The 115,343-nt window shown below is 44.3% G+C and carries 93 protein-coding genes (2 of these 93 only partly in view); 48 read left to right on the top strand and 45 right to left on the bottom strand.

What is annotated here, in order from left to right:
* The 5 genes from asrA to glgX all read right to left on the bottom strand — a co-directional run.
* Positions 1 to 356, bottom strand: the 5' portion of a protein-coding gene (gene asrA / locus BSZ04_RS03505; RefSeq protein WP_088879545.1) for an anaerobic sulfite reductase subunit AsrA. The gene continues 673 nt to the left of window position 1, outside the view; 356 of the gene's 1,029 nt are visible here — the first part of the coding sequence; its start codon is at positions 354 to 356; the stop codon falls past the left edge of the window.
* Positions 357 to 381: 25 nt separating this feature from the next.
* Complete coding sequence (cobA, locus tag BSZ04_RS03500; RefSeq protein ID WP_088879544.1) at positions 382 to 1,173, bottom strand: uroporphyrinogen-III C-methyltransferase; 792 nt, start codon at positions 1,171 to 1,173, stop codon at positions 382 to 384.
* Positions 1,170 to 1,328 (bottom strand): hypothetical protein, encoded by a 159-nt coding sequence (locus tag BSZ04_RS25000; protein WP_167381300.1) that lies wholly within the window; start codon positions 1,326 to 1,328, stop codon positions 1,170 to 1,172. Before BSZ04_RS25000 ends, cobA begins: the two co-directional genes overlap by 4 nt.
* 253 nt (positions 1,329 to 1,581) lie before the next feature.
* On the bottom strand, positions 1,582 to 3,303 hold the full coding sequence (locus BSZ04_RS03495; protein WP_088879543.1) for a sensor domain-containing diguanylate cyclase: 1,722 nt from the start codon (positions 3,301 to 3,303) through the stop codon (positions 1,582 to 1,584).
* A 238-nt stretch (positions 3,304 to 3,541) separates the two neighbouring features.
* The gene (gene glgX / locus BSZ04_RS03490) at positions 3,542 to 5,497 is read right to left on the bottom strand and encodes a glycogen debranching protein GlgX (RefSeq protein WP_088879542.1); all 1,956 of its coding nucleotides are present in this window, start codon (positions 5,495 to 5,497) and stop codon (positions 3,542 to 3,544) included.
* A 442-nt stretch (positions 5,498 to 5,939) separates the two neighbouring features.
* Between glgX and BSZ04_RS03485 the strand changes: the two genes are divergently transcribed.
* The 5 genes from BSZ04_RS03485 to BSZ04_RS03465 all read left to right on the top strand — a co-directional run bounded on the left by BSZ04_RS03485 (position 5,940) and on the right by BSZ04_RS03465 (position 12,544).
* On the top strand, positions 5,940 to 7,217 hold the full coding sequence (locus BSZ04_RS03485) for a maltoporin (protein ID WP_088879541.1): 1,278 nt from the start codon (positions 5,940 to 5,942) through the stop codon (positions 7,215 to 7,217).
* A 100-nt stretch (positions 7,218 to 7,317) separates the two neighbouring features.
* The gene (locus tag BSZ04_RS03480; RefSeq protein ID WP_088879540.1) at positions 7,318 to 8,127 is read left to right on the top strand and encodes a MalM family protein; all 810 of its coding nucleotides are present in this window, start codon (positions 7,318 to 7,320) and stop codon (positions 8,125 to 8,127) included.
* A 315-nt stretch (positions 8,128 to 8,442) separates the two neighbouring features.
* Positions 8,443 to 8,949 (top strand): hypothetical protein, encoded by a 507-nt coding sequence (locus BSZ04_RS03475; RefSeq protein WP_010450585.1) that lies wholly within the window; start codon positions 8,443 to 8,445, stop codon positions 8,947 to 8,949.
* A 90-nt stretch (positions 8,950 to 9,039) separates the two neighbouring features.
* A complete protein-coding gene (locus tag BSZ04_RS03470; RefSeq protein WP_088879539.1) occupies positions 9,040 to 10,662 on the top strand; it encodes an alpha-amylase family glycosyl hydrolase in 1,623 nt (540 codons plus the stop codon).
* 262 nt (positions 10,663 to 10,924) lie between these two features.
* Positions 10,925 to 12,544 carry an endonuclease gene (locus BSZ04_RS03465; RefSeq protein ID WP_088879538.1) on the top strand — a complete coding sequence of 540 codons (1,620 nt, stop codon included), beginning with the start codon at positions 10,925 to 10,927 and terminating at the stop codon, positions 12,542 to 12,544.
* A gap of 123 nt (positions 12,545 to 12,667) precedes the next feature.
* Here the strand turns inward: BSZ04_RS03465 and pulA are convergent, their stop codons facing one another.
* Positions 12,668 to 16,657, bottom strand: a complete 3,990-nt coding sequence (pulA, locus tag BSZ04_RS03460; protein ID WP_088879537.1) for a pullulanase-type alpha-1,6-glucosidase — start codon at positions 16,655 to 16,657, stop codon at positions 12,668 to 12,670.
* A gap of 469 nt (positions 16,658 to 17,126) precedes the next feature.
* Between pulA and BSZ04_RS03455 the strand changes: the two genes are divergently transcribed.
* From BSZ04_RS03455 to pdxY, 6 genes are all read left to right on the top strand, one after another.
* Complete coding sequence (locus BSZ04_RS03455) at positions 17,127 to 18,323, top strand: tetratricopeptide repeat protein (protein WP_088879536.1); 1,197 nt, start codon at positions 17,127 to 17,129, stop codon at positions 18,321 to 18,323.
* 887 nt (positions 18,324 to 19,210) lie between these two features.
* Positions 19,211 to 19,657, top strand: a complete 447-nt coding sequence (locus BSZ04_RS03450; protein ID WP_010450595.1) for a helix-turn-helix domain-containing protein — start codon at positions 19,211 to 19,213, stop codon at positions 19,655 to 19,657.
* 411 nt (positions 19,658 to 20,068) lie between these two features.
* Positions 20,069 to 22,249 carry an ornithine decarboxylase SpeF gene (gene speF / locus BSZ04_RS03445; protein ID WP_010450596.1) on the top strand — a complete coding sequence of 727 codons (2,181 nt, stop codon included), beginning with the start codon at positions 20,069 to 20,071 and terminating at the stop codon, positions 22,247 to 22,249.
* Between the two features lie 64 nt (positions 22,250 to 22,313).
* Positions 22,314 to 23,624 carry a putrescine-ornithine antiporter gene (gene potE / locus BSZ04_RS03440; RefSeq protein WP_010450598.1) on the top strand — a complete coding sequence of 437 codons (1,311 nt, stop codon included), beginning with the start codon at positions 22,314 to 22,316 and terminating at the stop codon, positions 23,622 to 23,624.
* Positions 23,625 to 23,748: 124 nt separating this feature from the next.
* Positions 23,749 to 23,937 carry an AbrB/MazE/SpoVT family DNA-binding domain-containing protein gene (locus tag BSZ04_RS03435; protein WP_045390668.1) on the top strand — a complete coding sequence of 63 codons (189 nt, stop codon included), beginning with the start codon at positions 23,749 to 23,751 and terminating at the stop codon, positions 23,935 to 23,937.
* Between the two features lie 100 nt (positions 23,938 to 24,037).
* On the top strand, positions 24,038 to 24,904 hold the full coding sequence (gene pdxY / locus BSZ04_RS03430; RefSeq protein ID WP_088879535.1) for a pyridoxal kinase PdxY: 867 nt from the start codon (positions 24,038 to 24,040) through the stop codon (positions 24,902 to 24,904).
* A gap of 62 nt (positions 24,905 to 24,966) precedes the next feature.
* Here pdxY and sstT read toward each other — a convergent pair whose 3' ends face one another.
* The 8 genes from sstT to malT all read right to left on the bottom strand — a co-directional run bounded on the left by sstT (position 24,967) and on the right by malT (position 34,153).
* A complete protein-coding gene (gene sstT, locus BSZ04_RS03425) occupies positions 24,967 to 26,184 on the bottom strand; it encodes a serine/threonine transporter SstT (protein WP_010450605.1) in 1,218 nt (405 codons plus the stop codon).
* Between the two features lie 258 nt (positions 26,185 to 26,442).
* Positions 26,443 to 27,519, bottom strand: coding sequence for a ribosome small subunit-dependent GTPase A (gene rsgA, locus BSZ04_RS03420; RefSeq protein ID WP_045390671.1), 1,077 nt, complete (start codon positions 27,517 to 27,519; stop codon positions 26,443 to 26,445).
* A 256-nt stretch (positions 27,520 to 27,775) separates the two neighbouring features.
* Entirely contained in the window at positions 27,776 to 28,084 is a 309-nt protein-coding gene (locus tag BSZ04_RS03415) for a PTS sugar transporter subunit IIB (protein WP_010450608.1), read from the bottom strand.
* Positions 28,085 to 28,273: 189 nt separating this feature from the next.
* Positions 28,274 to 28,741 carry a copper chaperone PCu(A)C gene (locus BSZ04_RS03410; RefSeq protein ID WP_045390674.1) on the bottom strand — a complete coding sequence of 156 codons (468 nt, stop codon included), beginning with the start codon at positions 28,739 to 28,741 and terminating at the stop codon, positions 28,274 to 28,276.
* The gene (locus BSZ04_RS03405; RefSeq protein ID WP_010450612.1) at positions 28,731 to 29,342 is read right to left on the bottom strand and encodes an SCO family protein; all 612 of its coding nucleotides are present in this window, start codon (positions 29,340 to 29,342) and stop codon (positions 28,731 to 28,733) included. The genes BSZ04_RS03410 and BSZ04_RS03405 overlap by 11 nt, the downstream gene beginning before the upstream one ends.
* Positions 29,343 to 29,351: 9 nt before the next feature.
* Positions 29,352 to 29,777 (bottom strand): hypothetical protein, encoded by a 426-nt coding sequence (locus BSZ04_RS03400; RefSeq protein WP_010450614.1) that lies wholly within the window; start codon positions 29,775 to 29,777, stop codon positions 29,352 to 29,354.
* Positions 29,778 to 29,976: 199 nt separating this feature from the next.
* Positions 29,977 to 30,894: a polyprenyl-phosphate transporter gene (locus BSZ04_RS03395; RefSeq protein ID WP_088879534.1), complete on the bottom strand. Its 918-nt coding sequence runs from the start codon at positions 30,892 to 30,894 to the stop codon at positions 29,977 to 29,979.
* Positions 30,895 to 31,444: 550 nt separating this feature from the next.
* Positions 31,445 to 34,153: an HTH-type transcriptional regulator MalT gene (gene malT, locus BSZ04_RS03390; RefSeq protein WP_045390683.1), complete on the bottom strand. Its 2,709-nt coding sequence runs from the start codon at positions 34,151 to 34,153 to the stop codon at positions 31,445 to 31,447.
* A 670-nt stretch (positions 34,154 to 34,823) separates the two neighbouring features.
* Between malT and BSZ04_RS03380 the strand changes: the two genes are divergently transcribed.
* The 5 genes from BSZ04_RS03380 (at position 34,824) to BSZ04_RS03360 (ending at position 45,119) form a co-directional block, all read left to right on the top strand.
* A complete protein-coding gene (locus tag BSZ04_RS03380) occupies positions 34,824 to 37,277 on the top strand; it encodes a glycogen/starch/alpha-glucan phosphorylase (RefSeq protein WP_045390686.1) in 2,454 nt (817 codons plus the stop codon).
* A gap of 116 nt (positions 37,278 to 37,393) precedes the next feature.
* Entirely contained in the window at positions 37,394 to 39,574 is a 2,181-nt protein-coding gene (gene malQ, locus BSZ04_RS03375; RefSeq protein WP_071234067.1) for a 4-alpha-glucanotransferase, read from the top strand.
* Between the two features lie 223 nt (positions 39,575 to 39,797).
* Positions 39,798 to 42,011 (top strand): 1,4-alpha-glucan branching protein GlgB, encoded by a 2,214-nt coding sequence (gene glgB, locus BSZ04_RS03370; protein ID WP_088879533.1) that lies wholly within the window; start codon positions 39,798 to 39,800, stop codon positions 42,009 to 42,011.
* A 183-nt stretch (positions 42,012 to 42,194) separates the two neighbouring features.
* The gene (gene mtgA, locus BSZ04_RS03365) at positions 42,195 to 42,872 is read left to right on the top strand and encodes a monofunctional biosynthetic peptidoglycan transglycosylase (protein ID WP_088879532.1); all 678 of its coding nucleotides are present in this window, start codon (positions 42,195 to 42,197) and stop codon (positions 42,870 to 42,872) included.
* 186 nt (positions 42,873 to 43,058) lie between these two features.
* Complete coding sequence (locus BSZ04_RS03360) at positions 43,059 to 45,119, top strand: alpha-amylase (RefSeq protein WP_088879531.1); 2,061 nt, start codon at positions 43,059 to 43,061, stop codon at positions 45,117 to 45,119.
* A gap of 111 nt (positions 45,120 to 45,230) precedes the next feature.
* Here BSZ04_RS03360 and BSZ04_RS03355 read toward each other — a convergent pair whose 3' ends face one another.
* Positions 45,231 to 45,947 (bottom strand): DsbA family protein, encoded by a 717-nt coding sequence (locus BSZ04_RS03355; RefSeq protein WP_010450632.1) that lies wholly within the window; start codon positions 45,945 to 45,947, stop codon positions 45,231 to 45,233.
* 96 nt (positions 45,948 to 46,043) lie between these two features.
* Positions 46,044 to 46,367 (bottom strand): hypothetical protein, encoded by a 324-nt coding sequence (locus tag BSZ04_RS03350; RefSeq protein WP_071234072.1) that lies wholly within the window; start codon positions 46,365 to 46,367, stop codon positions 46,044 to 46,046.
* Positions 46,368 to 46,789: 422 nt separating this feature from the next.
* Between BSZ04_RS03350 and BSZ04_RS03345 the strand changes: the two genes are divergently transcribed.
* From BSZ04_RS03345 to BSZ04_RS03330, 4 genes are all read left to right on the top strand, one after another.
* The gene (locus BSZ04_RS03345) at positions 46,790 to 47,530 is read left to right on the top strand and encodes a nucleoside recognition domain-containing protein (protein WP_005437881.1); all 741 of its coding nucleotides are present in this window, start codon (positions 46,790 to 46,792) and stop codon (positions 47,528 to 47,530) included.
* Positions 47,530 to 47,997 (top strand): YjiG family protein, encoded by a 468-nt coding sequence (locus BSZ04_RS03340; protein WP_005374849.1) that lies wholly within the window; start codon positions 47,530 to 47,532, stop codon positions 47,995 to 47,997. Before BSZ04_RS03345 ends, BSZ04_RS03340 begins: the two co-directional genes overlap by 1 nt.
* A 9-nt stretch (positions 47,998 to 48,006) precedes the next feature.
* Entirely contained in the window at positions 48,007 to 49,131 is a 1,125-nt protein-coding gene (locus tag BSZ04_RS03335) for a M20 family metallopeptidase (protein ID WP_088879530.1), read from the top strand.
* A 222-nt stretch (positions 49,132 to 49,353) separates the two neighbouring features.
* Positions 49,354 to 49,728, top strand: coding sequence for a YkvA family protein (locus BSZ04_RS03330; RefSeq protein ID WP_009698021.1), 375 nt, complete (start codon positions 49,354 to 49,356; stop codon positions 49,726 to 49,728).
* A 96-nt stretch (positions 49,729 to 49,824) separates the two neighbouring features.
* Here BSZ04_RS03330 and BSZ04_RS03325 read toward each other — a convergent pair whose 3' ends face one another.
* From BSZ04_RS03325 to BSZ04_RS03310, 4 genes are all read right to left on the bottom strand, one after another.
* On the bottom strand, positions 49,825 to 51,129 hold the full coding sequence (locus tag BSZ04_RS03325; RefSeq protein WP_038883284.1) for a dicarboxylate/amino acid:cation symporter: 1,305 nt from the start codon (positions 51,127 to 51,129) through the stop codon (positions 49,825 to 49,827).
* 320 nt (positions 51,130 to 51,449) lie between these two features.
* Positions 51,450 to 52,514 (bottom strand): DUF4056 domain-containing protein, encoded by a 1,065-nt coding sequence (locus BSZ04_RS03320; RefSeq protein ID WP_045390707.1) that lies wholly within the window; start codon positions 52,512 to 52,514, stop codon positions 51,450 to 51,452.
* A 9-nt stretch (positions 52,515 to 52,523) separates the two neighbouring features.
* On the bottom strand, positions 52,524 to 53,648 hold the full coding sequence (locus BSZ04_RS03315) for a BamA/TamA family outer membrane protein (RefSeq protein WP_088879529.1): 1,125 nt from the start codon (positions 53,646 to 53,648) through the stop codon (positions 52,524 to 52,526).
* A gap of 12 nt (positions 53,649 to 53,660) precedes the next feature.
* Positions 53,661 to 54,500 (bottom strand): TonB-dependent receptor, encoded by an 840-nt coding sequence (locus tag BSZ04_RS03310; RefSeq protein ID WP_045627190.1) that lies wholly within the window; start codon positions 54,498 to 54,500, stop codon positions 53,661 to 53,663.
* Between the two features lie 283 nt (positions 54,501 to 54,783).
* On the opposite strand from BSZ04_RS03310, the gene BSZ04_RS03305 reads away from it, so the two are divergent.
* Positions 54,784 to 55,380 carry a TetR/AcrR family transcriptional regulator gene (locus tag BSZ04_RS03305; protein ID WP_088879528.1) on the top strand — a complete coding sequence of 199 codons (597 nt, stop codon included), beginning with the start codon at positions 54,784 to 54,786 and terminating at the stop codon, positions 55,378 to 55,380.
* 13 nt (positions 55,381 to 55,393) lie between these two features.
* On the opposite strand, the gene BSZ04_RS03300 is transcribed toward BSZ04_RS03305, so the two are convergent.
* The gene (locus BSZ04_RS03300; RefSeq protein ID WP_088879527.1) at positions 55,394 to 56,662 is read right to left on the bottom strand and encodes a DUF1835 domain-containing protein; all 1,269 of its coding nucleotides are present in this window, start codon (positions 56,660 to 56,662) and stop codon (positions 55,394 to 55,396) included.
* Positions 56,663 to 56,990: 328 nt separating this feature from the next.
* A complete protein-coding gene (locus tag BSZ04_RS03295) occupies positions 56,991 to 57,884 on the bottom strand; it encodes a LysR family transcriptional regulator (protein ID WP_088879526.1) in 894 nt (297 codons plus the stop codon).
* A gap of 109 nt (positions 57,885 to 57,993) precedes the next feature.
* Between BSZ04_RS03295 and BSZ04_RS03290 the strand changes: the two genes are divergently transcribed.
* Both BSZ04_RS03290 and BSZ04_RS03285 read left to right on the top strand, forming a co-directional pair.
* Positions 57,994 to 58,302: a monooxygenase gene (locus tag BSZ04_RS03290; protein ID WP_010450664.1), complete on the top strand. Its 309-nt coding sequence runs from the start codon at positions 57,994 to 57,996 to the stop codon at positions 58,300 to 58,302.
* 4 nt (positions 58,303 to 58,306) lie between these two features.
* Complete coding sequence (locus tag BSZ04_RS03285) at positions 58,307 to 58,681, top strand: hypothetical protein (RefSeq protein WP_088879525.1); 375 nt, start codon at positions 58,307 to 58,309, stop codon at positions 58,679 to 58,681.
* 48 nt (positions 58,682 to 58,729) lie between these two features.
* Here BSZ04_RS03285 and BSZ04_RS03280 read toward each other — a convergent pair whose 3' ends face one another.
* Both BSZ04_RS03280 and nfsA read right to left on the bottom strand, forming a co-directional pair.
* Entirely contained in the window at positions 58,730 to 62,800 is a 4,071-nt protein-coding gene (locus BSZ04_RS03280; RefSeq protein ID WP_088879524.1) for a hypothetical protein, read from the bottom strand.
* 153 nt (positions 62,801 to 62,953) lie between these two features.
* Positions 62,954 to 63,676: an oxygen-insensitive NADPH nitroreductase gene (gene nfsA, locus BSZ04_RS03275; protein WP_088879523.1), complete on the bottom strand. Its 723-nt coding sequence runs from the start codon at positions 63,674 to 63,676 to the stop codon at positions 62,954 to 62,956.
* A gap of 211 nt (positions 63,677 to 63,887) precedes the next feature.
* On the opposite strand from nfsA, the gene BSZ04_RS03270 reads away from it, so the two are divergent.
* Positions 63,888 to 64,529: a MarC family protein gene (locus tag BSZ04_RS03270; protein WP_045390729.1), complete on the top strand. Its 642-nt coding sequence runs from the start codon at positions 63,888 to 63,890 to the stop codon at positions 64,527 to 64,529.
* Between the two features lie 115 nt (positions 64,530 to 64,644).
* Here BSZ04_RS03270 and BSZ04_RS03265 read toward each other — a convergent pair whose 3' ends face one another.
* On the bottom strand, positions 64,645 to 66,435 hold the full coding sequence (locus tag BSZ04_RS03265) for a methyl-accepting chemotaxis protein (RefSeq protein WP_161493753.1): 1,791 nt from the start codon (positions 66,433 to 66,435) through the stop codon (positions 64,645 to 64,647).
* A 1,428-nt stretch (positions 66,436 to 67,863) separates the two neighbouring features.
* On the opposite strand from BSZ04_RS03265, the gene BSZ04_RS03255 reads away from it, so the two are divergent.
* Positions 67,864 to 68,736, top strand: coding sequence for a patatin-like phospholipase family protein (locus BSZ04_RS03255; RefSeq protein ID WP_045390735.1), 873 nt, complete (start codon positions 67,864 to 67,866; stop codon positions 68,734 to 68,736).
* Between the two features lie 19 nt (positions 68,737 to 68,755).
* Here the strand turns inward: BSZ04_RS03255 and BSZ04_RS03250 are convergent, their stop codons facing one another.
* Both BSZ04_RS03250 and BSZ04_RS03245 read right to left on the bottom strand, forming a co-directional pair.
* Positions 68,756 to 69,445: a flavin reductase family protein gene (locus BSZ04_RS03250; protein WP_088880233.1), complete on the bottom strand. Its 690-nt coding sequence runs from the start codon at positions 69,443 to 69,445 to the stop codon at positions 68,756 to 68,758.
* 76 nt (positions 69,446 to 69,521) lie between these two features.
* Positions 69,522 to 71,003 carry an FAD-binding domain-containing protein gene (locus BSZ04_RS03245; RefSeq protein WP_088879522.1) on the bottom strand — a complete coding sequence of 494 codons (1,482 nt, stop codon included), beginning with the start codon at positions 71,001 to 71,003 and terminating at the stop codon, positions 69,522 to 69,524.
* Positions 71,004 to 71,112: 109 nt separating this feature from the next.
* Here BSZ04_RS03245 and BSZ04_RS03240 point away from each other — a divergent pair, with 109 nt between their 5' ends.
* Positions 71,113 to 71,418, top strand: coding sequence for a DUF6482 family protein (locus BSZ04_RS03240; RefSeq protein ID WP_088879521.1), 306 nt, complete (start codon positions 71,113 to 71,115; stop codon positions 71,416 to 71,418).
* A gap of 55 nt (positions 71,419 to 71,473) precedes the next feature.
* On the opposite strand, the gene trhO is transcribed toward BSZ04_RS03240, so the two are convergent.
* Complete coding sequence (gene trhO, locus BSZ04_RS03235; RefSeq protein ID WP_088879520.1) at positions 71,474 to 72,454, bottom strand: oxygen-dependent tRNA uridine(34) hydroxylase TrhO; 981 nt, start codon at positions 72,452 to 72,454, stop codon at positions 71,474 to 71,476.
* A gap of 464 nt (positions 72,455 to 72,918) precedes the next feature.
* Here trhO and BSZ04_RS03230 point away from each other — a divergent pair, with 464 nt between their 5' ends.
* From BSZ04_RS03230 to BSZ04_RS03215, 4 genes are all read left to right on the top strand, one after another.
* Entirely contained in the window at positions 72,919 to 75,177 is a 2,259-nt protein-coding gene (locus tag BSZ04_RS03230; RefSeq protein WP_088879519.1) for a ribonucleoside-diphosphate reductase subunit alpha, read from the top strand.
* Positions 75,178 to 75,229: 52 nt separating this feature from the next.
* Positions 75,230 to 76,162, top strand: coding sequence for a ribonucleotide-diphosphate reductase subunit beta (locus tag BSZ04_RS03225; protein WP_088879518.1), 933 nt, complete (start codon positions 75,230 to 75,232; stop codon positions 76,160 to 76,162).
* A gap of 25 nt (positions 76,163 to 76,187) precedes the next feature.
* Complete coding sequence (locus BSZ04_RS03220) at positions 76,188 to 76,430, top strand: glutaredoxin family protein (protein WP_197697123.1); 243 nt, start codon at positions 76,188 to 76,190, stop codon at positions 76,428 to 76,430.
* Between the two features lie 491 nt (positions 76,431 to 76,921).
* Complete coding sequence (locus tag BSZ04_RS03215; RefSeq protein ID WP_088879516.1) at positions 76,922 to 77,410, top strand: GNAT family N-acetyltransferase; 489 nt, start codon at positions 76,922 to 76,924, stop codon at positions 77,408 to 77,410.
* A gap of 82 nt (positions 77,411 to 77,492) precedes the next feature.
* Here BSZ04_RS03215 and BSZ04_RS03210 read toward each other — a convergent pair whose 3' ends face one another.
* From BSZ04_RS03210 to BSZ04_RS03195, 4 genes are all read right to left on the bottom strand, one after another.
* Positions 77,493 to 77,882, bottom strand: a complete 390-nt coding sequence (locus tag BSZ04_RS03210) for a hypothetical protein (RefSeq protein WP_088879515.1) — start codon at positions 77,880 to 77,882, stop codon at positions 77,493 to 77,495.
* Positions 77,882 to 78,088, bottom strand: a complete 207-nt coding sequence (gene yidD / locus BSZ04_RS03205) for a membrane protein insertion efficiency factor YidD (protein ID WP_226982152.1) — start codon at positions 78,086 to 78,088, stop codon at positions 77,882 to 77,884. Before yidD ends, BSZ04_RS03210 begins: the two co-directional genes overlap by 1 nt.
* Before the next feature lie 20 nt (positions 78,089 to 78,108).
* On the bottom strand, positions 78,109 to 78,324 hold the full coding sequence (locus BSZ04_RS03200; RefSeq protein WP_010450692.1) for a DUF4177 domain-containing protein: 216 nt from the start codon (positions 78,322 to 78,324) through the stop codon (positions 78,109 to 78,111).
* 198 nt (positions 78,325 to 78,522) lie between these two features.
* Positions 78,523 to 79,818, bottom strand: coding sequence for an alpha/beta fold hydrolase (locus tag BSZ04_RS03195; protein WP_088879514.1), 1,296 nt, complete (start codon positions 79,816 to 79,818; stop codon positions 78,523 to 78,525).
* Between the two features lie 245 nt (positions 79,819 to 80,063).
* Here BSZ04_RS03195 and BSZ04_RS03190 point away from each other — a divergent pair, with 245 nt between their 5' ends.
* Positions 80,064 to 81,230 carry a D-alanyl-D-alanine carboxypeptidase family protein gene (locus tag BSZ04_RS03190; protein ID WP_088879513.1) on the top strand — a complete coding sequence of 389 codons (1,167 nt, stop codon included), beginning with the start codon at positions 80,064 to 80,066 and terminating at the stop codon, positions 81,228 to 81,230.
* Positions 81,231 to 81,312: 82 nt separating this feature from the next.
* Here BSZ04_RS03190 and BSZ04_RS03185 read toward each other — a convergent pair whose 3' ends face one another.
* Positions 81,313 to 83,970: an alpha-amylase family glycosyl hydrolase gene (locus BSZ04_RS03185; protein WP_162531026.1), complete on the bottom strand. Its 2,658-nt coding sequence runs from the start codon at positions 83,968 to 83,970 to the stop codon at positions 81,313 to 81,315.
* A gap of 129 nt (positions 83,971 to 84,099) precedes the next feature.
* Complete coding sequence (locus tag BSZ04_RS03180; RefSeq protein WP_088880231.1) at positions 84,100 to 85,536, bottom strand: helix-turn-helix transcriptional regulator; 1,437 nt, start codon at positions 85,534 to 85,536, stop codon at positions 84,100 to 84,102.
* A 185-nt stretch (positions 85,537 to 85,721) separates the two neighbouring features.
* Between BSZ04_RS03180 and BSZ04_RS03175 the strand changes: the two genes are divergently transcribed.
* Complete coding sequence (locus BSZ04_RS03175) at positions 85,722 to 86,012, top strand: putative quinol monooxygenase (protein ID WP_088879512.1); 291 nt, start codon at positions 85,722 to 85,724, stop codon at positions 86,010 to 86,012.
* On the opposite strand, the gene BSZ04_RS03170 is transcribed toward BSZ04_RS03175, so the two are convergent.
* The gene (locus BSZ04_RS03170) at positions 86,009 to 86,938 is read right to left on the bottom strand and encodes a LysR family transcriptional regulator (protein ID WP_038886243.1); all 930 of its coding nucleotides are present in this window, start codon (positions 86,936 to 86,938) and stop codon (positions 86,009 to 86,011) included. The genes BSZ04_RS03175 and BSZ04_RS03170 overlap by 4 nt on opposite strands.
* A 132-nt stretch (positions 86,939 to 87,070) precedes the next feature.
* On the opposite strand from BSZ04_RS03170, the gene BSZ04_RS03165 reads away from it, so the two are divergent.
* Entirely contained in the window at positions 87,071 to 87,289 is a 219-nt protein-coding gene (locus BSZ04_RS03165) for a VF530 family protein (protein ID WP_088879511.1), read from the top strand.
* A 178-nt stretch (positions 87,290 to 87,467) separates the two neighbouring features.
* Here the strand turns inward: BSZ04_RS03165 and BSZ04_RS03160 are convergent, their stop codons facing one another.
* Positions 87,468 to 87,920, bottom strand: a complete 453-nt coding sequence (locus tag BSZ04_RS03160; RefSeq protein ID WP_010450703.1) for an acyl-CoA thioesterase — start codon at positions 87,918 to 87,920, stop codon at positions 87,468 to 87,470.
* Positions 87,921 to 88,129: 209 nt separating this feature from the next.
* Between BSZ04_RS03160 and BSZ04_RS03155 the strand changes: the two genes are divergently transcribed.
* Positions 88,130 to 88,894, top strand: a complete 765-nt coding sequence (locus tag BSZ04_RS03155; protein WP_038886246.1) for a ferredoxin--NADP reductase — start codon at positions 88,130 to 88,132, stop codon at positions 88,892 to 88,894.
* A gap of 191 nt (positions 88,895 to 89,085) precedes the next feature.
* Positions 89,086 to 89,922, top strand: a complete 837-nt coding sequence (locus BSZ04_RS03150; protein WP_088879510.1) for a DUF481 domain-containing protein — start codon at positions 89,086 to 89,088, stop codon at positions 89,920 to 89,922.
* Positions 89,923 to 89,966: 44 nt separating this feature from the next.
* Here BSZ04_RS03150 and BSZ04_RS03145 read toward each other — a convergent pair whose 3' ends face one another.
* On the bottom strand, positions 89,967 to 91,076 hold the full coding sequence (locus BSZ04_RS03145; RefSeq protein ID WP_088879509.1) for a DUF3541 domain-containing protein: 1,110 nt from the start codon (positions 91,074 to 91,076) through the stop codon (positions 89,967 to 89,969).
* A gap of 108 nt (positions 91,077 to 91,184) precedes the next feature.
* The gene (locus BSZ04_RS03140) at positions 91,185 to 91,778 is read right to left on the bottom strand and encodes an alpha-ketoglutarate-dependent dioxygenase AlkB family protein (protein WP_088879508.1); all 594 of its coding nucleotides are present in this window, start codon (positions 91,776 to 91,778) and stop codon (positions 91,185 to 91,187) included.
* Between the two features lie 138 nt (positions 91,779 to 91,916).
* Between BSZ04_RS03140 and BSZ04_RS03135 the strand changes: the two genes are divergently transcribed.
* Entirely contained in the window at positions 91,917 to 93,275 is a 1,359-nt protein-coding gene (locus BSZ04_RS03135) for a diguanylate cyclase (protein WP_010450711.1), read from the top strand.
* A 37-nt stretch (positions 93,276 to 93,312) separates the two neighbouring features.
* On the opposite strand, the gene BSZ04_RS03130 is transcribed toward BSZ04_RS03135, so the two are convergent.
* Together BSZ04_RS03130 and BSZ04_RS03125 are read right to left on the bottom strand one after the other, a co-directional pair.
* On the bottom strand, positions 93,313 to 95,313 hold the full coding sequence (locus BSZ04_RS03130) for a methyl-accepting chemotaxis protein (RefSeq protein ID WP_088879507.1): 2,001 nt from the start codon (positions 95,311 to 95,313) through the stop codon (positions 93,313 to 93,315).
* A 393-nt stretch (positions 95,314 to 95,706) separates the two neighbouring features.
* Positions 95,707 to 97,263: a DUF3612 domain-containing protein gene (locus BSZ04_RS03125; RefSeq protein WP_081641228.1), complete on the bottom strand. Its 1,557-nt coding sequence runs from the start codon at positions 97,261 to 97,263 to the stop codon at positions 95,707 to 95,709.
* A gap of 174 nt (positions 97,264 to 97,437) precedes the next feature.
* Here BSZ04_RS03125 and BSZ04_RS03120 point away from each other — a divergent pair, with 174 nt between their 5' ends.
* Entirely contained in the window at positions 97,438 to 98,016 is a 579-nt protein-coding gene (locus BSZ04_RS03120; protein ID WP_010450715.1) for an aldolase/citrate lyase/malate synthase family protein, read from the top strand.
* Between the two features lie 111 nt (positions 98,017 to 98,127).
* On the opposite strand, the gene gefA is transcribed toward BSZ04_RS03120, so the two are convergent.
* Positions 98,128 to 99,141, bottom strand: a complete 1,014-nt coding sequence (gefA, locus tag BSZ04_RS03115; RefSeq protein ID WP_038886262.1) for a diguanylate cyclase GefA — start codon at positions 99,139 to 99,141, stop codon at positions 98,128 to 98,130.
* 270 nt (positions 99,142 to 99,411) lie between these two features.
* Between gefA and BSZ04_RS03110 the strand changes: the two genes are divergently transcribed.
* The 3 genes from BSZ04_RS03110 to BSZ04_RS03100 are packed head-to-tail and all read left to right on the top strand — an operon-like array spanning position 99,412 to position 103,009.
* The gene (locus BSZ04_RS03110; RefSeq protein ID WP_088879506.1) at positions 99,412 to 100,746 is read left to right on the top strand and encodes a DASH family cryptochrome; all 1,335 of its coding nucleotides are present in this window, start codon (positions 99,412 to 99,414) and stop codon (positions 100,744 to 100,746) included.
* Positions 100,747 to 100,757: 11 nt separating this feature from the next.
* Positions 100,758 to 102,302 carry a cryptochrome/photolyase family protein gene (locus BSZ04_RS03105; RefSeq protein WP_088879505.1) on the top strand — a complete coding sequence of 515 codons (1,545 nt, stop codon included), beginning with the start codon at positions 100,758 to 100,760 and terminating at the stop codon, positions 102,300 to 102,302.
* Positions 102,302 to 103,009 carry an SDR family oxidoreductase gene (locus tag BSZ04_RS03100; protein ID WP_088879504.1) on the top strand — a complete coding sequence of 236 codons (708 nt, stop codon included), beginning with the start codon at positions 102,302 to 102,304 and terminating at the stop codon, positions 103,007 to 103,009. Before BSZ04_RS03105 ends, BSZ04_RS03100 begins: the two co-directional genes overlap by 1 nt.
* Before the next feature lie 53 nt (positions 103,010 to 103,062).
* On the opposite strand, the gene BSZ04_RS03095 is transcribed toward BSZ04_RS03100, so the two are convergent.
* On the bottom strand, positions 103,063 to 103,209 hold the full coding sequence (locus BSZ04_RS03095; protein WP_005530141.1) for a DUF2256 domain-containing protein: 147 nt from the start codon (positions 103,207 to 103,209) through the stop codon (positions 103,063 to 103,065).
* A gap of 43 nt (positions 103,210 to 103,252) precedes the next feature.
* The gene (gene msrB, locus BSZ04_RS03090) at positions 103,253 to 104,395 is read right to left on the bottom strand and encodes a peptide-methionine (R)-S-oxide reductase MsrB (protein WP_088880230.1); all 1,143 of its coding nucleotides are present in this window, start codon (positions 104,393 to 104,395) and stop codon (positions 103,253 to 103,255) included.
* A 184-nt stretch (positions 104,396 to 104,579) separates the two neighbouring features.
* On the opposite strand from msrB, the gene BSZ04_RS03085 reads away from it, so the two are divergent.
* The 7 genes from BSZ04_RS03085 (at position 104,580) to BSZ04_RS03055 (ending at position 113,414) form a co-directional block, all read left to right on the top strand.
* Entirely contained in the window at positions 104,580 to 104,978 is a 399-nt protein-coding gene (locus tag BSZ04_RS03085; protein ID WP_045390811.1) for an OsmC family protein, read from the top strand.
* 112 nt (positions 104,979 to 105,090) lie between these two features.
* Complete coding sequence (locus tag BSZ04_RS03080) at positions 105,091 to 105,645, top strand: sugar O-acetyltransferase (protein WP_088879503.1); 555 nt, start codon at positions 105,091 to 105,093, stop codon at positions 105,643 to 105,645.
* Positions 105,646 to 105,766: 121 nt separating this feature from the next.
* On the top strand, positions 105,767 to 106,582 hold the full coding sequence (locus tag BSZ04_RS03075; protein WP_088879502.1) for a hypothetical protein: 816 nt from the start codon (positions 105,767 to 105,769) through the stop codon (positions 106,580 to 106,582).
* Between the two features lie 44 nt (positions 106,583 to 106,626).
* Positions 106,627 to 106,860, top strand: a complete 234-nt coding sequence (locus BSZ04_RS03070; RefSeq protein ID WP_088879501.1) for a hypothetical protein — start codon at positions 106,627 to 106,629, stop codon at positions 106,858 to 106,860.
* A gap of 1,031 nt (positions 106,861 to 107,891) precedes the next feature.
* Positions 107,892 to 108,758 carry a hypothetical protein gene (locus tag BSZ04_RS03065; RefSeq protein WP_088879500.1) on the top strand — a complete coding sequence of 289 codons (867 nt, stop codon included), beginning with the start codon at positions 107,892 to 107,894 and terminating at the stop codon, positions 108,756 to 108,758.
* 31 nt (positions 108,759 to 108,789) lie between these two features.
* On the top strand, positions 108,790 to 112,908 hold the full coding sequence (locus tag BSZ04_RS03060) for a M66 family metalloprotease (RefSeq protein ID WP_088879499.1): 4,119 nt from the start codon (positions 108,790 to 108,792) through the stop codon (positions 112,906 to 112,908).
* 182 nt (positions 112,909 to 113,090) lie between these two features.
* Positions 113,091 to 113,414, top strand: coding sequence for a hypothetical protein (locus tag BSZ04_RS03055; protein ID WP_088879498.1), 324 nt, complete (start codon positions 113,091 to 113,093; stop codon positions 113,412 to 113,414).
* 85 nt (positions 113,415 to 113,499) lie between these two features.
* On the opposite strand, the gene BSZ04_RS03050 is transcribed toward BSZ04_RS03055, so the two are convergent.
* On the bottom strand, positions 113,500 to 113,682 hold the full coding sequence (locus tag BSZ04_RS03050) for a hypothetical protein (RefSeq protein ID WP_088879497.1): 183 nt from the start codon (positions 113,680 to 113,682) through the stop codon (positions 113,500 to 113,502).
* A gap of 131 nt (positions 113,683 to 113,813) precedes the next feature.
* A complete protein-coding gene (locus BSZ04_RS03045; RefSeq protein WP_038886279.1) occupies positions 113,814 to 114,722 on the bottom strand; it encodes a LysR family transcriptional regulator in 909 nt (302 codons plus the stop codon).
* 125 nt (positions 114,723 to 114,847) lie between these two features.
* Here BSZ04_RS03045 and yjjG point away from each other — a divergent pair, with 125 nt between their 5' ends.
* On the top strand, positions 114,848 to 115,343 hold the 5' portion of the coding sequence (gene yjjG / locus BSZ04_RS03040) for a pyrimidine 5'-nucleotidase (protein ID WP_088879496.1). 179 nt of this gene lie beyond the right edge of the window; only the first 496 of its 675 coding nucleotides appear in the window; its start codon is at positions 114,848 to 114,850; the stop codon falls past the right edge of the window.

The raw sequence follows: 115,343 nt of genomic DNA, 5'->3' as shown, positions 1-115,343 counted from the left end.
AAATCTTCGTGACCGCCGTTTTCTAAAAACATGTAATCAAGACTTTTGAGCGCATTGATGTCACAAGCTCTGAGAAACAGAAACACAGGACGCGCATCGACGCTTGATTCTCGCAACTCTTCGGCGTTAAACCAAAACAGAGTTTCCGTGATCGGAAAGACGATCTCTTTGGGTGAAAAATGGCTTTTCTCTTTCCACTCCAGTTGGTCGTAACGTTCCAATTCTTGGTAATCCAAATTTGGGGTATGGGCAAAACGACCCGCGTATTCTTCATAGACGGGCGCCATCACCTTATAGCTCTGACGTAACGCCTCGATCGCCGACCCCATTTGCTGAGTAGTTAAAAACTTAGGCATTGTTCTATCTCGTTATTTTCAAAAACTAATGAATCGTGCGTTCTAGACAGGGCTCGGCGGTGGATTCAAACCACTCCAATGACTGTGAGAGGGAAACCACGTCTCCAACCACTATGATTGCTGGCAGTAGTGGTTTTTGCGTTTTGCAGGTTTCATACAGTCCGGCTAAAGTAGTAACGATCTTGTTTTGATTTTCTCGTGTCCCATTACTGACGATGGCGCAAGGTGCATCTGGTGCGAGACCGTGTGCAATGAGGTTGTCTGCGATCGCTTCTGCTTTGTGTAGCCCCATGTAGAAAATTAGGGTGTGGTCGATGGCGGCAAGTGCGCTCCAATTCGGTTCGCTAGCATCATTACAGTTTCGTCCCGTTACCAAGGTTACACCCCTCGAAACTTGTCTATGAGTGACCGGTATCCCCGCGTAAGCGCAGCATCCAAGTGCCGCAGTTACACCCGGTACAACCTCATAGTTGATGCCTTGCTGTGTTAAATAGGTCGCTTCCTCACCGCCTCGACCAAATACAAACGGGTCGCCCGCTTTTAAGCGACATACCGTCAGACCTGTGATTGCGTAGCCCTTCATCATTTCGTTGATTTCTGCCTGAGTTTGCGAACACTTACCGTAGTGTTTACCCACGCAGATTTTTAAGGTTTTTCGTGGAATCACATCCAAGACTTCTTCCGAAACCAAGTAGTCATAGAGCACAACATCAACGCGATTAAGCAGACGAAATGCTTTAATGGTGAGCAGCGACGCATCGCTTGTGCCTGCTCCAACCAAATAAACCTGACCATAAGATGGATTGGATGCCTTCATGAGAAAATACCCCAAATCAATACAACGAATAGGATGGCGGCAATAACCCAATAAAGAACCTGATGAACGTTATCGCTGACCCAACCTAGTTCTTCTAACATCTCGTTAGTTAGGTCTAAATTTATCTGCTCTACGTAATCGTCCAGTTCTTTCATTTTCAATTGGCTTCGTGCAATCCCCTGATGCATTTAAGGTTATTGATGAGAGCTGTTAAGTTAAATCAAAGAAAAATAAACACCTGTTCAGAACTGATTAACGAGAGGGTGTTTAAGGGGGTAATTTGAGGTGATGAAAATACGGATTAAAGGGGAGGAGGAGTGTCAGGTTTTTTACTTAACTAACTGTAATAAAAATAAAAAAGCCAGAGCGATGTTTGCTCTGGCTTTGTCGTTATTCGTAAGAAATGCGCTATGCTGCTTTTAGGTGGCAGACGCGATTCTTGCCCAATCTTTTTGCTTGATAAAGTGCTTTGTCAGCTTGCTCCACCACATGATGGTAGCTAGTTTCTAATGGTGTAAATCCGACGCTTGCCGTAAATCGGACATCACCGCAGCCAAGGGATAAATGGCTCCGTTGCAATGCTGTCAGGAAACCATCAAGCTGGTGCTTAGCATCAAATTCATCATTGGCTTGGAATACAACTGCAAACTCTTCACCGCCATAGCGCGCTAAGCAAATTCCCTTTGGCTTAGGGAAACTGTCCCGCATTACTTCGGCTGTTTTTTGAATCACTAAGTCACCAACGGGATGACCATACTTATCATTGATGTACTTGAAGTTATCAATATCGATCATCGCAATGAAGCGGTTCTCACTGCCAAGTTCTCGAGCAACTTTTGTTGCCAGACACGCTTTGTTTTCTAGCTGTGTCATTGGATCTTGATGACGTAAACGGTCATGTAACTTTAGGTTTGCTAACGCGATTTGTGCATAGTTTTGGATTAAGTTGAGAATACATTTGTAAGTCGGAAAGCGACAGCAGACATAAGTGACAGCCAGTAACTCCTGACCATCAAATAATGGAATGCAATAGTGGTTTCCATGAACTTTGAGTTTCTGAGCCAAAACATCCGAGTACTTTTTACTTCGATAGGATATTGATGACTGAGAAAAGCTTGCCGCTAGTTTGGCATCAGATAGGGTGAGTTTCTTATTGCCGTGGTAATCAAGGGTATAAAAGCCGTGATTAATACTATCGTAAACGCAGAACTGTATGCCTCGATCAAAACAGAAGCGGTGAAGAACGCTTTTAAGTCGGGCCTTGAACTCACCAATATTCTTAGCACTGTTTAGTTTAGCTAGTGATAAATGCAGTTGGTATGTGAGGTAATTAATAATGATAGCAAGTGCTAACAGGGATGCTATCACGGCGGCAGTGAGAGTAAACTGGTAACTACTGCTTAAGATATCGGCTCGATCTGTGCCAGCAACAAACACCCAGTTTAACGAATTGTCAGCATCAAAAACTGAAACCTTGAAGTGATCTTGGTAGTAATACTCGTGCTTGCCAAATAGAAGACCGCTAGCAACTTTCTCATGTATACCGCCGTGAAAGCTAATGGATTTATCGCCAATACGGCTAGGGTTTGGGTGAAATACAAGGCGCCCTGTGTCTCTATCTACCACAAAGACATAGCCCTTGCTTAATGTCTTCAAACCTCTTAACTGTTGGGTAGAGTGCAGGAGATTGAATTCTATCCATAACTGGGCGTTAGAATTTGGCAGAACATGTTTAACTGCAAATACCCATTCCTGTTTTAGATTGGGATATAAAGAAGAAATATAGAAATTGTCACTGATGGTATCGAGTTTGTGCCAATTGATATGAGAGGTATCTGCTAGGGCTACTTGGTTGGATAAGTCGTAAGCTACCTCTCCGTCACTTTTAGTGAATAAGATGTTTGAGTATTGAGGAGAGTAATCGAGGATGCCATCACTTAATGCTAGAAAATCGTCGCTCTGTAAGTTGTTATTGTTAGCCCGCAATGCTCTTTCTAATAGATAGAATTTACTGAAGGTAGCTTCAATTTGTGAGCGGATAAGCCTATCAGCAGTAATCAGGTTTGTCTGAGACTGACGATAAACCATTGTTTCAGAGTCAACAAACTGCGAATGAGCTAAATAGATCATTAAGCCCGCGAGAATGACCAAGTAGGGCCGTAGTATGCGTATTAATAGTTTAGGAAAAGCCATGCCAAATAACGTTGGTTTATAATGTGATTTGGCTGCCAATAGTAGACTTATTTCATGTTCATAACAATGCGTATGGTGTGTTTAATAACAGAAAGAAAACTCTATATCTGAGAATGCGTTAGAAAAGCGCCCAGATCTGAGTCTGGGCGCGTAAGTAGTATCATGATGTTGAGTATTATGGCTGAAAATGAAGAATAGCCATAGAGGTTGGAGACAAGAGTACTTCACCTTCAGCATGTCCAGGATTTAGGTTACGAACGTTAGTATCACAAATCGTTACCCATTCCTGATCTCGGTCATTTGGAAGTTTAAAGCGAGCAGGGACATTGGTTTGGTTGATCAGGTAAACAAGCTCTTCTCCATCTTTGCCAATTCCCAAATGTAAAGCAACTGAACTCAATCGGTTCCAATCGTCATGCTCCATCAAGGTGCCATCAATGCGGCGCCAAAAGATGCGGTTGTTATTGCGATTCTCACCACTGAACGCACGAATGAAAGGCACCATATATTGGTTTCGGTTGGCGACCATTTGTGACATCCACGTCTTGAAGTGTTGTTTACGTTCCGATGACGTCCAATCTAGCCAACTGGTTTCATTATCTTGGCAATAGGCGTTGTTATTACCACCTTGTGTATGTGAGAGTACGTCTGCAGTCAGGATATGCGGAATTCCAAATGCAAAGAGTAAACTTGCCATTAAATTGCGCTTTTGTTTTTCACGCGTAGCAATGATCATTAGGCTGTCAGTTTCGCCTTCGACACCGTAATTCTCTGAGCGGTTGTCACCGTGGCCGTCGCGGTTCTCTTCGCCATTGGCTTCGTTGTGCTTCTGTTTGTAAGACACAAGATCTTGCAAGGTGAAGCCGTCGTGATACGTGATGTAGTTGACTGTGAGTTTATAAGGCCAGTTTGCTGCACTGTAGATGTCACGAGAGCCCATTAAGCGCGTTGCGAATTCCTTCAGGTAGCCCTGATCTCCTCGCCAAAAGCTGCGTGAGATGTCGCGCAGTTTGTCGTTACATTCGTTCCAACCAAATGGAAAATTACCGACTTGGTATCCGTTAGGGCCGATATCCCAAGGCTCTGCAATCAGCTTGGTTTCACGCAATATTGGATCCTGCGCTACGGATTTAAAGAAAGCGGCTTCAGGGTTGTAGTCATCACCTTGGCGACCAAGTGTGGCTGCCAAGTCAAAGCGGAAACCGTCGACTTTAAACTCGCTCACCCAGTAGCGCAGAGTATCCATGACAAGATTTAATGCTGGCTGATATGTTAGATCTACCGTGTTGCCACAGCCTGTATAGTTTGCGAAGTGCTGGCCATGTTTAATATAAAAGCGAGGATCGAGTGCTTTTAGGTTGAAGACAGTGGAGCCTTCGCCTCCTTCAGCGGTGTGGTTGTAAACCACGTCTAAAATTACTTCAATGCCGTGCCTATGCAGTTCTCGTATGGTGGTTTTCAATTCCGTTACGGCATCTTTTTCTGCATAGCGCGGATCCGGCACCATAAACAAGTATGGGTTATAACCCCAGTAGTTCACCTTATCCATCTTTAACAGATGTGGCTCATGCATACAGGCCGCAATCGGCAACAATTGCAGAGTGTTGATATTCTGCTGCTTGTAGAAGGCTAGCATTTCTGGAGACACTAACCCTAAATAACGACCTCGATCTTCGATTTTCACTTCAGGATGTTGCTTCGTTAATCCCTTTACGTGTGTTTCGAATAGCGTCATCTCTTCTCTGGGAATGCGTGGGTGTTCCGTGTCTTGCCAGTCAAACTCATCTTCAATAACCACACACTTAGGCATATCAAAACTTTTGGCTGGAGAGAAGGGAGGTTGATAGTGGAGAGCTTTATCAATGGATTTTGCGTAAGGGTCGGAAATTAACAAAGGTTGGTCTTTATGCGTTACGACGTACCCATATTTTTGCCCGAGCTTGATGCCTGGGATAAAGGTATGGCGAATACCAGCGTATTCATTGGGTAGATCGTGCAAAGTGTATTCGCTCTCACTAGAAAACAAAGCGAGCTTGATGTCTTTGCTGTTTGGCGCGTGAATTGAAAAGTTACAACCTGCAGTATTCAAAGTTGCGCCAAGTGGGTACGGGCGAGAGTGAAATTTTGTCATTAGGGAATCTTTTTTTAATTTTATTGCTACCTTTAAGAAACTATAAGTAAAAAACTTTGTCTTACTAAGGTCAACCACCTCAACGACAAAAATATAAATGTAATTTAATTACTTTCTACTACCCATATTTTGCAAAAATATGAAATGGATATCACTTTGTAGTGACGTAAAACAGAATAAACTTACTAATTCCTCCCTAGATTGGTGATCTGACTCGAAAAAACACCATTCGGTAATTTCTCTCATCCCTTCTCATCCCCCCTAAATTAGTTTGGGGTGGAGGAAGTCATCCTTGTACGCCTTGGGTAACCTTAAGACTGTTGAAACAAACGGGGACTTGTTCCCATCTTACCTCTTTTTCTTTTGGTGGTTTTTACTGCCTATAACACCAAGAGAGAGAGCAGGGAAGACAGAATTATAAATACCCTTAATGGAGTTAAGAATGAAAAAAGTAAGTGCAATTGCTGCTGCTGTAGCTGCAACTTTAGCTGCTGGTTCTGCTTTCGCGGTGGATTTCCATGGTTACATGCGTGCTGGCGTTGGTGTAAGTGCTGACGGTGGCCAACAGGTTACATTTGAAAAGAACAAAGTAGGTCGTCTAGGTAACGAAGGCGATGTTTACGGTGAAGTTCAACTAGGTAAAGAAGTTTACAACAACAACGGTAAAACGTTCTACGTAGACTCTATGTTCGCAATGACTTCTAACGGTTCGAACGACTGGGAAAGCACATCTTCTAACTGTGGTCTAAACGACGCAGGCGATGCTGTAAGCTGTACAGATGACGCACAATTTGCTCTTCGTCAGTTTAACGTTCAAGCGAAAGGTGTTCTGAACTTCGCTCCAGAAGCAACACTTTGGGCTGGTAAACGTTACTACCAACGTCACGACATCCATATCTCTGACTTCTACTACTGGAACATCTCTGGTGCAGGTGCTGGTATCGAGAACATCGAAGCAGGCCCAGGTAAACTATCTCTAGCATGGATTCGTAACGACCGTAGCGATATCGCAGACCCAGGTAACGATGGTAAAGCGGCAAACGTGAACACTCTTGATGCACGTTACGCTGGCCTACAAGTATGGGATAACGCTTCTCTAGAACTAGGTCTAAACTACGCTCTAGTTAACGAGACTGATGCTGCTCCAAACAGCACTAAAGATGCTAAAGACGGTGTAATGTTCACTGCTGAGTTGACTCAAGGTCTAGATTCTGGCTTTAACAAAACTGTATTCCAATACGGTACAGAAGGCTACTCTAAGACAATGGCATTCTACGGCGACGGCAGCTGGTACGGTGCTGAAGCAAAAGATGGCGCATCTGGTTACCGCTTCATTAACTGGGGTGTTATCAGCATGGGCGAAAGCTGGGAAATGGGTCACCAGTTAGTATACGGTGTAGGTGAAGAAATGTGGGGCGGCCAAGACAAGTGGAAGACTGCTTCTGCTGTAGTTCGCCCAATGTACAAGTGGGACGACAACCACAAAACTATCTTCGAAGCGGGTTACGCTATGGATGATAACGATGGTTTCGAAAGCACTTACGGTAAATTCACTGTAGCGCAAGCTTGGTCTGCTGGTTCTAGCTTCTGGGCTCGTCCTGAAATCCGTCTATACGCTTCTTACCTAACAGCTGACGATGACAACAGCTCTAAGAAGTTTGACAACGGTAACGCAGACGATACTTTCCAATTCGGTGTACAAGCTGAAGCTTGGTGGTAATCATCTGACCATTTAAGTCCTAAATTGTCCTAGAATGATACAGCCAGAATTTCTCTGGCTGTATTTATTTTAAAAACAAGAAGAGTTGAGGTTAACGGTAATGAAAAAATGGCTTGCTCCCGTAATACTGGGAATGTTGGCTACAGGCTGTTCTACTATCGAGCAAGTAGAAATGAGTCCAAGCGGTCAACAACAGGTGATTACTCAATCGAGTGATATTCAATGGATTCCCGTTGAAGTACCTTTAGTTACTGAGTTTGCTTTGACTGATAAAAGCCAGATGCTTCTAAATGGAGAAAGTGCTGGCGCAATCGCAGCATTTGCACTTCCTGGTAACCGCGGCAGTCTTGATATTAAACTTGAGACGTTCGTAAGCAAAGAATTGCAGTTTTACGCGCCAAACGTTGCAGTAATAAACTCCCGTGGCGAAACTATCTACCAAGCAGATTTCTCACAGTTTAAGTATGAACCAGCAAAACTACTCGATGATGATAAGTTTGTACTTGATCTTAATGTAATTCCAGACATGACAGGTGATGAGCTGCATGTATTGATCTACACTACCTCATCTGACCTGAAAGGCAGTACTCAGGTTCTGCATCCTGCAAAAGCTTTCGCTATGGCGCGACATACTCAGCCGCCTGACATTGCTGATCCGCAAGCGAAACACAGCCCACTTGGTCAATTCCGCTTTTCAGTATCTGCGAATGACATCGTAAATACTAAGATTGTTGCGAAAAACGACAATATTCCTCAAGGTACGGATTTAACAAGTTACTACCATAAGTCAATCAAAGCGGCAGTAGCAGCAAACGATATTCCGAAAGCTCTCACACTACTTGATGAAGCAAAAGAGCTAGGTATTGAAGGTGCGCAAGAAGTGTTTGTTAAAGCAGTGAATACCAAATAATTGAATAAAAAAGGTCAGCATTATGCTGGCCTTTTTTATAGTATTTTATTCAATGAAAATACACCCCTACATATAGTTAACTTATTCACAAAATTATTTGTTTTACTTTGTTTTTTATATTTTATGGATCAATAATTAAATAATGTTCCTAACCTTAACTTACGTTGATTAGGAAATAATTGAAACCATCAAAGTAAATTGCCTAAGTAACTTACAGAATATCGCTCTTTATATTTAAGTGGGATATTTAATATATATCACAATCTTATTTGTCGGTTATTTACTTTCTATTATTAAAAAGGAATTAACGTGAAAATGAACATGATGAAGTCTTCGCTTGCTGCTGCTTTACTTGTTGCCCTTGTGGGTTGCCAATCAACCTCTGAACCAGAAGCTGCTGCTGAGTCTATTGTAAATATGTCACAAGACGAAGTTGTGGCGTTCATGGCGGCTTGTGATAACCCTGATAGTGCAGTAAAAGGACCGATCTCAAAACCATTATTTGTAGTAGGCACATTTGCTGATTCAGATTGGAAACATGTACCTCAGCGCCAGTACTCTTATAAAGGAAACAACTTTTATCAGGTAGTAACCGAAGAAAAAGTAGGTTCTTACAAAATGCAGTATGCGACAGAGTTGTGGTTCCCTCAGTTTACTGCAAAAGGCAATCGCATGAATGTAGGCGAGTTAACTCCACTAACATTTGGTGGCTACGGAACAGATACTGTTGTTGAAATAAAAGAAGATGGTAAATATGTATGGAGCCTTCAGTTTGAAGGTAAAGGCAAGCCTCTTCATGTGATGGTAAATAAGTGCCAATAATATTCCATTTAGTTATTTAAAAGTTATTCTTTATTTATTAACCCCTGCATGGAATACGTGCAGGGGTTTATTTTATTTTGGGAGAGTTTTATGAATAATATCCGCTATAAGGCATCGTTATATAAAACGTTGTTGGCATTAAGTGTGGTTGGAGCACTATCAGCTTGTAATTCTTCCGGTGGAGATGATAACAATAATACTCCATTGCCTGATACGAGCTATGCCTGTCAAACGAGCATCAAGGAACAAAGTAATCAACTTCGCATGTATCAGATCATGGTTGAAAGCTTTGTTGATGGAGACTCGAGTATTGGCCACGGCACGGGTTATGGGACCAGCCATCACAATGGCGACTTGCAAGGTATTATTGATTCACTCGACTATATACAAGACTTAGGCATAAACGCGATTTGGCTAACACCAATTTTTGAGTCTGAAGCCATTGATGGCCAAGATCATTGGGCGGATCGTTTGGATGCTACAGGATATTTCGCGACAGACTATTTCAAAATTGATCCCCGTTTTGGCGATTTGGAAACCGCGCGAACGTTAGTTAATGAAGCTCACAAGCGTGGCTTGTATGTCTTCTTTGATGGTGTGTTTGGTCACCATAAAAATGGGTTAATCAAACCATCGCCATCGGGTTTACTACCTTCAGGTGCGAGCAACCCAGTCGATTACCCTGCAAGCTTAGATTTTTATAAAGAAGTTGCTACCTATTGGGTGAAAGAGCTGAAAATTGATGGTTGGCGTTTGGATCAAGCGTATCAAGTACCAACAAATGCTTGGACGAAAATTCGTAAAGCAGTGGATGAGGCCTCACAAAATGTCACTTATACCAATGCTGATGGCAAACAAGTGAACCCATTAGGCTATATGGTGGCAGAAGTCTGGAAGGGCGAGTCTGATATTGCGAGTGAGGCGTACGGTTCTGCCGATGACCCCGCATTATGCTCAGCGTTTGACTTCCCAATGCGCTATCGTATCTTGGAAACACTTGCAGTGAACGAGAGTGGTGTTGGTGGGCGAGGTGTTGATTGGCTAGACAATGGCTATCAAACCCACAATCAGTACCCAGCTCATGCTCAGCCAAACTTGATGATTGGTAATCACGATTTAGTTCGCTTTGGTGATTTGTTGCAACGAGGCGGCTTGGCTGATGTGAATGATGCGGAATACTGGCTACGCCATAAAGCAGCTTTTGCTTTCCAAGCCGCTTATACCGGGCCAATCACTCTTTACTACGGTGATGAAATTGGTGACCAAGTTGATGGCTTTGCCGCAAAAGAAGACAACAACACCTGTGCTATTAGAGGTGTGTGTGATGACCATGTTGCTCGCAGCAGCGCAAAGATTGAAGGAATAACGGCAACCTTAGACGCTAATCAAGTTGATTTGAAAAACTACGTGAAGTCATTGATGAATAAGCGTGCTGCTCACCCTGCTTTATACCAAGGCTCTCGTACTAACTTGGTCGCGAGCAATGGCAGTTATGTGGATTTGAAAAAGTCTGGTGATGACCAAGTATTGTTTGCACTCAATACGCTTGAGAGCGCGCGCAATATTGTGCTAACAGAGTCACAAGTCGGCAGCAATCAAGCGCTGATAGATTTAATGACAAACCAACAAATCACACCAAGCAATGGGCAATACCTGATCCCAATGTCTTCTTTACAGGGACGCTTCTTTAAGGTGACGCCAAGCGCTAAATAAAATCAACTTCTCGATCCAAAGCCAAGTGCAGCTGCTGACCCCCATAGGCACTCACTTGGCTTTTTTACTCCGTTATCCTTCTGTTTTATATCGAACAATTGTTGTTATCTTTCGTCATAAACAGTACGCAGTTTGTGAGATGTTCTGCACGAGAATGAGAATATTCACATTCATGCAACGTAAAATTGTGATTTGACGCTTATTTATACGTAACCATTATGTTTATCTTTTCGTGGATTTATATAACTAATGGAAAATTATAATGAAATCCATAGCGAAACCCCTCTTTATTCTACCTTTGCTTTGCTCTCCATTTGCCTACAGTGATGTCATTAACGGTGACTTCGAACAGTGGAGTGGCAATACGCCAACCCAGTGGACGGTGATTGATTCTGGTATTGCAGTATCTCCTACCAGTAATCAAGTTCAGTCTGGTGGTTTAGCCGCACAAGTGGTCGTGAATACGGGGACACAAAGTAACACCGATTTTTTGCAAACCATTAATGTGGAGCAAGGAAAAACTTACCCATTTTCAGTTTCTGTTTATCACACTGAAGGTAATGTTAAAGCGCGTCTGATCGTCGATGGATACCATGGTTACACGAACCCCAACCAAACTAATCAATGGCAGCAGTTAACACACAGTTATACCGCATCATCAAATAAAACCATTAATGTCGGTCTAAGGTTCTATGATGAATCGGGCTTTGATGGCTCAGAAGTGGTGTTCATTGATAACTTTCTACCGAACCAAGATAGTGGTGGTACTCAGCCTCCAGTTGAAAGTTGCAACGACAATGAAATCCTATTGACTTTAACGACTGACAGTTATGGCTCAGAGACTAGCTGGGAACTGAAGGACAACCAATCAAAAGTACTGTTCTTTGGTCAAGGTTTCGATTCCTCTAAAACCTATGAAAAAACCATGTGCCTAGCGGATGGCGATTATCAATTTACCATCAATGATAGCTATGGTGATGGTATTTGCTGTAGTAGCGGTAACGGCTCATACGTCTTGATGTTAGGTCAAGAAACGCTAGCATCAGGTGGTGAGTTTACTCAATCGCAAACCACCAATTTCACCCTTGGTGAGACAACCACGCCACCCGTGGTTGGGGAATATTACAAAGCGGCAGAGGGCAAAACTGGCTTTGCATTGAAAACAGCACTGTTCAATATCATCAATAACCACACGGGGCGAGGTTACTCGGCGATTTGGACCTTGGTGAAAGATGCGGATCTGGATAACTATTATGAAAAAGATGGTTCGATTCTTGATATGTATTCGGAAAAGCCGCTAGGCAATGACACGGTTAGTTTCACTAAAGTCACAGACCAATGTGGTCAATACAGTAAAGAGGGAGATTGCTACAACCGAGAACACTCATTCCCGAAAAGCTGGTTTGGTGGCAAGGTAGAGCCGATGAACTCTGATGGCCACCACCTGTTTGCAACGGATGGCTATGTTAATGCGAAGCGTAGTAATTGGCCATTTGGTGAGGTTGGTAGCAGCACTTACATTTCTAGTAATGGCTCAAAATTAGGTTCGGCGAGCGCGTCTTTGGGCTACTCAGGTACAGTATTTGAGCCGATAGACGAATTTAAAGGAGACTTTGCGCGTGCGTATTTCTACATGGCAACACGCTATGAAAACGTTATTGGTAACTGGGAGGCGAACTCCAGTAGCTCTGATGCGGTTCTCAATGGTAACAGCACGACAGTATTTGAACCGTGGATGCTAAGCATGCTTAAGCGTTGGCATAAGAATGATCCTGTTAGTGCAAAAGAACTGAGTCGTAACCAACAAGTATTTGAGTTTCAAGGAAACCGCAATCCGTTTATCGATCACCCTGAGTTTGTTGAGATGATTTGGGGCAATTAACCCTCAACCATTAAGAACACGAAAGCCGCTTAAGTTAAACAGATTAGCTTGGCGGCTTTTTTAGAGAACAAAAAAGGGGAGGTATTAACCTCCCCAAACTAGCACATGATTGCGCCTACTGTATTAGTTCTTCGTTACAGTTACGATTGGAGCTGCTTTGTCTGCTGCATTGAAGTGGAAGTTGTAGCTTCCATCTTCAGGTAGCGTGATGCTGATGTTGCCGCTCGCACTACCCGCTTCCATTGTTAGAGGTGTGCCAAACTCAATCGCCCCTTGGCCGCCGAAGTTCGTTTCTGCCGCCCAGTCAGAGCTTGCAATCTTCATGTCGAACTTACCTGCAGTTAGAGTGATATCTAGAGAGTAAACATCATTTGCAACGTAGCTAAACTTGGCTGTTTCAACTGCTGCCCAGCTAGCGTCTGTAACATCACCGCGAAGGTAAAGCGCAGTTTCACCAAATGTTGGTGCATCAGCAGACTTGGTTACTGATACAACAGGCTTTTCAACACTTTGATCTTGAACGTGTAGAGCGTTCAGGGTGAAGCTGTATTTACCTGTTTCTGCAACAGACAACTTACAGTTGCCTTCTGTACCTAGGTTCAATGAGCCACTTGCTTGATCTGCAGCGTCACAGCCAATGTTTGGATTTGACCAACCTGCGTCAGCAAACTTAAACTCGTGCTCACCTGCTTCTAGTACACCCGTTACTGAGTACATACCGTTACCGATAAAGGTCATTGCCCAGTCACTGTTATCAGACCAACCGTTCATTGTACCTTTAACGTAAACCGCAGTTTCTCCATAAGGAGGAATGCTTGATACGTCTTTGTTGTCAGTATTTACTGGTAGGCCAGCACCTTGCGCACCAGCTTGTGGTTGAACAAATACAGCTGTGGTTAGTGCTGGTACTGTGAATGTCTCACCAGAGAAGCTCGCGCTTTTCACGATGTCATCTGCCGAGTTTTTCTGAACTTCATGCAGTTCGAAGCCCGCAGCGCCTTTAACAGTGAAGGATTGAGCTGTAGATGTCGAGTTAACTACCGCTACGATTGCATCGTAGTTAGGATCCAAATCTGCACCAGCAGATGTGCCGTCATCAATCGACATAACGATCAGACCTTCAACTTGGTTGTCACCAACATTGCGGAAGTCTACACGGTTCATCACGTCTTGAGCGGTATCTAAGCGGAACAGTTCGCTTGTACTACGGATTTTCAGTAGTTCCAGGAATTGTTGCTTAGTTAGCTCGATATCATCTTTATCAGGCATTGCACTTGCATCGTCGATGATCTTCTTGATCAGTTCCCAGTTCGCGCCGTCTTTGTCTTCACGAGGTAGGCCAACGTTCCAGTTGTTATCGCTTCCGTCGAAGAAAACACGGTTGAACCAATCACCAGAATCGTAAGAGTCACGCTGCATTGATTTAGAACGAAGCAACTCAGAACCCATGTGGATGAATGGAATACCTTGTCCTAACATCACTGTGGATAGCGATACAGACTGCATACGAGCTCGCTCAGCAGAGCTTGTACCTGTCGCGATTTTATAAGCGTTGTTGTCCCATAGGGTTTGGTTATCATGCTTAGAAACGTATGAGATATTCTCAGAAGGCATCTTAGTGTAGCCCGCAGGAGCACCATTGTAGTCTACGTTTTTACCAAGTTTTGTCTCGCCTTTGTAATCTAGAAGTACGTATTCTGCTAGGTTACCAGCCATGCCGAGACGAACGAGATCTTGGTTATGTAGACGACCATTAACAGCATCTGCATCAGTCTTAGTTTCTTCGTTTGGATAAGCTGCGTTACCAAAGCCTTGGTTGAAACGAAGAGGATGTTTGCCTTCCGAATCTACACCACCATCGAATGGGCTGCCACCGCGAACCGCATCGCGTAGACGGTCAGAGAATGTACCAATCTCAGTGCCTGCCATGTTGATTTGGGTTGCTTGGTCGAAGCGTGCGTTGTTTGCTACTTCACCAAAGTCCCAACCTTCACCGTAGAATAGGGTGTTAGGATCGATTTCACGAACTTTCTTCAGTGCATAAACCATCACATCTTTTGGCTGGTGGCCCATTAAGTCGAATCGGAAGCCGTCAACTTTGTAGTCGTCTGCCCAAATCAATAATGAGTCAACCATCAGTTTACCCATCATCAAGTTCTCAGTTGCTGTGTTGTCACAACAAGTAGAGTTTTCAACACCACCAGTGTTTACGTTTAGGCGGTGGTAGTATCCAGGGACGATCTTATCGAGTACAGACTTATCATTTACGCCAGATGCATTAGTGTGGTTGTAAACCACGTCCATGATAAGTTTTAGATCCATTTTGTGTGTAGCTTGAACCATTTCACGGAACTCAAGAATACGCTTAGAACCGTTTGGATCGGTTGCGTAACTGCCTTCAGGCACAGTGTAGTGGAATGGGTCGTAGCCCCAGTTGAAGCTATCTAACATGCGTAGATCGTTCATCAGAGCTTGTGCTGCGCCTGTCGAAGGATCGTAGCTGTTAAGCAGATCTTCGATCACTTTGCCGTTGTCTTCTGTACCACAAACAGCCGCTTCCGGTTTCACACCACAGAGTTTTCCTACCGTATCTGTAATATCAACACGGTTTTCTGCATTTTCATCTACGGTTGCGATGTCAAAAGCAGGAAGGATATGCAGCGTAGTTAGACCTGCGTCTTTTAGTGCTTGTAGGTGAGATACTGATTCACGATCTGCTTCTGTTAAGGCAAGGTATTTGCCGTTCAGGCTTGCTGTACCTTTACTATCATTGAAGCTGAAATCGCGCAGGTGTGATTCGTACAGTACGTGGTCTTCGTCTTTCTTCACAGTTGGTCGATCATAGTTATCCCAACCTGCAGGTTTTAGGCTAGAGTCATCGAGATCAACAACTTGAGAGTACAAAGAGTTTTCAGATAAGCTCAAAGAGTAAGGGTCTGTTACTAGGCGAGTTTCAATTTTACCTGTTGTTGGGTGGTAGACCTTCACTTGGTAGCGGTAGTACTGATTTACTACATTGCTTTGTGCCTCAGAAGCCCAGATACCCGTTTCAGGGTCTTCTGTCATAGCGACTGTCGCTTGTTCGTTTAGGTTTCCATCATAAAGGACCAGTTCTACTTCTTGAGCGGTTGGTGCCCAAAGTTTGAATGTCGCCGCCGTTCCTTCAACAATTGCACCTAGCTCTTGCCCGATTGCGTTACCGGCTTCAGCGTCAGCAAATACTGCATCAAGAACCCCTGGTTTTTGCACTTCAGTTGCCGAAGTGACATCACCATTTGCATTGTAAGCAACCATCACGATTTGTGATTTTAGGATTTTGTGGAGGATATCTGCATCCACACTGATACCCGCAGCTTTTAAGCCAGCAAGATGACGGAAACGAGATTTAAGCTCATCCGATAGTTCACCAACCTTAGTGAGTTCAACTGCAGTGCCGCCAGTAATCGTTTTGTCTTCACCCATCTTGATATCATTGCTCAAGCTGTAGAACAGCTTGATTGAATCAGCGTTTTCGGCTGCTTCCCAAGCGATGGTTTCCGCGTCTAACCAATGTGCTTTCTGGCCGTCGATATCGACTGGACGCTCTTCAATTGGTTCGTAATAAAGTTCGCTACTACCATGGAAGCCAAATAGTCCTTTTGACTCGCCAATTTTCGTTAACTCAACTTTAGAGTTGGCACTACCGAATGCTTTGTCATCACCATTGTGAAGAATAAAGTTCATACACTCATGCGGATCAGACGCATCAGGGTTTACTTTAAGTACATAGTAAGCACCATAGGTGTCGCTGATACCATCAAATGGGCGAGGAGCACTCCAATCTGTACCGCCTGAGCCAATTCCCATCGCATCGAGGTCGGTGCTGGTACAGCCTTCGCCATTCCATAGGTGTAATCCCCAGCCTTCGTAGTCACTTGCACTAGACGCTGCTGCGGTGTCTCGTTTGTAGTAAACAACGACTTCATTTTCTCCAGCAGGGTATAAGCCAGAGTTACCTGGGTTGGTGTTGTCATCGTTTGTACTGTCGCTGCCACAGCCGCTAAGTACCGCAATTGACAGAAGCGGTAGAACGGTTTTGGCAACGGTAGATAGTTTGAATGTTTTGTTGTCCACGTTTACATATCCATTGTTATAAAATCTGAAAGTAGGCAGAGCAAGATGCTCTAGAGGAAATGTGCACGTAAATGCTAATACACTGATGCATCAGCAAAATGTGAATACAGGCAGCTAAGTTATTTGCAAGTTAAAATTTAGTCACAGTATGAGTTTGGATCACAAATTAAGTACTAAACTCAACACATAATGAGAGATGCGACTCAAAGCCTATATATAAATTAAGTGAGGAGTAGAGCGGGGGGATGATAAAGGAGGAGAATCACTCAGCCCCATTAGTGTGATTGAGATCTATAAATTTTTAGCGCTTAATTTGTAAGTAGAAAAAAGATTTACAAATTACGTAGTGATAGCAGTCCCCTTACTGTCTCAAACTTCAGATTTTGATCAAACGGTCGTTATATAATAAAGAGATATTTTAAGCGCCCTGTTGGGGTATGTTTAAGCCGATATATAAAAGAGGCTAACTATGAGTAGCATGGGGATTGCTATTGGTGCAACTGGCCTTTCTCTTATTCTGATTTTTGTCTGGATGATATCGCTGTCGATGCGGAAAAAGCGCATAGAGCTTGAAAAGAAAGCTCGCGAAGCTGCTTATCGCCGAGCGATGCAAAAGGCACGCGAACAAGAAATCAAAGAACGGGAATTTAAAGCAGAAACGGGTCATATTCCGACAATCCTGTTTTTAGCGAAAGAGGCAGAGAGAGGAAACGTCAGGAAGGCTTATTACTGGTATGACAAAGCGGCAAAGCTAGACAATGTTACTGGGATGTACGGCGTAGTTCGCTTAAGTGAACGAATGCGTGAAGATGTCATTCTGAAAGAGCAAGCCAACTTTTGGCGCATCGCAATTGCTGGTGTTGAGGGTGATGTTGAAGCTAAGTTTGCGACAGGAAAAGCGTTGATTTTTGGGCGTGGTACGGAAAAAAACATTCCTAAAGGATTGCAGCTAATACAAGAAGCCGCCGAGGAGAAGTGTATTCCGGCGATACTTTATATGGGGGATTGGCAAAAGTCTCCTGATAACCTTGCTCGAAATGAAGCTGATGCTCTCTACTGGTACATGCGAGCAGCAGAAGAAGAAAGTCCTGAAGGTAAAGTGCAAGTAGGATTGTGCTATTTATATGGCACGGGAGTAGAGCAAAATCATCAAAAAGCGTGCTATTGGTTAGAAAGGGCTGCAGAAAGCGGTAATGCAGAAGCCATGTATCATGCAGGTGAGGCTTGGAAAGACAACGGAAAAACGGGGAATGCGATAGCCTATGTTTGGCTATTCTTATCGGCTAGCTTTGGTTATGAGCCTGCTAAAGTTCTGCGAGACAAGGTTGCGGCTAACATTGGTGTTGATGTTGTTGTTGGACTGCAAGCCATCGCAAAGCCGCTGCAAAGGAAGCTGAGTTCTGGAGCTGTTAAGAAGCACTCGATTATACGTGCGCTGAATAAGGTATATAGCCGTGAACCATATTTTCCAAATGAAGAAGACTTGTTAGTGCCCGGAAATGATGAAGAAATGGAAGGTGTCATCCAGAGTGATGCTACTTTTGAACCACAGAGCGCAGAGCAACTTGATGGTGCGAATGTGAGTGGCAGTTCTCCTGAAACGACACTGTCAAAAGAGGCATTAGATTTCACTCAGAACTTCTTGTCTCCTCAGAAGCCGCACTAGGTCAATAACCCTTAATTTTTGAGTTTCTTAGTGATAGCCCAAGTAACAGCCGTTGCTTGGGCTTTTTTATATCTGTTGCTATACCCAAGTTACGTCGAAATGCTAGGTTCAGTGAGAATGATTTGGTTTGTAGGCGAGCGGTGACTGAAAGGTCTAGTGAGTCTAAATCAAGAATTGGAGTATACGAACCAAGACAGCTTTTCCTTCGGGAGCGTGTTACAGACCCGCGTTCTTTTTTAAAGAATCGCTGTGTTAAACAGCTTGGAGAGTGCCCGCTATTACACTGTGTTGTTGTCCTTAAATTCGAATCAATGACAGCACGTTGAACTCTGCATCTTGAAGTCACGATAGTGATACACGGTTAGAGTAGTTGCATATTAAAGTATTTCTTACACTAGTGTTAATTTATAGCTACTTTTGTCTTTAAAATTTTTATCCTAAAAATGTAGAAATATTATTTTTTGTTAATGAGTGGATATTTAATAGCGTACACTTTCTGTTCTTATTTCAACATAAAATGGAAACATGATCTGCTTTGTAAATGTTTTTCTTGTATAGAGGGAATTCCCCCCTTGTTTCTTCAACCTAATATAGCTCAAATCAGGTTCGCTAAAAATAAAAAGTAAGTTTGCTCAGTAAATGACAAATTAATAACTTCAATGGATACAAATTAGTTTAACTAATAGCAGCTATTAATTTTTGTATTAGTAAAAGCAAGCTTTATATTCTGACTTATATTGAAAGCTCATGCCTTTAGTATGGTCTCTAGCGAATTATAATATAGAACGCAGTTCTAAAAGATTTAGGAAGTGATTTTATTTAACATTTTTAGTATAGAGTCGGAGGTTGCTTTAGCCTCCTAGATATACTTTAGTAGAGATTTGTGTATGTTGAGAATCATTAGTGCAGATAAGTTCATCTCATCAAGGTTTATCTTGGAATACAGCAAAGTGGAGTTTGCGTCTTTGTTGGGTGTTTCCGTTGCTAAGATAACCAATATAGAGAGTGGCAAATCTTCGATTCCCCCTGTTTACGATTATGCGATTAACCATTTGCTGAGTGAACACCCCTTCAAAGACAGCGCCGTAGAGGCTCTGTGCACGCATGAAACGCTGAACTTTGCACGTAGAGTTGATGTGAACTCTAAGGTGCAACGTTTGTCCTGTAAGCGTTGTGATAGCCGAAGGCTACATGTGATGGCAGGTATGAGTGGGCTTTACTTCGTTGAGTGTATGGACTGTAAACATACGATGTATTCATCGGGCATAGCTGTTAAGCGCTACCAGCAATGGTCAAATGGTGGAGTAAAACTCGATAGCCATTTATTTAATTGATTTTGTATTAACCTACCATTCAAAGTAAAAAGCCATCAGCATTTGTGTTGATGGCTTTTTTGTTATGTGTTTAAATTTAGTTAAATTACATCTGTTGATAATCACTAATATTACAACGCCAAGTCATATATAGTGATTGAAATCGCAAAATTTTATTTTCCTAATATTTGTTTTTCAATAATAGCAGTCTAAATCACACAATTTTAATGATTAGTTTCAATAATAACCAAATCTAATATCATCAGCCTCGTGGTTTAAAAGTGATTAAAGTCTCGAAATTTAATTTCGATAAAATAAGTCTTTTAATAATGAACATATAGTCACGAAATTTGTTTTTTGAATTTTAAATATTAATTTCCTTTGTAATATCTGTACCTGTCGTTTTTAAAGAACAAATAAGAGATATTCCAAATGAATCGTTTAGTAATTGGTGTTAGTAATTACATGCCAGAAGATTTTAGTTTATTGTCTGAATCTCTGGATGAAACCTACAATAGATCCCTACAACCATTAGATCATGTTGAATTAACAGATGTTGGCGCAGCTATTATTACCTCTACAGATATTAAAGCTGGTCTACATAAAGCAATTTCTGAAACTGGCTATGGCATTCCTGTATTCCTAGTTATTGATGAAACTCCAGTTTCAGCAGAAGATTATGTTTGGTTGACAGGTGTGATTGATTTAGAAAGACAATCAATCGAGTACTACTGTCGTCAAATCAATGAAGCGGTGACTAAATATGAAAGTCGTTTGCTTCCTCCATTCTTCAAACAATTAACTCACTACGTAGATATGGGTAACTCTGCGTTTGACTGTCCTGGGCACCAAGGCGGCCAGTTCTTCAAGAAACACCCAGCTGGTAAACAGTTCTATGATTTCTTCGGTGAAAACCTGTTCCGTAGTGACTTATGTAACGCCGACGTTGATTTAGGTGACTTGCTTATCCACGAAGGCTCTGCGCACCAAGCTCAAGCACACGCAGCGAAAGTCTTCAACTCAGATAAAACCTACTTCGTACTAAACGGTACTTCAGCGTCAAATAAAGTGGTATGTAACGCGTTGGTGACCGAGGGCGACTTGGTGATGTTTGACCGTAACAACCATAAATCAAACCACCATGGTGCGTTAATCCAAGCAGGTGGTACGCCAGTTTACCTAGAAACAGCGCGTAACCCTTGGGGCTTTATCGGTGGTATGGACGAACACTGTTTTGATGAAGAATACATCCGAGCTCAAATCGCGAAAGTATCACCAGAGCGTGCTCGTGATGAACGTCCATTCCGTCTAGCTATCATCCAGCTTGGTACTTACGACGGTACTATCTACAACGCACGTTACGTGATGGATAAGATCGGTCATCTTTGTGACTACATCTTGTTTGACTCTGCTTGGGTTGGTTACGAGCAATTTATTCCAATGATGAAAGACTGTTCACCACTGTTACTGGATCTGAAGCCGGAAGACGCAGGTGTACTTGTAACTCAGTCTGTTCACAAACAACAAGCTGGCTTCTCTCAAACTTCGCAAATCCATAAAAAAGATGCGCACATCAAAGGACAGGCTCGTTACTGTAACCACAAACGCTTCAACAACGCGTTTATGATGCATGCATCAACATCACCATTCTATGCACTGTTCTCTGCACTGGATGTGAACGCGAAGATCCACGACGGCGAAGCAGGTTTACGTTTATGGCGTGATGCTGTGAAGACAGGTATCGAAGCGCGTAAAGAAATCCTTAAGAGTTGTGAACTGATCCGCCCATTCGTACCAGCTGAAATTAATGGTAAGCCATGGGGCAGCTACGACACTGAAGAAATCGCATCTAACAAAGAGTTCTTCATGTTTGAACCAAACGCAAAATGGCACAAATTTGAAGGCTACGGTGAAGGTCAGTACTTCGTTGACCCATGTAAACTGCTGTTAACGACAGAAGGTATTGCTGAAGATGGTGGTTATGCAGACTTCGGTATTCCTGCAACGTTGTTGGCTAACTTCCTACGTGAAAACGGCATCATCCCTGAGAAGTGTGACTTGAACTCTATCTTGTTCCTTCTAACTCCAGCAGAGGATATGGGTAAGATCCGTCACCTAGTGGCACAGATCAACCGCTTCGAAAAATTCATCCGTGATGACGCGCCATTAAGCATTGTACTGCCACGCGTGTTCGAAGCGAACAAAGAACGTTACCGCGGCTACACCATCCGTCAGCTATGTCAAGAAATGCACGACATGTACAAAGAGCTGAACGTTAAAGAGCTACAAAAAGCGATGTTCCGTAGCGAATACTTCCCAACAATGGTTCACAAACCAGATGTTGCAACCCGTAAATACTTCCGTGGTGAGTGTGACTATGTATCACTGAAAGAAGCAAGCGGCCGCGTCGCATCAGAAGGTGCGCTTCCTTACCCTCCAGGCATCCTATGTGTTATCCCAGGTGAGGTTTGGACTCAACAAGTTGTGGATTACTTCCTATCACTTGAAGAGGGCATCAACCGCTTCCCAGGCTTCGCTCCTGAAATTCAAGGTGTTTACCTAGAAGATGTCAATGGTCGCACTACTGCACACTGTTACGTCCTAAAAGATTAATCTACCCCGTTCGCACCGAGCCATCAGGCTCTGGTGCGAACCGTTTATTCGTGGAGAATAATTTATGAGTACTGAAACTAAAAAAATGTCGGTGGTGCAGTTAACCATTTTGACATTCATTAACATGGCGGGTTCGGGCATCATCATGTTGCCAAGTAAGTTGGCGCAAGTGGGCACGATCTCGATTCTATCTTGGCTGATCACTGCGGCAGGCTCACTAGCTTTGGCGTATGTATTTGCAAAATGTGGTCGCTTTAGTAAGCGTGAAGGCGGTATGAACGGTTATGCCTCTTATGCGTTTGGTAAATCGGGTGCATTTATGACCGGCTGGACCTATGGTTTGTCACTACTGATTGCCAATATTGCGATCGCGATTACCTGTGTCGGTTATGGCTCTGCTTTCTTTGAAGTGACGTTATCACCAGTTGAAACGTGTTTGTATACCATCGCTATCCTTTGGATTTGTACCTTTGCTAACTTTGGTGGTGCAAAGATCACGGGTCAAATTGGTTCGTTCACTGTGTGGGGCGTTATCCTTCCGGTTTGTTCTTTGGGTATTGTTGGTTGGTTCTACTTTAGCCCAACAATGTACGTTGAAGCATGGAACCCACATCACCTACCATTTGGTGAAGCGGTAAGTGCATCTATCGCGATGACTCTTTGGGCGTTCCTAGGTCTAGAATCAGCGTGTGCTAACTCAGAAGCAGTAGATAACCCAGAAAAGAACGTACCGATTGCAGTATTGGGCGGTACATTAATTGCGGCTGTGGTTTACATTGTTTCGACTAACATCTGTTCTGGTATTGTAGCGAACTCTGAACTAGCAGCATCAACAGCGCCATTCTCAACGGTATGGACAGTGATGCTAGGTTCTACTGCTGGTAAAGTGGTTGCGGGCATGGCAGTACTTGCTTGTGCAGGTTCACTACTAGGTTGGCAGTTCACTATCGCTTCAGTATTCAAATCTTCTTCAGATGCAGGCTTCTTCCCTAAACTGTTCTCAGAAGTTGATAAACGCGGTACGCCTATCAAAGGTATGGTAGCGATCACTGTGATTCAATCTGCATTGTCTTTGATGACCATCTCACCAACATTGAACGAGCAATTTGAAGCGCTGGTTAACCTAGCGGTGGTAACTAACGTTGTTCCTTACATCCTATGTATGGGCGCAATCTTCATTATGCAGCAAGTGGCTCATGTGCCTGAGCGTGAAATGAAGACGACAAACATTATCGCTCTGATCGGTTCAGTATACAGCTTCTACGCACTGTACGGTTCTGGCTATGACGCAATGATGTGGGGCTCTATTGTAACCTTCCTAGGTTGGAGCGCTTACGGTTTGATTGCATCGAAACACGAACCTTTAGCTAACTAAGCTTTTCAATCGAGCCTTCCCATACGCGGTGTGGAAGGCTCTTTTGTTTTATTTTTAGGGAGACCACCTGATTACTCGCCATTCATAACGTGAAAACTCATTTTTGACATTTGGAGGACGAAAGATGATTAGCCAACCTGTTAAAATCGGTGACGATACCGTCGTAGTCATTCCAAGCGTGATCCTGAGTGAACTCGGGATAAGGGAAGGGGACACCCTCGAAATTGCGCTCAATAAAGACAAAATGGAAATTAAGAAAATGGTACTGAAAACCAACTCTCCAACCGATTCAAACCAAGACGATGAGAATTGAGTGAGAGAATTGAGGTTTGTCGGATACACTACTGGTTTCGTAAATTGGCGCTTGCCGCTGTCTTTGAACTATTGATAATTACAAGAAGAGGTCTGGTACTATGCAAGGTATCCTCTCTATACAATCGCATGTTTCTTTTGGCCATGCTGGTAACAGCAGTGCTGTTTTCCCAATGCAACGCATGGGTTTCGAAGTGTGGCCTATTCACACTGTTCAATTTTCTAACCACACCCAATATCAAGAAGGTTGGACGGGTCGTGCGTTTTCTGCTGATGACATCAACGAGTTGGTTCGTGGCCTTAGCAATATAGGCGCCCTGGACAAATGCCAGGCAGTGCTTACGGGCTATCAAGGCAGCGCAGAGCAGTGTCTTGCCGTTGCTGAAACGGTCGCTAAAGTGAAACAAGCTAACCCAGAAGCTCTGTATGTGTGTGATCCGGTAATGGGCGCTCCTGACAAAGGCTGTATTGTTGCTCCGGGTATCGCAGATCATTTATTGACTCGTCTAATGCCAATGGCTGATGTGATAGTCCCTAACCAGTTTGAACTGTCTCAATTTGCAGAGATGGAAATCCATACCTTGGATGATGCGATTGAAGCTTGTCAGCGCGCATTAGCAAAAGGTCCCAAAGTGGTATTGGTGAAACACCTGTACTGTCTGTCCGATACGAGCTTCAATATGTTATTGGCTACGCAGGAAGGTACTTTCCTTGCTAAGCGTCCTCAATTTGAATTTGAAAAAGCACCAGTAGGTGTTGGTGATTTGATTTCAGCGATCTTTACCGCAGGCTTGTTAAAAGGCTGGACACCAAAACAAGCGTTCCAGCATTGTCATGATGCTTGCTATGGCGTATTGAATACGACTCACCAAGCCGGTGAGTGGGAGCTGCAAATCATCGCGGCACAACAAGAGTTTGTTGAGCCTAGCGAGCATTTCCCATTAGAAGAAGTTGCATCAAGTAAGTAGCTTTGAGTTTAAATAAAAAAAGGGGGCCAATTGGCTCCCTTTTTACATTTTGTATGCGAGTACTATTGCGCTTTTTGCTGTTCTGCTTTGCAAACTGCTGCTGTGAAAATAACGTCCGTTGAGCTGTTTAGTGCAGTCTCAGCCGAGTCTTGAATCACACCGATGATGAAGCCAACTGCTACAACCTGCATTGCTACGTCGTTTGAGATACCAAACAGACCACACGCAAGAGGAATAAGAAGTAGAGAACCACCGGCAACACCAGATGCACCACAAGCTGATACAGCAGCCACGATGCTTAGCAGTACTGCAGTCATTAGGTCTACTTCAATGCCCATAGTGTGAACGGCAGCTAGGGTTAAAGTAGTGATGGTAATTGCAGCACCAGCCATATTGATGGTCGCGCCAAGAGGAATTGAGACAGAGTATGTGTCTTCGTCTAGTTTCAGCTTCTCACAAAGCGCCATGTTAACTGGGATGTTTGCAGCACTTGAGCGAGTAAAGAATGCGGTTACACCACTTTCACGTAGACATTGGAACACCAGTGGGTAAGGATTCTGCTTTGTCTTTACAAAAACAATCGCTGGGTTAACAACTAGAGCGATGACCATCATTGCGCCGAGTAATACAGCAAGAAGGTGAGCATAACCTGCAAGTGCACCAAAGCCTGTCGTAGCAAAGGTAGAAGCCACTAGGCCAAAGATACCAAATGGAGCAAGACGAATAATGAAGCGAACAATGTGAGAAACGCTGTGGCTTAGATCTTCGAATACTGCTTTAGTTGTCGCTGACGCGTGGTGTAGTGCAAGACCAAGACCGACACCCCATGCAAGGATACCAATGTAGTTTGCTTCTACTAGTGCATTTACTGGGTTATCAACCAGTTTGAAGAGTAACGTTCGCAATACTTCAGCAATGCCTTGAGGTGGCATTGCACCTTCAGCACCGGTTACCAGAGTTAGATTGGTAGGGAAAAGGAAGCTCAGAACCACGGCGGTCAGTGCTGCGAAGAACGTACCCATCAGGTATAGAACCACAATTGGGCGCATGTAAGTGTGCTGGTTTTTCTTTTGGTTCGCAATTGAAGCGGCAACCAAAATAAACACCAAAACTGGAGCGATTGCTTTTAAAGCGCCTACGAATAGGCTACCGAGTAATCCTGCGCTTTCAGCGTGCTCAGGGGCAATCGTTGCGAGCAACGTACCGAGAACAATACCGACGAGGATTTGGAGAACGAGGTTACCGCGAGCGTATCGGGCAACGAGACTGTTGTGTTGCATACATCATTCCTGCAATTTGATTACTTATCCTGTTTTTATAAATCCAGCCATTTTCTTGCTGAATATCACATATCTTAGCTTGGTAATATTTTGTGTCTAGTTTTAGTTTGTTTTTAGTTTAAATGTTTGCTCAATGTTGATTTAATTGATGTTAAATGTTGTAAAGTGTTGTCTGTTATGAAAGGTGTGATTTTATAAAGTTATAAAAAAAGGAGGCGTTAGCCTCCTATGTTCTATGGTTTTTCTGGATGTAACAATCTAGTAACCTTGTTGTCGTTTACGCTTTTCACCCACAACATTGCGCACCATTTTTCCGAACTGTTTGTTCTGCGCTCGCTGCTTAGCGAGAGTCGCACCATTATGGGCTTGTTCTCGCAATAACTTCTGGTAGTTGGTAAAGCGGCGCAACTCCAATGAACCACCTTCAATTGCGGCTTGAACCGCACATCCAGGTTCGGTTTGATGTTGGCAATCATTGAATCGGCAGCTTTCTGCTAGCGCTTCAATATCAGCAAAAGTTTCGCTGACCCCTGCTTCACTGTCTGCCAACTGGATCTCACGCATTCCCGGTGTGTCCATTAGGATTGCACCAGAGGGCAGTAGATGGATTGAACGAGAGGTTGTAGTGTGTCGACCTTTGCTGTCATCTTCGCGAATACCACCAGTTGCTTGTTCTTGCTCGCCAAGTAGGGTGTTCACTAAGGTGGACTTTCCTACCCCAGAAGAGCCGATGAACGCAACGGTCTGGCCTTCGCCACACCAACTCATCAATTTGGTAACGCTCGATTCATCCAGACCATTAACGCTTTCTACCATAAGCAGAGGATCAAGCTTTTGTACCTGAGCTTTAAGCTCATCAGCATCGTCACATAAGTCGGCTTTTGTCAGCACAATGACGGGCTCGACGTCGGATTCATTGATGAGTGCTAAGTAACGCTCAATTCGGCTAAGGTTAAAATCGTGGTTGAGTGAACACACGATAAATACCGTATCCACGTTTGCGGCGATAAGCTGCTCGGCTACTTTACTGCCCGCGGCTTTGCGACTAAATAAACTACGGCGTTCAAGCAAACGAGAAAACTGTTGCTGGTGGTTTAATATTACCCAGTCGCCGACGGTCATGCTGGGTAGCGAGGCTTGGATTGGTAAGTGGGTTTCGCCTTGTTCGCTAACCACGACATAGCCACTACGATGGTGAGCAATCACTCGTGCAAAGAGTGTGTCTTCGTAATCGTCTAACGTCAGTTGTTGTTGAAAAAATGGTTTCCAACCTAATAGTTTTAGTGGGTTAGGTTGAGTAAGTAGTGATTCACAAAAAGAATGTGTTTTATTCATTGTTGAATTATCCCGGGCGCAACAAAGCGCCTTAATACAAATCGCATTAGGGTCTAATTCGCATAGAGTTGACCCCGGTGAAGACCGGGCAAAGAAGGGAGGTGTTGTGGCTTAGCCACGAGAAAAAGTGGACGTTTACCCTTTCGCTGCCCAGTTAGTGTTTTTCATTACAATCATCATATTTCCTCTTGGTTGGTGAGTTAACGGCCGGAGTATAGCGGCTGTGATTCGATTCTTACAACTCCTTTGCGTTTTTTTAGAGCGATACGTGTTTTATTCGACGTTCTTCCATCTCTTGCGAATAAGTATTGGCTTTTACGCCATAGATAATTTGGATATGTCGCTCATCAATGATCACCACACCATGTGCCCCGTGTGCTTTCAATGCTTTTTGATTCACGATAGCAGTGTCTTTTAGAGTTAGGCGTAACCTTGTCGCGCAAGCACCGGTTTCCACCAAATTATCCATGCCACCAATAGCGTCAATGATGGTATCAACGTCCTGTTCCAGATTTGGATTCACTTGCGTCAGCATTTTAAATACGCGAGAAAGGGCTTTTAACATGGTGAGAAACTCGTTTGGCAGCAAAGCCTTGTTTATATCTCAGCTGCGGTCTATTGACTCTGATTTAGAACACAAAAGTTAGCATTGGGAAATGGGAGGGCAGCTTATGTTTATTGATAGGAGAAAATGTTGGGGGAATAAAAAAGCTCCTCATACAGAGGAGCTTTGGCTTGATGTACCGAGCAAGAATCAGTGGTGATGTTCGTGCTTTTTCATTCCTGCCATGACTTTCTTCACTGGAGCGGTAAAGCTTTGCTTTTGACCGTTGCCGTAAGTCACAGTGACTTCGATTTCGTCGCCTTCGTTAAGTGGCTTTTTAAGGTCAAATAGCATGATATGCAGGCTGCCCGGTTTTAGCTCTGTGGTTTCTTTTGCCGTTAATGTGATGTGGTCTACCTGACGCATCTTCATTACGTCACCTTCTTTAATCACATCGTGCAGTTCGACTTTACCCGCTGCTTGTGTTTCTGCCGCGACGATATTGATGTCTTCTTGGCTACGGTTAGCAAAAGTGACAAAGACCGCACTAGTGACAGCGCCTGGCGCCATTGCTCGCGCATACGGCTCATGTGGCATCACGTTGAGATTCGCTTGTGCCAAAGGGCTTAGAAGTAGGGCGGAGAGTGCCAACGTTTTGATTGCATGCTTAGCTTTCATTGGTTTTTCCTTCTGCAGTCAGTTTGGTTATCGCCTCGACAATTGGTGCAGGCGTTAAGGTATGCGGCACTTTGGTGATGAGTGTGCCGTCAGGCTTTAAGAAATAGAAGTAAGAACTATGGTCGAGCGTGTATTTCAGCTCTGAGCCTTCGAGTTCCGTTTTACGGAAAATAACACCGTACTTGTGGGCAAGTGGAGTTGTCACCTCGAGTGGCGCTGACAAACCTTCAATCATAGGGTGGAAGTAGTGAGCATATTTCGCTGACGCATCTGCTTCGTCGCGTTCTGGATCAAGCGAGATGAACATCGGACGTAGCTGGGATTTTTGTGTATCGTCAATTTGATTGAGTGCGCCTGCCAGCATAGCTAAAGATGTTGGGCAAACGTCCGGGCAGCGTGTAAAGCCAAAATAAACGATGCGAATACGATCATCGCTGGTATCGAAGATATCGACGGGTTTCTCGCCTTCACCAAACAACACGCTTTGCTCCGTCGAGACTTGCTGTTTTTTCTCGACGTCTTTTTGTCCGTCTAGGTAAGTTTTAGCGCCAAAGCCGAGGACAAAAGCCACCACGAGAAAGAGAGACCAATTACGGCTCATATCAATTCCTTATCTTTGCATTTTTAGGGCTGGATAGATGGTGTCTTTGCCATCTGAAAGCTCACCAACCCACGTCATTGCATCGTGTGTACAAACGGGCAATATCACATCACCCACGAATTTACCTGGCGCCACTTTCTTCAGCATGAATTTTGGCTCGCCCATTTCCATTTCTCGCCCAACCAAGCTTAATACAAGCTGATCGGCGTCGCTGTCTTGCCATTCGACTTCGAGCTTCGCTGGGATCAAAGGTTGAGCAGTATCGACGCTGAGCGTCATCGCAACATCATTTTGGATGCAAGGGTCGGTAGAAAGGAAACAGTATTCATCGAGCGATTTAGGCTCGGGTGCTGAGGAAAAATTTTTGATGAGGGTAGGCGCGTAAAAGCCGGCGACCAGCGCCACGGCTATCCCTGCGATTTGTAACACTTTCATTAAGATTCAGTACTTATCACTTAACATTGAGTGCATCCTAGCACAGATGGCATATATGAAAACTCGTGACTTCGACAAACTGTGCACTATACCCAGTAACCTAGTTTTGAATTGAATCGGGGATATGTACTTGAACCCACACCAATAAAAAAGCGGAGCCCTTGGCTCCGCTTCTAAAATTACTGACGTGCAATTATGGTTATTTGTCTGAGTCTGCAAACTTCTCTAAACCAAGTACCAGCGCGATTGCTGCCAGCATCATCACGACAGCCAACACAAGTTGTGAAGGTTGAGAAGTGATGTGCTCAAACTCAAATGGTGACAGGTTATTTTGCAGTAGTGGTACTTGCTCGCCTTTCGAGTTGGTGCGCCATGTTAGCGTCTCTTTCCAAGGCCAAATCTTTGGTAGCGTGCCGATCATCAAGCCCGTTAGGAACATCAAGGTTAAATCGCGGAATTTGCGTAGTAACCAAGATAGTAGGTGAGAGAAGGACAGAAGACCAACAACACAGCCTACAAGGAACAGCGCAAGGATATCAATTTGGAAGCCTTTAACCGCACCTAAAACGGGAGTGTACATGCCGATCAACAGCAGAATAAAGCTTCCAGAGATACCCGGTAGAATCATTGCACAGATCGCGATAGCGCCAGCAAGAATGGTGTTGATCGCCGTTGGTTCCATGTGGAGTGGTTTAAGTACAGTGATACAGTAAGCGAAGCCAATTCCAACCAACAGCGCAATAAAGCGAATAGCATCACGTTGTTCTACTTGGCGGATGATGTGATATACAGAGACCAAGATTAGGCCGAAGAAGAATGACCAAATTGGGATTGGGTGTGTTTCCAGCAGCCACGTGATCAGCTTTGCCAACGTTGCAATACTGGTAAGGATGCCCGCAAACAATGAGATTAGGAAGAAGCCATTAATGTGATTAAATGCGGCTTTGAAGCCTTCTTTTCTCCAAATTGAAAAAAGAGAAGGGTTAATGCGACGGATACTCTCGAGCAAAGTGTCATAAATACCAGTTATAAATGCGATGGTGCCGCCTGATACGCCTGGTACGACATCAGCAGCACCCATGGCTATCCCTTTAAAGAAGGTAGTTAAATAGTTCATTTCTCAAATACTAAGTCATGTAAGTGGCAGTGAGTATACAAACATTGATGTCAAAAAAGTATGAATTCATATTCAATTTCTTGTAGGGATGTGTAACTAGATAAGATGGCCTAATTCTGATGAGTTAATTATCATCACTTTAGCGTTGTTGCATGTTGCAATTTCATTTCGCAACCTTGTTTTGCATAATGCAATTATTGGAGAGGAGAAATGATTTGATATGCGACCTTATACCCAAAAATAGCACTTCAAAAGTTGGCACGCTTAATGCATAATACTTTTCGACCCTTCTTAAGCCGAGGGTCACCTAGCCAACTGACGTTGTTAGTGAATAAAATTTGTTCACAATATATATAAGCCAATCGCACTAATTGCGGTTGGCTATTTTTTTGCCTGTTGTATCCCTAGTCATCTTGAGGTTACTTGGGTATATATGTACAACGTTTCTTACGTGCTTTGCAATTTGCACTTTTCAAAGATTATTGAGTAATAAAAAAGGGCTGACGCATTACGCCAACCCTTATGTTTACGCTTTATTTAATCCGCTAAATCAGTAACCCATTAGTTGCAACAAGTTCTCAGCTGTCACGATTGCTTCCTTACGGTTGGCAATATTTAGCTTTTGGTACAAGTTGCGAATGTGAGTCTTGATAGTCGTGCCAGCGACATCAAGTTCTTGTGCGATTTGCTCATTACTAAACCCTGAGTAAATCAGGCCAAGTACCTGCCATTCACGTTGAGTCAGTGGGCTCGTACGGACCAACTCTGGTACGTTCGGGTGGTTCACCAGTTTCTCAATAAAGTCTTCATCAAAGTGAATCGAGCGACTGCGCTGGTTTGAAGAAATGTCTTTCATCAATTGCTGAGCGCGATGGCGTTCTAGATCGCCTAGCTCATGACGTAGGCTGAGCTTTTCAAGTAGACCACCAATGGTTGCGCCATCAATGAGGAAATTACCCACCATGCCTGTTTGATTGGTCATGACTAACGCTTCTTTAAGTAGCGTTTTTGCTTTCTCTTCATCTTTTTGCTTAGCCGCCAAAACTGCGTCAACCACTAAGTTGCGATTAGTGTCTGTGATCAAGTTTGCTCGAGATGCTTCGCTTTGTAGGAAATCAAGCGCTTGTCGAGCGTCATCATACTGGCCTAAATTGATATGGGCACGAACGATGTTTCGCCACTGGAGTTGAGAGAAATGGTTGCATGCGGACTCTGGTTTCACTGCCGAGTTTAACCATTCTTGAATTGCTTCAGTGTTCCCACGTGCTTGCCAGAACAAAATCAGAGATAACGAGGCGTTTGCCATCCAATCTACGTGATAAGTCGATTGTTTCATCAAATGCTGCATGTGCTCGATGAACTTGCCTGCCTTATCCAGTTCACCACGGCCAATAGCGATTCGTGCCAGCATTGAGTAACTGTGTAAGTGCTTACTCGGTGAATGGCTTTCTAGAATTTGTAGGCCTTTGTAAGCGCACTCTTCGGCTTCATCTAGGCGGTTCCAGCACCACAGCACTTGTGCTCGGATACGAAGTAAGAACTCATGCAAAGGAACATGTTGCAGTTGTTGATCTTCAATCAAGCGGAAACCTGAGTCTTGCAATTCAAATGCAGCTTGAACATAGCCTTGAGCAATTAAGATTTCGCTTTGTTGCAGAATAGCCCAAAGTGCTTGATGGTAAACTTGATATTGACGCGCCAGCTTTTCTGTTTGCTGCATCATAGGTAAAGCACGGTCGAGTTTACCGAGCACGTGGTTTACTTCACCCACGACTGAAGTTGCAACAATGCGGCTACGATAGACTGTGTGGTCTAACTGACTTAATGCCAATTCTGCGAGTTCAAGCGCATGTTCTGGTTGGTTGCTGTTAATGGCAACTTGAGCAAGTAGCGCGTTGGCTTGTCCTTGATAATGAATATCCAGTTCAATGTCGCGTTTACTGTGCTCTTCTTCTGCTTCCGCTAGTAGCTGACCGACTTGATTGTAACGGTGCTGACTTTGTGCCAACCACGCTCTTAGCATGGTGAGTTTAGGGTGACTGAATAGCAGGTCGCTATCTAGTTGATTAATGGCTGACTCTAGCGTGCTTAGCTCACCTTGGTTAAACATCTTCCAGCCAAACTCGTTAAGAATTTCGACAACGAGATCTTTGTCGTTCGATTTTTGAGCATGATGAATCGCTTGGTGAGGCGCTTTCTGTTGCAGCCACGCGACGGCAGCATTGCGGTGAAGATCTTTTTCTTGTTGAGGAATGCGAGCTAAACGTTCGTGAGATAAGAATTCTGCAAACAAGTTATGGAAACGGAACCAATTATGCTCGCCTTCGAGTGGGTAGATAAATAAGCCGTAACGGTTTAATGACTCGATCATCCCCAGCGCATCTTCACGTTGTGTTAGGGCAAACACTAGTCCGTCGTTGAAGTGATCAAGGACAGATACTTGCATTAAGAAATGACGCGTTTCTGAATCTAGCAAGTCGAATACTTCTTCAACGAGGTAATCCCATAAGTGGGCATGGTTAAACTGAGACACTGATTCGACTGTTTGCGCCAGCGTGCGATTTTGGTGCTGGGCTTGGAGGGCAATCAATTGAAGTGCTGAAGGCCACCCCTCTACATAGGTACGTAGGTTATTTGCGGTGTCCTCATCAATCCCGTCCTCGATTCGTTGATTGAAGAAGCGAGTGGTCTCTTCGATATCGAACGCCAGCATTTCATTGCCAATTTCGATCATCAGGTCGCGAACACGTAAGTTTGCGGTACCCAAAGGAGGATTTGCGCGACTGGTTACGACGACAGTAAGGTTATCTGGCATGTGCTTGAGGAAGAATCGCATGGACTCGTGGACTTCATCATTAGTGATTAGGTGATAGTCATCCAAAACGATGTAGCATTCTTGTTGGAAATCGGCCATTTCAGCGAAAACTTCACTGTATAAAGAGCGCAATGATGAAAACTGGCGCTTCTCCGCCAGTTTCTGAGAGTTCGAGCAGTTGTGATTAGTTGCTTTATTCAGTGCTTGCAAAAGGTAATTGACGAAACGAAAACCATCATTATCACTGTCATCTATGCTGTACCAGCCAACATTTGGCTTATCTGATAGCCACTGAGCAGCCATAGTGGTTTTTCCGTAACCTGCTGGTGAACGAAATAAAACCAGCTTATAAAAGGGCGCTTGTTGTAGTAGGTCCAATACTCTTGGGCGAACAATGGCATTATGCAATCGTCCTGGGCGAGTAAGTTTAGAAGGGATCCACATTTTATATGTCCTTTGTTTATGCGTATCTAGCAATCAATCCGTTTTTACTTTTTATTGCCACAAGGTGCCTATTCATCTCGTGGATGCAGCACGACTAAAAATGTGGCTAGAGATCACTTAGGTACATGAGCTAGCGAAAAATAATTCTTAAACGAACGTAAACGGGCAGCGTTGGTTAATATTTATACTACTTTCCTATGTGTTGTGGATGTTACGACATCCGAAATGTCTCTTACTTTGATCCACTTCCTAATTCTCAAGAGTTGATGCAATTGCCACCAACTACGCCCTTAATTTGTGATTTAGCTCACTTTAAAATCGAATGTAGTGAACGTGTATAGGCACAGTTGCGCACATATTAAAGGAAGTTTGGTTTTATTCGCTGTTTTTGTGTGATCGAATAGACAGTTTTTACAACAAGCAAAAATGGCGTAATAAATATCGTCACTTTGAAAAAGTAATCTAAATAACGATGTGATGTGATCCTAATCACTAAGAACTCGTTAAATGAGCCTTGTGTTGAGAGTTGGATCACTAACTTCGCAATGGTCCCCTCTCTACGCCCTGCTTCCTACTCCCGTTAAGGAGGAGAAATAGGAGGATGTTTATTCACAGGGGGAAATGCAGGATGTATGGCAGATGAATTAATACAAGACGTGAGAATTTCTTAATGAAACCTACTCAACAGAAAAAATTTGACAAGAAGTCGTTCCAAGAAAGCGTAAAGAAACACCTATCAGTGACTTACGCACACACTATTGAAAACGCAGACAGCCGCGCATGGTACCTAGCAATGGGTCGTGCATTGGCTGAATTCACTACTTGTGATTTGCTTGCTACTGAAGCTGACCCTCGCATCCAAAAAGCGAAAAGCGTTAACTACCTTTCACTAGAATTCCTTATCGGTCGTTTGACTGGTAACAACCTAATCAGCATGGGTCTTTACGAAGAGATCACTGAAGCAATGGCTGAACTAGGTCACAACCTAACAGACCTTTTAGAAGAAGAACGCGACCCATCATTGGGTAACGGCGGTCTTGGTCGTCTAGCAGCATGTTTCATGGATTCATGTGCCGCTCAAGAATTCCCAACAGTAGGTTACGGCCTGCACTACGAATACGGTCTGTTTAAACAGTCGTTCAAAGATGGTCGTCAACAAGAAGCACCAGACGCATGGCGCGGTGTAGAAGGCTACCCATGGGAAGTGGCTCGTCCAGAACTTGCGCAAGAAATCGGCTTCTACGGTCACGTTGAAGTGGTAAACGAGAACGGTAAAGAAGTTCGTAAATGGGTTCCTGGCATGTCTGTAAAAGCAATGCCTTGGGATCTGCCTATCGTAGGTTACGAATCAGACACGGTTTACCCTCTACGTCTTTGGGAATGTCAGGCTATCGCACCATTCTCACTAGAAAGCTTTAACAATGGTGACTACTTCGAAGCTCAGCACGCGCTGATCGACGCTGGTAACATCACTAAAGTGCTTTACCCGAACGATAACCACGAGAAAGGTAAAACACTACGTCTAATGCAACAGTACTTCCACTCAGCAGCGTCTGTACGCGATATTCTACGTCGCCACGAAGCAGCAGGTTACTCGCTAGCGGATCTACCTAAGCAAGAGACTATCCAGCTTAACGATACGCACCCAACTATCGCTATCCCTGAGCTAATGCGCATCCTAGTAGACGAGAAAGGTCTAACTTGGGAAGCGGCATGGGAAATCAGTGCAAACACGTTCGCTTACACGAACCACACACTACTTCCAGAAGCTTTAGAGACTTGGTCTGAGTCGCTAATTCAGCGTCTACTTCCACGTCACATGGAAATCATTTTTGAAATCAACCACCGCTTCCTACAAGAAGTTCGTAAGATGTGGCCTGGTGACGGTGAGAAGCAAGCTAAGCTTTCTATCATCCAAGAAGGTTTCCACCGCATGGTTCGCATGGCTAACCTATGTGTAATCGGTTCTTACGCAGTTAACGGCGTAGCAGCACTTCACTCTGAGCTAGTTAAGAAAGACCTATTCCCAGAGTTCCACGAGATGTACCCAACTCGTCTACATAACGTGACAAACGGTATTACACCTCGTCGTTGGTTGAAGTTCTGTAACCCAGGTCTATCTAACCTTATCACTGGTAAGATTGGTTCTGAGTGGCCAGCGAAACTTGAGCAACTAGAAGGTATTGCCAAGTACGCAACAGACGCGAAATTCCAAAAAGAATTCATGGCTGTTAAGAAAGAAAACAAACAGCGCCTAGCGGATTGGGTTAAAGAGAACATGGGTATCGAGCTAGATACTAACGCTATCTTTGATGTGATGATCAAGCGTCTGCACGAGTACAAGCGTCAGCAACTTGATTTGCTACACATCTTGTCTCTATACCACCGCATTATCAACGATCCAAACTTCGAGTGTACTCCACGCGTATGTTTCTTCGGCTCTAAAGCGGCGCCAGGTTACCACCTAGCGAAAGAGATCATCTTCGCGATTAACAAGATTGCAGATAAGATCAACAACGACCCACGCATTGGCAACAAGCTGAAAGTGGTATTCATCCCTGACTACCGTGTAAGCATGGCTGAAATGCTAATCCCAGCAGCGGACGTTTCTCAACAAATCTCGCTAGCGGGTAAAGAAGCATCTGGTACTGGTAACATGAAGATGGCTCTAAACGGTGCGCTAACTATCGGTACGATGGATGGTGCGAACGTTGAAATCCGTGAAGAAGTGGGCGACGAGAACATCTACATCTTCGGTCTAGACGTTGAAGGCGTAAAAGCAGCGAAAGCTGCTGGCTACAACCCATACGACTACTACAATGCTGACCACCTACTGAAAGCGTCTCTAGACCTACTAACAGGTGACGAGTTCACGCCAGGTCAACCAGGCCTGCTACGCGCTACATTCGATAGCCTACTAGATGGCGGTGACCCATACCTATGTCTTGCTGACTTCGCATCTTATGTGAAAGCGCATGAAGAAATGGGCAAACAATACAAAGACCAAGCAGGCTGGGCTAAGAAAGCAATTCTTAACACCGCCCTAGTTGGTAAGTTCACATCAGACCGCTCGATTCGAGACTATGTGAACAACATCTGGAAACTTGAAGCGGTAAAACGTTAATAGAACCCAGTTAAGACCAAGGTAGCCGAGCGCTACCTTTGGTTATTTCAAAGATAAATTATTGATAACAATAAAACCCTACATGGAAGGTGTTGGTATTACCTTCGGAGAAAGCGATGAAAGAACAAACAGCATTAAAGAAAGTCGCAGACATGGCGCGATTGGCTGACAGCTACGTCAGCGCGTGGGGAGACGAAGCAAAAGTTTCTGAAGAGACTCTACGCCGCTTGCTCACTTCACTTGGCTACGATACTAGCAGCGATGAGAAGCTATTGGCTTCTGCTGAACGAAAACATAAAAAAGACGTACTAGCCCCTGTTCTTGTTTTACGCGACGGCGATCCTGTCGAAGTGGAACTAAACCTAGGTACGAGTGCTCGTGAGAGTGAATTTAGCTGGCGTTTAGAAACAGAACAAGGAGAGGTACTTGAAGGCTATCTTCAGTCGCAAATTGTTCGTGATGAACGAGCTGAGGGTGGCCCTCTAGTGTTTGCATTGCCAAAGAACTTGGCATGGGGTTACCACAAACTGATCATCAGTCGTAAACGTCGTAAGACTCCTTACGAAATGTCGCTGATCATCACACCGAAAGCGTGTTTCAAACAAGAAGATTTAAACCAACACAAAAAGCTATGGGGTCCAAGCATTCAGCTTTACACACTGCGCACTCAGCACAACTGGGGTATCGGTGACTTTGGCGACCTTAAGCAGTTGGTAAGCGACATCGCATCGCGTGGCGGTGACTTCATTGGTTTGAACCCAATTCATTCATTGTTCCCAGCGAACCCAGAAGGTGCGAGCCCATACAGCCCGTCTTCTCGTCGTTGGTTGAACATCATGTACATCGACGTAAGTTCAGTGCCTGAATTTGCGTTAAGTGCAGAAGCTCAGCAACGTGTTGGCAGCGCAGAGTTCCAGCAACGTCTGCAAAAAGCTCGTGACTCACACTGGGTGAACTACACCGAAGTGTCTGAACTCAAGATGAGTGTTTTACCGCTGCTGTTTAGCGAGTTCAAAGCACGCCATCTAGACAAGAACACTGATCGCGCGCGCGCATTCCTAGAGTTTGTAGAACTTGGCGGCGAAAGCCTACTTCACCAAGCAGCATTCGATGCGCTACACGGTGAACTGCATGCTGAAGATTCAAGTGTGTGGGGCTGGCCAGTATTCCCTGAGAAGTTCCGCACATTTGATGCAGCAGCCACTCAGAAGTACATCAAAGACAATGCAGAACGTGTTCACCTGTACATGTACTTGCAGTGGATCGCTGACGATCAAATTAAAGAAGCACAAGCGTTAGCTGAAGAAAAAGGTATGACGGTTGGTCTGTACCGTGACCTGGCTGTTGGTGTTGCGGATTCAGGCAGCGAAACTTGGGCTGATGATGGCAACCTAGTTCTGGACGCTAGTATTGGTGCTCCACCAGATATCCTTGGCCCTCTTGGTCAAAACTGGGGTCTACCACCGCTTAACCCACAAGTGTTGGAAGCGACCGGTTACGACGCGTACATCAAGTTACTACGTGCGAACATGAAACACTGTGGTGCACTTCGTATTGACCACGTACTTGGTTTACTTCGTCTGTGGTGGATTCCAAAAGGTGAGAAGGCAACTGAAGGTGCTTACCTGTACTACCCAGTTGAAGACATGCTAGCAATCCTAGCACTTGAGTCACATCGTCATCAGTGTTCAGTTATCGGTGAAGATTTGGGTACAGTGCCTGATGAAATCGTGGATATCCTTCGTGACGCAGGTGTTCACTCGTACAAAGTGTTCTTCTTCGAAACATCAAAAGATGACGGCGGCTTTATTTCTCCGAAGCATTACGCTGAACAGTCTATGTCAGCACTGTGTACGCACGATATGCCAACCCTACGTGGCTTCTGGCATTGTGATGACTTGAAGATGGGTCGTGAGATCGGTCTATACCCTGACGAAGAGCAACTAGAAGGTTTGTTTGATGACCGTCTGAAGTGCAAACAAGGCATCCTAGACAGCGTTCGTTGGCATGGTTACCTACCAGAAGGTATTGGTCATGACGCACAATATGTGCCGATGGATACTTACCTAAGTGAAGCGTTGCAGTTGCACGTGGCTGCGGGTGATTCTGCACTGTTGAGTGTTCAACTTGAAGACTGGCTAGAAATGGATCAACCGGTCAACATTCCTGGTACGGTAAATGAGTACCCGAACTGGCGTCGTAAACTGTCGATGAACCTAGATGAAATCTTCAGCCGTGAAGACGTAAATCGTATTTCTAAGCGCCTAACTGAAGTGCGCGCGAAAGCGAGCAAATAAGGTGAAATGAGTGATGTAGCAATTACTTAAATTAATTGTACCGAGGTACGAAAGTAAAGCCTAGGTCACTCATTGAACCGGCACAATCCGTTAGGATGAAGTACCGTTATTATGCCCGCAAAAATAGCGGGCATTTTTGCTTTTTGACGCTGTTAAATTCGATAGCAGAGTCTTTTATGTGAATTCACAACGTTTGGCTGTGGAAACCGATGTTCGAAAATATATGGAGAATATCGGGGCTAGGGAGAAAGATTTGAAAACTAAGGTAAAGAAAAACCAAGAACGTGCTTACGAACTATTATCTCAGGCGGCTTACTCAGATCCATTTGCGTCGCTTGGTCCATTCATTGATGACGGCGAAGGGTCATTACGTGTGTGGATGCCGGGTGCAAATAACGTCGAGCTAGTCGTCACTGGTGAACCCCGCGTTGCACTTGAGCGCGAAGGCGAAAGTGGTTTTATTTTAAAAGAAAAGCACGACTTAAACCTGACTCATTACCAACTTGCCGTGGATTGGAATGGCGTTGAACAGTTGATCGACGATCCTTACCAGTACCACAACATTTACCAAGAATATGAACACCTGCATACACCAAAAGACATGTACCGCTATATGGGCTCGCAATTTGTGACCCTAGAGCGTGGTGGTGAAAACATCTCTGGTGTTCGCTTCTTGGTTTACGCACCTCACGCATCGGCAATTAGCTTAGTGGGCAGCTTCAACCAATGGGATGGCCGTCGTCATCCAATGCAACGCCTAGACTACGGTATCTGGGGCTTGTTTATTCCTGGTTTGGAAGAGGGCGTACAATACAAATTTGAACTCAAAGGTCCGAATGGGGAAGGGCTGCCTCACAAACAAGATCCTTGGGGCTTCTACTCAGAGCAATACCCATCTTTCGCATCGATCACTTACGATCACAACCGTTACCAATGGCAAGACGCGAAATGGCAGAATCGTGCAGTGACGCAAAAGCGTGATGAAGCACTGTCTTTCTACGAGCTGCACGCAGGTTCTTGGAAACGTAATGAAGATGGTGATTTCTTAAACTATCGTGAACTGGCTGCTGAGCTTGTGCCATACCTAGTAGATATGGGCTACACCCACGTTGAGCTAATGCCAGTTTCTGAACACCCGTTCTTTGGCTCTTGGGGTTACCAACCAGTAGGTCTGTTTGCGCCAACGAGTCGTTACGGCTCACCTGATGATTTCAAGTTCTTTGTTGATGCGTGTCACCAAGCGGGTCTTGGTGTAGTACTGGATTGGGTTCCAGCACACTTCCCATCGGATGATCATGGCTTAGCAAACTTTGATGGTACGCCACTGTTCCACGACCCAGATCCGCGTCGTGGCTGGCATCAAGATTGGAACTCATACATTTACGATTTAGGTCGTGAACATGTGCGTCGTTTCCTTGTGTCTAACGCGCTGTACTGGTTCGAGCAATTCCACATTGATGGCATTCGCGTAGATGCAGTGGCTTCGATGCTTTACCTTGATTACTCACGCAGCCATGATCAATGGATCCCGAATGCGGATGGCGGCAATGAGAACTATGATGCGATCGCAACTCTGAAGTGGATGAACGAAGAGGTCTACAAACACTTCCCGAACGCAATGACCATTGCAGAAGAATCGACCGCATTCCCAGGTGTATCCGCGCCGACCTTTATGGGCGGTTTAGGCTTCGGCTTTAAGTGGAACATGGGTTGGATGCACGACAGTCTTTCTTACATCCAAGAAGATCCTATTCACCGCAAATACCACCACAATACCATCACGTTCCCGCTTGTTTATGCACACAGCGAAAACTACGTATTGTCGCTTTCTCATGATGAAGTGGTGTACGGCAAAGGCTCTATCCACAACAAGATGCCAGGTGATGAGTGGCAACAAACCGCGAACCTACGTGCTTACTACGGCTACATGTATGGTCAACCGGGTAAGAAGCTAAACTTCATGGGTGCAGAACTTGGTCAAACCGCAGAGTGGAACCACGATGACCAGCTACAGTGGTTCTTGCTGGAGTTTGGTCGCCACCAAGGCGTGCAAGCACTGATTCGAGACTTGAACCACTTGTACCGCGACGAAGCGGCGATGCACGATCAAGATTGTGTGCCAGCTGGCTTTGAATGGCGTCTACAGGATGAGGCGGAAGCAAGCATTCTTGCGCACGAGCGTATCAGCCAAGATGGCGAACGCGTATTAGTGATCAGCAACTTCACGCCAGTGCCGCATGAGCGTTTCCGTTTGGGCGTACCAATGGAAGGTACATACGAGCTTCTTCTAAACACAGACGATGCGAAATACGACGGCAGCGGTTTTGAAGTGGTAAGCCGAGTAGAAACAGAAGAAGTAGAAAGCGAGTCGCTACCTCAGTCTCTTGAGTTACGTTTGCCACCGCTATCGACGGTATTCTACAAACTGATTAAATAGCTATTATTAATCAAACAGTAAGCCCGGTTTACATTGTAAATCGGGCTTTTTTTAACCAATTTTTGACCTTGCAAACTTGTTGTTCTACCTTGAATCAGGCAATCTTCGCTCCCATTTAATTAAACAGCCACAAATAGAGATTCATCAGTGGCGTACCCCTTACTCTGGTTAGGCAAATAAAGCATGCTGAAAAGACTGAAGTTGTTTCTATTCAAAATTTCATTGGTTTTGTTACTGACTCCCGTGTTGTTGGTGGGCTTCGTCAAATACGTTAATCCACCAGTGTGGGGATGGAAGATCAGCCGCATGATCTCGCCACCAGAAGGGTACCCAGAAAGTAGCCAACAAGAGTGGGTGCCACTGTCTGAGATTTCAAAAAACATCCAACTGGCAGTGATGGCAACGGAAGATCAGAAGTTTCCTCATCATTATGGGGTGGACTTTGATTCGTTGTTCAAAGTTATTTCACAAGCCGGTGAGAATGGACCTTCTCGTGGTGCTAGCACGATTACTCAACAAACAGCGAAGAATGTCTTTCTGTTCCCTTCACACTCTTATGTGCGCAAGGCGTACGAGCTTTACTTTGCCCTGTTGATGGAAGCGATGTGGAGTAAAGAACGCATTCTCGAAGTGTATTTGAATGTGGTGGAGTTCGGTCCCGGTATCTACGGTATCGAAGCGGCAGCGCAAAACTATTACGGCATTCATGCAAGCCAATTGACCCAATGGCAAGCGGCAAGATTGGCAGTGGTCCTGCCTAATCCTTACAAAATTAAAGTGTATCCGCACACTAACTACACCCAACACCGCACCAATTGGGCGCTGACCCAAATGCGCAATCTGGGCAATGTGCAGCTGTAGATATTTGGGGCTTAATGTCTTGGCAAAACTCGGATAAATAGAACTACGCCCCGATAAAAGCAAAATGTGAAGCATCACAAGCTTTAGGGCGTAGCCTTTTAGAATGATGTGTTCAGTATTTCATCCATTTATTATTAGCGTGAATAAAACTAATAACTTAGCGTTACTTTTCCAATGGACTGAACGATGAAACTGAATCTGATTACGACCACTTTATTGCTTGCATCGGCAAGTGCCATCGCCGAGCCAAACATTACCATTTCTACCACGACCAACAGTCGAGACTTTCCATTAAGTGCTGAGCAACCTCTGGTTGTGCCATTAACCAAAGATGGCTACACGCTCAAAATTACGGGCGTTGAGGGCAACTGCGTTGCACCTGATGGTCAAAAGGTAAAGTTTAACAAGCCTATCGCGTTGAACTGCGGTAAGCCTACGGAACTGCCATTAAAAATCCGCTTTACGGGTGATTACTCTTTCGCTTTTGATGCAGAAGCGAAAACACTGCGTTTTAAGCGTGAACCTAAGAAAGCAGCAAAGACTGAATTCAAACGTCCAGTTCCACAAGTGCAATGTGAAGTGTACCAAGGTGGGGAAGTCACGATCGCACTGGGCAATAGCTTCCCTGACAGTACGAAGTTGCGTGATGCTTACTCTGGGCAAATGGTTGAAGTAAAAGATCAGCAAGTATCGCTGACGCCAAGCAAAGACTCCGGCGGTTTGGTGCTACTAGAGCCAGTGAAGAAAACCAAAGAAGCAGTGCCGTTTGATTATCGCAATGCCAACATTTACTTCGTGATGGTCGACCGTTTCAACAACGCCGATACGAGCAATGACAACAGCTATGGACGCAAGAAAGACGGCAAAGAGGAAATCGGCACTTTCCACGGTGGTGATCTAAAAGGTGTGATCGAGAAACTGGATTACATCAAGAGTCTAGGTACCGATGCTATTTGGCTATCGCCAATCGTCGAGCAAGTGCATGGCTTTGTTGGTGGTGGCGATAGCGGCTCATTCCCATTCTACGCTTATCACGGTTACTGGACGCGTGACTTTACCAAGATTGATGAGAACTTCGGTAACGAAGCTGATCTTAAAAAGCTGGTGGAAGAGGCACACAAACGTGGCCTTAAAGTCTTGATGGACGCAGTAATCAACCACACCGGTTACTCAACGTTAGCCGATTTGCAATTTGATGGTATTGAGGTGTTAAAACCAAACGCTGAGCTACCTAAGAAGTGGGGGGATTGGCAACCAAAAGCGGGCGAAAACTGGCATAGCTACCACCAGAATATTGATTACCAGAGTCCAAACTGGGCGAAATGGTGGGGCGGTGACTGGGTAAGAACAGGTCTACCTGGATACCCTGCACCGGGCAGCAGTGATATCACTATGTCATTGGCGGGTTTGCCTGACTTTATCACCGAATCAGACAAAGCTGTGAAGCCGGCGCAATGGCTATTGGATAACCCTGGTACTCGCGTTGAGGCGCGTGACAATTACACCGTCTCGGATTACCTAATTGAGTGGCAAACTGATTGGGTGAAACGCTTTGGTATTGATGGTTACCGTGTCGATACGGTGAAGCACGTAGAAGGCGATGTGTGGAAACGCTTGAAAGAAGAGGCATCAAGCAGCCTTGAGCAGTGGCGTAAAGAGAATGGTAAGTCAGGTCAGCCATTCTGGATGATGGGGGAAGTATGGGGACATACCGCATATCGCAGCCCTTACTTCGACGACGGCTTTGATGCGTTGATTAATTTCGACATGCAGAAGAAGTTAGACAAAGGCGCGGCGTGTTTCAGCCAAATGGCAGACACTTACCAAAGCTATGCAGATACTATCGCCAATGAGAAAGACTTCAACCCTGTGAGCTACATGTCTTCTCACGATACCGAGTTATTCTTCTCTCGCTTCAAAGATTACGGCATGCAGCGTAACGCCGCGAATGCACTGCTTCTAAGCCCTGGTGCTGTTCAGGTTTACTACGGTGATGAAGTGGGTCGTAACATTGGCCCTTACGCGGACGATTTCCACCAAGGCACACGCTCTGACATGGTATGGAAGCTATCTGATGAGAAGCAAGCGCTACTCAAACATTGGCAAACTCTTGGTCAGTTCCGTAAAGCGCATCCAGCGATTGGTGCGGGTCAGCATCAAGTGATTGAACAAGAAGGTGCGTACGTGTTCTCTCGTTCGCTTGGCAATGACAAAGTCGTTGTGGCGTTTGTAGGGCGCGATAAGTAACCAAACGTTCTTTATTTCGATAAATAAAAAGCCCTTCCTTGAGATATCAGGGAAGGGCTTTGTTGTTTTTGATTGTTACTTATCTCTTTTAATAGCTATCTATTTCGATAGTTATTTCTTTAGTTCTTGGTCGATAACTTTCTCAAGCTCCTCGAAAGGTACATAGCCCGGAATGACTTGGTCATTGATAATGATAGCTGGTGTGCCTCGTAGACCTAAGCGAGTGAAGTACTCGTAGTTTTTATCCAACAACGCTTTGGTCTCTTTGTCGTCAACAAGCTGTGCTTCGGTGCCTGTTTTCTTAGCGATTTTTTGTAGTGAACTTGCATCATGTGGCCCCGGCTTCTTCACCAACAAGTCGTGTACTTCTTTGTACTTGTCATGTTGGTTCTGCCAAACATTTAATGCGTAACTTGCCGAGTTGTAACCGTTCTTTTCGTACTGTTCTTTGAACGATACCGTCATGTTCAGCACTTTTACCTGCGGGTATTCTTTCTCGACTTTAACTAACTCACCTTCAAGACGCTTACAGAAAGGACAGCTGTAATCGGTCACGTTGATGATGGTCAGTTCTGGATTCTCTGATCCGAATGACGAGTGCTTGCCATCGTTTAAGTAAGTGCGCACTTCATCCAGCGTCGTGCTAAACGTCTTTTGGTAAGCGACGTAGTCTTGCAAGTTCTGATGCAGCGCATCTAGGAGCTGTGGATTCTCTTTAAGCAGTTGATTGATCTCGTCGAGCTTCTCTTGCGATGTCTTTTCTGCTGCGTGTGAAAACAGTGGAGTGAGTGCGATAGCCACAGTTAATAGTGTGCGAGTGAATTTCATGATTTTTCCTAAAACTCTTTTTCTTTGCGGTTTTGCCGCGAAGTGATTAAAAATAAAATAAACGATTTAAGGTCAATAGATCCTAGCCATCGGGTTTTATTCTCTAAACACACACAGTTTGAGGTGCACCCGAACTTTTTCGGGTATCGGCTCGGTATGATGACGGAAAGCGTTACGTTCACCGCCACTGATGGAAAGCAAGACAAACGCAAATAGAAATAAGGGCACAATAAAGCTGTCGAGATGGTTTTGTGACACCTGAATCAGCTTTTCAGACAGTTCACACTGCTTATTTAGTCCTTTTGTGCTCTTTTCTTGCTGCGCAGTGGCGTGCTCAGGCGCGACTTGATCGCTAATGAGAGGGCAAGATTGATAGAGGCCCGCATTTTTACTTAGACAGATCACGATAACCCAAGCCACAAGGGCGAGTGTCCATCGAGCGATGTTGGATTGTGATCGAAGCAAAAGGCAAACCCTGAATAATTCTCATAATTATGACCGAACCACCCTAAATTAAATTGCACAGAAAATTTGTTAGTTTTTGGTCAAGAAATCTCAAATAAACAACAAACCATGAAGCACGTCGAGAATGTGGCTAATCACAAACTTGTTCCAAACTTTAGTTTGCTTTGTTAATGGATTGGATAGGTAAGTTTTCAGATAAATATACCTTATCTTGGTCATAAATATTTATTATCTTTTAAATGTGATTAAAATCATAAAATAAAACTTCATAATTAAGCGGCATGGCTGTTCGGTAAATGGATTGATTTTGATCATCTCTCTAGCACGTCGTTCAAGGGATCATCTATGTGTTCTGTTCCACATACATAGGTGAATTTATGACAAGCCCTGTTCATGCTGAACGCAAGGTGACGATCGGGTGTTACATTGCACTCGCGTTTGCGGTTGTGTTCTTTTCTGGTCTGATGCAATCCAACGAATGGTACGGTGTATTCGACTTTACAACGCTTAATGGCTCTTTCGGTAAAGTGGCTTACGGCGTAACGGAAGGTGCGGATGGCGCGGTACAAGCTGCGACTACCTCTTTCCGCGGTACTGGCGGTAGCGGTGCTCGTGACGGTTTCATTTTTGCGCTTACTTTGATCCCAACCGTTATGTTCGCATTAGGTATGATCAACGTACTTGAACACTACGGTGCACTTGAAGCAGCTCGTAAGCTTCTTACTCCTCTTCTACGCCCTCTAATGGGCATCCCTGGTAACTCAGGTTTGGCTCTGATTGCTTCTCTACAAAGTACCGATGCAGGTGCAGCGATGACGCGTCAGCTAAAAGATGAAGGCCACCTAACTAAGCGTGAAACGGACGTATTTACCATGTTCCAGTTCACTGCGGGTGCAACCATCGTGAACTTCTTCTCATCAGGTGCTGTATTGTTCACGCTGACGATGGCTGACGGCTCTCTAGCAGTAACGTCTTCTATTGGTTTGGCGGTTGTGGTGATGTTCGCATTTAAGATCATCGGCGCGAACCTGTTCCGCATTTACCTAAACATGACGGAAGGTAAAGAAGACAAACAAGACCAAAACAAATCAGAGAACCTAAAAGAGGAGACGGCATAATGGGTGACGTTAAAGCGAAAAAACCAATGGTGACGGATATCTTCGTCGAAGGTGCTAAGAAAGGTTGGGTGATTGCGACTACCTCTACGGTTCCTAACGTATTGATGGCGTTCGTTATCATCAAAGCACTTCAAATCACTGGCGCGCTGGATTTGATGGGCACGGTGTTTTCTCCAATCATGGCGGTGTTTGGTCTTCCGGGTGAAGCAGCAGCGGTATTGATCGGTGCTTGGATGTCGATGGGCGGCGCGGTTGGCGTAGTAATCACGCTATTTGACCAAGGTATCCTAAACGGCACGCACATTGCGATTCTTGCGCCTGCTATCTACCTAATGGGCTCTCAAGTTCAGTACATGGGTCGTATTATGGGTCCAATCGGTACTGAAGGTCGTTACATCCCAGTTATGATTGCAATCTCGGTATTGAACGCGTTTGGCGCAATGCTGGTGATGAATCTGTTTGTCTAGGAGTGAGTCATGCAATTCTCTCTAAATGAATATCTAGAAGAGCTACGTCCGCTGATTAATGTGGATTGTGGCACTTACACTACTGATGGTATCGAGTTCATCGCTTCTCAATTTGAAGAGAAGTACCAAGCGATGTCAGGTTGGAGCGTAAAACGCATCGACTGTGGTAGAGCGGGCATCGGTCTTGAAGTTCGAAATAAGCCGGAAGCTGAGCAAATCGATGTGATGCTGATTGGTCATATGGATACCGTGTTCCCTGTGGGTACTGCTGAGCTTCGTCCAATGTCTCAAGATGCAGAGAAAGCTTACGGTCCGGGCGTCTCGGACATGAAATCTGGTTTGCTGAACATCGTATACGCGATGCGCAATCTAGACCAAGCGGTGTTGGATAAGCTGTCTATCGCTATCTGCATGAACCCAGATGAAGAAACGGGTTCTCTGGACTCTGTGGATTGGATTCAATCAGTTGCGAAAAACGCTAAGAATGTTCTGGTTGCAGAAGCGGCACGTGCAGACGGCGGTTTAGTGAAAGCGCGCAAAGGCATGGCTCGCTACAAAATGACCTTTAATGGCGTTGCTGCTCACGCAGGTAACGAGCCAGAAAACGGTCGCAGCGCAATCACTGAGATGGCGAATTGGATTCTGGCTGTCAATGCAATGACCAACTTTGAATCTGGTACTACGCTGAACGTCGGTATTGTTTCTGGTGGTAACGGCGCGAACATCGTCCCTAAGCACGCTGAAGCAATCGTGGATGTACGTTTTTGGAGCAACGAAGAATACGATGATGTCGATAGCAAGCTAAATGGCATGCTGGAAACACCATTCGTTGATGGCGTGAGCATTGAGTTGGTTCGTGAAGCGTATAAGCCTTCTATGGTGCCAAGCCCACAAACAGAAAGCCTGATGATGCTAGTTGAAGAAGCGGCAAGTGAACTGGCGATCGACATCAACTGGAAAGAAGTCGGTGGCGGCTCTGATGCAAACAACACGGCGATTCTAGGCGTTCCAACTTTGGATGGTCTAGGGCCTATCGGTGCAGGCTTCCACAGTGACCAAGAGTACTTGTTGCTCGAGTCGCTCGAACCACGTATCAAAATGCTGATGCGTGTATTGGAGAAGATTGCTCAATAAGGCATTCTGCTTCTAAAGCTTGGTTCCCAAAGCTTTTGGTTTCCAAAACTTTTGGTTTCCAAAGCTGTTTGTTTCCAAGGCAATAATCCCCGGACTTCGGTTTGGGGATTTTTTTATCTAGCCAATTGGCTTCCTTTCTTCATTATCATTATTCGCTATTAATCCTATGTTCAGGTTCATCGTCTTAATATCTATGACACAGTCATAAATTTAGGAGGCACGATGACCACAAGCATGTCTGTAAATTCGGCGTCCGATGACGTCTTAGATCAAACGATGCAAGCACCAGATGAGAAAACCTTCTGGCGTAAAATGAAAAACTCCGTCAAGAAAGCAGGTGAAGAGATTGCTGTTATGGGCATCAAATCATGGCTTGCGATGGCAGATTCCAATACCTCTGTTCGCCACAAAGCGATCCTTGGTGGCGCGTTAGCTTACTTTGTTCTCCCCACTGATATGGTGCCAGACGTACTAGCAGGCGTCGGCTTTACCGATGACATGGCAGCGCTTACCCTAGCGGCGAACTCGGTCGGCAATGCCATCACCGACGAGCATGAAGAACAAGCGAGAGAAAAGCTGAGCTCGATGACGGAGTAGGACTGTGACCTATTCTTTAGATTCCAGATAAAACAAAAGCCCCGATGTTTCCATCGGGGCTTTCATTTAGACAGGATAGTTTAATCGTAGAACGATTTAGGCGTCAGCACGTTTCAGGTGCACTTCTTCTTCGGCTACGCCGGCCATTGGATCATTGAAACGAGCTTCATCCAATGCGCCTTCCGATTTAGCAACAATGATAGTCACTGCGCTGTCACCGGTGATGTTAACTGCGGTACGAATCATATCAAGTAGACGGTCAACACCCATGATAAGTGCAATGCCCTCTAGCGGCAGACCTACTTGGTTCAATACCATTGCTAACATTACTAGACCAACACCAGGAACGCCTGCGGTACCGATAGACGCCAATGTTGCCGTCATGATAACCATTAGGTAGTCACCCATAGTTAGGTCGATGTTGAATGCCTGTGCTATGAACGCTGTCGCCACACCTTGCATGATCGCCGTGCCGTCCATGTTCACGGTTGCACCTAGCGGTACTGTGAACGATGAAACGCGGTTCTCAACACCCATACGATGCTTCGCCGTTTCCATTGTTACTGGAATGGTTGCGTTTGATGATGCAGTTGAGAAAGCAAACATGATTGCATCTTCCATCTTGCGTAGGAACGTAATTGGGTTTAGGCCAGTAAAGCCTTTTAGCATCAAGCTGTAAGTCACAAGGCCGTGCAGCAATAGCGTACCAGCTAGTACCACAAAGTACTCGGCAAGGTTCAAGATTGCACCAAGACCAAGACCGGTAAACAGTTTCGCCATTAGGAAGAAGACACCGTAAGGCGCTAGGTTCATCAGAATCGCAACTAGCTTCATGATCACTTCATTCAGATCAGAGAAGAATGCTGCGATACGTTCGCCAGGCTTACCTGCTGCACTGATCGCGATACCGAATAGGACGGCAAATACGATAACTTGCAGAGTTTTACCTTCTGCCATTGCGCTGATTGGGTTAGTCGGGAACATATCAATGATCACCTGACCCAAAGATGGCGCTTCTGCTGATTTGAATGAACTTGCTGCGGTTAGGTCTGCACCAGCGCCAGGCTGGAATAGGGTACCCATGGTTAGAGCAAGTGTGATTGCGATAGCAGTAGTTGCTACGTAGAAAGCTAGGGTTTTGCCACCCATGCGACCTAATGTCGATAGGTCTTTTAGAGAGCTAGTACCACAAACTAATGAAACAAACACTAGTGGTACGACAAGCATTTTTAAGCTGGCAACGAAGATCTGTCCACCAACTTCGAATAATCCATTAACAATGTATGCGTCGACAAATCCGTTGTCGGCAAAAAGTGTGCGAATTGCAAATCCTGTCAAGATACCCGCTACCATACCTAAGATTACTCGGCTGGTAAGCGACATCGGCTTCTTGGTATTCATGAGAACACTCCTTATAGTTATGCACCTTAAGTTCACTTCAAGGCGGCGTGCAGATTAGCAGCGGAGTGTGGAAACACGAAAGAATAATCGTCTGAATGGTTAATAGATGTGAACTATATCACTATAAAAAATAGACTTTTAACCGAATGGTAACGAAATTCATGGTTGAAAAGTTTGTAAATTAACATTTTTATCGAACATACAACCGATAGAAATGATTTCTTACATTCTTGAGTGGTAGAAAACGACTTGCATAGAATGGGGTAATACATTGCCTAGTGAATAACTAGGCATGTTTTATTCACTCGTTGTTTTCGACCTCAGTTCAATGACGGGCGGGTTTGGTTATCGATAGTGCGAGCAAAATCTGAAATCTGTTGATAATCAGCGGGCGTCCAAATGGGTTTTGATGATAATGATTTAGGAAGTGTGGAGAACGCTTTTTCATCGTCGCTTGCTCTAAACTCAACGCTCATCCATTTGTCGATCGGCTGCTGATCCGCAAAAGTCGCCGATAGTGAAAGTTCATGGTTCGCGCCAGAATAGTTCGGCGTCAATTTCAGCGCCATATGGTAATCACGGAAGCGAACCACCCACTTATCCGGTAGGCGTCTTGAGCTGTCCCACCAATCCCCATCGAGTTGTTGAATTTTCTCTTTAGTGACGGCTTTCGACTGAGCTTTTAAGTCCTTTAATGCTTGTTTAAAAGCGCTGTCCATTGCTTTCGAAAAGCCTATTTGATCGAGTTCGGGGTTGTTCAGGAGTACTTGCTTGGCTAACTTTGCCCCAAGCATGTTGGAATAGAGATCTTCCGATGAGAATGCTGATGCCAGTTCTTTAAAGCCACTGACGGATACCATACCGAACCACTGAGCAATTTCATGCCATTGAGCTAGGCGAAATGCCGTTAACGCTGCTGCTTGAGCACTGCGATCTAGCTTTTCTTCTTCACTCAGTTGCTCTGTTTGTTCATACCAACGAATACGACGAACACGTAGCTCTTCTGGTAAATCTAGGTGCGCAGCGCGACCTAAATAATGTTGGTTGAGAGTGAACAAATAATAGGTGTAGTCTGCGGTATCACGGACGTGGGCAGTATCAATAAAGCCGCCTAGTTCGGTAAAGATAATACCGTTGGCTTCTTCATTCAGCCCTAGCAAGCTACCAGAGACTGACTCGCTGCCGTCGTTATAGTGGTGAGTACCCACTTCGTTGCTGGATAAGACATTCTCAAGAGAAAAGAAAGGAACAGGCACGCTTCCTAATTGCGCTTTGAGATCGACACCAAATGCACAACACGGTCTAACGCCGACCGGTGCTTTTAGTTGTTGCGCGTGAACGAATCCACTACAAAGGCTTAGTAGTAATAGTGCTGCTTTCTTCAAACCATACTCCTAGAATGCTTCATTAATCTGGAAATAAAAACCGGTGCTGTCTTTGCCCACACCCAAATCGACGCGCACGTTAATACGTGCCTTAAAGGCAAATCGATAACCAACCCCGACAGTCGGTAGCCAGCTATTTTCAAAGAGCTCGTGATAAGTTGGTGCGATATTACCAGCACCTAGCCACCCAACCACACCATGGCGACCTGCAATGGCATGGCGAATTTCTACTTGTGTAGAAAGCTGGTGCTTATCGCGATATTGCCCTTGGTAGTAGCCACGCATACGCTGGTCATCACCTAGCTGGGCGTAATCAAACCAAGGAGCGTCACCGAAAATCGATTGTGAATATACCTCCATTGCAATAATCGTCGTGTCAGACCATTGTTGGTAAACACGATAGTTAGCAACTAGGTTATCGTAGTCTTCATCACTGCCGAGTGAATCTCGGTTAGCAATCCATTCAACATCGAGAAACTGCCCCCGCATTGGGTTCGGTTCGAAATCACGAGTGTCGTATTCCATTCCAACTAAGACGCCACTGCTAGAGGCATCGGCAACTTCTGAAGGGAGAATATCGCCTTCGACACCGTCGACCTTACTGAATGACTGCCATTGCCAACCAAGTTTGGCGTAAGTATTTGGCGCGACTTCAACGGCGATTTTTGGGCTCAACTGTAAACGTTGCCCTTCATACTGCACTTTGTTGTTCTCGTTTTCAGCAGCTTGGCTGCCAATACCCCAATAGTAACCGGGGGTATGGCTTATCCATGCCTCACCTAAAAGACGCACTTTGTCATTTTTTAAATAGGTGCGATTGTTTAACCCCAAGCCGTAAGAACCTGAGGTTGAACCATAAGAAGTAACGGTGACTGTCGAGTAAGGCTCGCCTTTTTGCCAGTCGTAAGGCGTGTACAAACCTACTGCGGCAACACCAATACCAAACCCTTGTTCTGGGTTAACAAAAGGACCAGGTAATACGCCCCAGTCGATTAACTTAGATTCATCCACGGTTTCACTTGAACCAAGCTTGGTCAGGATGTCATCCATTAAGCTACTTTCGTCTTTTTCGATAGCAATAGCGTATGACGAACTAAGCAGCGCTGTCAGCGCAAGGGTATATGAGGCTTTCATCTTCTCGCTACCCTAGAAACGACGGTCTAAAGAGAAGAAGATGCTTTGACGATCACCAAAACCGGCTTCACCCAAAAGGTACCAATCTTCATTGATTTGGTATTGCATGCCAGCGATGGTGTTCCATTCAGATTCTAAGCGCTGCTTTACTTCAAAACGGGCATCTGATGACATTAATCCGCTTAAAGATGGCGGTAAGCCAAGGTCTTTGAGTGAGCCAGAGAGTTCTTGCTCGACATCTTGATACATAGCGCCAACCCAAAAACGAATCGGTACGCCATTTTGATGGAAGTCGTAACCGATACGAGGAGAAACCACAACTGCATCAATTGAACCGTCAATAACGGTTAAATTGGTTTGAGTGTAACTTGCATCGACCAATGCGAACCATTGGTCATAACCGCCAGCAAGCACAAAACCAAGGCCTTTAGTGTAGCCATCGAGATCTAGGCGGAAATTTTCAATACGTTGTGGTTTCACAAACGGCAACTTAACCTTTACGTTTACATCGGTTTCTGAGTAGCCATCAAGCGTACCGATCAAGCCATAAACGTTTAGGAAAGGGAACAGCCAGACATCGGCGCGTAATGTCATAACGTCAGTGGCTTGCTTACCTGGTTCTGCTTGCATATCGACTAACTTTTCAATCCCGCCTAAACCTTTTAGTGCGATAGAGTCGACATTGATGCCTTGTTCCATACTCATATAGCTGAGGTTTAAACCAAAAGGTTTTGGTAACTCGTAGCCAAGTGCTTCTGCTTTCTCTTTCCATATCGGCAGAGAAATTGAATCCGCATTCGCGACTCCAGTAACGAGGCAAGAAGCAGCAACAAGCAAAGAAGGTAATTTCATAAGTCACTTCATTAAGCATGGCGATCATTATATAGCCAGAGCCGTTTTGATCCGGATATGAATATCTAATGAGCGTCACGGGTAAATCACAGCTTTATCATGGAGAAAAAGCACTTTAGCGAGAGATAAGGACGGCTGTTTTTTTAACGGATTTAGAGCAGCTTCTTAACTTCGGCGAGCGCATCTTACTCCTAAAATCATAAAAGTAAACTTTAAAGTGTACTTTATATTGTTGTGCGCTATACTCTGCAGCCACTTACATGAGGTTGGTGAATTTAGAACGATGAAGCTTTCAGAAAAAAAACGGATTGCGCTGATTGAAGCCGCACAACAAGAATTTATCGAGCATGGCTTTTCAGGTGCCAATATGGACAGAGTCTGCGAGCGAGCCGGCACTTCCAAGCGAACTCTATATCGCCATTTTGAAAGCAAAGATGTGTTGTTTATTGAGTCCATTCAAGCAGTGATGGAAATTCAAAGGGCACGTCTACAATTTCAGTATTCACCTGAAGAGAGTATAGAGGCTCAACTTCGCACTTATTTACTCGCTAAGCTCGATTCGATGTATGAGGATTTTGGTCTGCCGCTAGCTAAGATGGTTATTAGCGAGTTTATGCGCACACCAGAACTTGTGGAAAACTATCTGCATCAACTTCAAAGCCAGGATGAACAATTAGAGAAGTGGTTTTCTGAGGCAATTGACGATCAGAAAATCAAAAACCTAAATCCGGCTGTGATGAGTAATATGTTGATGTGTCTATTGAAAGGTAACTTTTTATGGCCTCAGTTGATTGCTAACCACAAGGTGCCAAACCTTGAACAGCGCAAGAAATCGATTGAAGATATACTTACGCTGTTCCTAGATGGGTATCGTTGTTAAATAGAGCGTTCTGTTACCACTCTTTATAGCTCAAACTGGGTAGCTGATTGTGATCCCAAACCCATAGGTTTGATTCTCGGACTTGCATGCCTCCGACCCAGTAGTTTTGAGTTATGGGTTGGCTTCCCTCCAGACATGCTTGAGCGTGCTCTGTAATACAGACTTGTTGCTCCCACCAATTCTTTTGCAATGAGTCGATGCTAAATAGCGGCTTGTCGCTGCGTGTCAGCGGGAGGAGTAATGCATAAAACATCACATCACCCAACGTCGGAAGAGGCTCTTTTTCTTGGTATTCCTGAAACCAATCTTTAACGGTGATTGGTGTGCTGTGTTCGGCCAATGCTTCTAGCGCCAATTGTTGGGTGAAGCTCAACCCTGACTCCGAGTGAGGTAACTCTTGAAGGTGTCGTTTCATCGCGGCTTTAATATTTGGCAAACAATCTAACTCATGCTGCGAAAGCAGTTCGATAAGGGATTGAGGAGTCGGTGATGTCAAAGTCTGCCAACAACGCTTAGCTTGGCTTCTAAGCTTTGATGTGACGGGCTTTCGATGCTGCCAGCATGAGCGAACCGCCTCTGCAGGGAGTTGCCCAAAGCCAATAAAACGCTCGGTTCCCGGAAACTGATTGAACTCGATGATCTCGATGACTTTTCCTTCGGTTTCTTCTAAAAGTGTTAACCCTCGAAGTAACATGAACTGATCATAGGTATCATGTTCTACCCAAAACACAATTCGCTCAAACTGCTCATCAAGCAGAGTATTGATATTGTTCTGCTCAGATAGGGCGATGTCTTGCACCGAGCCTTCACGCCCCATTACAGGTAACAACATATCAACGACATATTGTGCTCGGATTGCGACAAAAGCCATTTCATCATTTGGAATGGGGCCGATGCACAAAGGATCAATCATGGGCAAGAATTCACCTTCAAAGCCACAAGTTTTCAATTGTTGCTGAATATCATGTCCACATCGCACGTGCAGAGTCTTTAGTTCCGCATCTAGAGGCTGTTCTCGGTTATGGATGGCGAGCTTGTGAAATTCCAACTCTTCTATATGCGCCTTTAACTTACTCCAACTAGGTAAGCCGAGTTCTCTTGCTAAGGCATGTTGAACATCTGCTAGTTGAATGGACTCTGTCGTAAGCTTTTCTGGCTGGGTATGAAATTGCCTAACTTGCTGTAAGGCACGCTCATCATTTTGGCGGATCGCTTTTAAGCGTTTTTTGGCCAGAGACTTTTGCTGGTTGAGGTTAATAGAGAAGCTATTATGAGATTGCATTTTTCACCTTTCTTATCTCTTCCACACTCGCCTTATTAGAAGTTTAAAAGAAGGTAAAAACAGATTGTTCCTGCTAACAAGAGCAGGGAGGTTGAGTTGCCGTGAACCGAGTTCTTTCCGCGAGTGTTGGGTGCTTTAGGCTTGAGCTTTTTACATGGTATGTAATCGAAACAGGTATCGCAACTTTGAATAATATAAAGAAGCAAAAATGCACTTAACTTCACATAAAACAGTTCCAGAACTTAAGTCGAGGAGCAAGTTGGAGCGGAGAGAGCATCGATGATGAAAACTCAAGATTCGCCGGGTGTTGAGCGTGCTTTGTTTTGCTCTATTCCACTCGCACTTTGGCACTATCAAGTAGTGTTTGATAGAGGGCAAGAGCGGCTGGTCCACTTTTCGCCCCTTTAGGTAAGGTGAGATGCTGAGCGACTTGATATTGGTTCGAATGCTCTAGGTCAATTACTTTGAGGCGGTCATTTTGGCGGTATTCAACGAGATGTTTTGGGAGGCGGCAGAAGCCGACACCTTGCTCAACCGCTCTAAACGCATGGTCGAAATTATCCACCGTGATTCTTTGGCGCGCGCGCAGCCAGCCTACGTCTCGCTTCTCTTTGTCTGATTCCCCCAAATCTCGAACCACAATTTGGCTGGTGGTCGCAAAGTCCGCCAATGAAATATGTTCCTTCTTTGCTAGCGGATGTTGAGCTGCGATCACAGGGACCATAGTGGTAGTGCCAAACGCTTCTGCAGGGTAGTTGGTGATCGGAAGGTTGATGATGGCGATGTCCGCTAATTCATTGATCACCATGTCTGTGGTTTTACTCAGAGAGGTTTCTACGACTTGAACTGAAGTTGTATTGTTTTGTGTGAGAAATTCGCTAAGAGGAGTATAGAGCCAACTTGGATCGCACAGGTGATCGATAGCTACCGTAATTTGCGACTCTACACCGCTATTTAGCTGTTCACTGATCATTTCAAGTTCACGAGCCTGCTCAAGCATTGATTGCGCACGGCGTAACATCGTCTTGCCGTGTTCGGTTAACCCCGCCTTACGACCTTTTACTTCTATTAGCTTGATACCAAGCTGGTCTTCGAGTTTTTTCACCGAATAGATAAGCGTGGTATGGCTTTTATTGAGCGTTACTGCGGCTGACTGAATGCTTCCCGCCTGTTCAATTGCTTGTAGTGTTTGCCACTGCTCTAAGGTTGTTTTGAGTCTCATTGGTCAGTTTTTTCCACAGTTAATGGCAAAATTATGAACTTTTTTGTCAGTTTTATAAAGGTAATAATCTTCCCATCGAAAGCGAGTCAATAATAAGAGGAGACTCAAGATGGCGAAATTGCTGCAAGTTGATTTTGAATTTCATGGCCCATTTGGTGAAGAGATGTCGAATGCTCTGATCGATTTAGCGAAATCAATTAACCAAGAGCCGGGCATGATTTGGAAAATTTGGACGGAAAGCGAAAAAGACCAACTCGGTGGGGGTATCTATCTTTTTGAAGATGAAGCCACGGCGCAAGCTTATCTCGAAATGCACACTGCTCGTCTGAAACAGATGGGTGTCGAGGAAGTAAGAGGCCAGATATTCGATATCAATACACCGCTAAGTAATATCAACCAAGGTCCAATCGGAGAGTAATGTTATGACTAACCGCACCTTTCTAACCGTTCATGGTGTCATATATACGGTATTCGCTTTTGCGCTATTTTTTGTGCCAACCATGATGTGGCCGATGTATGGCATACAAATTAACGACCAGTACGCGCTGTTTTTATCGCAGCATACGTCGATCTTTTTAGGTGGGATTGCTGCGGTCAGTTTGATGCTACGTGATGTGGAACCTAGCAACACAGCCAAGCAACTGTTCAAAGCGCTGTTGGTCACGAATCTCTTAGGCGTGGTGATCACCACTTACGCAGGCATTACAGGTGTGTTTGTTGGCTTTGGTTGGAGTGACCCTGCGTTCTTCTTATTACTGAGTGCGCTCACTTTTATTCAATGGAAGAAACAATCGTAGAACAAACCATATCAAGAAAGCCCCGCGATGCGCGCGGGGCTTGCTTTTTTAATGAGGCATAAACTCGCCACCATCTTTCATTATCTTTTTCGCAATACGGTTCATGACGCGGATGAAAAAGCGCCGAGCCAAACCATATTTAACGTTCGTTACCGCGATACGACATAAGTTGTCTTTCTCATCAAAACCATAAAACACCTTCGCTCCACACTTATCGAGATAAATTGCAGCAACATTGTTGGCTTTTGTTTCATCTGGTTGAATGAGTGCTACGGGGGAGCTCTGTTTGACCGCATTTTTCCATAGCGATTTTTTTGATTGAGTCTCGGTTATGGTGTTTGTACTGCCAACGAGAAGCACTCGGCTTTTCACGCGCTGTTCCATAAAAGCGTAGGTTGGGTTTGAAGCATAGAACCACTGTGTCGGCTCGGCAGGAGTGACGTGTATTTCAGCGATTTCCAATTGGTTGTCTTTTGTATGACAGTGAACGGGCATCGGTTTTTCTGGCAACTTACAACCAAAGATCATTCCGTACGGCTTCGTTTTCGCATCCACAAAATCGAGAAGCCCCTGATTAAGGCAGATCGAACCAATATGAGAGCTTTCAAATGGTGCTTTTTGTTGAGCTTCTTCCAGTAGCGCCATTTGCCTAGGGCTATCATCGACGACATGGAACACTTTGTCCGCAAGCAAGTCGCCACTGGGATGGTAAATTCGATATCGATAGACGCCGGTAGAGTTAGAACTTTTTTCGCCTAGGTTCCAAGTCAAACAGTTGGAGTGATTTAGCTGAATCGAAGACTCATATTCATGTGAGTAACCTCCAATTGAAGCTCTGTATGGGTGATCGATGCGAACTGTTAGGGCGACTTCAGGTTCATAACCGTCCTCGTCGTCATCATCTTCTGGGAAATAGCCGATACGAAGTCCAAAACAACGTTGATCTTCCGCACGGACTAGGGTGGTTTGTTTTATTAATTCGCTTGGGTCATCATCTTCTGGAATATGGTAAATGCCCCAATCGAGCAACTCAAAAGGAGAAAGCGCAGCATGACGATATTTTCCAGCCTGTATATCTGCTACAAGCTGCTGGACTTTCAACGATGGGTGCTGCGCATATTCACTGATGAGTGTTGTGAACTCTGGGAGGTTAGCGACCAACTCAATCAGCTTAAGTAGTTGGCTTATCTCCAACTGATCTGTATAGCGCTTTAGATCGATTTGTTTGGCAAACCAAGGCATCGCATTGACCCAATGTTGCTTAACTGCATACTTGAGCAACATTGCGAGTTGTGCGCCTCGGTCATACAGTTGTTGAAACAAGTCTGGCAGAGGGAGATCACGTTCACTCTCAAGTTGCTTCAATCCCAGACTAGGATTAAGAGCAAATAATCGCAAGAGGTTATCTTGGATGTGCGGTGAGGCTTTCCAATACAGTTCATCAATACCAGGAATACCGTAACTGGTATCAAAATCACTGATGAAGTTAGTTTTTAGTGTATCCAGTAATTTTTGTAACTGCTCTGAGTTTAGCGATGTCGTTTGATCGATCTGAGCAGTGATCCACTCTACTGTTTTGCATTGCTCTTTGGTGATGGCGTACCCATTGGGGTTACGGCGTCCCATTTGTTCACTTACGGTGTAGCGAATAGAGTCTAAGAGCGCGTCGTCGTAGTAACTGGTTTTGATATTTGGTCTTCGTTGCTCCAGCAGCTCGAAGAAGCGCAGCTCAGCATCCGGACGGAGTTTTTTTAGTGCTGATCGAACGAACTGTTTGTTTTGTTCTGTTTGTTGCTGCGCTTCGAACTGATCGAAATACATGTCCATCAAACTGATTTCATCATCGTCCCTACGATCGATTTGCGACAATAGTAATTCCAAGCGCCCAGTCAGTTTATCGATCTCTGAATGATATTCTAAGTCATCGACAAATGAGTGTGATTGATCGCTTAACTCTCCATAACGATCGCAATAAAAATAAGACAGCATGCGAGTGACTTTCGCCGGAGCTGATGTCAACCAGAGTAAAAGTAAGCGATGGCAATAGATTTGCTCAGGAGTATTTTGTAGTGAGCCCCAAACATGAGCAGCGACTAATAGCTTTTGGGCTTTGTCGTCAAAGTCACGCAGAAACTCATAGTAAGGCTGATTTTTGTTAATTTGTCTGCTGTCACTGAGCTGTTCGATATTGTCTTTAAAAGATTTTAGCGTGACATCGAAATCATCGCTTTCATTGCTTAGAAATGCATCGACGATTTTCCAATCCTGTTTTGCTTGGGATTCCTCTTCCTCTGTGAGAGGAACGTATCGCCAACGTTTCTCGGCAGTCTCAATACAATGGAATCGACTGTTTTCACTCAAAGCGAGAAGAAGCTCTGACTTTAGGTTTGAGGCAAGTTTATCCTCAAATGCTTCTGTTGCCCTGTCGTTGATACCGTGCTTTTTATCGTGGTAAAGCATGCCAGCACAGAAAGCCAGTTGACTGGCTAAACTAAACTCTTCATCAAACGCGTCAGCCAATTGTTCGAGAAGAACAGTTGCCTCTTCACGATGTTTGTTCAATAACTCATGGGCAAGCTGGGTCTCTTTCTGGCGAATATTGTCTCGGTATGCACCACATTCTTTGACATAGTTTAGAAATTGCGCTTTCCAATCACCGTTATAACGTTGGGTGAAATCCTCATCACTTATGAGCTCAAAGTCATGAACAAGCCCATGAGCCACATTGGCATGAAAAGACGCTTTGTTGTTCCAACAATGTAATACGTCAAACAAGCGCAAGATCTTTTGATTGTTTTCCGCTATCGCTGCATCATCCAAGTCTTCATTGTGCCAATCGTGTAGGATGTCACCGGCAATGGTCATCATCTCTTCGTGGTAAGAGTCATAGCGGCCGAGGTAATATTCGAATTTCTCGGAGATATCGAAGTTACCTTTTCTCGCGGCGATTTGAATGTTACACGGTTCAATCACATCTAGGACTCGTGCATCTTCCCCACTCTCGATGTAATGCCAAATTGTTTTCCCTTCATTAAAACCATCGGTAATGAATGACTTCCATTGCGCAATACCAGTGCCTCGATAATAGTAGTGATCACGGTAGTAGTCGTCTTCATTTTCGATGACTTTGGGTGGAACAATTGGACGACCCAGATATGCTTCGATCTCACTGGTAAGTGCCACCGCTGCTTGTTCTGCTGATGAGTCAATAAAGTTGCTCATCATCACCGCATGGTAATCTACTTCATGATCATCGATATCAATGCCATGAATGGGCGACATGATGGAATAGATGAATCGGTCTACTGGGCGTTCAACATAGTAGCGAGAGTCATCTGTATATTGTAGGTAGCCTTGATCAGCAAAGCGTTGCTTCATTAAAGATCGAAATACTTCGAACTCGTGTGGCTTTTCGCGGAAGATCTTAAGTAATCCAGTGACCTGGCTACGAGTCGTTAGGTCGCTTGCACTCTCATGTTTAGAATCATCAAACATGTATCCTCGAGCAGCACTGTTATCACAGTAGCAAAATGCTTTCAGTGTATCGTGGGTATAACCCAAATGGTTTGTCAGAACCCCCAATGCAAACTCACCGTGGGGAGCGTGCTCACTGTCCCAATATGGGATGGTGTAACCGCCAAGATAAAAAGCCAAGCGAGGGAAGGTGAGCCCTACAATCAAAAGTGGTAACAACCCAAATACTTGTTCTTCAGATACCCACATCTCACTAGAGTCATTAAATTGTCTAGCGAGGTGGCAAATCAATTTAGCCGTTTCCTCTAATTCAGACTCTAGTGCTTGATGTTGACATGCTCGAAGAAAAAACGCGCCTTCACTGGTTAAATAGGTGCTGTTTAACAACTGAGTTGGTTGAATATCGCTTTTGTACGAGTAGCCAACGTAAGCAAACACTTCTTGAGCAATTTTATCTTCAACCAATGAACCAATTTGATCGTCACACCCGTTATTTACTTGGAAGCGAACATGACAATGATAGTTATCAAAGGCATTTTCTTGCAGGAGGGCTTCTCGATAATGTTTTAGGGCTTGGCGTAAAGATTCAAGAGATTGAGGGTCGTATTCCACGACCAGAGATTGGGTATCTAAAGCAACTGACATAATACTTGCACTACAACTAATTACATATTTAGTTGAGGATAAAGACGTGTGTTACCGATGTCACTGAAAAGATTGAGCTATTTATAAAGGTGTGACGCTAAGTCACACCTTAAGTTGGAGTCAAAATCACCTGGTACAGAAATAGGGGATAATTTAACGCTTTGCTAAGCCTTTGTGGTTTAAGTAAGGCAGAATATGAGGGCGAGATTCTCCCGCGAGCTTACTAGTGACTTCTTGTGACCAGGTGCTTTGTTTTTGATTGCTTGAGCGGCTCGTATAATAGTCTTGCATGGTTTGATCATACGTTTGGATATCTTCAAGATTTAGCGGCTGGTACTGGTTTTCATGTACGATGACATCAGCTGGTAAGCGAGGTTTTACTTCTGGGTTTTGATCTGGATGACCTAAACACATACCAAATAAAATGGCCGTGTTTTGCGGTAAGCCAAGCAATTCATCAACTTGGGCTGCGCTGTTTCTTAGGCCGCCAATATACACACCACCTAACCCCATTGATTCTGCCGCCAACAAGCAGTTTTGTGCCATGATGCCAGCATCTACAGCACCTATCAGGGTGAGCTCTGCAAAGTCTGCTTGAACCTCAGGGTTGATTGTTATATGGCGTTGGTAGTCAATACAAAATACCAAGAACTCAGCGGCGCTTTCTACATAAGGTTGGTTGCCGGCGTACTGGGCCAGCAGTTTACGTTTTTCGATATCTGTAACTCGGATGACGGATACAACCTGCAACATACTTGAAGAAGATGCGGCTAAGCCCGCTTGAAGAATAGTTTGTCGATGTTCATCCGTAATCGGATCTGAGGTGAACTTTCGAATGGAGTGATGACCGAGTATGGTTTCAATCGTGCTGTTCATGATGTGCTAACTTCCTTGGGCTGCCTTTATTTGGTTGAAACTTCACCATAATGGTATTTGCGGGGAGCGTAAACCTGTACGTGGTACAAACTGTGCCAAAGGGCAAAATTGACAAAGTTCTATCGAGCAAACTGAACATAAAGTGACGTTATTTATAAAGTAAGGTATATACTGATTTTTAATAATCAATAGCTTACCAAGTGTGGAGAACATGAAAGAGCTGATACTTCATACGGTCACAGTGTTTATGGGCTTCTTTGCCATCATGAACCCGATCGCCAATATTCCTATCTTTCTGAGCCTAACGGCAGATGAAGATAAACAAACGGTTCGCTCAATTGCGTTTCGATCTGTCTTTATCGCCTTTGTTATCGTCGCTGTGTTTGCCGTTGCTGGCAAAGTCATATTCGATCTGTTTGGGATTACGCTATACGCCCTGCGCATTACTGGCGGTATCTTAGTTTTTCTAATCGGTTTTCACATGCTGCAAGGTGAATCGACACACAAAAAGACAAAAGAAAAAGCTTATTCACCTGAGCAAGAACAAGCGGCTCTGAGTATTGCCGTTTCCCCATTGGCGATGCCAATCTTAGCGGGCCCAGGTACGCTCGCTACGGCTATGAACTTTGCTACCGCTGGTGGCATGACGGAAACCATCATTACCATTGCTTCGTTTGCCGTCCTTTGTGTGATCACTTATGTGCTGTTCTTATTTGGGGACAAGTTAGTGAAAGCCGTTGGTCCAAGTGCACTTAACGTTATCACTAAAATGATGGGGTTGATTTTGGCGGTCATCGGAACTCAGATGTTTATTGATGGCGCTGCAGCAGCTTATAAAACGGTTTTTGCATAGAGCCTTTTCTTCAAGTATGCCCGGCTGGTGAGTTAAGCCGGGCATTTTTATGAGGGATGTTCAGCTTTATCTGAGTGATTGAAATCAAACTGAAAAGGGAGCGGTGGGTTAGTGCTTATAGCTTAAAGCTTCCTATTTCTTTGTTCAGGTCACCTGATAACCCAGATAGTGCGACAGACTGCTCTTCCGCAATCACGGCTTTTTCCGATAAATCATCTGCCGCATCTCGGATCATCTCCGTGTTTTTGGTAATTTCATCGGTCACAGATGCTTGCTCTTCAGCTGCTGTAGCAATCTGAGATGCCATATCACTAATCTCGACAACGACTTGGTTTATTTTACTTAGGTTGTAAGCTGCAGACTCTGCTTCACTCACGCTTTTCGACGCAAGCTCTCTACTTGTCTCCATAATGCCAACCGCATCCGCTGTCGTTGTTCTTAGCGTCTCGATGGTTTCTTGAATTTCTTTGGTCGACTTGTGCGTATTCTGGCTCAATATTCTTACTTCATCTGCCACAACAGCGAATCCTCGACCAGCGTCGCCCGCTCGAGCAGCCTCAATTGCTGCGTTTAACGCCAGTAAATTGGTTTGCTCAGCAATATCTTGAATGGTTGCGAGTACGGCGTTAATTGCATTTCCGTGATCTTCTAGCTTGAGAATGATCTCTGTTGCGGATTGAACTTCGTTTGCCAATTCGTTGATGGATTCTTGGGTTCGTACCACTTGAGACTCGCCATCTTTACACTTAGCAACGGCATTATCGGATGCGTTGGCTGTACCTTCGGCGTTTTTCGCGATTTCCTGTGTTGCGCTAGCCATTTCATGAATCGCGGTTGCGACCATATTCACTTCACCCTGTTGGTTCTGAATTAGAATCCTTCTCTCACCGGATTGAGTATTCATGTCATGAGCCTGGATGTTCAGGTTCGTGGATACTGAACTCAATCGAGTGACTATGCCGTGCATGTTTCCTACGAACTTATTGAAGTTTTCCGCTAGGGCACCGATCTCGTCGTGATTTTTGATATCGATACGTTGCGTTAGATCGCCGTCACCATCAGCAATTTCCCCAAGAGCATCTGAGACAGTATGCAAATCTTTTAGTAATACTTTCGATAACCAAATAATAAATAGGGCTGAGGCGAAAATCAGCACGATAGATAACAGGACATTTTGTAAAATAATGGCGTGAAGCGACGCCATTTCGGTGGCCTCATCTAATTCAACAGCAATGATCCAGTTTGTCGACTGTATTGGCATGAAGTACACCAATTTTGTTTCCCCGCCAACGTTCACATGATGGATTTTTCGATCAGACTCGAAGTCAGTCAGTTTGCTGGTGGTGAATTCTTTGGTGTATTCGGTGGTTGGTTTGTATAAGAACTCACCTTTAGAGTGCGCGATAAACGTGGCGTTGCTTTTATCTACTAAGTAAATGTTCGCTTCATCACCAACCGTTATTTCCGAAATTTCTTTAGAGAACTCGTCAACGAATAGCTCGACACTTATTACGGCATCAAGCCCTGTTGGGCCAGTAATCGGTTTAGCGATAGCAATGGCCATTTTGTTGGTGTCATCATCAAGATAAGGGCTCGTTATGATGGTTTTACCACTTGTCATCGCCCCTTTATACCAAGGCCTTGTTCTTGGATCGAACCCATCTTCTGGCATCTCATCTTCGTTTAGTGCGGCCCCACGATAATGGCCGTTACTCTCACCATAAAAAACATCTTTTAAGTCTGCGGACTTTATTGCTTGATCTCCGGCTTGTTTAAAGTCACCTTTGATATCGACACCATTAAGTACGGAGATTTTTGAATCGACCCACTTTGCCACTAACTTATCAGTAACTTCAGCTACAGATACTATTTTTGTCTTGATTTCCTTCTCGGTTAGAGATGTCATTTTGGATGTGCTTAATCCAATTATTGATGCCGATAGTGTCGCGGATATAGCAATAGAGGCAAGTGCTATTTTCCCTCTGAGTGATAGATTCATTTTAAGTCTCGTAATTATTAATGTTTAATTTTTCTGATGTTTAATACATGAATTTTTAGTTATTTTTAGTTTCTAACAGTCCTTAAGTTCCTTTTAATGACAAGAACAAACTATTGACCATTCCCAGTAATTTTTGGCGTGGGAATAGTTATAAATAAAAAGTTGAGTTGTAAGATCTGGGTAATAGAGATTCGAAGAACCTAATCGACTTGGTTTTCCTCTATACGGACTAATCCCAGACTTTTGAAGAAGTTAAACAGTGCGCTCTTCTCTCCCTTGTCAAAGAAGAAGTACTGACAATCTCCCAGTTCATCATGCATATAATGAAAGCCAATTTTGATCATCTTGTCGTAATCGGAAATCTCAACTCCAACGCGGTTTAGTGACCATTGGACACAAACGTTTTCTCCCCGAAGCATGAGGACGTTAGGTAAAACATTAAAAACGCTAAACTCAATATGTGCTCCCGATTTTAGTCTGGACGCCAAGTAATGACTTTTGCAGTTAGTTTCCATAATAAGTAACTCATTAGCGGCCTTTGTTAGGCTTTCCTAGTGCCAGAAAAGTATTCATATGGTGTTAGAATTGAATTATCCACGATTAGATTTACTAGTGTGGTATTCTCGTGAATAGATATATTCAATAATATTTATAAATGCTTTGTTGGCTAAATTATCTTTATATATTACTTTCAGTTATATTAGATTTAACTCTAATGCTTTACGCTGGTCTTAGCTCTATTTTACCAAGACTGATAGCGATAATCGTTATATGTACCTTGTCGGCATTACTAATAGTGATTGATTCGGAATGATACACACGGATTATTGGGAAAGAGTGATCCGCATACGGCTGTTTATTGCGGTATAAAATGAAATGTCAAATATTAGAACTTTATCCCGTAATTATGATCTGAATTGGACATTTAGAGAATGTAAGAGTCTTGGTCTTGAATGTTAACTGGATTTTAACGAGGTTGACTTATGTTATTAACCTTAATTGGCTTGCTTGAAGTTGGACCATTTTTATAGTTGAGGGCATTGAATTGTACCTAGGCTACCTCGAGATGCTTAGGGATTGTCACTGGTGTGTCATTTGGTAAAGAAATAGCATCGTCAAACAGCTTAGATAGATCGCGTCATTACGCCCGTAGGAAGCAGGAGTTATCTGTTACTTTGCCCATCGTAATCAAAGCTCCCAGAAGGTTTTGCACATTTAGTTTTCATAATCAGTATCAGATATACATAGACTTCCTCTATTTCAATAATAAGAATAACCAATTGTTGTTGTAGCACGAATTTCAGTAGTCTTTTTCGGGTATTTATTGGGGGAAACATGGCAACAAAAGCAATAGTCGTTGAAGGCGGAGCAATGCGTGGAGTTTTTGCTAGTGGTGTACTAGACGCATTCTTAGAACAGGACTACAAACCATTTGATTTTGCGATTGGTGTCTCTGCAGGGGCATCAAACTTAATCGGATATCTCACGGACTATCCGCACCGTAGTATCAATGTGATCACCAAGTTAGCAACCAGCAAACGCTTTTTTGATCCCACTCGTTTTTTGAAAGGAGGGGACTTGATTGACGTAAAATGGCTGTTTGAAGAGTCAAATCGTTTGTACCCAGTTGATGAAGCAAAGCTGTTTGACGGAATCCCTTTTCTAGCAACGACAACTAACGTTAATACAGGCAAGGCAGACTATTATCGTGTCAATCGTCATAACTTCCACAATGCGATGGAAGCGACGACTGCACTGCCTATTGCTTACAAACACACGCCATGTTTTTCCGGTGGTTGTTACACAGATGGTGGCGTGGCGGATTCTATTCCTGTGCGTGAAGCCCATCGTCGTGGTGCTCGGGATATCACGGTTATCCTTTCTCATCCATTGGCATATGAAAAGAAGCCAGTCAAAACAACGTGGTTGATGAAAAAGCTGTTTGCTGAACATCCCCAAATGGCAGAAGCGATGATGCATCGTTCGCAAAACTATAATGAGTCTTTAGAGTTCATTCGTAATCCGCCGAGAGGCACCAGTATTCGAGTCATCGCGCCACCGGATGAATTCAGTGTGCAGCGCTTATCAATGCGACAATCGGTATTGCTAGAAGGCTATGAAATGGGGCTTGAAGCTGGACGCAACCATTTGACTAACCGAGCTGGTGAGCACGGATTGGACAGAGAAAACTGCCATTTTTGTATTTAGCTTTTGAGGCCTAAATAATTTAGTCCATATCAACTTCAAGCGCTCCCCAAGATGAAGGCTCTCCCTCTCTCGTTAGGGGGAATAGGCGAGTGTCTGGTTTGGCATAACTTAACCTATGCAGACGTTGCGTGACGTAGTAGCTATCCAGCCCTGAAATGGTCACTAAGTCGAGTAGCTCTAGATCTAGGTAGCCATCGGGCATGATGGCTCTTTCAGGTGCATGCACCATCAACACCTCACCAATCAACATCTCTGTCTGATTGCTTTCAATTTTGATGTGCTCTCTCAAAACTAACCCCATTTTTAGATTGCTCTCCAGAACAAATGGCGCAGAAAACGCATCATCGTAATACGGTGTGAGTCCAACTGCCTCGAACTCGGATATTTGCTTTGGATAGCGAGCGGAGGTCTGGTGCGCTTTTTGTACGAAATCGACGCTGATGGCATTGATGGTGAAGTGCTTGGTATCGACGATGTTTTCTAGCGTATGGCGGCGACTCTTGCGTGGACGGACAATAAAGCCGAACAGTGGCGGATGTGAGCCTAAGTGGATCACAGAACTTACGATAGCAAGGTTCTCTTGTCCTTCCCTGTCTCTTGTCCCGACCAGATTTGCGCTTTTATACCCTGCTAATGAATTGACGAGGCGAGTTCGCTTACGTTGTTCCATTGCCTTAATGTCGTGTTTTGAAAGAGTTACGTTATTCATATCTAAATATTGACGCCAGTCGTTGTGTCTATCGAGTATGTAGTGACAGTTTTTACGCATGCCCTTTTCTAGGCGATCAACTGGCTTTCTTTTTATTAGAAGGGCGGACGTGCTGAGATAAAATGCGTGTAGCTTCCATTTTTACGTCGGCACGTTTTCGCCAAACCCACAATCGCTCTCTGGCAGCTTTCGCACTCGCTTCTACATCGACTATTGGGGCGAGGTATTTTGAGTCCGGTTCTAATTGGTACATTACGACTTCCATTGCGGTCATTTTCCAAGGCTCAAACAACAGTGGGGAAGGTACCTTGGCGAGCTCCGGAATCCATTTATGAATGAATTCACCATCGGCATCGTGTTCTTGTGCTTGTTTTGTCGGATTGTAGATACGGATGGTATTGGTGCCCGTCACGCCAGCCTGCATTTGAAATTGTGGATAATGGATGCCCGGCTCAAAGTCGAGAAAGAGCTGTGCTAGGTGAGTTACGCCATCGCGCCAATCCATGCTCATATGATGTGTTAAAAAGCTCACTAACATCGCACGCATGCGAAAGTTGATGTATCCGGTGTGATGAAGGCAGCGCATACAGGCATCGACGAGAGGTATGCCAGTGGTTCCCTCCTTCCAAGCATCTAGTCGGATTGGGTCGTTGTTGCTCGCTTGGCGAAGCAAAGGTTCATAGGCTTGGTTCACACAGCGAAATTCCATCTCACATTCAGATTCAAATTTCTGCATAAAATGACAATGCCAATGAAGCCTTGAAGACAACGCAATTAGGCTGCGACGAAACCCCGTCACTTGCCAATGTTGCAAGAGGTACTGATACACTTCTCGAAGCGAAATGTTCCCCCATGCAAGATAGGGAGAGAGGCGAGTACAGGCTGTTCGAGATGCCGTCGGGTTGGAAATACTGCGGTAATAATCTCGTCCTCGGCGTTGAAAAAAGTCTTCCAATGTTTGCCAAGCGAGTGAGCTCCCGCCAGTTTGCATGCCTTTTACTTTTTCTAACCAAGAAGGGGGAGGAGTAAAGGTGAAACCTAGCGCGTCGATATCGAGGGTGATAAGAGAATCGCTTTCAAGCTCAACCTCTTCTATCGGAGCTCGCATAACGGTATCCCAATGTTTGTCCCAGCCGAATCGGTCTTTTGCGCCTCGCACAACTGCGCCATGTTCAAACTCATGCCATGGAATGCCTTGTGCTTGAAGCCATGCTGATACTTGTTTATCTCGCTCAAACGTACAATTCAATCCAATTTCTTGATGGGAGAAAACGGCATTGATGTTGAATTGGTTTTGAATCGCACTCAAACAATCCCGAGCATTGCCAAACATTACTGAGACCTTTTGATCATGTTGAGTAAGCTGGGCGTCCATGTCTTGGAGTGATTGCCAAACAAAGCGCCAATGACGTTCGGAGTAATGTGGGTCATCCAACAGCATGGGCTCAAAAATATAGAGCAGCACTGTTGGGTTCTCAGAAGATAGAGCGTGTTGCAAAGGTGCATGATCGGTCAGACGTAAGTCGCGTTTTAGCCACACTAAGTTGATTGTTTGCATCGGAGCCCTCACTGGTTTTCCGATTTCTACGCATGAGAGAGGCAAATTTCTCACTCGGTGATCGATTTTATTACGGTTGACGTAAAGGCACGGAGCAAGGAGGTGCTTTATGTCTATGCCACTCAGTAAACTGGAAAAATTCTTCTATATCGACAAGCTTGTCATCCACTCTCTCGATCTCGCATTGTATCAAGTCTCGGTTCTAGTCGACGGAGAGGAGCATTTTGTTACCGACGATAAAGGGAAGTTTTTAAGGGCGCATTCGATACTAGAGTTGCAAAAGCAATGTCGTAACTTGAAAGCGAACAAACAGATGCTTCGCCAGCAAAGTGCCTATGATGAAATGGTTGGGCAGCCAAGCAGCTTTGGTACTAATGAGCTAGAAGTGTTGCTGAAAGATAACCAGCTTTATTGAAATTAGATAAAAGGGAGGAAGTGCGAGCTAGGTTTGTTAGCTCGCACCAGATTGATTACGCTTGTTTACGTTGCGCATCTTTCTTTGCCAGTTTTTCTGCGCGTCGCTGCTCACGTTGTTTGGCGCTCTCACCACCGACGTGTTGTTCGCCACGAACCGCTGCTAACGACACTTGCTTTTCACGCTCGCGGAAGCGCGCTACTTGCTCGTCACTGTGTTTACCAAAACATTTCGGGCAGCTTACGCCTTGCTCAAACTGTTCTGATTGTTTGTCTTCTTCTGTGATTGGCTGTCGGCAAGCATTACACAAGTCGTAGTCTGCTTTTTCTAGCTGGTGGTTCACTGCAACGCGACCGTCGAATACGTAGCAGTCGCCTTCCCACAAGCTTTCTTCTTCTGGTACTTCTTCTAGGTATTTAAGAATGCCGCCTTCTAAGTGGTACACCTCATCAAAGCCCTGCTCTTTCATGTAAGCGGTCGACTTTTCACAGCGAATGCCACCAGTACAGAACATCGCGACTTTTTTGTGTTTCTCTGGGTCCATGTTTTGTTTTACATAGTCAGGAAATTCGCGGAACGTGTCCGTATTTGGGTTAATTGCACCTTTAAATGTTCCGATCTCGATTTCATAGTCATTACGAGTATCAACCACAAATACTTCTGGATCAGCAATCAGCTCGTTCCAATCTTGCGGCTTCACGTAGGTGCCAACGACATGGCGAGGATCGATGCCTTCAACGCCCAATGTCACGATCTCTTTCTTTAGCTTTACTTTGGTGCGGTTAAATGGCTGAGTATCTGAGTACGACTCTTTGTAAACAATACCAGTAAGGCGAGGCTCGGCATTTAGCCATGCAAGCAGTGTATCAATACCTTCGCGTTTCGCTGCAACCGTACCGTTAATACCTTCACTCGCCAGTAGCAACGTTCCATGTACACCGTGGGCTTCCATTAGGGCAAGCAATGGCTCGCGTAACTCTTGGTAGTTTTCCAGTTCCACAAATTTATACAGGGCGCAGACAACATACTGACTCATGATTATTCCTTACTTTAAAAGGTCGATGGTTCGACGACTCGATACCTAACAATTTTAGCGGCTCGGAGTATACCTGAGTAATTTAGTCGGAAATACGGACAAACTATGCGGATATTTTCAGTCATGTTGTCCCGGTGATTTTTTCAACAAATCTTAGCGCGTAGCATTGGAAATTAAATGGAATGAAATTTGAACTAGATCACATTTGCTGTTCTTTTCTAGAAATGAATTAAGTTAATGAAAATTAAAGCTTTGTGGAAAACTTCATCACTTTATCAGGTATGTGGTGCTTGCCTCTGATTGCTGTTCCTATCGAGCTTGGTGTCAGTGTCAATATGTTTCCTTACCCTCTCCATCTTCAGTTCTAACTTTTAAAAAACCTTCTTGTAATGATAACCATTATCACCTAGATCTATTGCGTACATATGGTGCTCAACATTTAAACTACACACAAGATATAGATTATGGACGTTATAAAACGAGATGGACGGAAAGAAAAAGCCAGTCTAGATAAGGTGACTCGAAGAGCCGAAGCGCTGGCTGATGGACTAAAAGTCGAACCGATTGCGGTTGCACAACGCGTGGTAAGCGGTTTGTACGACGGCATCAAGGTGACGGAAATCGATGTATTCCTCGCTGAAACGGCAGCAAGCCTTGCGACGGAACACCCTGATTATGCCAAGCTTGCGGCTCGCGTGATGGTGAGTTCTCTGCAAAAAGAAACCAGCGGATACGCAACTGCAACACGTGAGCTCTCTGAGATCGGTATTCTTTCCGATACTTACGTCGACTTTGTTGCCAAGAATCAGTTTGCGCTCGAAGACATGATTGACTACAAACGCGACTATCAGTTTGATTACTTCGGCTACAAAACTCTCGAGCGTTCCTACTTATTGAAAGTAAAAGGTGTGGTGGTTGAACGACCACAAGATATGTTCATGCGCGTGGCAGTCGCTGTCGCGGGTGACGATCTTGAAGAAATTAGAGAGCTATACAATTTGCTCAGCCTTGGTTACTACACCCACGCTACGCCAACGCTGTTTAATGCTGGCTGTAAGATGCAGCAACTGTCTTCGTGTTTCCTATTAGCGATGCAAGAAGATTCCATTAACGGTATTTACGATACCCTCAAAGATTGTGCGCTGATTTCTAAATCGGCAGGTGGCATTGGGTTGCACATCCACAATATTCGAGCGACGGGTGCGCCAATTATTGGCACTAACGGCGTGTCGAATGGCATCGTGCCAATGCTCAAAGTCTTCAATGAAACGGCTCGCTATGTGGACCAAGGTGGTGGTAAGCGCAAGGGCTCGTTTGCGGTTTATCTGGAACCTTGGCATGCGGATATCGAATCCTTCCTCGATTTACGTAAAAACCACGGCAAAGAAGAGTTCCGCGCACGTGATTTATTCCTTGCTCTATGGGTGCCAGACTTGTTCATGGAACGTGTCGAAAACGACGCGGAATGGACTCTATTTAGCCCACACAATACCAAGGGCTTGTCTGATTTATATGGTGCTGAATTTGCTCAGAAGTACCAAGAATACGAGCGTATGGGATTGGGCGTGAAGACCATCAAAGCCCGCCAATTGATGACGCAAATCATTGAGTCACAAGCCGAGACGGGTACGCCGTACATGCTCTACAAAGACGCGTGTAATGAAAAGTCGAATCAGAAAAACCTCGGCACCATCAAATCGAGTAACTTGTGCGCAGAGATCATGGAAGTCTCAACACCAGATGAAACGGCGGCTTGTAATTTGGCGTCTATGGCACTGCCTAAGTTCGTCACAGACACGGGGTTTGATTTCGACAAACTTCACCAAGTTACCAAAGTCGCGATTAAGAACCTCGACCGCGTTATCGATGTGAACTATCACCCAACCGATAAGATTGAAAAATCGAACCACGCGCATCGTCCTGTTGGTTTGGGTATCCAAGGTTTGGCGGATGTGTTCTTCAAAATGCACCTTCCATTCGATAGCGAAGAAGCATTGCAGCTTAACCGTGACATCGCGGAAACCATGTATCACGCCTCCCTTGAAGCGTCTTGTGAAATCGCGGCACAAAAAGGTGCGTACTCCAGTTATGACGGCTCACCAATCAGTCAAGGTCAGTTCCAATTTGATCTGTGGGATGAACAACCAAGCAGCCGCTGGGATTGGTCACAGCTCAAGCGCCAAATCGCAGAGCATGGTGTGCGCAACTCGCTACTGATTGCTCAAATGCCAACGGCGTCGACAGCGCAAATTTTAGGTAACAACGAAGCGTTTGAAGCGCAAACCAGCAATATCTATAAACGCCAAACCTTGTCGGGTGAGTTCATCATCATCAACAAACATCTGGTGAGCGATCTGGAACAACGTGGTCTTTGGACGAGCAAAATCCGTGACGCCATTATTCTCAATAACGGTTCGGTACAAGGTATCGATGCTATTCCAGACGATCTTCAATCCGTGTATCGCACCGTGTGGGAAATCTCTCAGAAAGTGATCATTGATATGTCGGCAGCTCGCGCCCCGTTTGTCTGTCAATCGCAAAGCCTCAACTTATGGCTCGCATCACCAACGTTCGCCCAAATCAATGCGATGCACTTCTACGCGTGGAAACGTGGTCTGAAAACCGGCATGTACTACTTGCGTTCCAAGCCATCAACGAATGCGGTGAAAGTCACCGTTGGTCAGCAAAGCGAAGATGAAGATTGCCTAAACTGCGGCGCATAAACCTCTCTCGTCAATTAAAAAGATTCGCATCAACCGAAAGTAAGGAAACGGTATGATTGTTAAAAACAAATTTAGCTTGTTCCCCATTCAATACGAAGAGATTTGGCAAGCGTACAAAACGCACGAAGCGGCTTTCTGGACCACAGAAGAACTCGATTTTGCTCAAGATCTTGCTGATCTTGCCAAGCTGACCGAAGGCGAAAAGCACTTCATTCGACATGTGTTGGCGTTCTTTGCTCAGAGCGAAGGGATGATCAACGAGAACTTATTGACTCGATTCTATGGCGAAATTGAAATCGCAGAAGCGCGCTGCTTCCTTGCTTTGCAGGCATTTAATGAGGTCATTCACGCAGAGACTTACGCACTGCAACTCGAAACTTACATTCCCGATGTTGAAGAGCGTGAGCGCTTGTTCAATGCGATTGAAAACGTCCCTACCGTGAAGCGCAAGGCGGAGTGGGTAATAAAGTGGATCTCTTCCGATAAACCTTTGGCAATGCGTTTGATCGCCTTTGGTCTTGTGGAAGGCTTGTTCTTCGCTGGCAGCTTCTGTGCCATCTACTACTTCCGTAAACGTGGTTTGCTGGCTGGTTTGGCAGCAAGCAATGACTTGATTGCTCGTGATGAAGGGTTGCACTTTAGCTTTTCTGCGCTGCTATTCAAAACCTTAGGTCAAGGTAAGGTGACACAACAAGAGTTTGAAGAGATTTGCCGTGAAGCGGTTTCAATTGAGAAAGAGTTTGTTACAGAAGCCTTACCAGTGGACTTGATTGGTATGAATGCTGATCTGATGTGCCAATACATTGAGCACACTGCCGATGTTATCGCTGGTTTGTTTGGTTTCAACCCGATCTTTGGTGCTGAAAACCCATTTGATTACATGCGCTTATTGGATATGGAAGGAAAGACCAATTTCTTCGAAAAACGCGTTACTGAATACAAACGACCTCAAGATCGCCAGTTGAGTTTTGATGCAGATTTCTAACGGCAAGGATTAGCAGAGAAGAGTGATGAAAATAGAAATGTACAGCAAGGAGCAGTGCTCCCAATGTGAAACCGCAGCAATGTGGTTGCAAAATCAGGGCTTTAACGTGGCAACGCTCAAGTTGGATGTGGAGTTTGATCGGGAAACCTTGTTCAAGTTATTCCCAACCGCAAGAAGCTACCCGCAGTTTATGCTTGATGGTGAACCCATTGGCGATTTCAGTCGCTTAAAATCGGCACTCGCTTTTGAGCAAAATGCCGTTTTCTAAATTAGGTATACCCAAGTAACCTCGAGATGCTAGGTTCAGCGAGACTGACTTGGTTTGTAGACGCGGCGGCGATTTAAAGGTTTAGTGGTTCTAAATCAAGAATCGGCAACAAAGTATACAAGCCAAGACAGCTCGCCCTTTGGGAGCGTGTCATTGACCCGATTGCTGCGTCAAACAACTTGGAAAGAGCTGGCTATTACACTGCGTTGTTTTTCTTGCTCTCGAATCAATGACAACGCTCTGAATCCTGCATCTTGAAGTCACTTGGGTATAACCCCTTTTATTGAGAAAAGGGGATTTTTATTTCCACTTAAATTTTGTGGATGTTCAAATTATCAGTAAAAACTCATAAAACTGTTGAAAACGCACTCGACATGAATGGTCGAAATTTGTACTGTTGATTCGCTTCACATTCCTAAAACTTCTTATCCGATAATCAGTTGAAGCAAAGATCTGTGCTTGATACAGGTCGGTTGGCAAAGGAATTCAACATGCAACAGTTTCATATCAGAAGACTAAGAGAAGAAGACGTCCCATTGTTGAAAACGCTCTTGGTCGAACTCGACACCTCTCATTATAATGCTGAGCCAGATTTCTACCGTTCTCCGGAAGAAATGGCGCAGTTAAGGGAAGATCGCAACATCTTCGATAAATATTTTGATGGCAGCATCACGGCTTTTATCGCGTGTTCTAACCGACAGGTGGTTGGCTTTATTTCTGGCACCGTGCGAGAGGTTAACTCGATTCTCTCTCCAGAAAGACGCGTCGGTTATATCAATGAATTGGTGGTGTCTGAAAGCCACCGAAACTTAGGTATTGGCTTGTCTTTGATGGATAAAATCGAGAGTGATTTGTGCAGCCAAGATATTGAAGAGCTCGGTTTAACCGTGGCGTCATTTAATCACGAAGGCGAAGATTTCTACCATAAGATGGGTTACCGCGTGATCACCAAAATGATGAATAAGCGAGTCAAAGACTAGCGCCACATTATGTTGCGAGACACGCTCCCCAACCTTAAACTGAAAATACCAAACGTTGGGGAGTGCTATATCGTTTAATCATCTAGCTTCTTCGTACATCATTGAAGATTTCACAAGACAACTGATAATTGTGCTGTCTTGCTATTTTCTGTGAAAAAAACAATTGTGGTAATTCATAGATAATGAGTAACGCGAGGATAAGGAACGCACTAGGATGACCAAGAACAAAGCCAACGATACTTACGATTAACAATATTAGCTCTAAAGCAAATAAAGCATATTTACCTAGGTAGCAGTGGTGAAAACCGCCAAGAAAGAACCAGTTTAACGTTGCATAGGTATCGGGGTCCTTGAGACTTTTAGACTGGCGTTCATAGAATTCTTTTTTTTGATGTTCAGGTAATGAGTTTACCTGACTTCTCAGTAATTCTTCCTGTTTCTCTAGCTGTTCAATTGGCTCAAATAAGCGCATTACGGTACCTCGTCATATATTTTTTCAATGAGGTCAGGTTGGTTACACCGCTTAATTCTTGCCAAACCAAGTTTCCAACCCTTTATTGCCCCATACTTAGCAATACATTGTTTGGTGTACTCTGAGCAAGTGGGCTCAAAATTACATTCAATATTCAATAACTGCTTTGAACCACCGCTAGCTTGGTAGCGATGGATCAATTTCAAAGAGATATACTTAAGCAAACTTATCGGCCGAGAGTAATAATTACAGCCTCACGCTTCCAAAATAGCATAAAACGTTTTTGCTCCACCACTTGGAATACAACCTGCCAACCATCTTGTACATACTTGTTCAGCTCTGCTTCCATCTTTTGCACAGGCAAGCCACTTGCACCTAATAAAATTGTGCCACAGCCACCTTCAACAATGTGAACCACTTTATATTCTGTAAACTTTGTCATTTTTATAACCAACTAATTTAATAAAAGCGGGATGTTACAATAAGAAATAAAATGCATCAAGATGCATTTGTTGGGTTTATCTAATTGTATTTATTAATATTTGATGCTGAGTCAAAAACGCCTCTCTATCTGGTGATAAAGAGGAGTTTCTATTTATGCAAATTACAGAATAGCTTTGTATATTTTAATATTGATGGTTTATTTCAAAGTTACTGCAGTTTGTTTGCCCATCGTAATTAACTTGTCGAGAATACGTTCGCCGTCGGCACGGAGACCGTTGTGTTCGTATTCGTTGGTGATCCACGCTTTTGAGTTTGGCATTGCAGCGAGCGTTTCACGGCTAATGTCCATTTCTACAAACATATCGTCAGCATAGACAGCGCAGCTCACAGGTACCCTATTGTTTGCCAGTTGCTGTGCATCGTATAGAGGCGTCCAATCGGTTTTTTCTGCCAGTAATTCTGCCGCTTCTTTCAGTGGCTTTAGGTTCACGTATTGGTCGAACATCCAAGGGAAGACCATTTCTCCGGTGAAGTAGAACGGCTTGCCTTGCTCGTAATTGAACGCATCGTGCTCTTGACGTACTCGGTGTGCACTCCATTGAGAAGCAAAATCTTGGCAGTAAATCGACTCGTGCAGAATCGCGTAAATAGGATTGGTCTGGAAGTTTTGCTGCGCCAGCATATCGTTGAGGAATTCATAACGAAGCTGAGGTTTACCGTTTACTTCAATCAATGCACTTTCTAGCCAGTAGTAAGTTGGTAAGAAGGTATCACTGACGCCAAAGTTAATCCCGATTTGCTGGAATTGCTCGACAGTAAAACGCTGCCCATTTGGTAGAAATTCTTCATTCTCCAATAGGTGATTAGCAATGTTTTGGCATAGCTGCTGCGCTTGTGGGAATTGTTGGAAGAAGGCTTGGTTCTTTTCCTTCGTACGTTTGAAGGTCGCGTGATACACATCATCGGCATGGCGAGAAATCGAAGGCACGCCGCCTGTAATGTAGCTTTGTAGCAAGCTGTCTGGGAACAGCGATAGGTAAGTTAATGAACAGAAGCCACCAAAGCTCTGACCCAAAATCGCCCACTTCTCAACACCAAATTGTTCGCGGATAAATTCCGCATCGCGCACAATGTTGTCTGCGCGAAAGTGGCTTAAGTAGTCTGCTTGTTGCTCCGGCGTGAGGTGCGCTAGCGTCTGGTGATTGATGACGTTGCTGTTGCCTGTACCGCGTTGGTCGAGTAGCAACACGCGATACTCATTCAGCGCACGTTTGATCCAGCCGTCGTTTCCGTTTGGACGAGGAGAGGGGAAGCCCGGACCACCCTGAAAATACACTAACCACGGTTTGCCTGAGTCTTCATCGCCTACTAAGCAAACGGAGCGAGCGAAGACGTCGATCGTGCCTTTGTCATGATCTTGGTAATCAAGTGGCACGGTGAATGAGTGGGGGGTGTAATGCAGTCCTGCGTCGATAAATGATTGAGCGTTCATTGTTATTATCTTTCCTTATTTAAAGTTGCTTTACGATATCGAATTCTTTATTAGAAACAACTGATTTGTTGTAAGAACTCGATTTTTGGAGTCGGAAGGACATTGAACGGTGCTGAAAATAGAAACTCTTCGATCTTTCTGTGTTGGTATGCAATGAGTGAACTATGATCTGATAGTGGAAATCACAGTCTTAGCGTTTTTATGAAACGAGACATTTGGCGGTCATTGACCATGGAGGATGCTTGATGAACACGTCACTAACCCGAATCACGCTCGCTTATTTATTACTACAGCTCATTAGCTCGTCCGCTTTGGCGGTGGTGACGCCGAATCCACCTCAATTGCAGGCGAAAGGTTACGTACTAATGGATTTTCAATCCGGCGCTATTATTGCTGAGCAAAACGCGCGAGCTGGGTTAGCGCCTGCTAGTTTGACCAAGCTAATGACGGCTTATGTGGTGGGGCAAGAAATTAAAGCAGGGCGACTCAATTGGGACGACACTGTGACGGTGAGTGAAAACGCGTGGTCAGCTAAATTTCCTGACTCTTCTAAAATGTTCATTAAGCCAAAAGATGAGATTACCGTAGCAAACTTAATGCGTGGCGTGATTATTCAATCGGGTAACGATGCATGTGTCGCGCTCGCTGAACACGTTGCCGGTAGTGAAGGTGCATTTGTGGCGTTGATGAATGGCTGGGCTGACAAACTTGATTTGCAAGATACCTACTTCGTTAACTCGCATGGACTAGATAGCGAGGGCATTCAAACTTCACCAACAGATATGGCAAAGCTGATGCAATCTATCATTAATGATGTACCAGCTGTCTACGCGCTCTACAGCGAAAAGGTGTTCAAGTGGAACAAGATCACGCAATACAACCGGAATAAGCTGCTATGGGATAACTCGATTGATGTCGATGGAGGAAAAACGGGGTATACCAGCAACGCGGGTTACAGTTTGGTTAGCTCCGCCAAAGAAGGAAAAATGCGTTTGATTTCGGTGGTGATGGGAACGCCGAGTAAACAGTCGCGAATCAGCCAATCGAAGAGTTTGCTCAACTATGGTTTTCGATTTTATGACACCAAACAAGTCGCGAAACAAGGGGAAGTATTATCGACAGTTAAAGTATGGAAGGGTGACGTAAGTGAGATCGAGTTGGGTTTTGCACAAGATGCATACCTCACGCTACCTCGCTCGTTGACTGCAGGGTTGGACAAAAGCGTAGTCGTAAATGAGCCGCTGATTGCCCCTATCGCGAAAGGGGATGTGGTTGGTAAAGTCGTGTGGAAGAGTGACGATAAAACAGTGGCGAGCTACCCATTGGTAAGTAACCAAGCAGTAGAAGAGGGCTCTTGGATTGGTAAGTTATGGGACAGTTTAGTGCTTTGGGTGAAGTCGTTGCTTAATTAGATATTCGGGTAGCTATTTCAGAGGCAAAGAAAAGCAGCTCGACGGTGAGCTGCTTTTTGGTTTTAGTAGTGGGTCTTAGTGACTATTCAGATAAGCTAATGATTGGTAAATCATCCCAAATCTTGCTTTCATCCGACGCACCACCAGAGAAGTTCCATGGGCCTTTGTCCTGTTCTAACGGGCGGTAAGTGGCAGACAGGCCATCCAAATCCCAGGTCGTCACATAGAATCGGATACCATCAAGCGAGTCAGGGCGACCAAGTGCGTCACTCGCAAAGTCCATCGAAATGGTGTTGTTGGCTTTATCTACGGTTACCGTCGGTGCTGGTGTGACTGCCTCACCCCATGTTGTCGCATCTGCACCTTTAGTGTTGTAGATAGAGCTCTGCCAGCCAAATACAACGGCATTGCGACTCCAAGTTCCACTTGGCATGCTTGCGTTGATTTTTGGTAGTTCGGATAAGTTCGTTGATGCTTCTTCTGGTAAGTCAATGAAAATGGTGAAACCAACGTGGTCAAAACCGTTTGGCGGCAACCAAGTATCAGTGATCTTGTCCATGGTGAAGGTCAAGCGTACGTTACTGCCGACAGTGAACACCTCAGCTTTATTGATTGCCAGTTGGCTGTTGTCTTTGTCAAACGTTGGATCGGTTGGTAGTGAGTAGTTACCATTTTGACCGCCCATACCGTCTTGCGCATCGCCTGCGTCATCAATAGTGTCGTCTGGCGTGTTAGACCAACTCAGGTTCGACACAAAGTTTACGTCTTCAATACCCGATTTTTTGTCAGTAGAGTAAATTGCAAAGCGGTGTTGCTGCTCGCCAATCGCAAAGTGACGGGTAGATAAAGTCGCACTGAATTGACCGTCAGCACCCACCGTAATAGCTTGCGCGGTTTCTAGGTTACCGTCGACGACAAGGTTCAACTTCTCATTCGCGTTGGCACTGCCAGTGATCACGATATCATCAGTGATAGTTTGCCCTTCCCAATCTTGCGCCAGTTGGATGTTGAGGTCTGGAGTGTCTCCTGATTGTGTGTCGTTTGTCTTTGAATAAATGACCGCAGACTTGGCAGGTAGCTCGAGTGTTACATGACCATTTTCATCTGCCACTAACTGCTCTGGTGCATCCGCCCAGTTAGACATGATTTGCTGATTGAAAACGGTGCCGCCCGTTTGCTCAACATCGAGCTGGTTCATCAGCATTGGTGAGTTTGATGTGTTCATGACAACCAGCACTTCATCGTTGTCTAATGTGCGAGTAAACGCAAACACACCAGCACCTGCTTTGTCACTACCAATCACTTTGAGCTCACCGTGCGTCATGACTTTGTTCTCAGTACGTAGTTTGGCAAGCTCTTGGATGAACAAATACATTTCGCTGTTTTGGTCAAATGAATCTACATAATCACCATCTTCACGGTAGCCACCTGCAAACATCGCGTCGCGAGCTGCAGACATCGCTTGTTCTGTACCTTGATAGATGACAGGGATCCCAGGAATCGCCATCATGGTAATCAGTGCTTGTTTCATGTCATTGACACTGCCTTGCGATAGGAAACGCGGCATATCGTGGTTATCAATGAAATTCGGCATGATGTATGGATTCGGGAACATCTCCATCATCTTCTCGAGGCGGAAGCGAAGATAGTCAGTTGGTTGACCAGAAGCAAAAACTCGAGTCATGGTCGCTTGTAGAGGGAAGTTTAGAACCGAGGTAAGCTGTTTCGGTGAGCCACTTTCACCAATGTAAGTCAGCATCTTCGCTTCACCTTCAGTGTTGTAAGGTGTGGAAGCTTCGAACACTTCGCCAAAGGTAAGGAAGTTCTCACGTCCAGTCTCTACTGCCTGAGTCATCACACCATCATCTGCGTGAAGGAAGTCGTTCCAGAAATCGTGCTCAACAAACTTAACCGTGTCGATACGGAAACCGTCGACGCCCACTTCACGGATCCATTTACGGTAGCTCTCTTTTAAGTATGCACGTACCTCAGGATCGGAAGTATTGAGATCATCGAGATCAGACAGTTGCCAGGTTTTTTCTTGTACTGGGTTATTGTGATCAGTGATGCTTGGTGTCCAGTGGTAGGAGCCTGTGCCATCTTCTTTGCACTCATTCATGTTTAGTGGATAAGGCAGTTCTTGTCCTGCTGGCAGTGCATTTTCAATGATACGGAACCCCTGGCACGGTAAGCTTGGGTCGTAGCTGTATGGATTATCATAAGTAAAGAAGTTGCCGACATGGTTGGTAACGATATCCTGGATCAAAAACATGTTACGAGCATGCACTTCACGCGCTAGTGCTTGATAGCTCTCTAAATTTCCGAAGTGTTCATCCACTTTTTGGAAATCGCGAGCCCAGTAGCCATGGTAACCACCGTAGTTTTGTTCTGCGTCCCACCATTGGTTAGCAACTGGTGGTGTGATCCAGATAGAGGTTGCGCCCAAATCTTCGATGTAACCTAATTTGTCGCTGATACCGACAAGATCGCCACCGCTGAATTTCTTATCAGAAGTTGGGTCGAACTCATTTTGACCTTGATCGTTAAGGGCATCATCGCCGTCATTAAAACGGTCGATCATCAAGAAGTAAATGATCTGGTCTTGCCAATCAGGAGATGCCACATGGCTACCTGGATCTTGTGTTGTGGTTTCGTCACTACCACAGCCAGATAGCGCAAGCGCAATGGCTAGAGGAAGTATTTTTATTTTATTCATAGGGTTAGATGAGGTTTCAAACACGGTTATTGTCTCCGTTGTGCAGCAATGCGAAAACGATAAAATAAATGCTTGAAACTTAGAGTGTCATTTTACGCCAAAAGAGACGTGAAATGATGTCACGCACTAATGAATATGATCTAGGCAACAGTTCTAACTGAGTGATTGCAGAATTGGATACTGTTTAGGATAGTGTTCCTTTGCTAATTCAGCTCCTGTTGAATCATAGAGGCGAAATTGACACTTCTTGGCTGTACTTGGTAATGATAACTGCAGCGTCCAACAGGTATATTCTTCCGAGCTGTGCGTGAGCTCCATTGCGTAGGGCTCTGATTCCTCATCAATGAAGCAATCTACGTTTGTCGTTTCTTTGATGCGGTTGGCCAGTTCAATGAACAGTGTGTACTGCCCATTGCAGCGGATAGCTTGACGCGTGGGAACGATATACTCGGTTGTTCCAATCAGTAGGCCTTTCGAGACGACATAGTCACGTTGGTGGTTGTTATCAATGTAGCGCTCCCCATCGACTTCATAACACAACCTAAAAGTCAGTGGGTGAGCGACAGGAAGCTCTGTTGTTGCCCATAGTTCGGTGCCATTATTCAAGAAACGTTCGAAGAATGCGGGGTAACGGCGCCACACTCCATCACGGTCTCGACACTCCACTGACACGACTTTTTCGAATGCGATGTTATCCACTTCCATCCAGATTTTACCGACGGGCTGATCAATGTCGTTCTCGGCTAGGGTATTGGCTTTCGCGTAACTCAGCCGGATAGGTTGTAGATTGATTTGAGCTCGGTTATCCAAACACTGCTGGCGATATTGCATTGGTGAAAATGGGTACCAACGGCGAAAGGTACGATGAAAGCTAGATGGCTCTTCATATCCGAGCTGATAGGCGATTTGTTGAGTGGTTAGCTGGGTGTCGGCAAGTAGGGCTAGTGCGTGTTTTTTCTTGGCAAAATCGACGCATTGGGAGTAGCTCATTTGTTTTTCTTGCAGACGACGTTGTAAGGTGCGCTTGGACACGCCCAGTTGCAGCGCAGCTTGTTCTAACTTCAGTGCGTAGTTGCTGTTTTTGACGAACAGAGCATTAAGCACACTCAATAATTCCGGTTGTTCAATTGGTTGGTGAGAAAGCAGCAAATAAACATGTTTTACCAAGTCGAACACGACTGAGTTCTGCTTCGGGCTGCTGTCTTCTTCCAGTTCGAAATGAGCAGAAAGAAGGTCATGGCTGTGAAGTTGAATGTGCACAAATTCACTCAAACCTAGCTGATCCAACTGCATTAGCAGCAGGTCATAAACCGATTCTGCCCAGCTTGGCATCTCAGTAGCTCTGCACTCTAGCTGCATTTGAATTTGGTTATCATTGTGTTCGAAAACAACGTATAGCCGACGGTCGAACAGCGAAACACTTTTGCTCCACCACAGCAGACCTTCACGCAGGTTTGGAGCCTCTTGTAGCATCATACATTGCAAGGCAACCAGCTTTTCGATGTGCCAATATTCACCCGCTATTCGTAGGTGGTTATGGCCTAGTTTTTTGCATAGAAAGGTCGTTATGGTGTTATTTTCAGGCAGCATAAAGTTAGTGACGTCGCGGTAAACGAGCATTATTACTCATGGCAATCTCAAGTTCAGTGAGTCTGCTCAATCCCCTAAGATTTTCAAATTTATTTTGAAGATGTTATTAACTAACGTCGATTTTTCTCTTGGACTGGAAAGTATAAATTGTTGGAATACATAAACGTAATCACAGAGATTTAACCATGATCCATCTAGTCGCAGAAATTAAAGCTTTTCCAAATCACATTGAACAGGTTACGCAATTGCTGACAGATTTACTTGTGCCAACTCGAGAGGAAGAGGGGTGTTGCCAATACGAATTGTATCTGGACCAGAATATCGAAGGCTTGTTCATGTTCCAAGAAATTTGGGCATCGCAAGAAGCATTAAATAAGCACCTACAAAGCCCACATATCGCAAAATGTTTTTCTACATTAGAAGAAAACGCATTGCTTGAATACACGCAAATTCGCCCTTTGAGATTTGTTGGTTAACGACTCGGACAGAATGTTGCCAGCACCTTTTCTCTCTGCTGGCAGCACTTTTCCTGAATGAAATCTCGAAAAGTTCGAATCGTTGGGGTGAGCAAACGGCGGTCAGCGCAAACCATATAAAGGGGCACTGGACCACAATCCCATTCGGGTAATACGCGAACCAATCTTCCCTCAATCAAATCTTGACTGATATCCATCAGGGATTTGTTGGCGATGCCTTTCCCTTTAAGCGCTAAGCGATGTGATAGATCGCTGTCATTACTCAGTAGTTTGCCACTTACTGTTACTTGCTCTGTGTTACCTGCGTGTGTGAGTGTCCATTTGTTATAGGTGGAATCGGCAACCATATAGCACAAACAGTTATGCAGGGTCAGGTCTTCTGGCTGAGTGAGTGGAGGATGGTTAGCGACATAATCAGGTGATGCACACAAGATGCGCTCATTTGCACCGCACAATGCCAAGATGATGAGGTTTGAGTCAGACGGTTCGCCATAGCGAATAGCAATGTCGACAGGCTTGGTGTACATATCTGTCAGGCTGTCGGAGAGCTCCAGTTTGATTGAGACATTTGGATAGATATCAATAAACTCGTCGACCCAATCAAGCAGCATGTTGCGACCAAAATCAGACGGCGCAGTGATGTGCAGTTGACCAGATAGTTCGCCACGCGCGCTTGAGATCTGGTCCAACCCTTCTTGCAAGGTTGCCAGTGCTTGGGTGGTTTTATCTAAAAATAGCTCCCCCTCCGAGGTTAAACGTAGGCTACGAGTGGAGCGTACAAACAGCGGAAAACCGATTTGTCCTTCAAGACGTTTGATCGATGCGCTGATGGCTGCTGGTGTCATATCCATACTGTTGGCGGCTTTTGAGAAGCTGCCTTGGCGTGCGGTTTCGACAAAGGTATTGAGATCGTTGAGGGCTTTCATAATGAAAAGGGCTTTTTAGAAGTTTGGGCTACTATAGGGGAGAGTCGCAGGGCAATTCAAGGTTAAAAAATTAGGTTGCAAGGCGAGTTTGAGTTAGATTAGCGCGCAACTTCACTTTACCGGATCAATAGCATGAGCCAACAGCAGCCGAATAACCCACTTCACGGGTTGAGTTTAGAGAAAGTCCTTACCCGTTTAGTTGAACATTTTGGGTGGAATGGAATGCATGAGCGCGTTCGAGTGAACTGTTTTAAGAAAGATCCTTCAATAAAATCGTCGCTGAAGTTCCTGCGTAAAACGCAGTGGGCAAGAGATAAAGTAGAAGCGCTGTACATCGAGACGTTCTGCTAATCGGATTTGGTGCACGTCTAAAAGCGAGATTCCGGATGGCTCGCTTAGGCTCGTCCGGAATGACAAAGTTTTAGTGCGGAATGTTGAGTGTAAGAGTACTCGCTCTGCCTCTGCGTCATTCCCGATAGCGACGAAGGAGCGCAGTCGGGAATCTCGATTCTAATCTCTCGCCTCTTTATTATTCCAAATGATGCGTACTGCCCACGGTGCCTTCCAAGTCTAAAATCGATTGACGTACGTGCTCTGGAATCGATGCCTTCTCGTTGTTCTTAAAATCAAACATCACACCAGTAGCAGTCGCAACTGTCGCAATCTTACCCCACTTTTTACTCAGTACCTGGTATTCCATCGTAATGCGGTCTTCTTGCATGTCGACTACTCGTGAGCCAATCAAGAGCGTATCCGGAAACGTTACGGGTAGTTTGTAGCGACATTGGGTCTCACTTAGCACAGGACCGATGTGAGAGGTCTGCAAATCAACCAGTAGATTAATCTTGTTGAAGTAGTCTAAACGCGCGGTCTCGAAGTAACGAAAGTACACAGCATTGTTGACGTGCTGAAGGGCATCCATCTCTCCCCAAGCGACTTTTATTTCGGTGATCACTGGGAATTCTTTTAATAACGTATCCATTGCTCATGTTCCTTTTACATCGATGTTGCTGCAATTTACCTAGCGACTTATCACTTTGAGTATTTATTCTAGATGGAACTGATTAAAATGTAATAAAATTGTATTTAAATTGTGAAATGGAATGGTTGCTTATTTTTGTAAACTAAATACTTTACATAGTCAGTTGTGAGGCGTAGGTTTAAGTAAGCTTGACCAAAAGGAGATGTCCAATGACAGAACTGAAAGGTTTCAATCTTGCCAGAGTAGAAAAACGAATCGACTGGACAGGTGAACTGTTCAGCTTAAGGGTTTCCGGTGCGCCTCTCTCCTTCAAAGCCGGACAATTTACCAAACTCGCTTTGCTCGACGAACAGGGCAATCCCATCAGCCGAGCTTACTCGGTAGTGAATGCACCCAGTGAACAGTTTGAATGGCTTGAATTTTTAGTCGTCGCGAATCCAGAAGGGCTACTTACACCAAGGCTGCAACAGCTTCAAACCGGTGATAGCATCTACGTTGGTGAAACGGCACATGGCGACCTGATTCACGATACCATTCCCAAACACGCCAATGACCTTTGGCTACTTTCAACAGGTACTGGTATTGGACCATTTCTCTCTTTGCTAGACGATATAAACCTACTGCCGCATAGCGATCATATTGTGCTGGTACATGGTGTGCGTTATGAAAGAGACCTAGTCTACAAATACCTGATTGAACAGCTTCAACAACGTTATGAAGGTCGTCTGCGTTATGTGCCAATTGTCAGTCGTGAGAGTGTTCAAGGCAAGCTACAAGGTCGTATCCCAGAGCTGATTGCTTCAGGAGAGCTGGTTAATCGTGCTGATTTACCGTTTTCTAAACAAAGCAGCTTTGTGATGATGTGTGGTAATCCAGAGATGATCAAAGACACCTCTCCGGTACTGCAGGACTTAGGCTTAGAGAAGTACCGTGCTCGAACTGGTGGCAATATTATATATGAAAGATATTGGTAGCTGTTGAGTACGGTTACAAACCAATCAAATCAATAAGAGTTGGCATGCATTGACAAATAATTAAGTCATTCGTAGGTTTGGTATTGAACCTATCGTTTCATCTAAACTTGCGATCGAATCGTCTTTCCATATTTCTGTTCCTATGACTACAATTATCTTAAGAAATAAATTCAATAGCTTAGGATTCAAGGATGATGAACAAAGCTGGTTGGACAGTGTGCCTCGCTACTCTCATTTCTTCTGGCGTCGTTGCTGGAGAATGGGAGATTGAAGTCGGCGGATTTTTCTCTCGTACCGACACCAAACTTAACGCTTACGACCCTTACCTCGACCAAATACGCACCATTGATTTCGAATCCGACCTTGATTTGAAAGAGTTTACCGTGCTGCCTTATGTTGAAGTGGAGTATTACTTCAACAAAAAGCACAGTGTGTATGCTGATTGGCGTAGCCTACATCGAGAGGCAACCCGCACCGCAGTGACCAAACCTTTTGAAATTACCGTTGATGGTACGACTTATGCGGTTCAAGCTGGCTCAAAGCTTACAACTGAATTGAACATAGATATTGCGCGTGTAGGGTACGGTTATCAGTTTTACACTAGCGATAAATGGGCGGTGGATGTGTTAGCTGGATTACACGTTATGTGGCTGTCTTTAGGCCTGGACGGTAAGCTTGGAGCTAAAGTGAGTGGGGTGGATGAAATCCCGGTGATGTTTGTGGATGAGGCGGTTTTGAATGATGTCACCGCGCCATTACCAGATTTAGGCCTTCGAGCAGAATACGCTCTGACTGAAGATTGGATTTTAAAAAGCCATGCGCAGGTATTTTATTTAGCCGTAGACGATATAGAGGGTTACTTGTTCGAAGTGGACATTGGCGCGAAATACTTCTTCACCGAGAAATTCAGCATGACGGGGTCATTCAACTATTACGAAGTTGGCGTCGATTATGAAAGTGATAAGTCTGCGTTAGATGTGACCTATCGGTTTTATGGTCCAATGCTTACGATGGCATACCGCTTTTAATGAACTTGAGTTAGTGATAGTACTCTGAGTTCTTCATATTGAAATCATTTGGCTATAGCACTACCGGATTTAGACTTAGGCTCCAATCCGTAAGGTATATCTTTAAATACAGCTGAATGGCGATTGAAGTAGGGAGCTTGATTTACTTTTTGCCAATCTAACAACATGATTGCGAGAACATTTCTGTGTTCTCCATATTGAAGATCAAACTCGCCATCAACGGATGGGATCATCCCTTGCTCTAAGTCAATGGAACTCTGGATGGCTTCTCTTGCTTTTGCCACGACAGGATCGTCCTCCAGCCCTGCTAGCAAAAAGGTGATACCAACTTCAGCAATCACATCTTCCTTTGCTCTCAGCAAGATTGTGTCTACATTCTCACGGAAATAGTCGTAAATCCATTGGTGTTTCGCTTCATCTATTTGGTTTTGGTAGTAACGAGAGTCGGCAAAGATGATGTGAGTCATGCCATAGAGCTTGTTCATGTACTGCTGTGGAGAAAGCTTTTTGTCATTCTCATCTGGGTAAGTTGCGCGAAATGTACGTGTAAACTCATCGACTACGTCTTGCTCTCCTAACTGACGTAACCAATATACTTGATTGGCTAGTTGTGCAGCCCAAGCCTCAATCATTTCAGGGTCGTTTGCATAGATTGAAAAGTCATAGCGCTTGATGATTTCTCTGAGTTTTTGATCTTCTATATGTCTCAATCCATATTCACCTGCTCTTGCTAAAGCCCCTAGGAGATCAACGCCAAGGAAAATGTACTCAGGGTGGTGTTTTGTTACTGTATATCGTCTTTGGCTTCGCTCATCTTGCTTCTTATGGTATCCAGCTAAGCGTTTTTCTGAATATAGAATGATCTGTTCAGGAGAGTGTACTCGGGCAGCAATGCGATTTAAGCGACTTGCCACTTGTGCCATATCAGTCCAGATTGTCGGAATATACTTTTCATCGAGTGTTTGACGGTACATGCGAAGACCAAAGTGCCCTTCTTTGAACGCGCTAAGAGAAAAAAGTTGGCTTTCGTAAGTGGTCTTAATGACCTGAGCTGATTGAGAGTAAGTAAGAGGGGGCGTCTCCTCGACAGCGAGAGCGTTGGCCACCAGAGAGCCAGAGAGAAAAATAACGATGCCAAGATGCTTGCAACGCATAACAACATTCCATAACAAGAAGAGTGGTTCACTGTACCACTGATAATCTAGTGAAATGTAAGCTATTGGTCAGGCTAATGTTTTGTTTTATATCACGGTTTCTATCGCTTACTTAATCATTCTATAGGTAAGGTTGATGCGCTCTCCCTTGTTTAACTTTGTTTTGGGTACACTGTGTTTCCAATAGTGTTGTATTTCACCTGCCATAACAAGCAGCGAGCCGTGAGTTAGCTCAAGTTCAATGATGGAATTATCGTGTATATGCTTAAGTAAAAAACGTCTTGATTCACCAAGATTAACAGAGGCTATGATTGGATTCGAACCGAGCTCGGATTCATTGTCTTGATGCCATCCCATCGAGTCCTGACCATTTCTATATAAATTTGCGAGAACAGAATTGAACGGAGAGCCACATAGGCAGGAGGTACGCTCACGCAGTTTCTGTAGTTCAGGCGTCCAAGGATGAGGAGCCATAGTTAAACCAGAATAGGTGTAAGAGCGATCGCCATGCCAAGATTGCAGCCTAGGCTGTAAGACAGACTTGCCGAACAACTTAATTGACTGCTGTTGCCAAGGTAAGGTGGTTCGTAGGGTATTAAAATAAAGGTCCGCTTCTCTTGTGGAGAGAAAGTCCTGTTGAAAGTAGAGCTTCCCATTTGGAATCTGTTGATAAAGTGAGCTTTTAAATAAATTTTCCCGCATCTGTCTCTCATTTTTTTTGTGAAAGTGATAAAACTACCAACTAGGTATTACTTTTACTATTTGCCTTGGTTATTCTTTAATTTAATAACTATTTTAACAATAATAATTTCGTGACTGTCACGAGACAGTGAGGACCCGATGCGATATTCGTCGAAGAAACGCTATGGTTTTGCGTTGTTTTTCCTCACTTTTATTGCTTGTTGCATTGGTGGAATTGAGCTTTTTCAGCACAATCAGCATCTGCTCTTACAAGAGCGACTTCAAGTAAAAGCGAGGGAAAAGTTGTCCGTCATTCGCTCTAACCTAGAAGCAGAAATGATGGCAGATATTTATGCCACTAGCACATTGGCCACATTAGTAACACTTTCGTCTAGTCCAGATGCTTCAGAATTGGAGGATGCTTCTAATCGAATCCTATTAAAAAGCAATCATATAGAAATCATTGGGATCGCTCAAAATGATGTAATCCAACATGTTTATCCAACGGAAGGTAATGAGCGCATTATCGGGTTAGATTATAGAAAAGTGCCTGAACAATGGACTCAGATCCAAAAAGCAAGAGATATTGAAGAGATCTTTATTTCTGGGCCAGTAAATTTAGTTCAAGGTGGACGAGGCCTTATTGTTCGTGTTCCTGTGTTTGTCGACCCTCCAAAAAACAATGAGTATTGGGGCTCTATTAGCACGGTGATTAACATGGAAAGCTTGCTAAGAACTTCTGGAGTTCTTGATTACTCTATGTTGAGTGATCTTGTCATTCGGGGTTACAACAGCATGGGATCTCAGGGAGATATCTTCTTTGGTGATAAATCCAACTCAAAAGAGGTGATTGCTGCTGAGACCGTTCGTTTTCCATATGGTAGCTGGGCATTAGAAGTATATGAGAGCCGTGATTTATATCATAAGCTTCCTTGGTATGAGTTGAATGTAGCAAGGTTAATCGGTTATCCGGTGCTGTTTTTTCTGGGCTTTTTCCTTATTACTATTTATCGATTGTATTTGATTGCTGATAGTCGGGCTTTCCACGATGAGCTGACGAAATTACCGAATCGACGTTACTTCATGAAATCCTATCGTCAGCAATTTGAAATTGCGAAACGTTACGACAAGCATTACGACTTTGCGCTCATTAATATCGATTTAGACCGATTTAAACACATCAATGATACCTATGGCCATGATGCGGGTGACAAAGTACTCGTTGCATGTGCTGATAGAATCAAAAATAGTCTTCGACGTTCTGATATTGTTGCAAGAATGGGAGGGGATGAATTCTTGGTGATGATGCATAACCCTAAGTCAGAAGACAATATCCAAAATTTGCTACAAAAACTCAGGTATATTCTTTCTTCTACGCCTGTGATTTATGAAGATGAGTTGATCTATATTCGAGTAAGTATGGGATACGCAATTTTCCAACCCTCTTTAATGTCAGCGGAACAAATGATGAAAATCGCTGATGAGCGAATGTACAAGCAGAAACACTTTGGATTATAAAAGCCTTGATAATCAAGGCTTTTTGCTTTTAGAGTTGCTAATGAACTAACTTAAACTTGCTGAGCTGCGTATTCAGCTCCTGAGTATCTTTTTGATACCCCAAAACCACTTCGCTGAGTGTGTCAGCTTGTTGGCCTGTTGTTTTGGCTATCTCTGCTAATATGTCGACATCTTTGTCGACAGCTTCGCAGGCTTTAGACTGCTCTACTGTAGAGTGGGCGATAGTGTTGATGTGATTATTGACATTTTCAATGCTGGTTTCTAACAATGACACGCTATTGTCAACGCGCTTAACTGCCTCAAAAGTAATATCACTGGCATTTTTACTTTTGGCCATGTTTTCCACAGAAAATCGCGTTTTTTCAGTGATCTGATCTAATAACTTGCTGATATTTTCTGTTGCTTCTTGGCTACGTTGAGCTAAGTCTCGAACCTCAGAAGAGACAACGGCAAAACCTCTACCATGATCTCCTGCCCTCGCGGCTTCAATTGCTGCATTGAGCGCTAACAAATTTGTCTGCTCTGAAATACCATTAATCGCTTCAACAATTTGGCCAATGCTTTGTGTGTCGGATTCCAGCTCAGCCATACACTGTTCAGTCGCTTGGATTTGCTCAAGTAAGCTTTTTACGGAGACGAATGAACGCTCACTCTGCTGCTGACACTCTTGGACTTTATTATTCATTTCACTAGTGTCACTCAACGCTCTCTCCGTGGATTGAGCGATCTCAATACTTGACTGAGCAAGTTCTGTCATTGCAGTGGCGATATTGTCACATTTAGCAATGGTTGAACGGCTACTATTGTCTAGCTCCTGAGTTGAGTCGACAATACTATTCAAACGCTCGGTGTTGTGAGTATTTGTATCCGTTACATTGAACAATAAGTCTTTAATATTCTTAGTTAACTGGTTGATACTGTTCGCAATAGCAGATATTTCATCACGTCCATTGTGGGTGAGCTCAACAGTAAGATCATGTTGTTCAGTCATATGGCCGAGTTTCTGTTTCATGGAGCCAACTCGATATCTCAAACTACGTACTAGCGTCGATACTAGACCCAGCAGCAATATTGAGGTGATTAGGGTGACGCCAATAAGGACATTGCGGTTGAATACCGAGTCTTTTAGTAAAGCTTCAGCATGAGCTAACATGTCTGATTGCATGTCATTCCGGAGCTGATTCAATAATCCAATTCTCTGCGTTGCAGCAGGAAACCATTCGGTAGCCGAAGGCCCTTCTATTTGTCCGAGATTGTTTTCTTGTGCTAAAAAGCGCAGTTGAGTTTCTTCTACGTTTTTCCACGCCGAATCCTGTTGTATCTGCCTTAGTTGTTGTTGGTATATCGGTAACATCGCAATATGAGCCATTCGCAGGGCGTAGTTCCCTGATTGGATGTAACTTTTGACCCTTGAGAACAGAACTGGGGTGGCGGTTTTGCTCGCAAAGACACCATTAAGTGCTCCGCGTACTTGTCCAGCGCGCTCCTTCATTGTGACTACCGCAACAAGAGAGTCTCCTATTTGGGTGAGTTCGTTACTCTGTGTTTCTGCGATCACTATCTTAATGTTGTCGATGATGAGCTGATTGAGGTTGGAATAGTAATTAAAAGGCGAAATATGAGGGGCCAGTTTGTCTACCCCCTCCCTTACTTTATTCAGTTTTGAGAGTTGTTGCTTCACATCTTGTGCAAGCGATGTGGTGAGATTGCTATTTAGCGTGTCTGTTTCAGACTGCGACAGAGCTAAGATGGCACTGTCTACCTTTACTCTTTGCTGACGCAGTTTGTTGATAATCTCTGGGTTTCCTTTGCTGCCCAGCACACCTGCGGTTAGCCCTCTTTCTACTGCCAAATTATGCGCCAAATTATCGTAATTTGTGGCCAGATTAACGAGTTGTGTATCCCTTATTGCGATTTGGGCTCGTTGTTCTAATTCCAAGACATTTTGCGTAGACAATATGATTGCAATAACCAGAGGAACTCCGGCTGCTATGCATACGACGATATATAATGGAAATCGACGAAGTAAACTTGTCATTTTGCCTCCAGCTTGTCTTTGATCATGTTGATATGAAGTTACTTTTTCTCTATTAATCAAAGTATAGGAGAGCCATTATGGGAACTGTTGACTATTCGCGATGACATCCGTTCTTTTTGTTGATGAAGTGATAAATATCAACAATTCGAGTGGCAGAATCTGATTTTATTTGCAATATGCAAATGCATTTTGCGAAATGTTTGTTCAAATACTCATCAATATGCACTAAGAACAAGGAAAATAAGCTAATATAAAGTTGGCACGCATCATGCTTTATACAGAGTGACCCTTATTAAGCCGAGGGTCACCTAGCCAACTGACGTTGTTAGTGAATACACATTGTTCACAAGTATATACCGCCAATCACACCATTGTGATTGGCGTTTTTTCTTTCTAGAGGTCAATAAGTTGTGCTTCTTCTCCAGATTCACCTGATTCTCCACATTTGCTGTAACAACTTGGTTGTCGTGGACACACTGCTCCTCTTGAACAAATCAATCTTGCTTGGGTTTGAATTCCCCTTTCTATCCAATTTATGTTGAGAATCTTGGCTATCGTTGTGAGATCTTTCTTGATGTGCTGTGGAATCACGGTACTGCCACCGGAAGATACACACAGTGATTTCAGCTCTTCCGCTATCGCTATAGCATCACCGCCTTGCGCTGAGATGGCAGGGTTAAGATCAATACCAGCACAGAGTACACGGTTGTTACCTGCGGGATCGAAGACGTTGACAGACTCACAGCAGTAGATTCTTGGTTCATCTCCTACGTTTAGGATGGAAATTTGAGCTGAGCTCGTATCTAGTGGTTGTGATAAGCGGCGGAATACCGCCCAGTGCTGACAAGGATCGTTCACTTTACGCATGTTGCCCCATGGGAGTGGGATACCATTACCTCGATATACGGCTTTGAGTTTACCTGGACCATAGGCATCAAAGTAATGCCAGTGCGGATAAGGAGACACTACCGTCATACGGCGCATGGCTACCGAAGGTGATACCCCTGCTTTTTTGTGCACATCGATTTCATAGCCAGAGCGGTCTAGCAATTGGCGAAACGGAACTTTCGGACACAATAAGGCACCGGCAAAGAAACTCGACTCAAAGTCACGCCACGCTTGTAGAATATCTTGTGAGTTGAGCTCAGAATTAGAGACCTGTGCGCCACTTTGCTCCCAGTTGTTCTGGTGACCTATAGACAACACGTTACTCATGCCATCACTGCTGTGCAGGACTCGATGGCCGATATACACGGCTAAATCGTACTTCAAACGAGTAGGGTAGTCGCGCATACGTTTGTTTAAATAGATGGTTCCAGGTGCTTCCATAAAGGAAGTAATCAACTGCTTCGCACTCACACCGAGTTCGTCGATTACATCTTGTGGAGAGCGATCTATCCAACGAATATCTAGCCCCATCGATTTAGCAATATCGATTAAATCCTCTACCGACAGGTTTAAACGCTTCAAACCAACTTCTTCGGCAGCTCGTTCTAGGTCGGGGAAGTGGTTTTGGTGATTTTCTTGGTGCGCCCGAATTAAGAGATGCGCGAACTGACGCCCGGTGATACCAGTCTGTGAGAGCATTTCAGGTATCGCGATTTGTAGGATTTCATTAGAGAATAAGAAGCTTGGCTCTAAAGCCATACCACTGATGCCTCCTCGATTCCCCTTGTTTGGTGTAATGGCTTCGAGTTCAGGCTCATCATCCAGAAACCAAGTAGGTTGTTTTTGGAAAACTTCAGCAATAACTTCCAACATATCAATACTTGGAACGCGTTTTCCCCGCTCAATCATAGATAAGTAAGATACAGAAGGAGCATACTCTGGATTAATTCGTACGCAGCGCGCGGACAAATCCTCCATCGTTAAATGGTTGTTTTTCCTTAGGTTGCGAATTTTCGTCCCTAAGAAGTGAGATTGGCGTATAAGACTTTTTGATACAGACATTTTGTAAAATTCACATTGTAAAATTTTTGTTGTGAAATTGTAGTCAATAATTCGCTAGTCTACATAATGAGCAGGCAAGGAAATTAACCATCTACTTCACAGAATTGTCTGAAACTTAAACAAAGGTTTTAAGTTTTTACTCTAGGAAGAGTGTTTAAGTGCGAGGAAACGACGATGAATATGCTAAATTTCGATAAAAATGACATCCAACAACAAGAACGCCCATTTATCGCTGAAGCAGTATTTGCCGTCGAGGCGGTATGTGCTGAGCAGCAGAGCGAGAAACAAGTTAAGGCGAAGCAGCTACTAGACCGCATGTTCCCATTAGAGAGCGGTTCACATCAAGATGTATCAAGCTACGTTATCGACTACCGCCATGTTATGGCTTACTTCAAAGACGGAACGCACAGTGGTTTGAAAAGCCCAAAACATTTCGTGGCATATACAGGTGAAAAAGAAGATCCAAAATCAATTCTATTTAAAGACGAATCTGGCAGTCACGCTGAAGTGATGTTTGGTTGTCACAAGGGTACTGGCTGTGTGGAGTTGATGGATATTGATGATATCCAACTGGAAACGAGAACAACTTTTAGCCCAGAACTTACTGGTAATGCTCCAACAGCAATGCGTCATTGGATCAGCCTAATCAAAGGCGACAAGAAAGGTAAACCAATGGCATGCAGTGAAGACAAAGAGTACACCGCGAAAAACGGCGATGATTACTTCCTAAGCTACTGCTACAGCATTGATTAAATCATCGATAGCTTAGCCGACTAACTAAGCAACCCAAGAAAAGCAAAACCCCAAGCACGCGCTTGGGGTTTTTAGTTCTGTTGAACAAAGCGTTTTTATTTTAGCTCAGTTTTACAACGGCATCACTCGGTTTCTACCTAACTGCTTGGCTTCGTAAAGTTGCTTGTCCGCACGTTCGACTAACGCTTCCGCACTATCACCTACACGGTACTCTGCCACACCAAAAGATGCAGTGATACTTTCGATCTGTTGCCCTGAACGCTTATCTTTAACTCGAAGTTTTTCTATGACGCGTCGCAATGTATCGGCATATTGGCGTGCAATTCGTAAAGACTTGTTCGGTACGATCAATGCGAACTCTTCACCGCCAAATCGATAAGCACTAATGCCTTCTCGGCAACTTTGCTGGAGCTTTTTGGAAATGGCTTTGATAACGGTGTCACCAAATAAATGGCCATAGTTATCGTTGAAAGTTTTGAAGTGATCGATGTCCAGCATAATCAAGCTCAGTGCTTGATTGCTACTAGTAAGCATACTTAAATCGTTATCAAACGCACGGCGATTGTACAACTGACTCAGTCCATCAAACAGTGCGTCTTTTTGCACCTCTGACAGTTGTTGCTTCAAGCGTGAGATTTCTTCGCTTGCATTGCTAAGCTGGTTGTTCAAAAAACGGGTGGAATGACGAATTTCTCTTGATTCTGAAACTAACTGACGAATTACACCCATGACTTCTTCAATGCTCAAACCGTCATCTTCCACTTTTTCCAGGCGGCCAAAGCTTTTATCCACCATATCGGAGAAAGAAGAAGTGTCGGTCAACGTATCCGTCATAGAGCTGGCAACCTCACCAAGCAGAACCTCAACATTTGTTTTTAGCTCTTCTAAACTGGTTTCAGACTTACTGGCTACATAACTGTTGTATAACTGTTTGTTGGTTGCTGGTGGGCAAACTTCGTAGTTTTCAAGCACCATATCCAACTCCTGGTTTAACTCAGGAATGGTTTTGTCCACGTAGGTATACCAAAGCGCATAGTTAGCTGGAGTGGCAGCTACGTGGTTTTTTATCATCAATGGGACTGCTTTTTTTAAGTTTGCAGTCGATTTTTTAAATTCGTCACTCATTGTCGCGAAAGCACTAGCAAACTGTATTGCGCATAGGTTAGCGAATTTTGGTTAATATCGCTTTAATTTTTGTCATTTTTAGTCCAAAAATTAAAAAAAACTTGGCTCACTATCAAATAGTTTGCTGAATGATGTCAGGTAAACCATATGCAATTACTATTTCAGTACACCTAGACAAGAGCTTCCTATTGCCATGTTCTGACACAGTGATCGATCTCAGGTTCTACTCGTAACGTGTTGAGAGAGTTTAATTAAATCTGAGATAGAATCATGAGTATTGGCTTATATTGGTTTACCAACGACTTGAGAGTGCACGACAACCCAAACTTAACTAAAGCTACTTCGGAAGTTGATCTTCTTGTCTGCCTTTATTGCTACCCCAAGATATCTTCTTATTTAGCTCAATATGCGCAAGTGTCTCAGTTTGGTGTTGCGAAACAACAGTTTCTGGATGAGTCATTATTTTGCCTCAACTCATCTTTAAATACATTGAACCAGCGATTATTGGTGGTTATTTTGCATCCTTATCATGCGATAAAGCATGCTATTGAAAACTTCGGTGTCACACGTCTTTATGTCAGTGCTATTTCGGGTTGCGATGAACAAGCCGTGCTTGCGAAGTTACAAGTTGAATACCCACATATTTCTGTTGTCCAACAAGAGGCGCAAAGTCTTTTTTGTGCTGGGCAGTTGCCATTTAAAACAGACGATTTACCAGATACTTTTACGAAGTTTCGCAAACAAGTTGAAGTGCTCCTTATTTCAGAACCAGTCGAAAAAGTCTCTGCACTCCCACCTGCGCCGGAAACTCTCCCGATATCAACACTGAATCTAACTCGCGACTTGAAGCCAGCGTTGTTTTCAGGGGGAGAGCAAGATGGGCTTGAACACTGTCGCCAGTACTTTTCCTCGACATTAGCCAGTGAATATAAGCAGACGCGCAATGGCTTAGATGGTATGGATTACTCGACTAAGTTCTCCCCTTGGTTAGCCCACGGGTGTCTGTCGCCGAAAACTATTTGTGGCATGTTGAAACGTTATGAAGCGGAGAATGGCGCAAATGATTCAACCTATTGGATTTACTTCGAGCTTTTATGGCGTGAGTACTTTTATTGGTATGCCCGTCGATACAATCGACAGCTCTTCCGATTCGGTGGCATCCAAAATCAAGCACCTCTCACCAGCTTTTACGCGCATCGTTTTCAGCAATGGAAAAAGGGAGAAACCCCGTTTCCCATTGTGAACGCTTGCATGCACCAACTTAACGAAACGGGCTATATGTCTAATCGTGGCAGACAGTTGGTCGCCAGTTGTTTGGTGCATGAGCTAGGGCTCGATTGGCGCTATGGCGCAGCATATTTTGAAACACAACTGATTGACTACGATGTGGCTTCGAATTGGGGAAATTGGCAATACCTCGCTGGCGTTGGTGCCGACCCTCGTGGTTCAAGGCAATTCAACCTCGAAAAGCAAACCGAAATGTACGATCCGCACATGGAGTTCATCGATAGGTGGCAAGGTCGTCGTGCTGGCGCGTGTTCGGATAGCGTAGATATGGTCGATTGGCCGATCATGATGGGGCGTGATGAAAAGACTTCATCCTAGGAGAAGCCGCAATGCAATTTGAAACAATACGATTGATCTTGGGCGATCAACTCAACAGCGAGCATTCTTGGTTTCAACAGCCAGACGACCGTGTTCTTTACGTGATTGCGGAGCTCAAACAAGAGAGTACCTACGTAACGCACCATATTCAGAAAGTGTGTGCGTTCTTTTCTGCAATGGAAAATTTTGCGAAAGAGCGTCAGAGTGAAGGCCATCAAGTTTTGCATCTCACGTTGGATGACACACAATCCTTCGACGATCTGGAGCAAGTCTTAAATCACTACGTGAGCGAAGTTGGTGCAAGTAAGTTTGAATATCAACGCCCCGATGAATATCGCCTGTTAGAGCAGTTAGCTAAACTAAAGCTTGATGGGGTCGTGGCGCGATGTGTTGATTCGGAACACTTTTTGTTGCCGTTTGAGGAAATAGAATCGCAGTTTCCTCAAGGCAAACACATCATGATGGAGCACTTTTATCGCCGCATGCGCAAGCGCTTCGACATCTTGATGCAAGACGGCAAACCTGTTGGCGGGAAATGGAATTACGATGCCAATAACCGTAATAAGCTCAAGGCCCAAGACATTGAGCAACTGCCACAACCTCTGATGTTCAGCACCGATGTGCGCGATATTACTGAGCGGTTGGCACGACACAACATCAAAACCATCGGAAATCTTGGGGGTGACTTGCTGTGGCCGATTAATCGCGCGCAAAGCCTGTCTTTACTCGCGCATTTTTGCCAAGTCTGTTTGCCATTGTTTGGACGTTTTCAAGACGCCATGACAGGTCAGCACGATGCTAAGTGGAGCTTATACCACAGCCGAATTTCGTTCTCGCTGAACAGCAAGATGCTGCATCCGAAAGAGGTGATTGATGCCTCTCTTAAGGCGTTTCACTCTAACGCGGACATCGACATTTCTCAGGTTGAGGGATTTATTCGCCAAATCTTAGGTTGGCGAGAGTACATCCGTGGCGTCTATTGGGCGAACATGCCTCATTACCCGAAAAAGAACGAGTTGGGCGCAGAAAGAAAGCTGCCAGACTTCTTTTGGAATGGCGAAACCAAAATGGCCTGTATGCGCAATGCGATTGGTCAGTCTCTCGATTACGCCTACGCACACCACATCCAACGTTTGATGGTGACTGGTAATTTTTGCTTGTTAACCGAGATAGATCCAGACCAAGTGGATGAGTGGTATCTCGGTATCTATGTTGATGCAATTGAATGGGTCGAAATGCCGAACACTCGTGGCATGGCGTTGTTTGCGGATGGCGGCATTGTTGGCACCAAGCCTTACGCGGCAAGTGGCTCTTACATCAACAAGATGAGCGATTACTGTAAGGGTTGCCATTACGACAATAAATCTCGCAGTGGCGAAGGCTCGTGTCCGTTTAACAGCTTGTATTGGCGTTTTATGAACAAGCACGACAAGCGTCTCGCAACCAATCCACGAATCGGGATGATTTTCCGCTCTTGGGACAACATGGAAGAACAGCAACGCCAAGCGATACTTGATACCGCAGAGCATTACATAGAAAACGTGGAGAAGTTGTGATGGAAATACTCATCGTCGGTGGCAATGGTGGAATTGGTTTGGCGATGGTTCAAGAAGCCGCCGCTCGCTTCCCTCAAGCCAGAGTGCATGCTACCTATCGTAACCAGAGACCTGATTGGCAACACCCTCATCTGACTTGGTATCAGGCGGATGTGTCGCATGATGAGCAGGTGAAAGCGCTTAGCGAGCAGATTGAACATGTCGATTGGTTGGTCAACTGTGTTGGTATGTTGCACACCCACGCGAAAGGCCCTGAGAAGAATCTTAGCTCGCTCGACGCAGACTTTTTTCAGCAAACCATCATGGTTAATACTTTGCCAAGTTTGCTGTTGGCGAAATACTTCACGCCCAAGCTAAAACGCAGTACCGAACCTAAGTTTGCGACCATTTCGGCCAAAGTTGGCAGCATTAGCGATAATCAGTTAGGTGGTTGGTACAGCTATCGTGCATCGAAAGCCGGATTAAACATGTTCCTTAAAACCATGTCGATCGAATGGCAAAGAATGGTCAAACATGGCACGGTACTTTCACTTCACCCAGGCACCACAGACACCGCTTTGTCGGCACCTTTTCAAACCAATGTGCCAGAGGGAAAGTTGTTCACACCAGAGCGAGTCGCTAAGGATTTATTAGGCTTGATAGAAAAAGCGACCCCGCAAGATAGCGGGGCGTTTTGGGCTTATGATGGTACGTTGTTGCCTTGGTAAAAGCGTTATTACAAAAGCAAAGCAGCATGATGTTCAGAGAGGGTCGGAGTGCCCTACGTTTTCGTTGATTTGTTTCTTCGGCAACGCTCAGAACAATAAACGATTTCCTCCCAATTTCGCGCCCACTTCTTTCGCCAAGAAAATGGGCGCTGACAGACCGGACAGACTTTTATCGGAAGGTTGGATTTAAAACCTTTCATCGCTCTGAATGTTCACTCCTAATTTGGTTAAAACAGTGTCTAGTTACTTATCAAATAGGTAGAGGTAATCACCGTAGCCTAGGCTCGCCATTTGTTTGACTGGGACAAACTTCATCGCAGCGGAATTCATACAGTAACGTAAGCCGGTTGGCTTCGGACCGTCCTTGAAGACATGGCCGATGTGAGAGTCACCAAATTTACTGCGGATCTCGGTACGCGGATAAACCAGTTTGAAATCGGTTTTCTCTACGATGTAGCCTGGGTTGATCGGTCTAGTAAAGCTCGGCCAACCTGTGCCAGATTTATACTTATCCGTTGATGAGAACAAAGGCTCACCGGTGACAATATCAACGTAAATGCCTGCTTCCTTATTATCCCAATATTCATTGTTGAAAGGGCGCTCGGTGCCTTCTTCTTGGGTGACGTAGTATTGAAGTTCAGTCAGCTTCGCTTTTATCTCTTTGTCTGAAGGTTTTTCGTAGACCTTAACTTTTGTCATTAGGTCTTTTTCATTAATGAGCTCACGCAGTGACTTCGGGTTGTCTTTACGATCATCACCAAATACTTCGTCTAGGTATTTATCGCGACCAGACGCGTAGCGGTAATATTTATACTTCAGGCTACTCTTCTTGTAGTAATCCTGATGGTACGACTCCGCAGGGTAGAACTTTTCAAACTCGATCAGCTCTGTTTTCAAGGGTTTTGGGTAAATCATTGCCTTGTCGATCTCCATCATAAACTGCTCGGCAACCTGTTTTTGCTCGGCATTATGGTAAAAAATCGCAGGGCGGTATTGGGGACCACGGTCGACGAATGAGCCTTTGTCGTCAGTTGGGTCGATATGGCGGAAGAAGTAATCCAATACTTGCTCGTAGCTCACAACAGCAGGATCGTACTTCACCTCAATCACTTCAATATGACCAGACTTGCCAGAAGAGACTTGTCGGTAAGTTGGGTTTTCTAAATCACCACCCGAATAACCAGAAACCACGTCTAACACACCCGGTAATTGCTCTAAATCCGATTCGGTACACCAGAAACAACCACCTGCTAATGTTGCGATGTCAGCTTTTTCTGATGCGTTCATCTTATCCATGGTATCGGCAGTACCTGTTTTACTTAGCAAGATGAACAGTACAGGCAGTGTGAATGAGAATCCCACCAACAACTTAGATACTTTCTTCATAACTTCCTCAAACGTCATTTTCTCAATGAATCTTACGTAACAGGACAGACTGAAGAGCGAAAAAATTACAGTGAAGATGAAAATTTCTTTGCCCTTTTTTTCAAGCGGGCTACAGTAACGGCATAAAGTACACGCTCATCGGAAGACAATCATCGGTGAGGCAGAAGCATTAATGAGGGAAACCATGCAAGCAGAAGTAAAATGGGTCGAAGACTTTAAATTCCTGGGTCAGTCTCAATCTGGTCACTCAGTCGTGATGGATGGTAATGGCGGTGCAACAGCGCCAAGCCCGATGGAAATGGTTCTTATGGCCGCAGGTGGTTGTAGTTCTGTAGACGTTGTTGATGGTCTAAAAACGGCAGGCCAGAACGTGGCTTCTGTTAACGCGAAGCTAACCACTGAGCGCCGTGAAACCGCGCCACGTATCTTTACTCAAGTAAACATTCACTTTGAAGTTTCTGGTGATGCACTAGACCCAGAAATCGTGGCGAAAGTTGCGGCGGATTCTCTTGAGAAATACTGCTCAGTGTGCCTAATGCTAGGTGAAGGTGTTGAGATGACCCACAGCTGGGAAATCGTATAATCACTCACGTGAAAAATTGAAAAAATAGGAAAGAGAAAAGCCCGTGCTTTTCTCTTTTTTTATTCCCCTTTTACGCTAATCTGGCTTGGTCAAAAGTTGTAGGAATGATCCAGTGACCGAACTAGAAAAAATGATGTCTGGCCAAGTGTTTGATGGTGCAGATAAAGAAATCGATGCGATCCGCACTCACGCAACCCATGCGTTGATGGCATTTAATAACAATACCGATGAATCTCAACGCGACGCGTTGCAAAAGAATCTATTTGGTAAAGTTGGGCGAAGCATCATCCAAGCTCCGCTGCATTGTGAATTTGGTAAGACGATTGAAATTGGCGAAGAGACCTTCATCAATATGAATGTCGTGATGTTGGATGGCGCTAAAATCACCATTGGTAACCACGTTCTTATCGGCCCTAGCGTTCAGTTCTACACTGCTTCGCATTCTCTCGATTATCGCAGCCGACTCAAGTGGGAAACCTTTTGTAAGCCAATCACAGTTGAAGATAGCGTCTGGATTGGTGGCAATTCGGTCATCAACCAAGGCGTGACCATTGGTGCTCGCTCTGTGATTGCTGCTAACTCAGTGGTAAACAGCGATGTACCACCGGATTGTTTATATGGCGGTACGCCAGCTAAATTGATTCGTCACCTAAACGAGGACGAGTAAGCACACATACCCAAGGCGCTTATTCTCATAATCAATAAGCGCTTATTTACATATCATTCAAATTAATTTATTAATTTCATGTATTTATTTTTGCTGTCTATGAAATTCATAAGAAGAATGTTTGAAATTGAAAGTTGTAAGTGTTTGCTTAATTGTTGTTGCGGTGTTCGCGAGTGCTCGCCTCTATTTTGATGCCCAAAAGCTCGCGCTTTCGCAATGTCCCCAAGAAGAAAAAGTCGAGACTTGGGTTCAATTCGTATTTGACTACTCCATTCTCAGCGATTTCGATATAGAAGCATTGGAAGCACGAATCGAGGAAGACTTAGCCTTTTCAAATATTATTCTCTCAAACTCATGTATCCCCATGATTCGTAAGAGTGCTGGTTATGAATTTTTCGATGCTCACAACGCGAAGCCAGCGGACATGTTGTCCTCCCATTATGAACTTAATCTGCAACACCCCAGTTTGTTGGAACGTGCGTACCAAGAACCAAACTTCTATGTTGTGCTAGTCCTAAGTCAAGACAACAGTTACTTTGATTTTGAGTACAAAATCGCCGAAACGTGGGTCGATCTGTTTCCTAACTTTGTGGTTTCTGATGTACGAGCTGTTCCATTCGCCTTGGAGCATGAATTAGGGCATTTAGCGTGGGCACAACATGATTTAAAAACACTGTCATCTCAGCTTCAGAGTAGAACACTCAACTCCATGACGACGGAGGATAACCAATCACAGATCAAGCGTTATGCTCATGCTGCTTTGTGTGGTGATTCTGGAACCATCATGAGCTACTCAGAGAACCTCCTACCTGTGTATTCCAGCCCAAATATTACCTATCAAGGTCAAGTCTGTGGGGACGTTGAAACCGCTGACAATGCTCGACTATTAACTGAGTATGCGCGAACGCTGAGGAACAAGGTCAGTGCGAAGCTTTAGCGAGATAATTTTTAGAAAACAGAATCAATTTCAAGGAGCTTATTATGTCTAAAAAGACGGAAGTTGTTATGTGTCCTTCATGTGGTGTGGAAACGCATCATGTCGTGGTGTTAGTCAGAAAGAAAAGCGCTTTTGAGGGAGATAAGAATCGCAGTAAAAAGGAATTCATTACAGGCTTTCTAAAAAGTACCGTTTTTGGTGCTTTTCTCGCTTCCATGGATGATTTTTCTCGTCACTTGATTTGCGAGAACTGCGGTCATAAAACCATACAAGATTAACTCATGATCATGATGCAAGACGGTGAGCATAAGTGTGCGTTTTGATTCGCTGACTATTCAAACCAGACCTTTATCGAGTTAGTGTTTTTGCTCTCAAGGTCTTCAATCGTCTGTAACTTAGTTTGGAAGGGATAAGAGTCAACTGCTAAGTTGCTGCTATTATTGATAAATAAGTCAAGTTTGTCAGCAAGAGTAGGGAAGGTAAGTAACGTTAAATCCCTTCAAATTCCAAGATTTCATGAGATAGATAACGCTTAACCAACAGTCAGTAGTGCGTCTCATTATGATTAAATGTGATTTGTATCACATAAATTTGAAATTTATAAAAAAATATTTTCTGAATAGAAATTCACAAATATGCAGCCCATCTGTGCTGCTATTAAATTGTCATGCCCTTAATTATTCATTGTATGAATGTTTGATTAAATTTTATCGACATTTATGTGTGATTTTCTATTCAAACCACTCTGGCATCAATTCAATATATTAGAAGGTTCGAATTTGATCTTATTTCCATCTTTTGTTTTAAATGCGAAATTCATTATTAGCAACGGATGGTTTTGATGATGTCTTTAATTTGTATTTTCCAGTTATAAGGCTTAATAGCTAACCTACCTAAATGACATAACAAGGATTGTTATAACAGAATGATGTTCTCATAACTGAGATTTCTAAAGTGTCGTGTATTTTACCATCTCTGTTTTTTATAACTCAATATTATTCAAGTTGTTGATTGTTAGAGTTCTTTGTTTTTCTTTCTGGTGACAGTATCGATTGCTTTATATGGGCTATCCAATTTAAAAAGAATGATGGTTTTATTGTAATAGCAGTGATTTTTTACTCGATATAACTGTAAATAACGCGGATAGCTAAAATCAAATCTATCAAAAATAGAATAAGGATTTAACCATAAGAAAAATCTTATGGTTGATAGGTTTATTGGTCTAATTCTTATTTGGAATGCTATGCCAATAATCTGTTTGTCTTTAAGTTTATTCTAATGAACTTAATTTTCATGGAAGTTTTATAACATGCAGCACACAACTAAGTGGACGATGACCCCACTTGCTATGTTGTTAAGTACGCTATTTTCAATGCCGTCACTTGCAGAGGAAGCCAGCGTAGACGATAGCAGTGGGATTGAATCTACACAAAATGAAGGAGAATCGTCCTGCGTTGTTTGTAATCTGAGTGGGTCCGTTTACCTCTCTTACGATACAAACATCTATGACAAGGACGATCACCGTTCTGTCCGCAATTTCTCATGGGGTGGTAGTTTGGTCTATGCCTTATCTGACGATACCAAAGCTTACTTATCCGCTGGTGGCTATCGTGCACTTGAAGATGAAGTTGGTACTTACGCCACTGATACCGTTTTAGGGATGAGATATTCAAACCTATATGAATTTGGTGAGACGGGAAGTATTGGTGCTTCTGGTCAATTTACGATTCCAACTTCAGAATCTTCGCGGAAGGATGAACTACAAACCGCATTCCGTATAGCGATCCCGGTCTCTTTTTCTCTGTGGAGCGTCGACTTCTCTATCTCACCACGAGTTAAAAAGAACTTCCATAAATACAAAACGATGGGCGGGCGTTCGCTGACAGAGTGGACTTACTCACTGTTTTCGGTCGCTGAAAAGTCTTGGGACTCGTTTGCGCTAGGCATGACAGCTTTAGGTGGGAACACCATCAGTTATCAAGGAACTCGACGAAGCAGTTGGCACTATGAAGGTGCTCTATACGGAACCTACCAATTCGATGAAAACTGGTCACTACTGTTGGCAGCGTCTTCTACTGGCTTCTACCAAGATGCAGAACGAGGGACGCTTGGCAATATCGACTTGCTCGACCAAGAAAGAGCTTCGTACATCGCGACAGTGAATTACTCCTTCTAGGAAAATAAATAAAATTAAGGATATCAGAATAATGTTTAAGAAGTTGACACTGGTGTCAGCAATTACGGCAGCACTTGCAGGCTGTGGTGCAGACGATCAGGCTTATGATTATGTTGAAAGAGATGCAAAAGAGGTTGCGGTTAAAGACTTGAAGGACGGTCGATGGTTCTATGTGCCTACTACAGGTGCAGCGCCTCGGTTTGCGTTAAATCAGTTCCCTTTTCTTCAAGGTTCACCGCGCTATGTTGAGCTGTGTTTCACAAAAGAAGGCTTGGAAGTTCGCAGCTATGACAAAAACTACCCAGATGCTCATCTAACAAAAGATGAGAATAACTATTGTGGTGAAGAGAAATTCGTCGCAGATGATGATGATGTTAACTTTGCGCAGGTGTTAACCATTCCAGGTGACTTTGCTGCTTATCGTTGTCAGGAAGATTCTTACGGTGACTGTACTAACAAAGAAGAAACGAATGATGATGCTAGCTTAAACTACAAGCAGAAAACCCACTTTACGCCAAAGCCTGAAGATCTAGAGATTTCAGAGTTCAACATGGAAGATCTATACGGCGTTACCGATGGCATCTCTGAACAAGGTACACCAAGACTAATCTCATGGGATTTTGATCCTAAGAACGGTGTGCTCAACTTTGAGTTGGAGCGTACGTTCCGTATTGACCTGGATAAAATCTCCCAGTACATCAACTTTGCTACTAAAGCGAGCCTAGAGGAAGCACTGGTTGACGGAGCGTTTAAATCTCGCTTCTATTACTCGCTAGTTCATGAGAGTGAGGTTGCTACAGAGGGTTACCAACCTATCTTGTACCCTGTAGGTGATGAGAATGATATTGGCTTTTTCACTACGTCGACTAAGCAGTTAAATCCAGTAACCAACAAGTATGATCGTGATGTCGTTTACCTAAATCGATTCAACCCAGATCAAGACTCGATCAAGTACTATTTGACCGATAACTTTTTCGAAGAGAAAAACAAACTATTTTTGGATGCGACACTTCAATCAATAGACAAGATGAACAAAGCGCTGAATGTGTTTGGTGCTGACGCAGGAAAACCAGAAATAGAGATTGTTAATAAAACAAAACCTGAAGGGGTTCATCCTGGTGACTTACGCTACAACGTTATCAATCTGATTGATGAGCCTTTAGCAAATGGTTTGTTAGGTTATGGTCCTTCAGTTTCTAACCCGATGACGGGTGAAATCATTAAGGCGCACGTAAACCAATATGCTGGTGTTGCTCGAACTGGTGTACCTTTCTACTGGGATAACTTAGCGCGCTTCTATAACCGCAACCAACTTAATCTGGATGGCTTAGCTCCATTGCCAATTGAAGATCAAGGCGTAACAACTGAAGTAACAAAAAGAATTGAAGCTCTTTCGACCATGGCGGCGATGGCTAAGCTGAAAGCCAATGAAAATATCAATGTGCCTTTGGTATCTAAAGACGAAGTGGTAGCGGCATCTGCAACAACTAAGAACCCAACACAACTTCTGGAAAGCTTTGATGACAACATGGATTTTGAAGATGTTGTTAAGGCTGAGGATAATCGCTTATCCTTCTGGGCTGAAAACAATGTTTATCCAATTGAAGCGTCTTGGGTCTCTTCTACCAACAAGGCTATGTTGGATAACCTGAAGCTGGATGATGAACGCTACTTTGATATCAAACGCGACGATGCAGGTAACGAAGTTTCTCGTGATCTGAAACGATGGAAGTACCTGCCAAAAGATTTGCAAGTCGAAGCTGCCAATGCAATTACCGTAGCGACCTACAGTAACACGCTAGTGCATGAACTTGGGCACAACATGGGTTTGCGTCATAACTTCAAAGGGTCAAATGACAAGACGAATTACTACACGCTAGAGCAGGCGCATCAACTAGGCTTAAACAATATTCCGGCGTATAGCTCAACAATGGACTACGCGCCAAGCATGTTGGATGAAACACCAACATGGGGTCTATATGATATCGCGGCGTTTAAGTTTGCGTACGGTCGAAAGGTTGAGACTATTCAAGATTCTTCAGGTGCGGCTCCTGCACCAGTTGTAAAGCCTGCAGACAACGCAACAGATGAAGAGAAAGCTGCCTACAATCGCTACCTAGCTGACAAGCAAGCATACGAAGATAGCTTTGCTTACAAGTTTGGCAGTAATGCATCAAATGAATCTTTGATGGTGTGTTCGGAAGTGAAACAACTGTCGGGAGATCAGGCTGGCAAGTCGCTATATAACTGTGATTTTAGTCGCTTTGATACTGCTGCGCTTTCAGATAATGCAGTACAGAGTGAGAAAACTCGTTATGGCGTACTGTACTATCTAGATAAGGTTAATGAAATCGAACGTAAACCTTACGACTTCTGTACTGACGGTAACGTGTCATTAAACAGTGACTGTAACCGTTTTGATGAAGGTACGAATCTAGAAGAAATTGTCTCTTATGAATGGCAGAACTACATCGATAGCTATGACCGTCGCAATCTAGCGCTGTACGGAACAAATGGCCTTTATTCTGCAGATTATCCGAGCTACCTAGTTCGTCGCTATATGGAGATGAGCTCAATTCGTGACAAGATGGAAGATCTTGAGCGTATTGACAATCTGTACACCAACCTAGGTTATGCCGCTAACACGGATAAACCTGGTGATTTCTTACTACGTATAGCATCAAACCCACAATACTGTAGCGAAGGCAAAGCAGACAATTCATGGTTCTGTGACTATACATACGGTGCGAAAAAATCAGCAGCATTCTTCTTGGATGTATTACGCACTCCTGAACACCAGTGTGTGATTGAGAACGAAGCTGGCAGTCAAAAAGTTATTTCGTTTGGTCAATTGTTAGATAACAATTCGCACCTGATTCCAGCTGATTATGATCTGCAAAGCGCGTCTTGTTTTGATGAGTTATCTGCAAGATTTATTGCAGACGCAGAAGCTGGTTATGCAGCAGTAGCTGAAACGAAAAATGGTCGCTTCCTAAACTCAATTGGTAGTTTTGACCCTGATTACCCATGGTCAAACGCTGTCTCTGTATTGGGTAATTGGCCTGACAAAGCACTTGCGAGTTACTTCCTTGCTCGTCGCTTCTCAAACCGTTACACCGATGAGGTTAGCTTTGCATCATTGCTTGATATCCCAGGAGTACAAGCTGAGTACGAAGACATCATGAACAACATTGTAGCTGGTGATGCGTTGAATACTCCAATTGAATTGGTGGACAAAAATGGTAACGCATACACTCAACTGAATGGTGTTAAAGTCAATCTTCATCTTACCGAGCAGATGGAATCGTTACCGCCAATGCCAAGAGGTATTGCAGGCTTCTTAGGTATTGATAGCCGTAGTCGTGAGCGTATTGGAGACGTGATACTTAATATGGGTGTGCGTCAAATGCAATCTAATGACTACAAAGTGAAGTCTCGTGGTAAAGCTCAATTTGACACCTTTACCAAGCAGCAAGATCGCTACGGGATCATTGCTGGTGATAAAGTTGAATTTGTAATTGACGGGAAGAAGTTTGTTGCAACCAAAGCAAACAAACTGGCTTACGATTATGCGAACCAGTTAGTAACATCAGAAGGTTACGATCTAAAAACTTACCTTGATAACTATGATGCGAGTCAGTTGAGTAGTATTGCTACAAGCATTGATACTGCTTGGGGAACGTTCCGAACTGATATTAAGTCTGCTTATCATGATGCGGTGTTGCTTCTAGACGCCCCTATGGTCAATGCCATGAAAGCGACCATTGACAAGGATATTGCTGCTAATGTTGGTCAAATCAACGAATCATTCGCCAACTTTGTAGCGACGAATATGGCATCAGGTGATTTGGTGTACGATGAAGCCGCATCGACGATGAGCTTTAAAGGTGGTAAAGCGCACGATGAAGCTAAAGTTTATGCCGCGTATTCGGATGCGATGATCCTTATCTTCAACGACTACACAAGTAGCATGATGTTTGCGGTAGACAATGTTTACGCAGGCTACGCTAGCGCATCAGATTCAGATAAAGAGTTATGGATTAAAGACCTAACCCTTATTCAAGCTTACCTAAATGGCGACATCGGCTCGGTGGCAGGTGAGTACTACGAAAAATTAGATCGTTTGCCATCTGCGAGTGATTTTGAGTAATTTGAAAAAATGTAGCTAAATCGAAGGCCTGCGTCATAGCAGGCCTTTCTATTTGTCATGTGGTGCTTTTAGGCTTAAAACTTGAACGCCATGCGCAGATAATATCTTGCAGAAATGTCAGAATTTCACTACTCAAATGAATGCATAAGTTAAAGATGACCTAACAGCGTTGGAAGAAGGGAATGAAAACACCGCTAGATATTATGTTCGAGATGCTTCTTAGCCCGAGGGTTAACATTTTTGTCTGGATAAGTTTGTTGGTGATGGCCAGTTATGGGCATTTTAATCAGACTAACTGGTTCAAAAGTTATCTGGTTTACCTACAAATTTACTTCTTGATGCAAGCACCAGTTCTAGTTCCTCTGTTTATTGATGGTGTCGTAAAAAAGGTTTTGCCGTTTGTAAGGGGAGGCTCAGAAGCTTTACCTTGGCTACTCTTCATTACGTACCCAACAGGCATTATTGCGATGCTAGCCTGGAGCCTATACTTAGCAGTCAAAAAATAACGCTAACTTCAGTTCACGATGTTCACCCATTTCTCCGAGAGTAAATCAATCTATCAGTGAGCCCTAGAGAAAGGGCTCTTTTTATTCAAGAATGGAAGATCACTTGTTCCTCTTCGTTCATTACAAGTGTCGCTTTGTTTTGCTCTATAAGCTGAGCGGCATAAGAAGGCGTCACGGCTTGCATCTCGCCTTTTGCTTTTAGCGTCAGTGATTCCCACGCTTGGTCACGATATTTACCCGCTTGGGTATATTGAATCAGTACTTTCATAGCTTCACACTCCGGTGCGGTTAACGTGCTACTTAAGTTAGCGCTCTAGCGACGGTTACGCACCTGTTAAAAATGAAACATTAGATTAACTAAATATGATCGCGCTAAACGAGATCAAGTACCAACCCCTATTAGTAGCGATCCCAGTAAGGAGTATCGGTACCGAGCTTTTCGCTGATGAAGTCGATGAACACTCGTACTTTCAATGGCATGTGCTTACGCTCTGGAAACACCGCATAGATGGCATGCTCAGGGAGGGAGAACTCTTCCATCAAGGGTTTTAAGTTGCCTGCAGCAAAGTCTTTGGCGGCGATAAAAGTCGGTAACTGCGCGATGCCAGAGTCTCTTAGAAGCAGTTGGCGAATCGCTTCGCTGTTGTTGACCACAAAGTTGCCCTTCGGCAGCACCTTGTATTCGTTGCCACTGTTGATGAACATCCACTCGACACCGCCTCGGAAATACGAATAACGCAAACAGTTGTGCGTCACCAAGTCGCTTGGTTTAGTTGGTACGCCAAATTCTTCTAAGTATGTGGGAGAGGCGCACAGTACGCTTTTACACGGAGCAAGGCGCTTGGCTACAAGGTTAGAAGTCGCAAGTTCGCCAATGCGAATCCCTAAATCAAATCCTTGTTCGACCAAATCCACCATGGCGTCTTCAAGTTGTAAATCGACTTCAATTTTCGGGTAACGTGCAAGAAATTCGCTGATAAGTGGTGCAACGTGCAACACGCCGAAAGACATCGGCGCCGTGATCTTGAGCCGACCTTGGGGTGAGCCTTGCAACTCAGAAACGGCATCCACACCTTGCTGAGCAAGGTTCACTGCTTGTGAAGCATACTCAAAGTATCGACGTCCTGCTTCGGTTAGGCTGAGCTTTCTTGTGGTGCGATTAAGCAAGCGAATGCCGAGGTCGTCTTCGAGTTGATTGATGCGTTTACTGATCGCCGATTTGGTGAGGTTTAACTGCTTGGCGGCAAGGGAAAAGCTGCCGCACTCGACGACAGCGACAAATACTGGCAGTGACGCAATGGCATTCACGGTGTTCTCCTAGTTATATTGTTGAGAAAAACGATACAATCATTTTCCAATTATAGAGATTATCTTAAAGAAGAAAACAATTAGACTATGCGGCAGAAAACGACCTGGATATTGGAAAGAAGAAAATGAAATACGATTGGATCTTGTTTGACGCTGACGAAACCTTGTTTCACTTTGATGCCTTCAAAGGTTTGCAGCTGATGTTTTCTCGCAAAGGCGTAGACTTCACCGAGCAAGATTTTGCCCACTACCAAACGGTCAACAAGCCACTTTGGGTAGATTACCAAGATGGTAAAGTGACGGCAGATGAGCTCAAGCACAAACGTTTTACCGAGTGGGCAGAAAAGCTCAATACGACGACGGCGGATCTCAACACTGCATTCTTAGAAGCGATGGCAGACATTTGTACTTTGCTACCGGGTGCGAAAGAGTTGATGGAAGCGCTGCAAGGTAATGCAAAGATGGGCATTATCACCAATGGCTTTACCGAGCTGCAAGCGATTCGCTTAGAACGTACAGGTATGACGGATTACTTTGAGCACGTAGTGATCTCTGAGCAAGTTGGTATTGCCAAGCCGGATCTAGGCATCTTTGAGTACGCGATGACGCAAATGGGGAACC

The organism is Vibrio rotiferianus (assembly GCF_002214395.1).
GTDB classification, from domain to species: domain Bacteria; phylum Pseudomonadota; class Gammaproteobacteria; order Enterobacterales; family Vibrionaceae; genus Vibrio; species Vibrio rotiferianus.
The sequence above is the reverse complement of the archived record's forward strand: the minus strand, read 5'-3'. Positions and strand labels throughout refer to the sequence as shown.

Bases quoted from the DNA above. Each gene is read 5' to 3' on its own strand.
- BSZ04_RS03225 (WP_088879518.1), top strand. From the start codon at position 75,230: ATGATTGTTAAAAACAAATTTAGCTTGTTCCCCATTCAATACGAAGAG.
- BSZ04_RS03130 (WP_088879507.1), bottom strand. From the start codon at position 95,313: ATGACAAGTTTACTTCGTCGATTTCCATTATATATCGTCGTATGCATA.
- BSZ04_RS03240 (WP_088879521.1), top strand. From the start codon at position 71,113: ATGTCTATGCCACTCAGTAAACTGGAAAAATTCTTCTATATCGACAAG.
- BSZ04_RS03475 (WP_010450585.1), top strand. From the start codon at position 8,443: ATGAACATGATGAAGTCTTCGCTTGCTGCTGCTTTACTTGTTGCCCTT.
- BSZ04_RS03330 (WP_009698021.1), top strand. From the start codon at position 49,354: ATGACCACAAGCATGTCTGTAAATTCGGCGTCCGATGACGTCTTAGAT.
- BSZ04_RS03455 (WP_088879536.1), top strand. From the start codon at position 17,127: ATGAGTAGCATGGGGATTGCTATTGGTGCAACTGGCCTTTCTCTTATT.
- BSZ04_RS03105 (WP_088879505.1), top strand. From the start codon at position 100,758: ATGCAATTTGAAACAATACGATTGATCTTGGGCGATCAACTCAACAGC.
- trhO (WP_088879520.1), bottom strand. From the start codon at position 72,454: ATGAGTCAGTATGTTGTCTGCGCCCTGTATAAATTTGTGGAACTGGAA.
- malQ (WP_071234067.1), top strand. From the start codon at position 37,394: ATGAAAGAACAAACAGCATTAAAGAAAGTCGCAGACATGGCGCGATTG.
- BSZ04_RS03435 (WP_045390668.1), top strand. From the start codon at position 23,749: ATGATTAGCCAACCTGTTAAAATCGGTGACGATACCGTCGTAGTCATT.
- BSZ04_RS03380 (WP_045390686.1), top strand. From the start codon at position 34,824: ATGAAACCTACTCAACAGAAAAAATTTGACAAGAAGTCGTTCCAAGAA.
- BSZ04_RS03175 (WP_088879512.1), top strand. From the start codon at position 85,722: ATGATCCATCTAGTCGCAGAAATTAAAGCTTTTCCAAATCACATTGAA.
- BSZ04_RS03215 (WP_088879516.1), top strand. From the start codon at position 76,922: ATGCAACAGTTTCATATCAGAAGACTAAGAGAAGAAGACGTCCCATTG.
- BSZ04_RS03315 (WP_088879529.1), bottom strand. From the start codon at position 53,648: ATGAAAGCCTCATATACCCTTGCGCTGACAGCGCTGCTTAGTTCGTCA.
- BSZ04_RS03295 (WP_088879526.1), bottom strand. From the start codon at position 57,884: ATGAGACTCAAAACAACCTTAGAGCAGTGGCAAACACTACAAGCAATT.
- BSZ04_RS03165 (WP_088879511.1), top strand. From the start codon at position 87,071: ATGAGCCAACAGCAGCCGAATAACCCACTTCACGGGTTGAGTTTAGAG.
- BSZ04_RS03100 (WP_088879504.1), top strand. From the start codon at position 102,302: ATGGAAATACTCATCGTCGGTGGCAATGGTGGAATTGGTTTGGCGATG.
- BSZ04_RS03410 (WP_045390674.1), bottom strand. From the start codon at position 28,741: ATGAAAGCTAAGCATGCAATCAAAACGTTGGCACTCTCCGCCCTACTT.
- BSZ04_RS03285 (WP_088879525.1), top strand. From the start codon at position 58,307: ATGACTAACCGCACCTTTCTAACCGTTCATGGTGTCATATATACGGTA.
- BSZ04_RS03125 (WP_081641228.1), bottom strand. From the start codon at position 97,263: ATGTCTGTATCAAAAAGTCTTATACGCCAATCTCACTTCTTAGGGACG.
- BSZ04_RS03070 (WP_088879501.1), top strand. From the start codon at position 106,627: ATGTCTAAAAAGACGGAAGTTGTTATGTGTCCTTCATGTGGTGTGGAA.
- BSZ04_RS03210 (WP_088879515.1), bottom strand. From the start codon at position 77,882: ATGCGCTTATTTGAGCCAATTGAACAGCTAGAGAAACAGGAAGAATTA.
- BSZ04_RS03345 (WP_005437881.1), top strand. From the start codon at position 46,790: ATGACAAGCCCTGTTCATGCTGAACGCAAGGTGACGATCGGGTGTTAC.
- BSZ04_RS03270 (WP_045390729.1), top strand. From the start codon at position 63,888: ATGAAAGAGCTGATACTTCATACGGTCACAGTGTTTATGGGCTTCTTT.
- BSZ04_RS03300 (WP_088879527.1), bottom strand. From the start codon at position 56,662: ATGCAATCTCATAATAGCTTCTCTATTAACCTCAACCAGCAAAAGTCT.
- BSZ04_RS03325 (WP_038883284.1), bottom strand. From the start codon at position 51,129: ATGAATACCAAGAAGCCGATGTCGCTTACCAGCCGAGTAATCTTAGGT.
- BSZ04_RS03470 (WP_088879539.1), top strand. From the start codon at position 9,040: ATGAATAATATCCGCTATAAGGCATCGTTATATAAAACGTTGTTGGCA.
- BSZ04_RS03465 (WP_088879538.1), top strand. From the start codon at position 10,925: ATGAAATCCATAGCGAAACCCCTCTTTATTCTACCTTTGCTTTGCTCT.
- malT (WP_045390683.1), bottom strand. From the start codon at position 34,153: ATGTGGATCCCTTCTAAACTTACTCGCCCAGGACGATTGCATAATGCC.
- BSZ04_RS03495 (WP_088879543.1), bottom strand. From the start codon at position 3,303: ATGATCTATTTAGCTCATTCGCAGTTTGTTGACTCTGAAACAATGGTT.
- BSZ04_RS03135 (WP_010450711.1), top strand. From the start codon at position 91,917: ATGCGATATTCGTCGAAGAAACGCTATGGTTTTGCGTTGTTTTTCCTC.
- potE (WP_010450598.1), top strand. From the start codon at position 22,314: ATGAGTACTGAAACTAAAAAAATGTCGGTGGTGCAGTTAACCATTTTG.
- BSZ04_RS03120 (WP_010450715.1), top strand. From the start codon at position 97,438: ATGAATATGCTAAATTTCGATAAAAATGACATCCAACAACAAGAACGC.
- BSZ04_RS03355 (WP_010450632.1), bottom strand. From the start codon at position 45,947: ATGAAATTCACTCGCACACTATTAACTGTGGCTATCGCACTCACTCCA.
- BSZ04_RS03190 (WP_088879513.1), top strand. From the start codon at position 80,064: ATGAACACGTCACTAACCCGAATCACGCTCGCTTATTTATTACTACAG.
- BSZ04_RS03110 (WP_088879506.1), top strand. From the start codon at position 99,412: ATGAGTATTGGCTTATATTGGTTTACCAACGACTTGAGAGTGCACGAC.
- pdxY (WP_088879535.1), top strand. From the start codon at position 24,038: ATGCAAGGTATCCTCTCTATACAATCGCATGTTTCTTTTGGCCATGCT.
- BSZ04_RS03095 (WP_005530141.1), bottom strand. From the start codon at position 103,209: ATGAAAGGTTTTAAATCCAACCTTCCGATAAAAGTCTGTCCGGTCTGT.
- cobA (WP_088879544.1), bottom strand. From the start codon at position 1,173: ATGAAGGCATCCAATCCATCTTATGGTCAGGTTTATTTGGTTGGAGCA.
- sstT (WP_010450605.1), bottom strand. From the start codon at position 26,184: ATGCAACACAACAGTCTCGTTGCCCGATACGCTCGCGGTAACCTCGTT.
- BSZ04_RS03265 (WP_161493753.1), bottom strand. From the start codon at position 66,435: ATGACATCTCTAACCGAGAAGGAAATCAAGACAAAAATAGTATCTGTA.
- BSZ04_RS03055 (WP_088879498.1), top strand. From the start codon at position 113,091: ATGAAAACACCGCTAGATATTATGTTCGAGATGCTTCTTAGCCCGAGG.
- BSZ04_RS03150 (WP_088879510.1), top strand. From the start codon at position 89,086: ATGATGAACAAAGCTGGTTGGACAGTGTGCCTCGCTACTCTCATTTCT.
- BSZ04_RS03050 (WP_088879497.1), bottom strand. From the start codon at position 113,682: ATGAAAGTACTGATTCAATATACCCAAGCGGGTAAATATCGTGACCAA.
- BSZ04_RS03195 (WP_088879514.1), bottom strand. From the start codon at position 79,818: ATGAACGCTCAATCATTTATCGACGCAGGACTGCATTACACCCCCCAC.
- BSZ04_RS03310 (WP_045627190.1), bottom strand. From the start codon at position 54,500: ATGAAATTACCTTCTTTGCTTGTTGCTGCTTCTTGCCTCGTTACTGGA.
- nfsA (WP_088879523.1), bottom strand. From the start codon at position 63,676: ATGAACAGCACGATTGAAACCATACTCGGTCATCACTCCATTCGAAAG.
- BSZ04_RS03180 (WP_088880231.1), bottom strand. From the start codon at position 85,536: ATGCTGCCTGAAAATAACACCATAACGACCTTTCTATGCAAAAAACTA.
- BSZ04_RS03155 (WP_038886246.1), top strand. From the start codon at position 88,130: ATGACAGAACTGAAAGGTTTCAATCTTGCCAGAGTAGAAAAACGAATC.
- BSZ04_RS03480 (WP_088879540.1), top strand. From the start codon at position 7,318: ATGAAAAAATGGCTTGCTCCCGTAATACTGGGAATGTTGGCTACAGGC.
- BSZ04_RS03145 (WP_088879509.1), bottom strand. From the start codon at position 91,076: ATGCGTTGCAAGCATCTTGGCATCGTTATTTTTCTCTCTGGCTCTCTG.
- gefA (WP_038886262.1), bottom strand. From the start codon at position 99,141: ATGAGTGACGAATTTAAAAAATCGACTGCAAACTTAAAAAAAGCAGTC.
- BSZ04_RS03415 (WP_010450608.1), bottom strand. From the start codon at position 28,084: ATGTTAAAAGCCCTTTCTCGCGTATTTAAAATGCTGACGCAAGTGAAT.
- BSZ04_RS03395 (WP_088879534.1), bottom strand. From the start codon at position 30,894: ATGAACTATTTAACTACCTTCTTTAAAGGGATAGCCATGGGTGCTGCT.
- mtgA (WP_088879532.1), top strand. From the start codon at position 42,195: ATGCTGAAAAGACTGAAGTTGTTTCTATTCAAAATTTCATTGGTTTTG.
- speF (WP_010450596.1), top strand. From the start codon at position 20,069: ATGAATCGTTTAGTAATTGGTGTTAGTAATTACATGCCAGAAGATTTT.
- msrB (WP_088880230.1), bottom strand. From the start codon at position 104,395: ATGAAGAAAGTATCTAAGTTGTTGGTGGGATTCTCATTCACACTGCCT.
- BSZ04_RS03305 (WP_088879528.1), top strand. From the start codon at position 54,784: ATGAAGCTTTCAGAAAAAAAACGGATTGCGCTGATTGAAGCCGCACAA.
- BSZ04_RS03450 (WP_010450595.1), top strand. From the start codon at position 19,211: ATGTTGAGAATCATTAGTGCAGATAAGTTCATCTCATCAAGGTTTATC.
- BSZ04_RS03255 (WP_045390735.1), top strand. From the start codon at position 67,864: ATGGCAACAAAAGCAATAGTCGTTGAAGGCGGAGCAATGCGTGGAGTT.
- BSZ04_RS03400 (WP_010450614.1), bottom strand. From the start codon at position 29,777: ATGAAAGTGTTACAAATCGCAGGGATAGCCGTGGCGCTGGTCGCCGGC.
- BSZ04_RS03060 (WP_088879499.1), top strand. From the start codon at position 108,790: ATGTTTAAGAAGTTGACACTGGTGTCAGCAATTACGGCAGCACTTGCA.
- BSZ04_RS03335 (WP_088879530.1), top strand. From the start codon at position 48,007: ATGCAATTCTCTCTAAATGAATATCTAGAAGAGCTACGTCCGCTGATT.
- glgB (WP_088879533.1), top strand. From the start codon at position 39,798: ATGGAGAATATCGGGGCTAGGGAGAAAGATTTGAAAACTAAGGTAAAG.
- BSZ04_RS03085 (WP_045390811.1), top strand. From the start codon at position 104,580: ATGCAAGCAGAAGTAAAATGGGTCGAAGACTTTAAATTCCTGGGTCAG.
- BSZ04_RS03280 (WP_088879524.1), bottom strand. From the start codon at position 62,800: ATGTCAGTTGCTTTAGATACCCAATCTCTGGTCGTGGAATACGACCCT.
- glgX (WP_088879542.1), bottom strand. From the start codon at position 5,497: ATGACAAAATTTCACTCTCGCCCGTACCCACTTGGCGCAACTTTGAAT.
- BSZ04_RS03140 (WP_088879508.1), bottom strand. From the start codon at position 91,778: ATGCGGGAAAATTTATTTAAAAGCTCACTTTATCAACAGATTCCAAAT.
- rsgA (WP_045390671.1), bottom strand. From the start codon at position 27,519: ATGAATAAAACACATTCTTTTTGTGAATCACTACTTACTCAACCTAAC.
- BSZ04_RS25000 (WP_167381300.1), bottom strand. From the start codon at position 1,328: ATGAAAGAACTGGACGATTACGTAGAGCAGATAAATTTAGACCTAACT.
- BSZ04_RS03230 (WP_088879519.1), top strand. From the start codon at position 72,919: ATGGACGTTATAAAACGAGATGGACGGAAAGAAAAAGCCAGTCTAGAT.
- BSZ04_RS03170 (WP_038886243.1), bottom strand. From the start codon at position 86,938: ATGAAAGCCCTCAACGATCTCAATACCTTTGTCGAAACCGCACGCCAA.
- BSZ04_RS03250 (WP_088880233.1), bottom strand. From the start codon at position 69,445: ATGAATAACGTAACTCTTTCAAAACACGACATTAAGGCAATGGAACAA.
- BSZ04_RS03220 (WP_197697123.1), top strand. From the start codon at position 76,188: ATGAAAATAGAAATGTACAGCAAGGAGCAGTGCTCCCAATGTGAAACC.
- BSZ04_RS03065 (WP_088879500.1), top strand. From the start codon at position 107,892: ATGCAGCACACAACTAAGTGGACGATGACCCCACTTGCTATGTTGTTA.
- BSZ04_RS03160 (WP_010450703.1), bottom strand. From the start codon at position 87,920: ATGGATACGTTATTAAAAGAATTCCCAGTGATCACCGAAATAAAAGTC.
- BSZ04_RS03245 (WP_088879522.1), bottom strand. From the start codon at position 71,003: ATGCAAACAATCAACTTAGTGTGGCTAAAACGCGACTTACGTCTGACC.
- BSZ04_RS03340 (WP_005374849.1), top strand. From the start codon at position 47,530: ATGGGTGACGTTAAAGCGAAAAAACCAATGGTGACGGATATCTTCGTC.
- BSZ04_RS03290 (WP_010450664.1), top strand. From the start codon at position 57,994: ATGGCGAAATTGCTGCAAGTTGATTTTGAATTTCATGGCCCATTTGGT.
- BSZ04_RS03485 (WP_088879541.1), top strand. From the start codon at position 5,940: ATGAAAAAAGTAAGTGCAATTGCTGCTGCTGTAGCTGCAACTTTAGCT.
- BSZ04_RS03405 (WP_010450612.1), bottom strand. From the start codon at position 29,342: ATGAGCCGTAATTGGTCTCTCTTTCTCGTGGTGGCTTTTGTCCTCGGC.
- BSZ04_RS03360 (WP_088879531.1), top strand. From the start codon at position 43,059: ATGAAACTGAATCTGATTACGACCACTTTATTGCTTGCATCGGCAAGT.
- BSZ04_RS03200 (WP_010450692.1), bottom strand. From the start codon at position 78,324: ATGACAAAGTTTACAGAATATAAAGTGGTTCACATTGTTGAAGGTGGC.